This window comes from Lentilactobacillus laojiaonis (assembly GCF_020616595.1).
GTDB lineage: Bacteria > Bacillota > Bacilli > Lactobacillales > Lactobacillaceae > Lentilactobacillus > Lentilactobacillus laojiaonis.
In genome coordinates this window covers 230,686-346,028 of sequence record NZ_CP085278.1, presented here as the reverse complement: position 1 = coordinate 346,028, position 115,343 = coordinate 230,686, and the positions used below count along the sequence as shown (strand labels likewise).

Sequence of the window (115,343 nt, the reverse complement as noted above, 5' to 3'; positions counted from 1 at the left end):
AGAACTCAAATCCTTATTTTCTTGCAAAACAATTTGATAATCTTTAATAATTTGATCTAAAAATTCATTAACTTCATCAATATTATAACCACGCATTTTTTGGGTAAATTTCTTATTATGAATATCTTGTGGACTTAATACCATGTCAATTCTTCTCCTATCATTTACTACTTACTAGTTATTACTTGCAATTCAACTTTTAATTTGTCTTTTTTAGTTTTACCAAATATGTTTTTAACTACTAAACGACCATATTTTCGAATAGAAATTACATCATTAACTTGAATCTCATAATCTGGCTTTACAATTTCAGACCAATTAACTTTTACTCGATTATTTTCTACTAGTTCCTTAGAATGTTGTCGAGAAAGATTAAAACCATCTGATATTAGAACATCAAGTCTTTGAGAAGTAATTGTGGTATTAATGATTTTTCCATCAACGTTTGGTATCAATATTTGGTTAAAATCAATTACTTTTAGACTAACTTTAATCTTACCGATTCTATCAATTTGCAATGCTAAATAGTTTACAATTTCAGTTTCGCAAATTAATTGCCATTCATTACCATTGGTAATTATGTCACCAACCACTTGCCGTTTAATACCACTACCTAACAAAGTACCTAATATTTTACCATGTGCTAATTTTGAAAATTTGACTGGATAATTAACTTCAACCAACGATAAGTTAAAATCACTGTCCTGTGGTTCAAAATAATCGGGATAAATTAAAGCTCGCTTAGCTTCACTATCTAGATAGCCACCTGATAATTTAATTTTTATGTCATCATAGCGATTAACAATGGTTTGGGCAATAAATTGTTCTCGGGGATTTAAAAAATCCGTCAAGATTGGTCGATACTCATTTTCCACACGATTAACTAATTCATCAATCGACTGAACGAAACCAAGTTCATTGGGACGATAATGTTGTTCAATATTTGAATCTAACATCTGAATACCTCTTTTAGTAACCTATTAGCATATTACCCAAATAGTTAATAAAGTTTTGTGCCACACTTAATACAAGAACCGCAATAATGGGCGAAAAACTAACTGATCCAACTGTAGCAAAGCTAAATAAGTTTTCAAATGGATAAACAATTTTGCCTAAAAATCTTCCTATTGGGGTGTTATATGCTCCAGGAAACCAGCTCATTAAAGCAAATGCTAAAATTGCTAAAATATATAGGTCAATTACTTTATTTAATAGCCATAAAATAAAAGATATAATCCCTATCATTTTTGAACTCCTTAATTATCCACGACGGTGTTTGAAAAATGGAGGTACATCATCTTCGTAACCACCATCATTATCATTGTTTCCGCTAACCTCATTACCATCTTTAAAAGGATCAAAATCCTTTTTTTCAACATTGTTAAATTGGTCGTTATCTGAAAAATTAGGACGATTTGATTCTTTATGAATATCCCAACTATCCAATGAGTGGTCGTTATTATTTGCTTGTGATTCAGCATTATTCATCATACGTGAACTAGTTCGACGGCTCATGGTACGATCATTATTTTTTCTATTATCAATTCCAGTTGCAATTACAGTAACTCGAACTTCATCACCGAGAGTTTCATCAATTGAAGTACCAAAGATGATATTAACATCGTTAGTAGCAGCTTGTGAAACAATATCAGAAGCATCTTGAGCTTCAAATAATGATAAGTCTGGTCCACCAGTGATGTTTAATAGGACTTCTTCGGCACCATCAATTGATACTTCAAGTAATGGTGAAGAAATAGCTTTCTTAGTTGCGTCAGCAGTACGAGTTTCACCACTGCCATATCCAACTCCCATTAGAGCTGAACCTTTGTCAACCATAGTGGTTTTAACATCAGCAAAATCCAAGTTAACGTATCCTGGGCTAGTAATTAAGTCAGAAATACCTTGAACACCTTGTTTTAATACGTTATCAGCTTCCTTAAAAGCTTCCATCATAGGAGTCTTTTTATCAACCATTTCAAGTAAGCGATTATTTGCAATAACGATTAAAGTATCAACATTTGCTTTAAGTTGAGCGACACCTTCATCAGCAAATTTAGAACGTTTAGGTCCTTCAAAACTAAATGGACGTGTAACCACCCCAACTGTTAAAGCACCTTGATCTTTAGCAATCTTGGCTACAACAGGAGCAGCACCGTTACCAGTTCCACCACCCATACCAGCAGTGACAAACACCATATCAGCGCCATCAAGTGCTTCAGCAATGGCTTCTTCACTTTCTTCAGCAGCTTTTTCACCAACTTCAGGGTTAGAACCAGCTCCTAAACCACGAGTTAATTTAGGTCCAAGTTGAATTTTTGTTTCAGCTTTAGAGTTTTCAAGTGCTTGAACATCAGTATTAGCAACGATAAATTCGACACCTTTTACGTCTCCACTTATCATTTGATTGACGGCATTACTACCTCCGCCACCAACACCAATAACTTTAATTTTTGCACCATTATTTTGATCAGAATCTAATGAATATTGCATATTATCTTTCCTCCGTTAGGTGTCTAATCAAAGAAATCTTTGATAAATTTCTTAATTGCTACACCAGGGTTTGCCTTTTCTTTTGGTTTACTTGTACGTTTTGAAGATGTAACTTCAGTTACTTCACGTTGTTGATGTACTGCGACATCTTTTTTAGCTACTTTGGTATCAGACATCGTAGAAATCCCAATTGCCGTTCTAACTAATTGTTCTACACCACTAAGTTTTGAATAGTAACTAACTACAGAAATAGCCGCTGAATATGATGGATGTCTTAATCCCATTTCATCAGGAATATAGATTCTTGTATTAACATCAAATTTATTTTGTGCTAAATCAAGAATACCTGGTAAAGCTGCTACTCCACCAGTTAATACAATTCCACCTGGTAATTCTAAAGCTGATATTTGATCTAAACGATCTTTAATTCTTGATAAAATTTGATCTAAACGAGCTTCAATAATTTCAGAAAGATATTTTTCATCGATTATATCTGGTTCTGTTTGACCTACTACATCAACTGGAAATTCATTTTCAGTTGATGCTTTTTCAGAATCAGCATAACCATAATCACGTTTTAATTTTTCAGCATTTTCCATTGAAGTATTTAGTACAATCGAAATATCCTTAGTAATATAATCTCCACCTTCTGGATCAGTAGTTGCATATTTCAATTGATGATCATGAATAACTACTGCAGAAGTCTGGCCCCCACCTAAATCAATTAAGATAGTTCCAAAATCTTGTTCGCCATCATTTAATATTTCATGGCCTTCTGCCAAATTATTTAATACTAGTCCACGAACATTTAAGCCAGCTTTTTGAACTGCTTTTTGAATGTTATGCATAACACCCTTTGAGCCACTAATTAAATGTCCACGCATTTCTAATCTCATGCCAACCATACCACGAGGATCTTTTATATCATCAAAGCCATCAACTATAAATTCTTCTGGTTGAATGTCGATGATTTCTCGTTCTTTAGGTAAATTGTTACCCAAAGTTGCCGCAGCAACGTTTCTAACATCTAAGTCATTGATTTCTCTAGGTTGCTCATCTAAGTTAATCAAACCCGTACATGGTTCGATTTTTAACATATTAGATGGGACCCCAACAATTACATCTTTAATTTCAATGCTAGCCTTTTCTTGAGCTTGGTCAACAGCACCACGAATTGCTTCAGCTGCTTGATCAATATCAACAATAACCCCACGGCTTAGGCCTTTTGATCGTTCATTACCCATCCCAATAACATTTAGTTGCTTTTTCACACGTTCGGCAACAATTACTTTTATTGAGGTTGTTCCGATATCAAGGCCCACATACAAACCCGAATTATCCATATACGAAAAACCCTCCCTATTAATTCATTAACTTGGTTTTAAAATTATCTAATTTTTAATTTACCTTACAAGTTTACCACAATCATTTAACCGTATAAAAGTTTATTTGGAATTGGCAGCGGTATTTTGGTAATTATTTTTAATTGGATAAGAATATGCACCTACCTGCATATCAATTACGCTATCTACTTTTAACTTAGAGGTAATACTTGGATAGTATTGCATCTTCTTACTAATTGTTCCGATTGTCCCATAAACAATATTTCCATCGCCCATCATTAATATGATTCGATCGCTATTGGTTGGTATTTTGGATAAGGAAATACTTAAAATGTTTGATCGAATACTTGGTGAGATATTTTTATATTGTTTAATAATTGCCTTAACTTGCTTAGAATCCTTAAAGTTTTTAATAACTGGATAATTTTCATTAGGATTTAATACCTTGTCTGAAATTATTACTCCATTACTTAGAATTTGTTGATATCCACCGTCTTTATATAAATAACCAATGGTTGGATATTCCTTAACTTTAAGATTTAAATTGTTTAAATGATAGGTATGAATTTGAACACTTCGTATTCGTGGATTTTTATCATGGGCCGTTTGTTCAATTTTAGATTGATGTCCCCAAACAGTTAACAATGAGTCACCCGTTTTAATACCAATAGCTTTATTTAACTGAGAATTGGATATTAAATAATTTCCGGTAATTTTTATCTCATTAACCTTACTAAGTGGGGATACTAAATAAATTAGAATCACTAATATAATTGATAGGAAGGACAAAATCCATTTCATATGATGCAAGTTATCAAATTGAAATTTTTTAAAATATGTTTTCGGCTTACGGGTACCCGTTCTTCTTTTCTTGGTTAATAATTTATTTTTTCTATTAGTTTGCTGCTGGGCTTTTTCCCAAGGCGAAAGCTCATCATAATCTTTTTTTGCCATAAATTCACCCATTAAACCTAACTATTTTAATGACCTAAAAACATTAATTACTCGATCAGCAGCATCTGGTACTCCCAACTCAAGTGAATTTTTAGCCATTTGGTTTCGTTGAGCATCATTGTTCATTAAGCTATCGACTTTTTCAACTAAAGTTGTTCCAGTTAATTCATCTTCTTTGATCATTAAAGCAGCATCATTATTAACTAAACTCATAGTGTTTTTAGTTTGATGATCTGCAGTTACATAAGGACTAGGAATCAAAATTGATGGAATTCCTAGGGCCGTAATTTCTGCAATACTAGTTGCTCCTGAGCGTCCCACAATTAATGAAACCTTAGGCAAGATGGATGGCATGTTATCAATATACGGCAATATTTTAATATTGCTATTTACCGTTTGATCACCAATTTGTTCCATTACCCCATCATAGCGTTTTTGACCTGTGACAAAAACGACTTGGTAATTTCTAGAATTAAAATCATTAATTGAATCTACTACCGCTTTATTAATTACTGGTGCTCCTTGACTACCTCCAAAAATTAAAACAGTTGGGATATCATCACTTAGACCAATAGTTGACCATTTAAAATCACTTTGCATGTTAGCCACTTGTTGTGCACGTGGATTTCCTGTAAATACAACTTTTTCTTTAGGAAATTGATCGGCAGCCTCATTAAATCCAATTGCAATTTTATCCACAAAATGACTTAAAAATTTGTTAGTTAAGCCTACTACACTGTTTTGCTCATGAATAACCGTAGGAACATGCATTTTAGAAGCGGCGTAGACTACAGCTCCCGAAACATATCCACCGGTACCAATTACTACATCTGGTTTAAAATTCTTGATAATATTTTTGGACTCTTTAACACTCTTAATGAAAAGCTTAATGGTTTTAAAATTATCCATAGATAGCGAACGCTTAAATCCTTGAATTTCTAAAGGAATAAAATCAATTCCCTGTTTTGGTACAATAGAACTTTCTAATCCGCGCTTAGAACCAACGTATAAAACCTCTGAATCTGGTTCTTGTTTTAATAAATCTTCAATAATAGCTAAGGCTGGATAAATATGTCCCCCGGTTCCGCCTCCCGATACAATTAAGCGCATTATGCTTCCCCCTTGTCATTAGTAAATTTTTCAACAGCTGTAATAAAGGTATCACCACGGACCTCAAAATTTGGATATTGATCCCAACTCGCATTGGCTGGTGATAGTAAGATAATATCTCCCGCATCACTAAAATTATAAGCTACCGGAACGGCTTCAGTAACATCCCTTACAATTTTAAAATTGTTAATCCCAGCTTTTTCTAAGGTTTCTTTAAGCAAGGAAGCTGTTTCACCAAATAAAACGGCGGCCTTCACATGGTCTTTAAATTGTGGAATCAATTTATCAAAATTGTAGCCACGATCTAAACCACCAGCTAATAAGATTACAGGTCGATCAAAGCCTTCCAAAGCAATTTGAGTTGCTTCAATATCGGTAGCTTTAGAATCATTGTAATAACGACGACCCTCAGATTCTAAAACAAATTGATTACGGTGTCTAACACCACTAAAGGTTTCTAAGACATTGGTAATTGCTAAGTTAGATTTGCCAGCTACTTTAGCAACAGCAATGGCTGCTAAGGCATTTTCGATATTTTGTTTACCGGGTACTTTAATATCTGATGAATTCATAATAAATTCATCGTTAAAGTAGATTTTTCCATTTTTTTCATAAGCTCCCGTGCTTATTTCATAATTTCTAGCAAATGGAACCACTTTAGCTTGTGATTGTTCACTTAAATCACGCCATTCAGCTTGATCAAAGTTGACTACAAAGTAGTCATTACTATTTTGATTCTTAGTAATTTCCATTTTAGCCTTTACGTAGTTTTCGCGAGTGTGATGGTAATCTAAATGATTTGAAAAAATATTATTTAATACTGCAATATGTGGATGAAGGTCCTTAATGCCCATTAACATAAAGCTAGATAATTCCATTACGATCGTATCATCCTTAGTTGCCATTTGAGCAACTTGGGTTGCTGGGACTCCAATATTTCCAGCAACGTAGGCCTTTCCTTGTTCACGATCCTCATTTAAAATTTTAGCAATCATAGTGGTTGTTGTGGTTTTACCATTACTTCCGGTAACACCAATAATTTCAGCTTCAGAAATCTCATAAGCTAGTTCAACTTCTGTAATAATTGGTATTTGATTATTAGTAGCATATTCAACTACGGGATTCTCATAAAATATTCCAGGATTTTTTACAAGAACATCAATTGGTTTACTGAATAAAGTATCGGGGTGTCCTCCAGTAACTACTTTAATTCCTAAATCTTCTAAACCAGCTACTTCCGGTAAGTCTGCCAACTGTTTTGAATCGTTTAGTGTTACATGTGCCCCTAATTTAACCAATAGTTTTGCGGCGTTAACCCCACTTTTTCCGGCACCTAACACTAAAACATTTTTATCTGCATAATTTTTTATCATTTTCATTACTTTCACGCCCTTTTATTAAAGATTCCTATGTACACAAAAAACTGGATAAAATCCAGTTTTAAATGATTGAAAAAATTCCGATAATTGCTGCAACTAATCCAACTGACCAAAAAACAATATCGACTTTCCATTCACTCCAACCCAACATTTCGAAGTGGTGGTGAATAGGTGACATCTTAAAAATTCTTTTTCCAGTAAGTTTAAAAGAAGCAACTTGTAACATAACACTTGCAGTTTCAAGTACAAAGACAATCCCAATCCAAAGTAATGATAGTTCATGGTGTACTAAAATTGATACGGCAGCTAAAGCACCACCCAAAGCTAGTGAGCCCATGTCACCCATGAAAATTTTGGCAGGTTTGTGATTGAAAATAATGAAACCAATTAAAGAACCAACTACTGTAAGACAAAATAATGCTACCGAACTCTGTCCTTGGACATGAGCAATTATGGCATAAGCACTAAAAGCAATAATAGCTAATCCGGAAACTAATCCATCTAGCCCATCAGTTAAATTAACCGCATTGGAAAAGCCAACTAGCCATAAAATAATAAATAATACATACCAATAACCAATATGCCAATTACCAGCAAATGGTAATTTTAAAGCCAATGGAAATTGTTCGTGCATATAAACTAATGAAAATACTAAAGCTCCTATAACTTGGCCACTAAATTTTTGCCAAGCTTTTAAACCTTCATTTTGGCGGTGAAATAATTTTATACTATCGTCCCACATGCCTAATAATCCATATAAAACCAGAATAAAAATTAAAATTAATAAGCTGGGATTTAATAAACCTTTAATTGGTCCATAAATCAAATCTGTGACTGTAATAGCTATGATGAAAAGCATTCCACCCATAGTTGGGGTACCAGATTTTTTTTCATGCCACGAAGGACCTTCTTCTCGGATCATTTGACCTTCTTTTTTATTTCTAAAGTATTTAATCAACGATGGCATTAACAGAAAGGTAATTAAAAAACTGCATACCATCGGAATTAACCAATTTAACATTTATTTAACCGTCCCTATTTTTATTTATTCAAAATTAACAACTAGTTTTTGATTTTTGGAAATTGTTTCTCCAGAATTAATACTTTGACTAGCTACATATCCGGAACCATTAATTTTAACCTTGATTCCTAGGATTTCACCTAATTGTTTAACTTCGGCTTGAGACCAACCAATAATTCTTGGCATCGTTATCTTAGTTCCATTTGTTAGCAGTAAGACTCGAGTATTACCATTAACTGTCGTATTTGCTTTAATTGATTGCTTAGTAACTACCTTCCCATTACCTAAGATCACAGGAGTTAATCCCTTTTTAGCCATTGATGACTTAGCATCTTCAACTGACTGATAAATAGTTGATGGCATAGATACCTTAGTTTCTGATTTGGGAGTATTACTATCTTCTAAAGCTCTTTGCATAACTGGTTTAAAAATTTCTGATAACAATTGAGTAGCTGTCTTACTACCAGTTAGTTTAGGTTGCTTCATTGTAATATATAAAACAAATTTTGGATCCTTAGCTGGTGCCATCCCCGCTACTGAATAAAGATAACTGTTATCTCCGGAAGCATAACCTCCAGAACCATTACTTACTTGCGCAGTACCAGTTTTGGCAGCAATCTTATAGCCCTTAATCTTATAATCTGATCCAATGCCATAATCTTTATAAACTACGTCTTCCATGTGTTTACGAACTTCCTTAGCTGTTTTAGCAGAAATCGGATGTCCAATTACTTGGGTAGAATACTTTTTGACTACTTGATCAGTATTAGGATTAACAATTTTGGAAATAACATGAGGTTTGACCATCGTACCATCATTTGAAATTGAGGTTAGCGCCTGCATCATTTGCATTGGAGATACAACAATTCCTTGTCCAAATGAAGTATCTGCTCTTTCAATTGGATAATTAAATTGCATACTCCCACTAGCTTCATTTTCTAATCCACTATTAGTCGACTGTAAGAAATGGAATTTATTAATATAGTCTTCCCAAGTCTTGGCACCCATTTTTTGTTCCAAATGAGCCATTGCTACGTTACTAGATAAAGCAAATCCTTTATCATAAGTAATGTAACCCCAACCACTGGTATTCCAATCAGGAACAATTTTTCCATCTATCGAATAGGTACCAGATTTATAATAATCGTTACCCTTATAATTATTTGAATCAATTGCTGATGCCATAGTAAAAATTTTCATGGTAGATCCAGGTTCGTAGGTATCTTCGACTAAATTATTAGACCATGAACTGCCAATTCCTTTTAAGGTACTAGCATTAAAAGTTGGTCGTTGAGTAGCCGCTAAAATTTCACCTGTTTTAGCGTTCATTAATACGGCATTCATTGAACTAGGATTAGCTTGCGCATAAACTGAAGAAACCGTGCTTTCTAATAGTGTTTGTAAACGATAATCAATCGTTGTATATATATTATCACCATTTTGGGCAGGAACGGTCTTTTGACTCTTATCAGATAGTTGATAGCCATAAACATCATATTTTCCGTTCTTATAACCATCTTTACCAGATAATTCTGAGTTAAATGCTTTTTCAATTCCCATTTGACCTTCTAGTTTAGTTGCACCAGTTTTTTCATCAGTTTCATTTAATGCAACCCCAATTAAATTAGAAGCAAAAATTCCGTTAGGATATAAACGGGATTGTTGTTGAATAAAATTAATTCCTGGTAAATGTAATTTCTCAATTTTATTTTTAACAATCGTAGAGATATTTTTCCCTGCACTACCAAATTCCACTTGGAAGGCATTTTTATTTTTAGGATTTAAAATGGTATAAATACTTTTTTCACTGAGATTCAAATACTGCGATAGCTTTTTAGCAGTCTTGTGTTTATCAACTACGTATAAAGGCTTACCATCACTATCCTTTTGATTTTTATTCAAAACTGCATACATAGAATAGGTACTAGTATCTTCAGAGATAGGTGTATTATTCGCATCATAAATGGTCCCGCGTTTAGCTTTTAACGTTTGTGTTTGAGTATAAAGTTGTTGCGTTTTTTTACTTAAATTAACGTTTCTTACATTCTTACTAACCGCAATAACTGAGTAGTGAGACGCCATTAACAAAATAACCAGACTAAACACAAAAAAGATAATTATACCCACAATCTTACGATTTTTTAGTGCTGTTTGATGATTTTTGTCACTCATTTATTTACATTCCTTATTTTTGAGCTATTAAGTGACATTCCATTTTCTTTGGCAATCGTTTCTAATCGATCACTGCCTTGGAGTTCACTAATTTGTTGTTTTAAATCGGTATTTTCATTTTTAATTGTGGTTGCTTGATTTTCAACCGTCTGTAAACGATGTTGGGCATTAGTTACTGAAATTTTTGCTGAAACTACCCCAATCATTAATCCAACTAAAATTACACATCCACTAACGATTAACACTAAGTCTCGTTTACTTAATTTAATCTTACTTTTCTTACCAATCTCATCATCAACCAAAGTAGGTTGTTTATATTCTTCATATTCAACATTTCTTGCTAAATTATTTTGTGCCATAGTTACGTTCCCCCATTATTTTTGCTCACTTTTGATACGTTCAATAATTCTTAATTTTGCACTATGAGAACGATGATTCCCCTCAAGTTCATTTTCTTTAGGCAAAATTGGTTTTGGTGTAATATTTTTAAAATCTGGTTCCATTTCTTTTGGAACTATTGGTAAATTAGGTGGTAATTCCGGTAAACTGGTAACTTCTTTAAACATCGTTTTAACTAATCGATCTTCTAAGGATTGAAAAGTAATTACACTAATTCTTCCGTTTACTCCCACTAACTTAACCGCTTGTTCTAAGGATTCTTCTAAAACTGATAATTCATCATTAACCGCTATTCGAATCGCTTGAAATACCTTTTTAGCAGGATGACCCCCATGTCTTCTTGCTCCCATAGGTATTGCATCTTTAATAATTTCGGCCAATTCCCCCGTAGTGTTAATTGGCTTTTGATCACGAATTTGTTCAATCGAGCGCGCAATTCTCTTAGAGAATTTTTCTTCACCATATCGATAAAAAATTCTTACCAACTGCTCATACTTCCAGTGGTTAACGATTTCCCATGCATCTAAAGGATTTGACTGATCCATACGCATATCTAAACGAGCATCAAATCGATAACTAAATCCGCGTTGTCCATCATCAAATTGTGGTGATGAAACCCCTAAATCATATACAATTCCATCAATTGTTTGAATATGTAATTTATTAAGTTCTTCTGTTAAATTTTTAAAATTACTATGAATTAATGTTAATTTGTTACTGTCGATTGCATCCTTTAGCTGCTCTTGATTGTAATCAATCGCAACTTGATCTTGATCGAATGAATATAAATGGCCAGTGGTTAATTGTTCTAATATTTTTTTAGTATGGCCACCACCCCCAAGGGTCGCATCAACATATATGCCATCTGGCTTAATATTGAGTCCATCAACAGCTTCATTAAGCAAAACGGTAACATGGTTAAATTCCGACATTGTCTTCCTCCATAAAAACTAATTAAAAATCGATCATATTTTCTGCAATTTCATTAAAATTTTCTTCAGCATCTAAAGAAAATTCCTTCCATAATTGTTCGCTCCAAATTTCAAAGCGATTAGAAACTCCAACGATGACACATTTTTTATCCAATTTGGCATATTTAATTAATGAATTAGGAAGGTTAATTCGTCCTTGCTTATCGATCTCACATTCAGTTGCTGCTGAAAAAAAGAACCGAGTAAAATAACGCGAGGACTTCTTACCAATGGGTAGATTGTTAATTTTGTTTTGAACTTGTTGCCACTCATTAATAGGATATCCAAATAAGCAGCCATCAAGTCCTCTGGTTATAATAAAATTTTTACCTAAAATAGTTCTAAACTTAGCAGGAATGATAATACGACCCTTACTATCAAGTGAATGTTCAAATTCGCCCATAAACATCGTTATCATCCCCCAGTTTAAATAATATTATATTCACATTCTACCACAATCAACCACTACCAACCACACAACATCAAATTTATCTAAAAATAAAAGAAGACCATTTAAATGGTCTTCTTAAATAAAGCTCAAAATAAAAATAATTATCCAAACAATTAATAGATAAACAATTGTATAATGCCAAAAGTTAATAAATGTACGTTTAAATGTTAAATTAGGTACGGTAAAGATTTTCCATATCAATATCACTAATAATAAAGTCACCCAAAATAAAATAAAATAAACTAATTCTAAAAACAGATCTTGAGTTATTAGATAATGCAGCGCTAACACCCCTAAGCAAACGCCAATAACATCAGCGATGCTTATTTTTTTTATCCAGTTAAATTGAACTCGTTTTTTAATATAAGCAACTAAAAAACCAATCAATACAAGTAAAATTGTCTGAATAATTATTATAAGAGTTTTTGACAAGTTATCAATTCACCTCACATATTAAGTTGCAAACACAATAAATCAACGTTAAACTATTTTACATAGCAAATTGAGAAAGTGGTGCACAAATTGGCTAAGAAGAAAAAAACACGTTTTCAAAAGATCACAATGATTTTTGTTTGGTTAATGATTTTTGCAACAGTTGCGTCATTAGTTTTATCAGCAGTTGTTTCATTAATGAATTAACTACTAAGTCTAGGCAAATACTTGTCTAGGCTTTTTTTATTCACTTTTTTGCTTATAAACCTTTCTCGGACGACTACCATCTTGGGGGCTAATATATCCACGTTGCTCTAAGTCATCAATTAATCGAGCTGCTCGATTATATCCAATTCTAAATCGACGTTGTAATAATGAAGTACTTGCCTTTTGTTGATCAACCACAAAGTTTAATACTTCATCAAATAGTTCATCTTCGGAATCACTATCATTATTACTTTCTTCTTGAATCTCTTCATCAGAAACTAACATATTTTCATCATACTCAACGGCTTGTTCATTTTTAATAAAGTCCACGACTTTTTGGACATCTTGATCAGGTATAAAAGCTCCTTGAACTCGGGTAGGAGTATTCTTATCAATTGGTAAGAATAACATATCACCTTTACCGAGCAATTTCTCAGCTCCATTAGAATCTAAAATAGTTCGTGAGTCAATTCCACTAGAAACTGCAAAGGCTATTCTAGACGGAACATTTGCTTTAATTAAACCGGTAATAACATCTACAGATGGACGCTGAGTTGCTAAAATCATGTGGATTCCTGCAGCTCGGCCCATTTGTGCTAATCGAATAATCGCTGCCTCCACATCATTAGAGACTGTCATCATTAAATCAGCTAATTCGTCAACTACAACTACAATGTAAGGCATTAATTGAAGCTTATCAGCATTTTCCTGATTATGTTTAACAACGAATTCATTATAGGTTGTAATTTTACGTTGTCCGTATTTAGCGAATAATTCATAACGATTTTCCATTTCACTAACTACCTTTTGTAAGGCTCGAGCAGCTTTTTTAGGCTCAGAAACCACCGGACTTAGTAAGTGCGGGATGCCATTATAAACCCCTAACTCTACTTTTTTAGGATCAATTAACATCATTTTAACTTCACTAGGTTTAGCGTTCATCAAGATGCTAGTAATAATTCCATTAATTGCTACTGATTTACCACTACCAGTGGAACCGGCAATTAATAAATGAGGCATTTCCGATAAATCAGCCGTAATAATATTGCCGTTTACATCTTTTCCTAGAGGAACTTGCAATAATTTACCGTGCTGTTCAGGTTGATTTTCAATCACATCCCTAAAAGAAACCGTTGCAATTTCTTGATTAGGAACTTCAATACCGATTAAAGACTTTCCAGGAATTGGAGCTTCAATTCGAATTCCTTTAGCCGCTAAAGCTAATGCGATATCATCAGATAAATTAACAATTTTGCTTACCTTAACGCCAATAGCGGGATGTAATTCATATTTAGTAACCGATGGTCCTAAACTGACATGCTTTATTTCAGCTTTAACCCCAAAACTATCCAAAGTTTGCTGCAAAATTTTGGCATTTTTATCGATTAATTTTAATTCATTAGTTTGATCCTTATTTTCTATTTGCGTTAATAAATTGATCGGAGGTAATTGATAATCCGAATCATCAACATTAGTAAAATTGATTGGTAGTTCTTCTTGCTTTATTTCCGTCGTTGGATTTTCTTTAGCATCTTTTAAAGCCGGAGTTTTAGACTTAGGAGTGGAAACACTAATATCTAATTCTTTTTCTTTAAATGCTGGAATCGTCTCCTTAGCTACATCTAAGTTATCGGATGGTAAAACTCGAGATGGTTCGGGAACTGATTCAGTCGCTTTACTAACTTGAAATTTTTCACTAGTATCTTTAGCCAAACTATTAAATGAATCATTCAAATAATTAAAGACAGTTCGCCAATTAATATTAAAAATTAAAGTTACTCCTGATAATATCAGTAACCCAATTACTAATATGACCCCGGGTTTTCCCAAGAGTGCATGAATCACTGTAAAGGTTATAGCACCGATCATACCCCCACCAACATCAGAATTGAAATTAAGTGAAGTAAAATCACCAATAATTCTTTGCCACGTAGAATTAATTAAGTTATCAGGAGTATTCATTACTTTATATTGAATCAAACTTAACCACTCTAAAGTTCCAAGTAAAATGGAGGCCAATCCAATAGTAATTCTAGCTGGTAAGTTAGGTAAACTAGTTGTAACTAATAGCCATACACCAACTATTACTAGTAAAACGAGGCCAATCCAATATAAATTACCAACAACCAGTCGTACGGTATTAATCGTTAAATTTCCGAGTATGCCGGCTTTCAAAATTCCACATATTCCTAATAGAAAAACGACTAGTCCAATTATATTTACTTTATATGTACTCCAAAACGACACAGGCTTTTTCTTACGGGTCCTTTTAGAGGTTTTTTTTGGCATAAACAACCCCCCGTTCTAATTGCCAATTAATCAATTATTTTAACTTATCATGTTCATAATGATGAGTTTTTTCAAGTTGATTAAAGTTTTGCTGTCTTAAAACTTCATAAATTACAATGGCACAACTATTTGATAAGTTTAAAGCTCGAATATGTTCATCATCTTGAGGAATGCGAATTGCTTTTTCTGGATTTTTACGCATAAAAGGTTCAGGTAATCCGGTAGTTTCTTTACCAAATAAGAAGTAATATTCTTGATCTGTATCTGTATAATCAGGATCACTATATGTTTGATTAGCGAATTTAGAAACTAAGAATAAGTTTTTAGGGTCTTTAACAGTTTCTAAAAAGGCTGGTAAATTTTTATGATAATTTATTTTAACTTTATCCCAATAATCTAATCCAGCGCGTTTTAAGTGCTTGTCGTCCACGCTAAATCCTAAAGGTTCGATTAAGTCTAATACTGTGTCAGTTCCGGCACAGGTTCTTGTAATGTTACCCGTATTAGCAGGCATAAGGGGTTCAAATAAAACGATATGGTTAGTCATAATATCCTCCAAATAGTTCTTAATATTTTTTAATTAATACTGTTACTGAAACAGTGATTTTTGTTAATTGATTGAGGGCTTCGGGTTGAAGTTCTTTTTGCCCTTTTCCCCAATGTAAGGGAGTCATGATCATTAAATCATGCTGTAATCCCATGGGGATTTTAAATTGGTAACTTAGTTCCGTTTGCTCAAAATCTGGATAATGTTGAGCAAATAGATCTACAACCTTTTGATTAGAATAATGTCGATTACTATTATCAACGTCGTACAGTAATTCGCGTAATTCCTTTAAATAATCTGAATTGGGAACTATTTTAATTAGTTTTCCCCCTGGTTTAATTACCCGATTGAATTCTTCGTAGGCAGATGGTGAAAATAAGTCAACGATGGTGGAAAAACTATGATCAGTAAAGGGTAATCGAGCTAGATCAGCTACACAAAAAAATGCTTTGGCATTCTGATTAGTTGCTAAATTAATACCATCTTTTGAAATATCAAATCCAATTCCAATATCTTGATTATTTCGTAAGTTTAAAAGCTTAGCTAACGGAGTCCCTTCCCCACAACCAACATCTAAAATAGTTTCTTCTTTATCATCTAACTTATCATTAATAAATTCAATGATTGGATCAAATAAACCTGCTTGTAGTATATTTCGACGAGAATTTAACATAGCAGTATCATATTCCGCTTTAAACTGTTTCTGTAAAAAATATACCGTTCCCTTTTTAGATATGTCAAAGTTATGTTGATTAACACAGACCATACTATGGTTAACTAATTCTACAAAACCATTTCCACAGATTGGACATTTAAATAGGTCTAAATTATCCGTTATAAAGTTTTGAGCTAATTCAATTTTTTTCAATTTTTATCCTCCACAAACGCAATACATTATACCACATGACTTTTTGTATTTATTACTACCAAATTAAAGTTTATAATTAATGTAAAATGATTGAGGAGCTAATATCATGGCCAAAAAATTTTTTCTAGTAACTGATGCATCCTTTTCCAAGAAATTTGCAATCTATGATGAGCAAAAGCAAATGATTACCGGTGTCAAAACTAATGGATTCACGGACTTCTTCAATATATTCTTAGGATGGTTTATCAACTTACCAGAAAGTTTTAAATTTAAACTGGATAATAACCATGTAAACATTAGGAGTGAAGCCAGTTTACTAAGTGCCAAATATGAAATTTTTATCAATGATCAATCTACAGTCAAAATTAAAAAGAATCGTCAAAATCATCAACCTCAACAAAGATTTAGTGTTTTGATTAATAATCATGAATTGCATTTTACGGAACAAAACCAGGGAAATTATTTTTCAATTATGCAAGATAACCAAAAAATAATCGTTGCTAAGCGAGGATTACAACAACTGGATCAATATTCCGTTGTTATAAGTGATCAAGTAGATCCCGCAACCGGAATTGCAATTGTAATTGCCATAATCAATAGTTATAAAAAATAAAAGCAGGTAGCTAATAGCTACCTGCTTTTATTTATATAAACCACTCTTTTGTTGATACCAATAAAATACTTCTTGCACGATTACCTTAATGGCTGCATATACGGGAACCGCTAAAATAACTCCGGCTAATCCCCAAAGCTTACCGCCTACCACAATAATTACTAAGATCGTAATCGGATAAATTTTCATTGAATTGCCAATAACAGTAGGCGTTAGAATCCGTCCTTCAATAAACTGTTCCACAAAATAGACTATGAGGACTTTAATTACCATCCCTATGGAAGTAAAGTAACTAATAATTAAAACCGGAATCAATGCAATAACGGAACCTACATATGGTACAAAGGTTAGCAATCCCGCTACTGCTCCAACCAGCAAGGCATAATTTAAACCAATTAAGGAATATCCAATCAGATATACCACAAATGCTCCTAAGGCGACTAACACCTTACCACGAATATAATTACTCATTTGGGTATTGACCTGATGCATAATTTTCTTAAATTCGGGCCGAGTTTTAGTTGGTAAAAAATGAGCCACGTAATCCGAAAAATGACCACTATCTTTTAATAAATAAAATAAAATTAGCGGTGACGTAATTAACGAAATTACAATATAAGCTAATTTACTTAATATATTATTAAACGAATTAGTGGTTGCTAATAAAATTTGATTAACATAATCAGTACCACTATGGTTTTTTATTTTAAAAATACTAAGTCGTTTACTAATTGAATTAATCTCTGATTTAGTAGATAAACTTTTAATTACTCTATCAATTTTATCTAAGTAACTCGGCCAATTGGTTAAAAGCTCGTTCCATTCGTAACTAATCATTGGAATAATTGAAAAAATCGCCCAACAAAGCAAAATTGCCAATATTATAAAAATGATGGTAATTACTAGTAGTCGCTGGCATTTAAACTTTTTAGTTAGTATGTTAACTAATGGATTTAACATATAGAAGAAAATTCCTGAAATAATCATTGGTAACAATAGTAAGCCAATAATTTGCCAAACTGGATTAAATACAAAAGCAATCTTAGTGTAGACAAAAATTATTAATAAAACTAGCAAGATTATACACAGAAAACTAATAACTTTACTATTAATTAGTAATTTCCAAAACCAGGAATGACTATTATGTGAGTGGTCCTCCACCATTTTTCCCCCTTACCTATTAATCATTTTGGACAAATAACTTCATATCATTCGGTAATTTTGCAATACATTCAATCCATTTTTCATTAAATGGATCATAAAATTTAATTTGAAAACAATGTAATGCCTGTCTAGTCATTTGATGATTATGCTCATTATACAACCAATCTCCAATTAGAGGATGTCCAATTGCTTGCATATGTACTCTGATTTGATGGGTACGTCCCGTATGTAATCGGACTTTAATCAAAGTGCTATTATTTAATGTCAAATAATTCCAAAATTCAGTATCTGCCATTTTTCCATCAGTAGCAATTTTTCGTTTAATGAATGAATTTTCTTCACGCCCAATAGGTAAATAAATTTCTCCGTGATTCGTGGCAATTTTTCCACTAGCAATTGCTAAATAAGTTTTTTTGATTTGGTGGTCCTTTAGTTGCTTATCTAAAACCGAATGAGCCAAATGATGCTTGGCAAAAATTACTAACCCACTAGTATCTCGGTCTAACCTGGTCACTACATGGATTTGAAGATTTTCGTAATTTTGTTTTAAATAGTACCCTTTAACTCGATTGGCTAATGAATCCGTAGAATAAATATGCGATGGCACTGTCGCCACTTTAGCAGGTTTATTAACTACTAAAAAATTATCATCCTCGTAGGCTATTTCAATAGCAGTATCAGATGGAATAACATGTTCATTACTAGGTTCTTTAGGCAAAATCATTTTAACTGAGTCACCCTTAGTTAACTGATAATTAACGTGGCGATCAATTCCATTAACTAGTACAATTCCACCGTGATATTTTACTTTTTTGAGCAAGGTTCTAGTTACCCCATGGCTCATTAAAAAAGTACTTGTTCGAATGGGAGAATCATTTTTATTTACCCAATTAAATTCTGTCATTGCCTCGGTTCTCCAATAAATGAATTACTTACTCGTCCCCAAAAATGAGTATGTCGATATTTAGCGAAAGCTAAACGTTGTTTTGAAAGTTTATATTCAATTGATTCAATTTCACGACCAGATATCATTTGCTGATCACAAGTTAACACCGTTTTATGTTTATTAACGGGTAAAATTCGAATAGTTTCATCAGGTGGCACAATAATTGGTGAACCTAAAGTTCTAAATACTCGGTTATTAATTGATGAAATTTCTGAAACCTGCACTGCACTAATTTGAGGGTTAATAATGGCACCGCCCACAGACTTATTATAAGCGGTGGATCCACTAGGAGTGGAAATGCAGAGACCATCCCCACGAAAATTTTCAAAAAACTCACCTTTTAAATAAACTTCTGCCATTAAAGTACCACTAATTTGTTTAAGCGTTGATTCATTTAACGCTAAGGTGTGATCATCAGGTCCATGGTCTGTATATTTAACTCGAATATCTAATAATGGATACGTTTCGCTTTGACCGTCATCATTCTCTAAACTAGCTACTAACGAATCAACTTCATAATCTCGCCAATCCGTATAAAAACCTAGATGGCCGGTATGAATCCCAACTAATCGGATTTTATTACTAATATCAATATAGTGATGAAATGCTGATAATAAAGTACCATCACCACCCACTGAAATTACTACCTCAGGATTTAAAAAATCTAATGTTAACTGGCTTGATTGTTCAATTTTTTGTTTAAGTAATAAAGATACAGGCATTGAAGCTTTGCCGGGATTACTATAAATTGCTACTCTCATATTAGAACTTCCTTGCTATTTTTCTGATTTATTTTCTTTCAACTCATTACGAATTTCAGACATTTCTTCATCAAGTTTAAAAGCGGTCTCTGCAGAATTTTTTAATCGATTGGAAAGATCATCTGAAAATTCACCTTGGTATTTATAGTTAAGCGAATGTTCTACTGTTGCCCAAAAATTCATAGATAAGGTTCTAACTTGAATTTCTGCAAGAATGGTTTTTTCGCCATCAATCATTTGAACAGGATATTCAAATACAATATGGTATGAACGATAGCCACTAGGTTTTTTATTATGAACATAATCTCGTTCTTCCAAAATATTAATATCTTTTCTAGCTCTTAAAATATCAACTACTTCGTATATGTCCTCTACAAATTGACACATAATTCTAAGACCGGCAATATCTTCCATGTCCTCTTCTAAACGATTTTCATTGATATGACGACGTTCCATTTTTTCTTTAATACTATCAATTGGTTTAATTCTGGAAGTTACAAATTCAATTGGACTTCGACCTTCAATTTTTAAAAATTGAGTACGGATACCTCTTAATTTTACTTTTAATTCACTCACTGCTTGTTTATATGGAATCAAAAATACATCCCAATCATCTACCATTTTTTCACTTCCAATCAAATATTACTAATAATATTTTACCATAATATCCGCGTTAAATTGCTTAGGCTAGCCAATTTATAAGTTTGTTAAAAAATCACAAGCATAATTATGGCATATTTTTATATTTATAGTAAACTTATAAATAAGTCTTGCAAAAAGACACAATTATGTGTAAGTGTATATTCCCCGGAGGTTTTTATGAGTTTAGAAATAAATCTATTTATCGATCCCTTAAGTCTAGAAAGCTATAAAGCCGAACAAACTGTTTTAAAAGTTGCGAAAAAGACAACTACCAAACTGCATTTAAATTTTATTGCAATTAATAATATTAAAACTATTAATGCCTATGACGTTAAAGACCAGCACTATAATATTGCTTTAGATACTATTGCTGCTTCTTTTCAAGGTAAAAAATATGAACGAGCATTCCTAATAAAAATGCAAGAAGCCCTCTTAATTTATCACCAAGCCTATTCTGATCAATTAGTTAATCGAATTGTTGGTGAAATTGGTTTAGATAAAGAAATGTTTGATGAAGATCGTCGTTCACAACTTACTATCAAAACATTCAAGAAAAAACAACAAGCCACTCATCAATTTGAAAATTACACGGTTCCTTCCATTATTGCTTATGATACTAACAACGAAAAACACGGTGCCTTAATCAAAGATTTTAATTACCAGAGTCTTTTAAATTTCTTACAAAAGGCAACTAGTGATAATAATGACGGAATCCATTTTTTAAATGATGATAATAACTTTAATATAATCTAAATAAAAATCCGGTAGCTAAAGCTACCGGATTTTTTATTTTATTCAAAGAAACTTTCAAATTCATTTAAGCGTTGCTCAAAAATATCAAACGCCACTTGTAGATAATCAGGTTTAGTCATATCAATACCAGCCAATTTCATAGTATCAATTGGTTTTTTAGAACTCCCTGATTTTAAGAAATTCAAGTAGTTCTCAGTATCTTGATCTGAACCATTAATAATTTTATCAGCTAAAGTAGTGGCTGCCGAAAATCCGGTAGCATATTGATAAACATAAAAATCATAATAGAAATGTGGAATACGGGACCATTCTAAAGCAATTTGATCATCTGAAATCACATCGTTACCATAATATTTTTGATTTAACTCTAAATATTTATCATTTAAGAAATTAGCAGTTAGTGGAGTTCCTTTAGCATCCTGTTCATGGATAAATTCTTCAAACTCAGCAAATTGAGCTTGTCTAAAGACCGTTCCCTTAAATTCATCTAGGTAATAATTTAACACATACTTGCGAATTGATTTATCCGGATCAGGAAGTTTTAATAGGTAATCCGTCAATAGATTTTCATTAGTAGTAGAGGCGATTTCGGCAACAAAGATTGGATAATCGCCAGTTTGGTAAGGTTGATTATTATGCGAATAAAAGCTATGCATACTATGACCGGTTTCATGAATTAAAGTATATAGATTATCTAAATTATCATGCCAATTGAGTAAGATAAACGGATTGGTATCATAGCTACCGGATGAATAACCACCACTGCGTTTATATTGGTTTTCTACTACATCGATCCAACGATCATCAAATTCAGATTGAACATTTTTAATGTAGTCTGAACCTAAAACTCTTAAAGCCTCTAACGAAAGGTCTTTAGACTCACTAAATTTATAACTAGGTGCCGGATCCTTCAATAAAGAGGTATACATATCATACATATGTAGTTCTGGGACACCTAAGATTTTTTTACGTAATTTTACATAACGATGAAGTAAAGGCAAATTTTTGTTAACCGCTTTAATTAAATTATGGTAAACTTCGCTAGGAATTTCTGTATTATTTAGAGCCGCCGTAAGCGCTGAGTCATATGAACGTATCTTAGAATTAAAATTATGATCCTTAACCGTAGAAGTTAATGTTGATGCCAAAGTATGTTGAAATTGGCCATATACCTCGTATAATTTTTCAAACGCTTCACGACGAACTCTGCGGTCACTTGATTCAAGTAACACACTGTATACTCCACTAGATAATTTAACCATTTGGCCGTCTTCATTCTCAATTGACGGGAAGGATAAATCGGTATTATCTAAAATTCCAAAAGTTTTAGATCCTGAATTAAAAATATCGCTAGCTCCGGCTAAAACTTGTTCCACCTTGTCATCTAAAATATGATCTCGATTCTCAAATATTTGGTCAAAAAATCGTTGATAATCTTTAAGTTCAGGAGCTTGGTTATAAAATTCTTGCATTTGCTTAGCAGATATTTTTAGAATTTCTGGTTGTATCCAAGCCGTTTGGCTACCGAAATCCGCTACCAAGGCTTCTACTTTAGATTTCATTGATTGGTACTTATCAATACTAGTATCTTGATCATTTTTTAACTCAGAATAAACATACACTCTTTCTAAGCGGCGATTTAAATCCATATAGTCCTTAACCGCCTGTAATAAATATTCAGCACTAGCAGTTAAATTACTTTTTAACTCCATAAATTTAGGAAAAGCTTGTTGAAGATTCATAAATTCAGTTTCAAATTCATCATCATTTTTAAAAATAGTTGCTAAATCCCAAGTTAGACTTTCTGGGACTTCACCTCTAGTTGGTAAAACTTTTTCTTCCATAACAATTCTCCAGTCAATTAGTTTATTAATAAATATCATATAATTTTATTTTTAGATAATAAAGTTTTTTGTTTAATATTTAAATCGGCATACCATCTAGGAAAATTAATAATTTTATATCCCTCATTAATGCGAATGATATATTTATTTCGGATTAAGTCGTCCCAAAAATCTAATACCAATAATTGTGTTAACCGCGTATAGTTATCAATTTGAATAAATTGGCAATTAAAATTAACCATAAGCTGCCTAAATAATGCATTTAATTGTTCTTTACTCCAGATCAATTGCTTACCATTAAAAATTTTTAAAATTAACCAAATTTTCCATTCCAAATTAGTAGTTTTAAATAGTGGAAAACTTCCCTTGTTATCATGACATACCATAGGGCATCCCACCACTATGTAACCATGTTGATAACATAACTCAACAATTTTTAAATACGTTGCACTGCCACTAATGATTTTTCTTTGTAGATTAATTAAGTATTGATTTATTTCCATAGGGCTATTTAAGTACTCATGGATATGCATACTTTGTTTAAATTGATAAAAAGCGTTAATATTTAAAAATCGTTTTTCTTGGTATATTAATTTAGAATTTTTTTCGATGATATTATATCTTAAATATAATTTACGACTGGTAGTCTCGTAATACATTAAATATATACCTAGTTTTTCACTAAAATGAGCAAACTTAGCTAGCAAGTGTTTATTAATTTTTTGTCGAACATATGGATCTCCTAATAACCACAAAACCGTATAGCCCATTTTTTGATATCCTTTAGTCCGCTTTAAAAGTTTATCAAATTTAATGGGACTACATTGGTATTCAATAATTAGGTTACATTGAGGTAAGCATACATCAGCACGTTGCTCGATATCTTTAAATACCACCTCTAGAGCTATATGGCTATCTAATTTAACATATGATTGATAAATAAATAGCTTGCCTAATAAATGTGCCCGACTTTCATTTTCACTTAGTTTAGTACAATTAGAATCTTTTTGATGAGCAAAATGAGATATTTTAATCGTTCCTTGTCTTAAAGTCACTATTTCTTGACAATTTGGACAGATATATTTTTCATGTTTACTAGCTTGATTGGCTACCACTAAGCACTGGTCTTTAACTTGCTTTGCAATTAAAATCATAATCACCTTTTAAAAGTAATTACGTAAAAAGCTACTTTCAATTTTGAAAGTAGCTTTTATTTAAAGTAGTGTCTAGCTAATTCTAAAGCACTGGTTGACATTAATAAATCACCATATTCTGATAAAACATCTTCCGTAACTTTAGTTTTTTTGCCATATTCACTGGCAATGGCAATTTGATTACTTACTAAGTTATCTTTTTCATCGTTACCATATAATTCAATTTTTAGATAATATTTTCCTTTATACAAGTATAAATCTGATAAGCCGTTTTCTAAGTGAAGAATTTGAGCCAAATCTACAAAAGTATTAAAATCACTAAACTCAAAAACTTCAACTTTTAGACTAGGTGAAAAAGCTTGGCGTTCTTTCTCTCGTTTTTCTTTTTTAGCTCTAGCTTTATACTCCGTAAATGAATCTGGTTTATAATCAATCCATTTTTCTTCAGTTTGTTCGGGATCTTGATATTCGTTGGCCTCAGCATTAATTCTGTTTAAACCTTGAATTATATTATTATCCTTACTAATAAATAATTCTAGACCATTTCTACTAGGTAAAACTTGAAAAGTAACGGCATCATTATTCTCAAATTGATGTTCGATATCTACTTCATCCAACACACTATAAAAGAATGACTCAACTTGTTTATGATCACCAAGTAAATCTAATACGGTAATACCATGTTTGTCTAGGTCTTCAACCCCAATTGTTACTCGAATTGTATTTTCATCAATTCGTTTCATTTCCATTCGTTGCCACCTCTTTTTCATAAAATGGAAGCTAATTTATTGTATTATTGTAACATGTTTATTCATCTAAATGATACGTCTAGTGTTAGGCAACTACAAGTTTTTTACATTTAAATGTCAATTTGTAAACCTTCCTGAGCTAACTGAACCCTAATTTGATCATTAATAACTTGAGCGACTTCTTGTTTAATTTTTGCAAGTCGTTGATCATCCGGTAAATGAGTTAAAATTAATCTTTTAGCATGACTATCTAAAGCTAAATGAGCACTTTCATCGGCAGTCATGTGCCAACGGACATCACTAGTATTGCTATTATCAAAATTAGTGTCCGTCATTAACACATCGGCATCTTTACAAAAATCAACTAATTGATCAAAATAACCCGTGTCAGCCGTAAATACCAATACCTTTTGGGTAGTTGTTTCAACAATTCGCATGGCAAATGTTGGCACTGGATGATGCGTCTTTAAAAAACTAATTTCAAATGGTCCTATTTGTAAAGAATCATCTGCACTAAACCCCATTTTTTGAGTTGATTTGGGCCAATCCAACTTTTTAAAATTGTCCATATCCTCAGTATTTCCATAAATTGGCAACTCTTTTAATTTATAATGCTCTGGATGAAGTTGCCAGTAATATTGTAAAACACCAACATCAGCTATATGATCAGCATGATAGTGCGATAAGATTACTGCATCTAGTGATAAAGGATCTTTGAGTTTTTCTAAATTTATTAACGCCCCACTTCCACAATCAATTAATAAACTAAAATCAGCTGATTCTAATAAATAACTACTAGTTCCAATGTTATGACTTGGAAACCCACCTAAATATCCTAAAATAGTTAATTTCATATCTTCTCCTTAATTAATTACGATACATATCATTGTATAATTTAAATTATTCCACGTATAATTAATAACAGTTAGAGTTTATTCATATGGGGAGGATCTTACAATGACTAATCAAATCTCAACAACGTTTGGCAGTATGCCGATTTTATCAAATATTCAAAATAAGTATCCCGATCGAAAACTAATTATGTATTCTGCTACCAACAAACCTAACACAATTATGCTACTAGATCAAACCAACGAACAGAGTGTTTTTAGCTCTCCCGTAAATTTTGATATTTTAGCCAAAACTGGTAACCAAAACTTAAATTTATTTATTAATTTTACAACAATTTTTTTAGGACCAGAACAACAACAGGTTTTTGACTCTAAAGTCAACCTACTAATGACTGATTTACCATACGGTATGGAAACTATTTATTCTATGCATTACCAAAAAGATATCAATCGTCGTGTAATTCTAACTAGTTGGCAAAATCCTAGTGATTTTGATGTATGGAAAAATGATGTAATTGATAAGTGGAAAAACACTTATAAAAACTCACAAAGTTTTTATTTCGATTCGGTTAGCTATAAACCAATTGTATCAAAAAAAGCTTAGGATTTTTATCCTAGGCTTTTTTATTTATATTTTTAAGGTCATAGCATTAACTGCCACTATGATTGTACTTATTGACATTAAAATAGCTCCAGCCATAGGGCTTAATATAATGCCAATTGGAGCTAAAATCCCGGCTGCTAATGGTAAAGCCACAATATTGTAGCCTGCTCCCCACCATAAATTTTGTACCATTTTATTTCGAGCTTTTTTAGTTAATTTTAACAAGGAAATTACACTCTTAGGATCACTATTAACTAACACTACATCAGCTGATTCAATAGCAATATCGGTACCAGATCCAATGGCAATATCGGTACCAGATCCAATGGCAATTCCAAGGTTAGCACGACTTAAACTAGGAGCGTCATTTACACCATCTCCGATAAAAAGAACTTCTCCTTGTTCTTGGAATTTAACTACCAGCTTTTCTTTATCCTCAGGTAATAATCCCGCTTGATAATCAGTTATCCCAAGTCTATTGGCAATCGATTGGGCAACATTTGCATTATCACCAGTTAGCATAACCGGTTTTATTCCCATTTGCTTTAAATAACTAATTAACTCTGGAGAATTTTCTTTAATCTGGTCACCCTCGCCAATCATTCCGATAACTTGATTATTCTGGATTAGAAAACTAACCGAATTCCCCTGATTTGAAACATCATTAAAAACTGATGGATCATACTCAATACTTTTTTGAATTACATAGTTAATAGAAACCAATTGATATTTTTGATTATTAATCGTTCCACTTAAACCAATACCACTTTTTTGTTGTACATCACTAACATCTGGTATTTCAACAGATTGCTCACTCGCTTTAGCTAAAACTCCTTTAGCCAATGGATGATTAGATTGTTTTTCTAAGCCGGCCGCAATTGATAAAATATCTAAATCAGTAAATTGAGGATTAAAACTATGGTAATAGTTTAAGACAAACTGCCCTTGAGTTAAGGTCCCTGTTTTATCCAATAAAGCATATTTTAGTTTGTTAGATTTTTCTAAGGAATCTTGATTTCTAATCAAAAGACCATTTTTAGCAGCTATTCCGGTTGATCTAGAAATAACCAATGGAATTGCGAGTCCTAAAGCGTGTGGACAAGCAGTAATTAAGACTGTGACTGCAATTGGTAAAGCAAAATTAATTCCTTTGGTGGCAATCCAATATATAAATGCTAGTATGGCAATAATTAAAGCTGCATAAAATAAATATCCAGCAATGCGATTAGCTAAATTCTGGGTAACAGTCTTACTACCTTGAGCATTATCAATTAAATGCATTACTTTGCTAAGATAACTATTTTGCTTATTTTGAGTTACTTTTAATTCAAAAGTACCATTACCATTAATTGAACCACCGATTACTTTATCATTAATACCTTTATTGATTAATTTAGATTCACCAGTCACTAATGATTCATTTATAGAAGTAGCCCCCTTAACAATTAATCCGTCAGCAGGAACTTTTTCACCAGGTTTAACTCGCAATACATCTGAAACTTTTATTTGATTGATAGGAATACTTTTAGTTCCACCCTTACTATCGACTAATTCCGCATTATCTGGTAATAATTTTGCCAATGCGTCCACGGCCGATCCTGAGGCACTAATTGACCTCATTTCTATTAAGTGACCTAACAACATAATATCAATTAAAGTCGCTAATTCACCCCAAAAATTATTAATATGAGAGGTAATTTCTAATACATTATTAGCTAAAAAGGCATAAATACTATAAAAATATGCTACCGTAATACCTAGCGTTATTAACGACATCATACCAGGTTTCTTATTTTTAAATTCAGATTTAGCGCCTTGAAAAAAAGGTTCCCCACAATAAAAATATATAATCGACCCCAATATAAGTACAATGATTTCAGAGAAAATGTTCGGTTTATTATTAAATAATTCAAATCCATGAAGCGGCTCCAATAAAATAATAGGAATAGTTAAAATTAAGGCAATCCAAAATTTTTTATTCATGGATTTCATATGGTTACTACTATGCCCATTATGTTCATCATTATTCATTTTCATTGATGAGTGATCCATATCTTCCCCTCCTTCTTATTTATTGAACATTATAATGCAAAAAAGGTTGTTGCTTTAAATTAAGCAACAACCTTTTTAAATTTACGGTCCGTACGAGACTCGAACTCGTGATCTCCTGCGTGACAGGCAGGCGTCCTAAACCAACTAGACCAACGGACCAAAATTGCGGGAGCAGGATTTGAACCTACGACCTTCGGGTTATGAGCCCGACGAGCTACCAGACTGCTCCATCCCGCGATAATATATTAAGTTAAGTGATGACCCGTACGGGATTCGAACCCATGTTACCGCCGTGAAAGGGCGGTGTCTTAACCACTTGACCAACGGGTCATTATATTTATTTTAAATAAAACGGAGAAGGAGAGATTCGAACTCTCGCGCCGCTTACGCGACCTATACCCTTAGCAGGGGCACCTCTTCAGCCACTTGAGTACTTCTCCAATGGGCCTAAATGGACTCGAACCATCGACCTCACGCTTATCAGGCGTGCGCTCTAACCAGCTGAGCTATAGGCCCATAATAAAAAGCGGGTGACGAGAATCGAACTCGCGACAACAGCTTGGAAGGCTGTGGTTTTACCACTAAACTACACCCGCATAATAAAATATTAAATTGTAAGTGGCGCGGGACAGAATCGAACTGCCGACACATGGAGCTTCAATCCATTGCTCTACCAACTGAGCTACCGAGCCATCCGGTCCGTACGAGACTCGAACTCGTGATCTCCTGCGTGACAGGCAGGCGTCCTAAACCAACTAGACCAACGGACCAAAATTGCGGGAGCAGGATTTGAACCTACGACCTTCGGGTTATGAGCCCGACGAGCTACCAGACTGCTCCATCCCGCGATAATAAAGGAGGATGAGAGATTCGAACTCTCGCGTGGTTTGACCCACCTGACGGTTTTCAAGACCGTTCCCTTCAGCCAGACTTGGGTAATCCTCCATATGATAAATGTAAAAAGTATATTTATAGTATAACACACTTACATTTGTAAGTCAATGGACCTTGTAGGATTCGAACCTACGACCGGACGGTTATGAGCCGTCTGCTCTAACCAACTGAGCTAAAGGTCCAAGACTCTATCGCGGCAGAGGGGATCGAACCCCCGACCTCCCGGGTATGAACCGGACGCTCTAGCCAGCTGAGCTACACCGCGATTAAGTTACATCAAGCATTGAATAAATGCTATCGGGAAGACAGGATTCGAACCTGCGACCCCCTGGTCCCAAACCAGGTGCTCTACCAAGCTGAGCTACTTCCCGAGAATGCACCCAGTAGGAGTCGAACCTACAACCTTCTGATTCGTAGTCAGACACTCTATCCAGTTGCGCTATGGGTGCATAAATGCCGAGGACCGGGATCGAACCGGTACGGTCATCACTGACCGCAGGATTTTAAGTCCTGTGCGTCTGCCAATTCCGCCACCCCGGCAAGGGTGTTAAAGCGGAAGACGGGATTCGAACCCGCGACCCCCACCATGGCAAGGTGATGTTCTACCACTGAACTACTTCCGCATATGCCGACTAGAAGATTCGAACTTCCGACCCCCTGTTTACAAGACAGGTGCTCTGCCAGCTGAGCTAAGTCGGCATAATATAAATACTATGCGCAATTATATTAAATTTTAATGAGTCGTGGCAGGCTCGAACTGCCGACCCTCTGATTAAAAGTCAGATGCTCTACCAACTGAGCTAACGACTCATATGGATGGAGGATACAGGGATCGAACCTGTGACCTCCTGCTTGTAAGGCAGATGCTCTCCCAGCTGAGCTAATCCTCCATATGAAGCATGGCAACTTCCTACCCTCGCAGGGGGCGATCCCCCAACTACTATCGGCGTTCAGAAGCTTAACTACTGTGTTCGGCATGGGAACAGGTGTATCCTTCTGGCTATCGCCACCACACTATATATCTAGAAAGAACTTCGTTCTCTCAAAACTAGCTAATATTAATTTTTCTGCATTGAGAACACCAAATCAACTCTATTGGTTAAGTCCTCGACCGATTAGTATTGGTCCGCTCCACGTATCACTACGCTTCCACTTCCAACCTATCTACCTGATCATCTCTCAGGGGTCTTACTTCCATAAAGGAATGGGAAATCTCATCTTGAGGCGAGTTTCACACTTAGATGCTTTCAGCGTTTATCTCATCCATACATAGCTACCCAGCGATGCTCCTGGCGGAACAACTGGTACACCAGCGGTATGTCCATTCCGGTCCTCTCGTACTAGGAACAGCTCCTCTCAAATTTCCTGCGCCCGCGACGGATAGGGACCGAACTGTCTCACGACGTTCTGAACCCAGCTCGCGTACCGCTTTAATGGGCGAACAGCCCAACCCTTGGGACCGACTACAGCCCCAGGATGCGATGAGCCGACATCGAGGTGCCAAACCTCCCCGTCGATGTGGACTCTTGGGGGAGATAAGCCTGTTATCCCCAGGGTAGCTTTTATCCGTTGAGCGATGGCCCTTCCATACGGTACCACCGGATCACTAAGCCCGACTTTCGTCCCTGCTCGACCTGTCTGTCTCGCAGTCAAGCTCCCTTCTGCCTTTACACTCTGCGAATGATTTCCAACCATTCTGAGGGAACCTTTGGGCGCCTCCGTTACTATTTGGGAGGCGACCGCCCCAGTCAAACTGCCCACCTGACACTGTCTCCCACCACGCTAAGTGGTGCGGGTTAGAGTGTCCACACAGCTAGGGTAGTATCCCACCAACGCCTCCACCGAGACTAGCGTCCCGGCTTCAATGGCTCCTACCTATCCTGTACAAGCTGTATCAACACCCAATATCAAGCTACAGTAAAGCTCCATGGGGTCTTTCCGTCCTGTCGCGGGTAACCTGCTTCTTCACAGGTATCTTAATTTCACCGAGTCTCTCGTTGAGACAGTGCCCAGATCGTTACGCCTTTCGTGCGGGTCGGAACTTACCCGACAAGGAATTTCGCTACCTTAGGACCGTTATAGTTACGGCCGCCGTTTACTGGGGCTTCATTTCTGGGCTTCGCATTAAATGCTAACTCATCCACTTAACCTTCCAGCACCGGGCAGGCGTCAGCCCCTATACGTCATCTTACGATTTTGCAGAAACCTGTGTTTTTGATAAACAGTCGCCTGGGCCTCTTCACTGCGGCTGTCCTTGCGGACAGCACCCCTTCTTCCGAAGTTACGGGGTCATTTTGCCGAGTTCCTTAACGAGAGTTCACTCGCTCACCTTAGGATACTCTCCTCGACTACCTGTGTCGGTTTGCGGTACGGGTAGTTAATCACTAACTAGAAGCTTTTCTCGGCAGTGTGACGTCAATTGCTTCCCTACTTTATTTCGGTCCTCATCACAACTTGTCAACCCGGTTAAAAGCATTTGACTCTTAACCTGACTTATTGCTTGAACACACATTTCCAGCCGTGTGCACAATTTAGCCTCCTGCGTCCCTCCATCGCTCAAACATGATTAACTAGTACAGGAATCTCAACCTGTTGTCCATCGCCTACGCCTCTTGGCCTCGGCTTAGGTCCCGACTTACCCTGGGAGGACGAGCCTTCCCCAGGAAACCTTAGTCGTTCGGTGGATCAGATTCTCACTGATCTTTCGCTACTCATACCGGCATTCTCACTTCTAAGCGCTCCACTAGTCCTTACGGTCTAGCTTCATTGCCCTTAGAACGCTCTCCTATCACATGAACAAAGTTCATGTCCACAGTCTCGGTAATATGCTTAGCCCCGGTAAATTTTCGGCGCGGAATCACTCGACTAGTGAGCTATTACGCACTCTTTAAATGGTGGCTGCTTCTGAGCCAACATCCTAGTTGTCTAAGCAACTCCACATCCTTTTCCACTTAGCATATATTTAGGGACCTTAACTGGTGGTCTGGGCTGTTCCCCTTTCGACGATGGATCTTATCACTCACCGTCTGACTCCCGGACATAAATCAATGGTATTCGGAGTTTATCTGAGCTCAGTAATCCATGACGGACCCCTTACCCAAACAGTGGCTCTACCTCCATGATTCTAATTCCGAGGCTAGCCCTAAAGCTATTTCGGAGAGAACCAGCTATCTCCAAGTTCGTTTGGAATTTCACCGCTACCCACACCTCATCCCAGCACTTTTCAACGTACACGGGTTCGGCCCTCCAGTGCGTTTTACCGCACCTTCAGCCTGGACATGGGTAGATCACCTGGTTTCGGGTCTACAGCAACATACTTATTCGCCCTATTAAGACTCGCTTTCGCTGCGGCTCCGGCTTTTCACCTTAACCTTGCATGTTACCGTAACTCGCCGGTTCATTCTACAAAAGGCACGCTATCACCCATTAACGGGCTCTAACTGCTTGTAGGCACATGGTTTCAGGAACTATTTCACTCCCCTTCCGGGGTGCTTTTCACCTTTCCCTCACGGTACTGGTTCACTATCGGTCACTAGGGAGTATTTAGCCTTGGGAGATGGTCCTCCCGGATTCCGACGGAGTTTCACGTGTTCCGCCGTACTCAGGATCCTGAACTGAGAGTTATCGATTTCGCCTACAAGGCTATCACTTTCTTTGGCCAACCTTCCCAGGTTGTTCAGCTATCAATAACTTTGGTAACTCAAATGTTCAGTCCTACAACCCCAATGAGCAAGCTCATTGGTTTGGGCTGTTCCCCGTTCGCTCGCCGCTACTTAGGGAATCGAATTTTCTTTCTCTTCCTGTGGGTACTTAGATGTTTCAGTTCCCCACGTCTACCTCTACTTAACTATGTATTCATTAAGTAGTAACAATCGACTAAGATTGCTGGGTTTCCCCATTCGGAAATCTCCGGATCAAAGCTTACGTACAGCTCCCCGAAGCATATCGGTGTTAGTTCCGTCCTTCATCGGCTCCTAGTGCCAAGGCATCCACCATGCGCCCTTTATAACTTAACCTCACAACCTACGGTTGTGCATTAGTTATTGAGTATTTGCGATTTTTTCTTGTTAAAAACTCAAAATTACGCGGTGTTCTCGGTTTAATTATATTTATTATAATTACTACAGAAAAATTAATATTATCTAGTTTTCAAAGAACCAAGTTTGAGAGTAGACCTCTCAAAACTAAACAAAGTTTCGATTAATGTGCAGGCTTCCTTTATTCCTTAGAAAGGAGGTGATCCAGCCGCAGGTTCTCCTACGGCTACCTTGTTACGACTTCACCCTAATCATCTGTCCCACCTTAGGCGGCTGGCCCCAAAAGGTTACCTCACCGACTTTGGGTGTTACAAACTCTCATGGTGTGACGGGCGGTGTGTACAAGGCCCGGGAACGTATTCACCGTGGCATGCTGATCCACGATTACTAGCGATTCCGACTTCATGCAGGCGAGTTGCAGCCTGCAATCCGAACTGAGAACGGCTTTAAGAGATTAGCTTAGCCTCGCGACTTCGCGACTCGTTGTACCGTCCATTGTAGCACGTGTGTAGCCCAGGTCATAAGGGGCATGATGACTTGACGTCATCCCCACCTTCCTCCGGTTTGTCACCGGCAGTCTTGCTAGAGTGCCCAACTAAATGCTGGCAACTAACAATAAGGGTTGCGCTCGTTGCGGGACTTAACCCAACATCTCACGACACGAGCTGACGACAGCCATGCACCACCTGTCATTCTGTCCCCGAAGGGAACGCCTCATCTCTGAGGTTGGCAGAAGATGTCAAGACCTGGTAAGGTTCTTCGCGTTGCATCGAATTAAACCACATGCTCCACCGCTTGTGCGGGCCCCCGTCAATTCCTTTGAGTTTCAACCTTGCGGTCGTACTCCCCAGGCGGAGTGCTTAATGCGTTAGCTGCAGCACTGAAGGGCGGAAACCCTCCAACACTTAGCACTCATCGTTTACGGCATGGACTACCAGGGTATCTAATCCTGTTCGCTACCCATGCTTTCGAGCCTCAGCGTCAGTTACAGACCAGACAGCCGCCTTCGCCACTGGTGTTCTTCCATATATCTACGCATTTCACCGCTACACATGGAGTTCCACTGTCCTCTTCTGCACTCAAGTCTCCCAGTTTCCGATGCACTTCTTCGGTTAAGCCGAAGGCTTTCACATCAGACTTAAAAAACCGCCTGCGCTCGCTTTACGCCCAATAAATCCGGACAACGCTTGCCACCTACGTATTACCGCGGCTGCTGGCACGTAGTTAGCCGTGGCTTTCTGGTTGGATACCGTCAAAGCATGATCAGTTACTATCACACCTGTTCTTCTCCAACAACAGAGTTTTACGAGCCGAAACCCTTCTTCACTCACGCGGCGTTGCTCCATCAGACTTTCGTCCATTGTGGAAGATTCCCTACTGCTGCCTCCCGTAGGAGTTTGGGCCGTGTCTCAGTCCCAATGTGGCCGATTACCCTCTCAGGTCGGCTACGCATCATTGCCTTGGTGGGCTATTATCTCACCAACTAGCTAATGCGCCGCGGGTCCATCCTAAAGTGGTAGCAAAACCACCTTTTAAACCGAAACCATGCGGTTTCAGTTGTTATACGGTATTAGCACCTGTTTCCAAGTGTTATCCCCTGCTTTAGGGTAGGTTACCCACGTGTTACTCACCAGTTCGCCACTCGTCCCAATGTTTAAAACGCTCGGTGCAAGCACCAATTGTTTTAAACGAGGACGCGTTCGACTTGCATGTATTAGGCACGCCGCCAGCGTTCGTCCTGAGCCAGGATCAAACTCTCATTTTAAAAATGATTAAGCTTGTAAGCTCATTTTGTTGTTCTATTTACTAGCGAATTGACTTCGCAAATGTTTTGGTCATAAACCGAAATGATTTATGACGCCCTGCACATTTGTTTAATCGAAACTTTGTTCAGTTTTCAAAGATCTACTTCGTTGTCATAACTTATTTATTATCGTTTTGACAACTATTTAATAATAACAGATTCAATTGCTTGCGTCAACAACTTTTTTTAATTTAATTAACTTAATTAATTCAACCAATTAAGTAATCTCTCTCAAGCAACGTTATCTATCATAACAAGCTCACTTGCTTGTGTCAACAACTTTTTTTATTTATCTAGTTGTCTTTCAATCAAGCAGCATAATATATAATACATGGGTTATTGTAATACGTCAACAACTTTTTTAAATAAAAAACGCCTAACATATGTTAGGCGTTTTATTGTAATTCTGGGGCATCAGTTTTATATTCATCCATTGTAGACTGATTGTCGTTTTTAGCTTCAATACTAGTTGGCTTTTCAGTCTGTATTTTTTTAAGGTTATCCAAGGCAGTCGTGTACTTATACGTAAAGTCTTTAGTATTAACCTTCTTAAATCCTTTTGGCTTGTAAAACCTTAGTAAGTCTCCATAAATAACACGATCTGATAAAGATAACTCAGTTGTTACATGATTTTGTAACTGAGCTATTTCAGACTTTTGTTTTTCATTAGGATCTATTTTATTTCCTGATTTGGTTAAATAAACATCGTTACCAACTTTTGTATATTTAGGGGTTACAAAATCTCCATTCCTAAACGCTACAATTTGTTTATGTTGTTTAGACAATAAATCAGTTCCAAATTGGATTGTATCATTGTTTTTATCGCCTAATAAATGTAATAGGGTTGGTAAAGCATCTATCTCGCCACCATAATTATGATTTATGCCACCTTTTAGTCCCTGACTATAAATCATAAATGGTACTTTTTGGAATTGTGCTAGATCATAAGAAGTTATTTCTTTCTTATTCAATAATTGAGCAATTGCATCCCTATGGTTATTCGAAATTCCATAGTGATCACCATATAAAACAATCATACTATCTTTTAATAAACCTGTTTTTTGTAGATAATCCATAAACTCTGCAAAGGCTTGGTCTAAATAGTGAGCAGTTTGAACATATGGATCTACCGTTTTATCACCAGTTGTGGTAGCAGGAAAATCAGTATTTTGTTTATCAATTTCATATGGATAATGGTTAGTTAAAGTAATTAGCTTAGCATAAAATGGTTGTGGTAATTGTTGGATATAGTTTGCACTATCTTTAAAGAAGATCTTATCTTTTAAACCATATCCAATGCTGTAATCAGCAGATTTTTGTTTATAGTATTCTGAACTAAAGAAATATTGGTATCCCCATGACTTATAGGTACTATCTCGATTCCAGAAACTTGGTACATCTCCATGAAATGCTGCTGTAGTGTAGCCTTTTTGATCTAAGATGGCCGGAGCAGCTTGATAAGTATTTTGTGCACCGTAAGTAACCATAGCTGATCCTTGAGGTAAACCAAATAATGAATTTTCCATCATCATTTCAGCATCTGAAGTTTTACCTTGAGCAACTTGATGGTAGAAATTATCAAATCCAACTGTATTTTTATTGTGATAGAACTTATTAATAGTTGGAGTTACCTCTTTACCATCTACTTTATAATTCACTAAAAATTGTTGGAAGCTTTCTAGATGAATAATAAATACATTCTTACCTTTAGCTTTACCGAAATATTGAACATTTTCTTTAGCACGATTATTTTTTAAATACTTCAAGACACTATTCATATCACTAGCTCTGGCTTTAGAACGTGTAGAAGTTTCTTTTTGTGTTTGATAAGCACTAAAAACTGCATATTCATTTAGTCCTAGATACTTAACAATATAATTATTATCAAAAGTTCTAGTCAATAATCCAGAACGATCTGAACTAGCTAAACTATATTCTGATCCCATCAGTAATAATGATATTAAAGAAACAATTCCTGCCTTCCACTTTTTAAACGGACGGTAGTCTATTTTAATTGCTTTAACTATCAATAAAACAATTAGTATGATGATATCTAAATAAACTAAAAAGTCACTAGGATGAATAATTTCCATTAAACTTTTGCCTAGATTATTTTGGACATTACCACTACCCTTAATTATTCCCATTGATAGAAAATCAGAAAATTCACGATAATACACAATATTAGCAAATATCCAAGTAGATTCAATAAAATCAATAATCATTAACAACCAATACGATAATTTACCGCTAAAATATAACGCCAATCCAAACGTCAATAGTGCGGCAGGAATTGGATTAATCGCTAAAATGAATTCTTGAAGTGAGCCTTTTGCTCCCAGAGTAAATTTTGTTTTATAAACTAAATAAGTTTTAATACAAAATAAAAGTACGGTAAAGATATAAAATCCCAACCTAGTATTAAGCACATTTTTTAGCTTAAATTTATTTTTCAAACCCGACATTACAATTTGTTCCTCCAAATTAAATCCAGATTAATTTTTTCTAGCTGGATCTTTTACTTTATCAGGTTTAACAATTAAAGCAATTGCTCCCATTATCATCCCAAAATAATAAGTAATAAGTCTCCAGATAACCATTGCGACCACTAATTTACTGTGACTAGTTATATAGTTACTAAATAATGCTTCGAAACTAAATTCAGCCCCACCAGATCCTCCTGGAATGGGAAATAAAGAAATTATCATTACTATAATAACGTGTAAACTAACCACCAACATTACATTCGCTGAAGTATATCCCAATGAAATCATAATAAAATAAGGAATTAAATAATAAAATAATAATTGAATAAAAGTTAATCCTGAAATTTTTAGAATCAATTTAGGACTTCTACCCAATCGAATACTTTCCGCATATAAAATATCGATTTTTTTATCTAAAACGGTAGCTAATTCATCAAATTTAACTGGTGATTTAAACCATTTAATTGGATAAATTAATATATTAACTAGCCGTTTAGTTAGCTTAGGAATATACATTACCATCAACAATCCTATAATAACAAATAAATGAATTAAAAAACCAAATATTAAGAATAATGCGAGATAATGTAACTTTTTCGCAACAAAATTAAATCCGATCAATAAACTAATAAAAAAATTAATTACAATCATTAACTGATAAACTACAAATTTTATTAATAGAATTGAGCTAGCCTTGCCTCCATCTATACCGGATTGCACCATTACAAATAATTGTCCTGGTTGACCACCCGATGAAAACGGCGTAATTCCGTTAAATAATTGTTCAACTAACGGAACTCTTAGGGCGTCTTTAAAAGTAAAGCCCTTAACGCTACTGCTCACTAAAATTTTTGTGATACAAGCTTCTATTAATAAGTAGATACAGATACATAAAAATGCGACGAATAAATAAACAAGATTAATGTGGGCTAGATCGCGAATCAAAATACTGAGTTTAATATCCTTTAAAGAATAACCTAGGATTAAAACACCAATAATCACCATAGCTGTAAAAGCTAATTTATTTTTTCTAGTCACTACCTAATCATTCCTTATCTGTTTCGTATAGAATTTTTTCCAAACAGTTGATAAATGTTCTTCTGAATATTGATTAGCCGCTTGTTTAGATTTTTCTTCTAGGGTTTCTAATTTAGATTTATCCCTAGATAAAAGCTTAATTTGATAATCCATTTCTAAAAAGTCCTTAGCTGGTAAATAATAGCCATCAATAATCGATTTATATAAGTCTAAGTCTCTAAGCATTACTGGAGTGTGAGTTGAAAATGCTTCTAATACTGACATTGGAAATAGTTCATTATAGGATGGCAATAAAAATAAGTCCGCAATATTATAATATTTAACTAATTTATCTCGATCAACAATGCCTGGAAAGCTCAAATTTTTGGGCGGATTCTTTACTACCTTCTCGAGTTCCTTATAACCGTCTGTCATTTTTCCAAATGAAAAGCCACCTGTCCAAATAAATTGAACATCCGGATTAGCTTTAGCTAACTTAACAAAGTCCAAAACTCCCTTACGAGTTTGCACTTGGCCACTACCTAAAACAATAAACTGATCCTTACTAAATCCCATTTCTTGACGTAATTGATTTTTAGTTGCATCGTCTACTGCATAAAATTCATCAGTACTAACAAAGTTAGGAATATAGGTAATTTTATTTTTATCAATTCCATAAGCTACCAATTTAGGAATAAATGTAGGATTAACTACTACTAAATGGTCCATCCGCTTATAAAAAGAAATTACATATTTATAAAAAATATTTCTAAAAGGCTGGGGAATCTTTAAACTACCTTCTAATGTTTCTGGTAAAAAATGAACGTAGCCAATTTTTTTGCCTCGCTGCTTAGAAAATGTGGAAACATAAAACTTAGGATCAATGGTGTGGTAGTGCGTTATATCGGCTGTTCCAGACTGATTAATTGTAATATCAAATTGGTTATCAGAGGTTTTTTTTAACATATTAATTAATTCAAGATATGCACTACCTACCCCCTGTCCCTTAACTTTATCAGCACTAGAAAACATGTTAATTTTTATCATAATTAATTATTACTCCTAACCTATTCATTAGTATCATTAGACCTAGTTGCGTAATCCGGACTTAATTCCTGATCGAGCTGTAAATCATGGTAAAAATCAATTATTCGATCACCAAAAGTTACCGCTGAAATTTCATCTAACTTAGCTTTTAAAACTTTTTGATTATTAACATCATTTCTATCCACCGGATGTTTTAAGTAATTAACTACTTCGCTAATAAACTCATCGTTATTATTATAAGTTGCTCCCAGAGATTCCCTATTTAGCAATTCATTAGTATATGGAGTTACTCCTACTACTACTGGCAATCCAGAAGCCATTGCTTCAATATAAGTTAGTCCTTGAGATTCTGAACTGGAAGTAGAAGCAAATACATCAGCAGCTTGATAATAAGAATTAACTAATTCATTATTAATTTCTCCCGTAAAAATAACGTTTTGCTCTAAATTGCTAACTTTAACCTGACGTTCAAGATCATCTTTAGATGGTCCATCACCAACAATCATTAACACGGTATTAGGTAATTGTTTTAAGATACTTGGGAACAATGCTATCAATCCGCTAATATTTTTTTCAAAGGATAAGCGACTTAAAGATAACATCAACGGTTGATCATGACTAATACTATACTTTTTCCTGATATCGTCTTTTCCTTTAGTTGTAAATTTATCAACGTTAATTCCCGTAGGAATAATTCTCATCGTACTTTTAACTCCATAATTAGTTAACGTATCTAATACTCGGTTACTAGGAGCTACGACTCCCGATAAATTATGGCAGAACGCTAAAGTAGCTTCTTTAACGTGGACTGGTTTTAATAACTTACCATTAGCTACATAATGCAAGTAATCCTCATACATTGTATGGTAAGTATGAACGCAGGGAATATTTAAATTTTTAGCAACAAATTTACCTATTACTCCCATTGAAAATTCAGTTTGGGTATGGACAATATCCAAATTAAGCTCTTTAGCAATTTCATATGCTCTAAATAATCCTCGAAAGGCGATTCGCCGATCGGAAAAAGAAATGAACGGAATACTTGAAAATCTAAATACATTTCTTTCATAAGTATCTTTTTCAACATGGGGATCGGTGGTTGTAAATATATATACTTTATTACCACGTCGCTCCAATTCATTTTTTAGGGTTTTAATAGAAGTGGCTACCCCACTAACCTGTGGAAAATATGTATCTGTAAATAGGCCAATGTTCACGGCAAGTACCCCTTTCTATAAGATTTAATTCCTGACACACAATTAATGTAATTATATTGGTTTACTTAACCCAATGCAATAAGTCTATCACTCAAAAAGGCAGCTATCTAGATATCTAGATAGCTGCCTTTTTATTTTAATTAATCCTTAATTTCTGGAACGGCATCAATCACCATTTGACGAACTTGTTCATTAGTTTCTGCTTCATTAACAACCTTGTTAACTAACTCAGCCATTTTTTTAGAATCCAAATCTTTAATTAATGATCTAGTTCTAAGAATTGAAGTAGCACTCATTGAAAATTCATCCAAGCCCATTCCTAATAACAATGGAACGGCGATTTGGTCACCCGCCATTTCGCCACACATACAAGCAATCTTACCTTCTAAGTGACAATAATCAATTACTCGTTTAATTAAACGTAGAATAGATGGATTGTATGGTTGGTATAAATATGAAACACATTCATTACCACGGTCGGCGGCCATTGAATATTGAATCAAGTCATTGGTACCAATACTCATAAAGTCAACTTCTTTAGCAAATTTATCTGCTAAAACTGCTGCTGCCGGAATTTCAATCATAATACCAAGTTTAATGTCGCCCACTTTAACTCCACTATTAATTAATTTTTCACGTTCTTCTTCGTAAATTTTCTTAGCTGAACGGAATTCATTAAGTGTAGCAATCATTGGGAACATAATCCAAAGATTACCAAAACTTGATGCACGTAATAAAGCTCGTAATTGCGTTCTGAAAATATCATCCTTATCTAAACTAATTCGAATTGCTCGATAGCCCAAGAACGGATTCATTTCTTCTGGCAATGGTAGATATGGCAACTTTTTGTCACCACCGATATCCATAGTTCTTATAACTACCGGTTTATCGCCCATTTTTTCAACGACTTCTTTATACGCTTTAAATTGATCATCTTCTGATGGCAATTCATTAGAATCCATATATAAGAATTCAGTTCGGTATAGTCCAATACCTTCAGCACCATTTTCAAGTACACCATCCATATCTTTTGGAGTACCGATATTAGCAGCTAAAATTGGATGTTTACCATCTGCAGAAGTAGTTTGCTTAGTCTTAAGCTTTTGCCATTCTGCTTTTTCTTCTAAGTATTTAGTTTGTTTTTGTCTATATTCTGAAATTTGATCATCATTTGGATCAACAATCACATCACCGGTTAATCCGTCAACAATTACCATAATATCTTCTTTAATGTCATTAGTTGCTGTTTCTGAACCAACTACTGCCGGAATTTCTAAAGTTCTAGACATAATGGCAGAATGAGATGTGCGACCTCCTAGATCAGCAACAATTCCCTTTACAAGGTTAGTATCAAATTGTGCGGTGTCACTAGGAGTAAGGTCATGCGCAATAATTACAACTTCATGATCAATTAAAGCTGGATCAGGAAGTTCTACTCCCAATAAATGACTCATAACGCGTTTTGTTACATCAGCAACATCCGATGCACGTTGCTTCATATATTCATTATCATCCATAGCTTGGAATAATTGAATATAACTATCAGTAACATCAGCAAGAGCTTGTTCCGCATTAACTAACTTATCTTGAATTTCAGTTGTGATCTGTTTAATCATTTCAGGATCAGACAAAATAGTAATATGTGCTTCAAAAACTTGAGCTTCTTCGGTTCCCAGGTTTTTTTCAGCTTTTTGCTTAATGATTTCTAATTCTTTTTTTGAAGCTTCTAGTGCTGCATTGATACGGTCAATTTCTTGGGATGGATCATCAATTGTTCGTTGTTCAAAAGATAGATTAGGTTCTACCAATCGAAAAGCAGGGGCAATCGCGATTCCATCACTTGCGGCAATTCCCTTTATTGTTTTCATGATTAATCAATTAGACCTTCCTGTTTCATTGTGTCACTGATTGCATCCATAGCTTCTTTTTCGTCATCACCATCAGCAGAAATAGTAACTTCCGCATTTTGGCCAACCCCGAGTGACATAACTCCCATAATAGATTTTAGATTTACTGATTTATCTTGGTAACTTAATGAAACGTCTGAATTAAATTTACTTGCAGTTTGAACAAGTAAAGTTGCTGGACGTGCATGGATCCCAGTTTCTGCAATAACTTTGTATTCGCGTTTTTCCATAATAATCAATCTCCTTGTTATCATCAATATTTAAATCGGTTAGTGAGAAAATTCCGTAAACAGAAAATTTCTTATACATTAAGAATATCAATATATTTCATAAAAGACAAGCATTTCATTAAACGCTTTCATTTTAATAAAAATATCATTATTTAGTGTTCTTATAAATGATATACTATTTCTCCATTTTTTTCAGCAGATCCGATCACTCGCTTGCGTTTATCAAAATTCATGAAGGCTATTTGAAATTCTTGAAATTGACTAGGTGTAATTTTAAACTGATCAATCTCTTCATTTACTAATTGATTTAACAAGGCAGTATAGTTTGATTGGCTATCCAATTTGATTCACCTCTTTTAATAGTACTTTTTACTTGAATGTTATCACTTTAGATGTATAATATCTATCAAAGGTCAAAGAAGGTCAAAATTCTTTTTCGATCTTATTTTTAATATAAAGGAGGACGGCAATTAATGTTATGCGAAAATTGCCACATCAATGAAGCAACCATTCACCTTTACACCAGTGTAAATGGTGATCAAAAAACAATCAACCTTTGTCAAAATTGCTATCAACTCCTAACTAGTCCAAGAAGAAATAATCCAAACTCGGGAGGTATAAATGATATGGCTCAAGACCCATTTGGAATGGGAGGATTAGATGATATTTTCCGTGCCATGCAAAACGGTAATTTCAATAATCCTGACCCTAGACAAGTTCCACCTACCCAGCCATCCGGACCTAATAATGGTAACCGTGGCAATAATGGTAATCGAAATAATCAATCACTTCTTGATCAATTTGGTATCAATATGACTCAAATGGCGAAAGATGGAAAAATTGATCCCGTTATTGGTCGTGATCAAGAAACTAAACGTGTTATTGAAATTTTAAATCGTCGTACTAAGAATAATCCCGTATTAATCGGTGAAGCTGGGGTTGGTAAAACCGCAGTTGTTGAAGGATTGGCTCAACAAATTGTTTTTGGCCAAGTTCCTCAAAAACTTAGAAATAAACAAATTATTCGCCTTGACGTAGTCTCATTAGTTCAAGGAACTGGAATTCGTGGCCAATTTGAACAAAGAATGCAACAATTAATTAAAGAAGTTCAGGCTAATCCAGATGTTATTTTATTTATTGATGAAATCCATGAAATTGTCGGTGCTGGTAATGCAGAAGGTAGCATGGATGCAGGAAATGTTTTGAAACCAGCACTTGCTCGTGGTGAATTCCAATTAATTGGTGCAACTACCCTAAAAGAATTTCGAGATATCGAAAAAGATGCAGCCTTAACTAGACGTTTCCAACAAGTTAATGTGGAAGAACCTACTCCTAGTCAAGCCGTAAAAATCTTAAAAGGTATTCAAAAACGCTACGAAGACTATCATCATGTTAAATATACTGAAGGTTCTATCGATGCTGCAGTAAAATTATCAGATCGTTACATTCAAGATCGTTATTTACCTGATAAAGCCATCGATTTAATGGATGAAGCCGGATCTCGTAAGAATTTAACGATTAACGTGGTTGATCCTAAGACTTTAGATAAACAAATGAAAGATGCTGAAGATCAAAAACAAATTGCTTTACAACAAGAAGACTATGAAAAAGCTGCTTATTATCGCGACCAAGTTAATAAGTTACAAAAAGCTAAAGATAATGGTAGCAGTATTAATGAATCTAAAGTTCCAAAGGTTACTGCTCACGATATGGAAAAAATCGTTGAAGAAAAAACCGATATTCCTGTAGGTGAATTGCAAACTCAAGAACAACAACAACTTAAGAATCTTGATTCTAATTTAAAGGCTAACGTAATTGGTCAAGATCATGCTGTTGATGATGTTTCTCGAGCAATTCGTCGAAATCGAATTGGCTTTAACGGTACTGGTCGCCCTATTGGTTCCTTCTTATTTGTAGGTCCAACCGGGGTTGGTAAAACCGAGTTGGCTAAGCAATTAGCTAAACAACTATTTGGTTCTGAAGATGCCATGATTCGTTTTGACATGTCGGAATATATGGAACCTCATTCAGTGGCTAAATTAATCGGTTCACCTCCTGGATATGTAGGATATGATGAAGCTGGTCAATTAACCGAACAAGTACGTCGTCATCCATATAGTTTAATCTTATTAGACGAAGTGGAAAAAGCTCATCCCGATGTACTACACATGTTCTTACAAATTTTAGATGATGGTCGTCTAACTGATAGTCAAGGTAGAACCGTTTCATTTAAAGATACTATTATTATTATGACTAGTAACGCCGGTACTGGTGATGTTGAAGCTAGTGTTGGTTTTGGAGCTAGTGTAAAGGGTAAAACCCATTCTGTCCTTGATAAATTAGGCATGTACTTCAAGCCAGAATTACTAAATCGATTTGACGACGTTATTGAGTTTGATCCATTAACTAAGGGTGATTTAACTCATATCGTTACTCTTATGATTAACGATGTTAATGAAATGCTTTCTCATCAAGGTCTTACTATTGAAGTAACCGATGCTGCTAAAGACAAATTAGTAGAACTTGGTTACAGTCCTTCTATGGGAGCTCGTCCACTACGTCGAGTAATTCAAGAAGAGATCGAAGATGGAATTGCAGATTACTATCTTGATCATGAAAGTACTGTAAATCTTAAGGCCGATGTTAATAAAGATGATAATATCGTAATTTCATCAGTTGATTTAGAACCTAAAGATGACAATTCAGAAACTAATGATAACTAAATAATAAAAAAAGCCTCTACTAATTAAAGTAGAGGCTTTTTTTATTATAGATTTTTATCCATATTATAAGTTAGTTTAGAAAGAGTTAATCCCTTTTCAATTAATTCATGACTAAAGTCAGTAGTTTTAACTTTCATTTGATCAACAATTTGATAATTTTGATTAGTTAAAAATTCAGTTAATTTTTCGCCACTGAGATTTTCTTTAATAGCTTGGTCAAATGTATTTTGAACGTGGGTTCTTAAAACTTGTTTCGTATCCGTTAAAAAGTCAATGTCATTTTGGATAAAATCACTATAGTGTGATTCAACTAACATTGATAATTTACGATACATCCAATAAGCACTAACATCATCACAATGTTCTGGAGTAGTTGAATAAGTTGGTGCTGTATCATTAGCATTTCCAAAGAATGGAACAAATGGAGTAAAGGCCGGTACTCCGAAACATAACCACATGATAGCTGACATTTCTTCGGGAACATCATTTCTTATTTGTAAGACATGTGAGTTTTGCGTACGGTTCATTGAAATTGGACGATAACGCAACTTGCTTGCAGCATCTCCCTTACCCAATGGATCGAATTCAGTTTCGTTATAGTGAGAACCTAAAATGTACTCAATATCTTCTACACTAATTAATTTATCGGTATAACAAATAAATGGCATTTCAGCAGAAGTTGGGTCTTGAATAATTTCTGGATTTAAGTAACGTTGAGCAAACCAAACTCGAGGCGTGTTATAAAAACGATCTTTTTCATTACTAGTTCCAAAAATATGTCTAAAGTTCCAACCAGATTTGTCGGTATTTAAATGGTATTTTTCAACAAATTCTTGAATTCCTTCAGACCACATAAAGTTTTTAGAATCATTGAAATCAACTTGTTGAATAGAAACTTGGTTAGCAGCAACTGCATAAGCATCATCTGGAATTCGTTGAGCTACCCAGTGATGTCCAGTAACAATTTCCATATACCAAACGTCATCTTTATCACTAAAGATAACTCCATTACCTTCAGGAGATCCATATTCTTTAATTAAATTACCTAGATATTGAACACCATCTCTTGCAGAATCAATAAATGGTAACACCATTGATTGAAGTGAGTCTTCTGCTAAACCATTAGCTACTAATGGATCATAGGCTAAGGCGCGTTCATTACCGTAGACACTTTCAGTTGCACTCATACCAACGTTTTTTTCGTTAAAACCACTTTCAGCATAAACCCCTTCTTTTTCAACAACTACATTAGGAGTTTCTTGATAACGATAACCGGATTCAGGTAGCGGTGCCGTAAATCCATTTTGGTTTGAAACCCAAGTTGCTTTGCGGTTATGCACAGCAGGTTGCATATCAAATCTTTGAGGAGTTAATGGCAAGAAAGTGTCATCATTTCTAGCGATCATGGTTGAACCATCAATACTAGCCTTCTTACCGACTAAAACGGTTGTACAAGCTGATAAATGTTTATCTAACATAAATTAAAATCTCCTTAATAAATTATAGTTTGGATGTCAATTCTACTTCCGGATACTTATCTTGGAACCATCGTAATGCAAATTGATTTTCAAATAAGAATAGTGGATCACCAAAACGATCCTTAACTAGTAGGTTTCTAGAAGAAGACATTTTTTCATCCAATTGATCAGGATTAATCCAACGTGCCATCTTATGACCCATTGGCTCCATCGTTACTTCTGAATTATATTCATTTTGCATTCTAAATTGGAACACTTCAAATTGAAGTTGTCCAACTGCTCCTAAAATATAATCATTAGTTGAATAAGAAGTATATAGTTGAACTGCCCCTTCTTGAACCAGTTGTTGAATTCCCTTATGAAATGACTTTTGCTTCATAACGTTTTTAGCGGCTACTCGGACAAACAGTTCCGGTGTAAATTGAGGTAACTTCTCGAATTGTAATTTATTTTTACCAATACAAATGGTATCGCCAATTTGAAAATTACCAGTATCATATAAACCAATAATATCCCCGGCTACCGCATTTTGCACATTTTCCCGAGTATTTGCCATAAATTCAGTAACGTTTGATAGACGTAATTTCTTATCAGTTCTAGTTAAATTAACATCCATCCCTTTGGTAAACTCACCTGAGCAAATTCGAACAAACGCAATTCGATCACGGTGTTTAGGATTCATGTTAGCTTGAATTTTAAAGACAAAACCAGAAAATTCCGGATTAGTAGCTTCAATAACTTGATCATCTTCAGTTTTATGAGCACTTGGTCCCGGTGCAAATTGTAAATAGGCATCCAAGAAAGTCTTAACCCCGAAGTTAACTAAAGCTGAACCAAAAAATACCGGAGTTTGTTGTCCGTTCATAATTTTTTCTTCGCTAAATTCATTTCCAGCCATTGATAACAACTCAATACTTTCTTTAGTTTCTTGGAATTGATCATTAGCAGCTAATTCAGAATCATTAATGGGGTTACCCTCATCATCTAATTGTACAAACTCACTAGGTTGATCATGTTTGTATAATTCTACTCGTTTATTAAATCGATCGTAAATTCCGTCAAGAGTTTTACCCATACCGATTGGCCAATTCATAGGATAGGCTTCTATACCTAAGACATCCTCTAATTGATCAATTAGATCCATAGGAGTTCGTCCATCACGATCTAATTTATTCATGAAGGTAAAGATTGGAATTCCACGCATTTTACAAATTTGAAATAGCTTTTTAGTTTGAGGCTCAATCCCCTTAGCAGAATCAATGACCATCACAGCTGAGTCAACAGCCATCAAGGTACGATACGTATCTTCAGAAAAATCCTCGTGACCTGGAGTATCCAAAATATTGATTCGTTTACCGGCATAATCAAATTGCATTACCGAACTGGTAACCGAAATACCACGTTTTTGTTCAATTTCCATCCAGTCAGATTTTGCAAAGTTACCGGTTTTACGGGCTTTAACCGTACCGGCTTCACGAACTACTCCCCCAAACAAAAGTAATTGTTCAGTAATAGTAGTTTTACCAGCATCAGGGTGAGAAATAATCGCAAAGGTTCTACGTTTATCAACTTCATTTTTTAGTTCTTGATTATTCATATTAAATTCCTTTCAGCCATCTAAATACTTATAAGTTTAACACAATTATTTTTGCAATTCATTTTTATATTAAAGTCTAATAAAAAATCCGAACCCATAAAGTTCGGACCTTTTTAATTAGATTTTTCAATTTGATGCATTACATAATTTACAACTTTAAATGAACTTAGTCCATCATTAATCGTACAGAAACGGTTATAGAAATTCATAAATTTTTCATTAGCGCTCATATCTGGATGACTTAGAGCATGATTAATTTCGGCTAATAATTGCTCTGAATTATTGGCAATTTTACCCGGAAGATCCGTTTCGTAATTAAGATAAAATCCACGTAATTCTTCTTTATATAGATGGTAATCATATGGATAAAATAGAATTGGACGTTTGAGATATGCATAATCGAAAAATACTGAAGAATAATCGGTTATTAAGACGTCTGACACTAAATACAAATCACTAATATTAGAGTGATTTGAAAAGTCATAAACAAAATCAGAATACTTAGAAATATCTAAAGCATTGGAAATCAAATAATGCATTCTTAAGATCAAGATTGTATCTTCACCAAAAGACTTTTTAAAGTCTTCTAAATCAAATGGTAATTCAAAAGTATATTTACCTTTAGCGGCAAATTGATTATCTCGATAAGTTGGAGCGTACATAACCACCTTTTTATCAGTCGGTATCCCCAATTTTTCTTTAATTAAATTGATATCTTCTGCTGGAGTATTAATTAGTTCATCATTTCGTGGATATCCCACTTTTAGAATTTGATTTTTAAACCCAAAGGCTGATCTAAATATTTGCGTAGAATAATCATTGGGAGAAACTAAGGCATCCCAACGATTAGCTTCTTTAACAAAATTTTTGTGATACTTATCAGTAGTAGTACCCGGCATAGAGACATTAGCAATATCTAATCCCAATTTTTTCAACGGAGTTCCATGCCAAGTTTGAATATATGTCACATAACTAGGCTTTTTAACCCAAGCTGGGAAGCGCGCATTACTAATCCAAAATTGAGATTTCTTCATGGTACGAACCCATTTAGCGGTATTTTTAACTACATAGTCAATTCCATTTTCCTTACAGAATCCTTTTAAGGAACTATCAATCGACCAAATCAAACGAATTCCGGGATAAAGTTTTTTAAATAAATTGTAGATAGCGTATGGACTATCACTAACCTGTCTACCCCCGAAACTTTCAAACATAATAGTATTTTCTTCAAACGGTGAATGCCCCCGTTTAAATAGTCGTTTCATATATAAAAGATTGATTTTTTCATTAACAATCTTAACTGCTTCAAAGGCACTTCCCACTTTTTGTACGGCGGCAGCAGCTTTTTCGCCGAAACTAGCAGCTGAAAATTCCTTAACCAAAATCCCATTAGTTAGATTTTTTTCAATAGCCACTTGGCGGTTACCTGGTAAATTAGCTAAGGTTGATTGACCACTTAGAGATTTAGTTATAACTGCTTTTTGGCGAATTTTTTGATCATTTAATTCGTATTCCACAAAAATCTCATTAGTACTATCACGTTCAATATCACTTAAAGGTACAGTTAACACAAACATCCCTTTAAATAAAGAATCACCAATAGAAAATTCTAATTGTTGTTCTGATTTGCGATTTTTTAAGATAAGCTTTTGATTTTTGATTTGGGTTCCATTAATTTGATTATAACCCGTCAATTCCAAGGCATTATCCGTTAAGTTAATAGAGTTAATAATAAAATCATTTTCTGCTTGATCGGTTTTTAAATTAAATAGTGCCATGCCTTTAGCATCACTATTAAATTGATAAAAACTAGTTAATTCCAATTGGTGGCGATCACTTAAGTATTCACTTTCCACTTGGATAATAACTTTTCTAGTATGGGTATTACTTACCAAATACATTTGCCATTCAAATTCAGTTTGTCCGATAGTTGATGGAAAATGGAAGTCTTGGGCATCAATATCAACTCGAATGATATTATGGCTTAAAACTTTCGTTATGGGTTTCATAATTGATGCTAAACTATTTTTTTCTACAAATAGTAAGCAAGTATGATCAAGAGTACCAACAACATCTAGTAATTCAAATTCTAAAGATTGTTGGCCTTTTTTTTGATGAACACCTGATAGAATCGCTCTCAATGTCATTTACTCCTTAATAATTAAATATAGTTCGATTTGATAGGTACGTTGTAATATCAACAACATCTTCAATATCTACATAAATTCTGGCATTTTCATAATCCAAGCTATTTAAAATCTCTCGATAAAAAGAGTTAATGTCATAGTAACGATCATAATTAGTATAATTAATTACTTCTCTTCTAACGAGATCACTTTGTGAATCTACATTAATTAAACCACCTGAATTATCAATGACACCTTCATCTAGAATCGTTTGCGGAATTGAAAGAACTGAAGTATTAGCTAATGAGTACATTGTACGCATTGGTTCATCGTGCAAAATAAATCTAAAGATTAGCTTCTGTTCATTATTTAATAACAAGGTTTCGGTCAAATGGCCGCCAACATACTTATGTATTCCAAACAAGTGATTATCTTTATCATAACTGGTAATTTGTTGTAACTGATTATCATCATCATAAAGCTTAATATCAAACGGAACTCCATCTTTATTCAAAGTAGATTCAGCGATAATATCACCTTCGGAATTAATATATCTTTCAACGGTATCTTTATTATTTTTAGAAACTCGTTTTTCTAATTTAGATAAATCAATCTTTTTAAGATCATCCGCAGTTAAATCAATACCTTTACGATTACCAAAAATATCCGTTAAAGTAATTACTTCAACTTCAGGTAAGTGGTATCTTTTGCCTAGCAAACTAAGTTCTTTTTTAGCAACCCAAACCTCATCAAAGTTAGTCATCGCTAATAAAATACTGATTTCAAAATTTCGATTGTTTAAATTTCCTAACTGCTTAATAAAATTTTGCTTTCTTAAACCATCAATTGACGTTACAAGAAAAATTACTTTTTTCATAATTATCTCCTGGTATTAAAATATCCCTAGCATTAAAACATACTAAGGATATCAAAATATATTTATTTAGCTTCCCAATGTTTAGAATCCTCTAAACCTAAATCATTTTTGATTTTAGTGGTAGAAATTCCTTCAGTTCTTGGTAGATAAACCACTTCACAATAATCCTCAAGAAAATCGAATTTACCCTTCCAATCATCGCCCATAACGAATACATCAATATCGTTATCTTTTACGTCTTGGATTTTTTGATCCCAAGATCTTTCTGGAAGGACTTGATCAACGTATTTTACTGCTTCTAAAATATATTTACGATCTTCATATGAAGTGTAAGCTTTTTTACCTTTTTCAGCGTTAAACTCATCAGTTGATAATACAACTGTTAAGTTATCACCATATTCACTAGCTCGTTTTAAGAGTCTAATGTGACCTTTATGAATTAAATCAAAGGTCCCATAAGTTATTACTTTTTTCATAAAATCTCCTATATGTTTCACACTCTGTGATGATATCAATAATTCAATATTAGCATATTGACAACGCTCGTCAATCGTTAATCTTAAATTTTAGACTAATTTCACAATTAATTTCTTAATTGATAGATATTATATAGATAGCTAACAATTACTTTGACAATCGCATATAGTGGAACTGCTAAAATCATTCCCATAATTCCAGCAATGTTTCCTGCGGCTAACAATATAATAATAATAGTTAATGGATGGATTTGGAGCGTTTTCCCAATTACATTGGGATAAACTAGGTTTCCATCAATCTGTTGTACAATAACTACCACGATAATATTATAAACGGTATTCATCAAGTTTCCAGTAGTTAACGAAATTGCTAAAGCCGGTGCGATTCCAATGTATGGGCCTAAGTAAGGAATGATGTTACAAATTCCTGCAATCACTCCTAAAAGTAACGCATACGGCATCCCAATAATAAAATATCCAATGGCTGTAAATGTCCCCACAAAAAGACATTCAATTACTTGGCCACCAATATATTTCGATAGGGTATCGCTCATTTTATTTAGTAGATCCATAACCTGATTTTGAGAACCTTTAGGTAATAATTTACGAATATTATTACCTAACTTATTACCATCTTTTAACATATAAAATAAAACTACCGGTACGGTTACTAATATAATCACAGCATTAGCAGTTGCTGAGATTAAGCCACCTAAACCATTAGAAATGCCATTTAAAATATCATTAGCTGAATTAGTGATATTCGAACTCATTTTATCGGTAATCTTCATTAAATCGGTTTTTTTGATGATTTGTTGGCTATTAACTTGCTTAAAAACTCGACCATATAGATCTTGAATACTATCCATAAATTTGGGCAAGTGATCAACCAAGGCGACAATTTGGTCAGTCAATCTTGGAACAAAGAATATTACCGACAACGTTATTAAACCGGCTAACAATAAGAAAACAATCGTAACCGCTAAGGTCCGACCAATTTTAAATTTCCCCAATTTAATCTTTGTAAGTAAATTAACAATTGGATTTAATATATAAAATAAAATTCCCGCTACTAAAATTGGAATAAAAACTGTAGAAATAAAAATTGCGATTGGTGAAAATACGAAACTAATTTTACTACAAATAAAAATAATTCCGACCACAATTAATATTTCTAACGACCAAAACATTAGCGAAGAATCTTTGAAACGTTTTAGCATTTGGTAAGCCTCCCCGATAGTCTATTAGCTTAATTCTAACATACTCATTTTGGATTTAATTTATCAATTGATAAATTAATATCATCCATGCTAAAGCCCTTCCGATATAGAGCTTGCTTGGTCTTTTGAATTTTTTGATATGGATCTAGCGCTTGATATTTTTTTAAATATTTACTTACCTGCTTATCAATAATTTGATCATCATGATTTTCGATATTTTTTGCCGCAATTGTTTCCATAATAATGCTAATAGCGTTGGTATCAAATCCCCGACGACTTAAAAACTGTCTAAGCTTGTTAAAAGCCATTTGCTGAGAATCTCGGCGATAATGTAAAATTTGTTTTTCAGCGATTTCTGTTCCAATTTCAATAATTGATTCTTCAGGATAAAAATCATAAATTGCTTGCTGAATGATATTATTATCCACTCGTTTGGATTTCAATTGGTTATCGATAAACTTAGGCCCTTTTTGTCGCTCCATCAAAACTGTGCGGACGTAACTTTCAGCATATATTTGATCGTTTAATAAATTTTGTGCTCTTAGTTTTTGAATCACTTGATCAATTTGTTCTTCGTCCTCACTAATTTCAGCTAATTTAACTTTTACTTCGTAGACCGTTCTCAGTTGATAAGATAGGTAATTCAAAGCCTTTTGATATAATTTTGATAAATTATCGGCATGGATTAAAGCGGTTTTTAACTCCTCACTGACTTCCATACCTTTAAAAATTTTATACTTAATTAATACATCTTCACTAACGGGAAACGCATAATTACCATCTAAATATACATTAAAGCGACCTAAACGTTTCTGGGCTTCAATCTTAGTAATTTTTTGCATATAATAGTCTTCCTCCTAAGTTAACTAAGTAGGTTAAATTCACTTTATTTTATTAATTTGATATACTTGATTTAAATTTAATTATAGGGATGATAAAACATGATTACTGCACAGGTAGTTTTTGCAACAATTACAGGTAACAACGAAGATGTCGCTGACATCATAACTGAACGTTTTGAAGATCGCGGACTAGATGTAAATCAAAGTGAAATTTCTCAAACTGATCCAACTGTTTTTAACGAAGTGGATATCTGTATCGTTTGTCCATATACATATGATGAAGGCCAATTACCAGAAGAAGGTATGGACTTCTACGACGAACTAAACGAAATGGACTTATCCGGAAAAATTTTCGGAGTTGCTGGTTCAGGAGACGTTTTTTATGAAGAATATTATAACCTAGCTGTAGATAAATTCGAATCAGCCTTTTTAAAAGCTGGTGCAACTAAGGGAACTGACAGCGTTAAAATTAATTTAGAACCCGATGAAATTGATATCGAAGCACTAGATGAATTTGTCGACGCTTTAATTGTCAAAGCCCAAACAAAAAACAATGACTAATTAGTCATTGTTTTTTTTATTATTATGCTTAATTGCTTGATTTACTTGTCTAGCTCTTTGAACTACTCGTTCTAAGGCGTCCTGTTGTTCTTGGATTTCTCCCTGTCTAACCTCTTGGATAGTAGCATTAATTACCCCACCAATTAATAAAATTAAGGCAGACAAATCTAGCCAAAACATTAAAGCGATAAACGTCCCAATGGTTTTATAGGTTGTAATTCCACTAGCAAAGTATTTTATATAGATCGAAAATCCCTGTGCTAATAAAAGAATTCCTAGGGATGAAAATAATGCTCCAATCCAGGCATATCTAAATTTAACCTTAGCATTGGGTACAAAATAAAATAACAGAGTTAGTAAAATTAAAATAACCATAATAGTAGTTGGCCATTTAACTGCACTGAATATTTCAATCCAATCTTTCGGGAAATTAATAATTGGTTTAATCCATACTAAGATCCACTGGCCAAAAATAAAGATTAAAATCATTAAAACTACAAAAACTAGTAACGCTAGCATCCATACAAACGAAATAATGCGATTAGAAATGGCAGTTTGGTTTTTCGCCACATCATACGATTGATTAATTGAACGCTGAAAAGCTGCAATCGCTCGACTAGCTGACCAAATCGTTACTAATAATCCAATTGATAATTGCCCCGTGCTATAACCATGAATGGTTGAATTAATAACGGGTTTAAGCATTGAGAAAATACTATCCGGAAAAATTGGTTCAAGATAGAGCAAAATTTCGTTAGCATGTAAATTCATTATTTGTAACACACTACCAAAAATAATAATTAATGGAAATAATGCAAACAAAAGATAAAAAGATAGTGCTGCTGCCGAATCCGAAACATTACCATTTTTATAATGTTTTAGAAAGGATTGAACATATCTTTTAGCTCTTAAATAATTATTTTTTAGCAATTAACTCACCTAGTCATTTACCAAGCGGTCTTTAATAGCTGATAAAATCCGTTTTGCTGCTTTTCCATCACCATAAGGATTTTTCGCTTCCGCCATTTTTTGATACTCAGCTGGTTTGTCCAGTAATAATTTCATACTACTTTTTATAGTCTTAGGATCAGTGCCAACCAATTTTAAAGTTCCCGCAGTAATTCCTTCAGGACGTTCAGTTTGTTCTCGTAAAACTAATACCGGTTTACCTAGTGAAGGAGCCTCTTCTTGGACTCCACCTGAATCCGTCATAATGAAGTAGCTTTTAGCAGATAAATTATGAAAATCAACCACATCCAAAGGGTCTACCAAATGAATTTGAGGATTATTATCAAATTCTTGATGCGCAATCGTTTGTACAGTGGGACTTAGATGTACTGGATAAATAATATCGACATCTTTATACTGGCTAACCACTTCATTAATCGCCTTAAAAGTTCGTTGCATAGGTTCTCCTTGATTCTCACGGCGATGCATCGTTAATAAAATAATACGATGACTTGGATTGATTTCATTTAAAACGGTGTGATCATAATCTTCACTAACGGTTTGTTGAAGGGCATCGATAGCAGTATTTCCCGTAACATAGATATTATTTTGATTATGATTTTCTTTAATTAGATTATTCTTGCTGAGCTCAGTAGGTGCAAAATATAGATCAGCTAATACGTCAGTTAATTGACGGTTCATTTCTTCAGGGAATGGTGACCATTTATCAAAGGTTCTAAGTCCGGCTTCTACATGACCTAGCATAACATGGTTATAAAATGCCCCTAAACTAGCGGCAAAAGTAGTCGTAGTATCTCCGTGAACCAAAATAATATCTGGCTGTTCTTGCTCAATAATTGAATTTAATTTAGTAATAACCCGAGTAGTAATATCGCTTAGGGTTTGGTTATCTTGCATGATATTTAAATCATACTCTGGTTTAATATTAAATATTTCTAACACCTGGTCTAGCATCTCCCGATGTTGACCGGTAACAACGGTAATTGGTTTAAAAGTTTCAGGTTCTTTTTTCATTTCTAGCACAATGGGTGCCATTTTTATAGCTTCTGGACGAGTGCCAAAAATAGTCATGACTTTAATCTGTGTTTTCATTAAACTCTCCTTTATCAAAAACTATTATATCAAATGATCTTAAGATTTTTTTGATTTATCCAAGTAATATAAAAATAATGTTATAATTTTATTGTTAACACAAAATTAACGAACACTGATTTTAATTATCGAGGTAAAAATATGGATTTAAATAACTTACTAAAGAAATATGCTGATTTAATTATTAAAACTGGTATAAATGTTCAACCCGGACAAACCATTATTTTATATGCAGATGTTGATCAAGCTCCACTAGCTAGATTGATTGTGGAAGCAGCATATGCGGCAAAAGCTAATGAAGTTATTTTAAAATGGAATGATCCGATAATTCAACGACAATATTTACAAAATACTTCGGTGGATCGTTTACAACATCCCTACGAGTTTGAAAAAGTTGCCGCTAAAGAATTGATGGATAAACATGCCAGTCGAATTTCCCTACTATCGGCTTCACCAGAAGCTTTAAACGGAATCGATCCTCAAAGAATACATATCTCACAAACTGCTCAATCTAAAGTAAAACAACCAGTTACTAAAGCAACCATGAATAATGATATTAGTTGGTTAGTAGTAGCGGGAGCATCATTGGAATGGGCTCAAAAAGTCTATCCTAATTTATCAAATCAAGAAGCACTTAATAAATTATGGGAATCTATTTTAACTATTTCTCGAGTTACCTTAGATGAACCTAATCGAGCTTGGCAAGAACATATTAAGTTCTTAAACCAACGAGCTAAGTGGTTAAACGATTATCAATTTGATGCCTTGCATTATCGATCAGACCAAACTGATTTAACTATCGGATTACCCGAAAATCATCTTTGGGAAGGCGCCGGATCTAATGATAAAGCGGGCAACTTCTTTGTTCCCAATATTCCTACAGAGGAAGTTTTCACTGCTCCGGACTATCGCCGAATTGACGGAGTAGTAGCTGCAACTTATCCACTCAGTAACAATGGTCAGTTAATTACCAATATTAAATTAACTTTTAAAGATGGCCACGTAATTAAAGCTACTGCTGACCAAGGAGCCGATTTCTTAAATCAATTGATAAAAACAGATGTCGGTGCTAGCTCACTAGGTGAAATTGCACTAGTACCTGAGGATTCTCCTATTGCTAAAACTAAAACAATTTTTTATAATACATTGTTCGATGAAAATGCATCCGATCATTTAGCATTAGGTGCCGCTTATCCATTTAGTATTCAAAATGGTACTAATATGGATGCCAACCAACTAAAAGAAGTTGGATTAAATCAATCTGAAATCCATGTCGATTTCATGATTGGATCTAACAAAATGAATATTGACGGTATTACTAAAGACGGTCAAAAAATACCAATTATGCGAAATGGTAATTGGGTATAATTTGGAGGAATTATTTTGAAAACAATTAGTTTAATTGTCCCCTGCTACAATGAGGAACCAACCATCAACATTTTTTACGATACAACGGAAAAGGTTTTTGAAAAACTAAATAATCAATCAACTGAAACCTATGTACCGGAATACTTATTTGTTAATGATGGATCTAGTGATAAAACGTTAGATGTGATGCGTAATCTACACAATCAACATCCTGACACCGTCCACTACCTATCATTTTCAAGAAACTTTGGTAAAGAATCTGCACTTTCAGCCGGTTTAAAAAATGCCCAAGGCGACTATGTAGCCGTAATGGATGTAGATTTACAAGATCCACCAGAGCTCTTACTTCAAATGGTTCCTATTCTAGAAAGTAAAGAATATGAATGTGTTGGCTGTGTTCAAACTACTCGTGATGAAAAATCATTTAAGTCATTCCTATCTTCAACTTTTTACAAGATGATCAATAAAATGGCAGAAGTTAAAATGAAACAAAACGTTCGAGATTACCGCTTAATGACTCGTAAATATGTTGATGCTGTTTTATCACTACCTGAATATAATCGTTTTAGTAAGGGTATCTTTGCTTGGGTTGGTTTTGAAACCAAGTATATTGAATTTGAAGGAGTAGCTAGATCAGCTGGTGAAACCTCATGGTCATTTTATAAATTATTCCAATACTCACTCGAAGCAGTAGTTGATTTTTCAGACGTGCCTTTAAAAATGGCTACCTTTAGTGGAGTAATTGTTTGTTTAATTTCTTTAATTGCCTTAATTTTTGTAGTAATTAGAGCCTTAATTTACGGTAACGCAGTTAGTGGTTGGGCTTCAATTGTTTCAATCCTATTATTTATGAGTGGTGTACAACTTCTCTTCCTAGGAATTTTAGGTAATTATATTGGCAAGATCTATCTAGAAACTAAGCATCGTCCTGAATATATTATTGAGGAAAAGAAATAATATGATACAAAAACTAAAAGATAGCTACCAAAAATATAATGAAATCATTGCCTATCTATTTTGGGGAGTTATTACCACCGTTATTAACATTGGAGTATTTGCTATTTTAGAGCATTTTACTAATTTAAATTACCAAGTTAATAATTTGATTGCTTGGTTTATCAGTGTCTTCATAGCTTTTATTTCTAATAAAGCCTATGTTTTCCATGCAACCTCTAACTCTTTTACCCACCTATTAAAACAAATGTTTTCATTTTATGCAGGCCGAGTTTTATCGTATGGATTTGAAGTAATTATCTTGTGGGTTGGGATTTCTTTATTAGATGGTAACGAAATTATTGTTAAAATCATCGATAATATTGTAGTGATTATCATCAATTATTTCTGGTCAAAATTAGCAGTATTTAAAAAGTAGGCTAATTAATTGCAATTAATTCATAAAATTATATACTGTAAATATAGAAGTTGAATAACTCCTATCACACATATGATTTAGTTTGCTTAATACATAAGAGGTCTATTTTGACAGCTCTTTGTCCCCTCACATTTATTTGTGGGGGGTTTTCTTATTTGAAAGGATTTTTATATGGGTCAAAGACATTTACATACTATGCCCTTTAACCACCATCGTTTTCCTAACGGGGTTTATAGTAAAAAAATTGGTGTTAAATTACTAGCTGTCGCTTGCTTAATGATAATCTTATTAGCGGGCATTGCGATGCTAATGATGTAAAAGGATCTGTTAAAACTAATCATGGTTTTAGCAGATCCTTTTTTAAATAACTTTGAATGTCGTATAATAAATTTGGTATGATGTAATAGATTCAATTTATTATAAGGAGCTTTCCATGAAAATCAAAACATTAATCGTTAGCACGATCGCTATCCTTGGTATTGGCGGTCTGGGATATACCACTTGGTATAAAAATCATTTTGCCCTCAATACTAAAATTAATAACGTCAGTGTGGCCAATTTAACAGCCAAACAAGCTGCTAAAAAACTTAATCAAACTGCCAACCAACGTCAAATAATCTTAAAAGATAAAAATCTAACTAAAAAAATTGATGTCCAAACTGATCTAACAATTAGTCCGCAAGAGCTTAAACCCCTACTTAAAAAATCGCACACTAATAAAAAATTAGTCGTTAACGCTAGCCAAACTAAGCAAATAGATTTAGCTACTAAAAATGGTACTAGTCAATTAATTACTTGGGTTAATCAGGTAAACCTTAACCGAAAAATTTCCAAGCCAGAAACTTATAAGCTTAAAAATAACAAATTAATAAAAATTAAAGCCCAACCGGGAAACTATATTAATGTTTCTGCACTTAAAAAAGCTATTAATCAGAAAAAAGATAATATTTCAAATCTTAATATTACGGCTGAATATTTAGGTGAAAATAAAGTCCAAGCTAAAAAAAATCAAGTAGCTGCCAACAATATGAAATGGGCGTTGCAGCATTCCTTAGTTTATAAGATTAATAATCATACATATAAACTAAGTCCTCAAAAATATTTAATTAGTGGAAGTTTAAAAAATGGTGGCTGGCAAATTAATCATTCTAAATTAACAACCACAATCAATAAGATTATTAATAAAAATCAAACCATGCATAAAGCCATTAAATTTAAAACTCATTCCGGTAAAGTAATCACTACTAACACTTCCGCGGAATCTAATTATGGTTGGACAGCTGATGCAACTGCTGAAACCAACTCTATTATTAACGCCTGGACTAGTAAAAAGACTACCTATAAAGCCTCACATATTACCGGTACTGGTTATCTACAAGCAGGAACAAAATTAAGCGACGGTAATTACGTTGAAGTTAATCTCACCACCCTATATGAATACGTTTATAAAAATCATAAATTAATTGCTACAATTCCTGTCATGAGTGGCTTGGTAAATTCCGAAACTCCAACTGGTTTGTTCCATGTCTTATATAAACAATCTCCATCAGTATTAAGGGGACTTAATTCAAATGGGACTAAATATGCTTCTAAGGTTAACTATTGGGTACCAATTACCGAAGACGGTGTAGGTTTGCATGATTCTGATTGGCAACCTGCTTCGGTTTATGGAAACCCAAGTGCTCGTAGTAATTATCATTCACATGGTTGTATTAATAACCCACCATCAAAAATGCCAATTATTTGGAAATATACTTACACTAATATGCCCGTAATTATTTACTAATAAAAAAAGCTAGGAAATTTTTCCTAGCTTTTTTTATTCGGTTACCGTAAATTTAAATCTTTGATCAAACAATTCCATATTAATGATTTTTATTAAATTTTCAGCTTCATCCACACATACATTATTTAATGCTAAATAATAACCGGTATTATCACTTTCGATAGTTAGTAACAAGGCTTTATTATTTGCTCGGACACATAAATTGTTCATTTGAGGTTCAAAACTAATTTTATTATTAAAGACTTTTTTTAGAATAAACTCTAACTCCTTAATTTCAAAATCAGTGAAATTTCGTTTTTGTGAGATGATATTGTTAATCATATCATCAATAATTTCAACATGGCTTTCTTTAAACTCACTGATAAAGATATCTCGATCATAACTTTTATCATACACAAATTCATCACGAGGCATGTTTAGAAGCTTATTAAGTAAACATAGTCCCCCGACTGCTAACATAATAATCGTAACAATGTAAAATGCACTCATAATTATCTCCATTTCAAATTAAACCACAACAACTTACCAATATCTCTATGTATAAATACTATCAAAATATGTTACATAAATTAACTATTGTATCTTGTGAAATGCAAATTTAGCATTAATACCAAAATAATGACTTATAATTTAATTAGTTAATGACATAAGGAGGACTAGTCAATGATCCGAACTAAGAACATGCCTCAAGAAACTTTTGATATTCAGCGAACGATGCGGATGATCCATTCTCTTAAAATGTATCGTAATGTTAACATCGAAGAAATTACGCCCTTTAAACATGAAATTGATAATTTAAATAACGAATCTAAAGTTATGGCTAATTTAATCCCTTTTGATATTGGTGACCAAGTATTTTACAAGGATAATCCCATGGGAATTGAACATAATGATTTTGTAGTTTCAGGGTTAGATTACGATCATCACAAAGTAGAAATCCAAACTCTGGAATATAATCAAGGTCGGACGGATTTAATAAATTCTAGTGATAAGATTGCCGTAGATATCGATAAATTAACTAGACAAAAACATTCTGGCTATAGTGGTGTCGATGTCTTTTCATTTACTTCCATCTATGATGCTCAATGGGCTAAAAATAATTTAAATGAATTAGTTAAACTAGATTTTTTGGCTTATGAAAATACTGACGGTACAATTGTTTTAGGATACTTTGATGATCCCTTCGGCAAAGGCGCCTTAATCGAATACCTTGGTCCACTCTTTAAAAAAATCCATGAAAACTAAAAAAGATGAAGAATTTATCTTCATCTTTTTTTATTTTTCTGCAATTGTTCGACCTTGATAATCGATAATACGATCACTAGAAACATCTCGATATTGAATATTTTTAAAAATGTCCCGTCCAATTAAAATAGTTTTTAATTTGTCACCATCGTCCAATTTAACTCCCAGAATAATTAAATCGAATTGTTTTTGATAACCAATAATATAGATATCATCACTACGTTCTTCACTTAATTCATTTCTAAAATACTTATTAATATATCGAATTTTTACGCTACACATATATATTTCAGGAGAAATATCGGTATTTTCAACTGCTTTGTCAAACTGGTCAAAAGTAAACTTTTGGGTTTCACTAATGTAATCTTGCATAGCATCATATGGCGTTTTTTTAATATCTGCATACAACATACCAACAGGTAACTGTTTAAAATTAGGTTGATGCATTAACCAATCAATTACACAGTTAAAAATTGATTCATTAAATATATTGGTAGTAATTAACGATATTTCTACCTCATCTAGGCTTCCTGCATCATTAATAGGCTTTTGAATTAAAATAAAAGTAGGTTTAAACATCGATAAATCAAATTCAACAATTTCATCAGCTGCTTTTAAATCTATTACATTAATGTGGATTGGAAAAATTCGACCAGTATATTCACTTGATTTAAAAAAATCATGGTAATCGGTTTTAAATCCAGTTCCATATAATTGAGAGAAAAGTCGATGAATATTTCTACGATTAAAGGCAATTTGTAAATCTTTACTATGGTCATAAAAATTTTCTACCGCTTGAGCTAGCTTATCTCTCGTTGCTTCATTAGGATCTAAATTACTATTTAAATCGGTAATAATTGAAGCGACTTGCTCTTCGCTTAATTTTAAATCACTGGATTTAAATTGATATTGATCACTTTCTTTTACAAAAATTTCATTATATAACTCCTGATTTTTCATCATATTCCCCACCCTTTTATAAAATAGCCTAGTTTAAGTTTAACTTTTAAGTAATTTAATGTAAAAAGGAAAGCTTAAGATTTTATTAAGCTATTTAATTGTAAATCTAATTTGATCATGATAATTTTATATAGGTAAATTATTTATTAATTAGCAAATAGAAAAGAGGGGTATCATGCAAGCAGAACCAAACAAACTCAGTAACCAAATTGATATTAACCAACCTAAATATTATCAAGAATATAATTCTAGGTCACAATCGTTAAATACCATTGATGCTGCTAGTGGTAAAATTGTTCATTCTACTAAAAGCGCTGGCCCTTTTAAAAATATTCGTGAAAAATAAATAAAAACATCGGGAGATCCCGATGTTTTTATTTTCCCAATTAAGCTAGGCAAAATTAGTTTAATATTTTTTCAATGTATTATAATGTCCATGACTAGAAATAGTCATGATATTTCTTTTAAAGTTTTAAAAGGAGGGCTGACTATGGATAGTTTAAATGATCGTACAGAATTCCAAAAAATTAAAACCGTTGATCAAATGGTTGAAAATATGGAATTACTTCCCAATCAATCTATTGAAGAAGTTTCTACCCATAAATCTAAAGTTAATGATAATTTGTCATTAACTAATTTAACACCGTTTCACATTCAGGATGAGATTTTAGGGGTCGATAGTATTGAACCGGTTGCCGACGCCATATATGTGGTCCGAGACTTAAACTACGATAACAACACTGCTTTAGTTGGTTATCAAAAATTCGATGATGAAACTAGTTCATATATCGAATCCGTGGATACTGAAACAGTTAATATCAGTGATTTGAAACGTGATGTTAATTTTTATCCAAATCTAGATTTGTATTCGTTCACTATTAGTTGGGCTAATGATTGGGTAAAGCAGCATATTGATACAATTGCTAAATTGGATTTTTCACTTTACGTTGATGATAATGGTAAAGCTTACCTTACAACGGACGGACCCGATCCAATTAAATATAATTGGCAACCACTTTTTGAAAAAATGATTATGTCAAAATAAAAACAGACACCTAAAAGGTGTCTGTTTTTTCAGTATATGGCCCCACCCAGACTCGAACTGGGATCTACCGCTTAGGAGGCGGGTGCCCTATCCAGTTGTGCTATAGGGCCAAGATACTGAATTATTTTCTCATTTTATTTAATTAATGTAAAGTCTTAATTCCGCTCCGAATTCTTTTTACGCATTCCTTTTCGTTTAGAATGTTTTTTCTTAGATTTCGGCGATTTTTTGGAGTTTACTGATTTTTCATTCTTAGAAATTTTTGTAGTTGGTTTACTTACTGGAGTATTTTTAGACCCGCGACTATTAGTTTGAGTTTTATCTTTAGCTTCGCTTACTGGCTTAACCGTTGGCTTAGGCTTAGTAGTCGATAACACATTCCCATTAAAGTAAACTTGAGTCAAAGTATAATCTTGATCGGTTAACAACTTCTTGAGATTTCGAATGTCATGATCATTACCTAAGTTAATTACTTGGCCAGATCTCCCCATTCGCCCAGTACGACCTACTCGATGAATGTAAGTTTTTTCATCCTTAGGTAAATCATAGTTAACTACTGCAGGTAAATTATCAATATCCATTCCACGAGCAGTTACGTCCGTGGTCAATAATAAGCGAATTTTACCAGTTCTAAATTCTTTAATCGCTTTACTACGGTCAATTTGTTTTTGTTCACTAGTAAGTTTAGCGGCTTCTTTTATATTCCGATGCTTTAAAAAACTAAAAGTTTTTTCTAAGGTATTCATTTGATTAAAAAAGACTAACGCCTTGAAATTTTTATCATGAATTAATCTTGGTAGCATGGCTGCCTTTTTTAAATTATCAACGATTAAGACATTGTGCGTAACCACACCCTGGGTGTCATCAATTGCTCGAACGTCAATAGTTTTAATATCAGGTATAAACCAACGATTAACATTTTGAAGGGTTTCATTAGTAGTAGCTGAGAAAAAGTCAATTGATAAATCACGATTAGATTTATCTACAATAGTTCTAACTTGATCTAAAGTATCACCAGCTAATAAATTATCAGCCTCATCAACCACAATGGCTGAAATTTGATCAGTCTTTAGTTTACCCAACTCAATTAAATTTAAAATTCTTCCGGGTGTACCTACTACTACGTGGGGATGTTTTTTTAATTTTTCCATTTGGCGCTTAACATTTGCTCCCCCAATCATTGATTGGACAGAAACACCAATTAGATTTCCCCAAGTCGTCATCACTTTGGAAGTCTGGATACCTAATTCAGCTGTAGGTTCTAAAACAATTACTTGGGTTCCCAAGTTTAAATCAATGGTTTCTAATAAAGGTAACGTAAAAGCCACGGTTTTTCCTGATCCAGTTGGTGATAACCCTAAAATACTATTGTGGTTTTTTAATTCTGGATAGGCTGCCTCTTGAATTGCAGTTTGTTTTTGGTAGCCTAATTTTTGTGCATAATTTTTGAATTCTTCTAACACTAATATTCTCCCATTCAAATTAAATTAATCATTTGGAAATTTTAAATGTGCATCTTGGCGTAAATTAAATAACAATTTATTTACGTTAATACTTAGTTCTCTTAATCGTTCATACTCTAATTGATTATCCGGATCTTGTGGATCATTAATAATTTTGGCAAAGTCTTTGATTTCACCAAACATAGGATTAAATTCATCAACATTTCCAATCACATGTCTAGTCTTATCTTGATCAATATAAACAACTTCTTCGATTTCACCGGCATCATCAATTTCAATGGTATCCTTTAAACCATAAATTTCTGAAGTCATGTATGAATTTACAATTTTACCAAAGTTTAAGACAACTGTAAATTCAGGATATTGTAAAATTGCAGTTCCTTTACCATCTACTCCAGTATCAATTAGTTGTGGATAATAGGCCACCTCTTCTGGCATACCAAACAAAGCAACTGCATCGTATACCGTGTAAACTCCTAAATCTTGTAAAGCTCCACCGGCAAATTTAGGTGAAAAAACATTCGGTACCTTACCAGCTAAGACATCATCATATCGTGAAGAATATTTTTCATAGGTAAAGTTAGCCCCAGAAATTTGGTCCATTTTGCTAACTTGTAGAGCTAAGGCTTTAAAGTTTTCTGTGTGAATTTGGCGAGCAGCTTCAAAATATAAGACCCGCGGGAATTTTTTCAATTCTTCTTGAATAAGCGTCATTTCTTTTTGATTAGCAAAGGCCGGTTTTTCAACAATAACATTTTTCTCATGATTAATAGCTAGTTTAGCTTGTTCAAAATGCAAACTATTTGGTGAAGCAATGTAGACGGTATCAAAAATACCTTGTTCAAAGAACATCTCTAAGTCATCATAAAATTCGGTAGCTCCGTTATGTTTACCAAATTCGGTGGCATGTTCCATACTTCTTGAATAGACTGTAGTTAATTGGTATTGATCACTTAATTTAATGGCATCAATAAATTGTTGAGTAATCCAATTGGTTCCGATAATTCCAAGTTTAATCATTTTTTATTCCTCCCTAGCTTTCTGGTTATAGTATAATTGTACCAATGATTTCACTAATTTAAAATTTAAACCTTCAATTAAATCGTGACGGGGGATACAGAATATGAAAAAACGTAGCCTATTATTATTCACTACTTCATTAATTAGCAGTTTTATTTTATTAAATAAAAAGCATAATTCTAATCAAGGCAGTTCTAAAAATTCCGACCTTTTTATCGGTAACTGGAATTATATTGATCAAAAAAATATTCAGCACCAATTAGTAATTGATAAACAATTAAATCTATTTATCGATGATCAACTAACTAATCAAAATGCTCCAAAAGTAATGCCGTACACCCTATACTATATCGATCACTTTGGTTACCAACTAATTATTAAGGCCAATGAAGTACGACCAATTACCTATTATGACGAAGCTAGTAATTTAACTTTTAACTTACTAGCTTCCAAGTGAATTAATATTAGTATTCCACTGACGTTTACTACCGTTGTAAACTATTCGATATAAATAAGCGCTACTATTTCGCATAGAGATCTTATATTTATTTTCCGAAGAAATAAATTCAACCTCGGAATTTTGCTTTTTAAATTTATTATCAATAATCCAAATTTTAAAATTACTATCTAAATATTTTGCCAGCTCACCTTTAATTTCTTGTGGCATTTGAATAACGACTGATTGATTATAATAACGATTGATTTTTTCAGCTAGTTGATTAATCCGCTTAGCATATTCTTTCCAGTCAACATTATCTTCATCATAATCACCATAGTAATCTACATATATTGAAATTGGTAAGATCCCCGTATTAAATTCAGTTTCTTTAATAAAGTTATTGAATTGACTATCAACAGAACTTGAAAAACTAAACACATGATATATCCCTACTGCTAACTGAGATCCCTGACTTCTTTCATAATTGGAAGTAAAATTATCATCCGTATAACTTGAGCCTTGAGATGCTCGTAAATAGACGAAATTAATTTCACCATTCTTTAATTCATTAAAGTCCAAGTAGCCATCCTGTTGGGAAATCATAACCCCTTTAACCTGATATTTATCAAAATTTCTATTACGAGAACCAATCATGATAAATGAAATTAAAATTAAAATAGACAACAAAAAAGCGCTGATAATTACCCATGATCGGCGCCTTTTTTTTCGATATGCTTGTGAGTAAATTGGTTGAATATCTTTACGTTGCAAACAAATTCATCTCTTTTTATTGTATTCTAATCTCGCGTACTTTCAATTACCCCTTGTACGTTTCGGATAGTTGTTTCACTATCTGGTCCCATTCTTACTGCAACCATCATAAATAAAGTATCTAATATGGTAATTTGTGCTAATAAGGAATACATCCCCTCGGACCGATAATCGGATTCTTCACTATAAGATATAAATATAATATCACTTAAATTTGCCAATGGCGAATCTCGATTACTGGTAATTCCAATAATGGTTACACCTTTTTGTTTTAAGATATTAGCAATTTTTAACGTTTGCTGGTTTTTACCAGAATGAGAAATTAAAATCGCACAATCATCTTTAGTCATCCGCACTGCCTGCATTAATTGGATATCATAATCCGTATAATAAAAACAATTTTTAGAAGTTCGTAAAAATTTATGATAACCATCTAAGGCCACAATAGATGACCCGCCTAAACCAAAGAATCCTAATTGATGACAATCAATAATTCTTAGGACCGCCCGAGCAAACTCGGTTTCGTCTACATTATTTAAAGTGTCTTGCAAAGCTTGCTGAGATCCAGCAAACACCTTTCTAGCAATACTTGATAAGGTATCCGTAACATCAATTTCTTTAAAGATTGGTAAATTCTGAGGTTTTAATTGAGCATAGGCAAGTGCTAAAGTAAATTCTCTAAAATTGGTGTATCCTAAACTTTTAACTAACCGCGATACGGAGGCCGTAGAAGTATCGGTAATTTTTGATAGCTCCTCAATATTTAATTCCGCAGCTTTTTTGGGATCATTAATAATAAAATTAGCTATTTTTTTATTAGTCTTACTTAAATTATCAAAATCTTGAGATAATAATTCAACAGGAGAACTCATATTAACACCTACCAGTTTATTTTCGCCTTTTGTACACATTTTACAATAAATAACTTGAAGTGTGAAAATTTTTTTCATATAATGTTATGTATTAATTAGCTCTAATTGAGTTTCTTTATATCTATATGTTACAATTGTTAATAGCAAGAAGTAAGCGTAATTACTTCATTGAAAGTCGATTCCATTATTTTTTAAATATCATAATGGTTTAGATATTTTTTATTGCTTTCTAAAGAAACCGTTTTCAAAAAAGCTATTTTAAATTTTTTCTCTTACCTGAAAGGAAGTATAAATATGGAATACATGCTAGGTGTTGATATCGGTACAACCAGTGTTAAAACTGTTCTTTATGATACCGATGGAAAAGTTAAAGGTTATTCAAACAATGGATACCCACTTTATCAAGATACTCCAGATATGAATGAAGAAGATCCCGAAGAAATTTTCTCAGCCATTACTGAAGGAATTGGTGAAGTAGTTCGAAAAGCTAATATTCAAAGTAGTGAATTAAAAGGTGTATCTTTCTCATGTGCTATGCACAGTCTAATCTTACTAGACGAAAATTACAAACCATTAACTCGTGCCATCTTATGGGGCGACAACCGTTCAGTTAAATATGCTGATGAACTAAAACAAAGTCCTACTGGTATGGAACTTTACCAAAAAACTGGTGTTCCAATTCACCCAATGACTCCTCTTTCAAAAATGATTTGGTTACGTAACGAACACGCTGATGTATTCAATAAAGCACGTTGGTTCGTAGGAATTAAAGAATACGTTCTTTACAAATTATTCGGTGAATTAAAAGAAGATTACTCAATCGCCAATGCAACTGGTTTATTTAATATTTATAACCTTGATTGGGATGACCAAGCTCTTGAAGTTGCCGGAGTTACTAAAGATCGTTTACCAGAATTAGTTGATACTACTTATCAATTAAAAGGTCTTCACGAAGAATACGCTAAAGTACTTGGTATTGATATTGATACCCCATTCATTATTGGTGCATCAGATGGCCCATTAGCTAACCTTGGGGTTAACGCAACTAAGCCAGGCGTAGTTGCTGTAACTATTGGTACTTCAGGTGCCGTTCGTGTTATCACTGACAAACCTAAGACTGATCCTAAAGCTCGTGTATTCTGTTACTACCTTGCTAAAGACATGTGGGTAATTGGTGGTCCTGTTAACAATGGTGGGGTTGTATTCCGTTGGGTTCGTGATCAATTATGTGCTCCAGAAAAAGTTACTGCCGAACAAATGCAAATCGATCCTTATGACCTATTAACTGATATCGCTTCAAAAATTCCAGCAGGTTCAGATGGTTTAATCTTCTTCCCATTCTTAGGTGGCGAAAGAGCTCCTATCTGGGATGCTAATGCTCGTGGTTCCTTCTTCGGATTAAGCCGTACGCACACTCGTGCTCACATGATCCGTGCTTCTCTAGAAGGTATCATTTATAACCTATATACCGTTATGTTAGCCTTAGAAGAAGTTGTTGGTAAACCAAGTAGCATCCAAGCTAGTGGTGGATTTGCTCGTTCAGAACTATGGCGTCAAATGCTAACTGATATTTTTGAACAAGATGTTTCTATTCCAGAAAGTTTTGAAAGTACTGCTCTTGGTGCTGCTACTCTTGGAATGTACAGTCTTGGTATCATCGACAGTTTAAGTGATGTTTCTAAATTTGTTGGTAATACTGTAACTCATCATCCAAATCCAGAAAACTTTGAAGCATACCGTGATTTAATTCCTATCTACATTCGATTAAGTCGTTCACTTCAACCTGAATATGCTAACATTGCTGAGTTCCAAAGAACTCATAAAACTACTAATAAAAATAACGTTAGCCACAGCTAATTAGTTATTTAATTAAAACAAATAAAACGATGATCATAATATTTGGTCATCGTTTTATTTGTTTTTAGGTGGTAAAATATTTAGTATTGAATTATATGATTCCTTATAAAGCGAGGACAATTACATGGAAAATAATTTAAAAAAGGATATCGGATTATTTGCCGCTATCTCAACTGTCATGGGAACAGTTATCGGTGGTGGAATCTTCTTTAAGACATCCGCTGTTACACAAGCTACTCATGGAGTTGGCTTATCCCTATTAGTTTGGTTTATTGGTGGTATTTTGACAATCTGTGCGGGTTTATCCGTCTCTGAACTAGCTGCTGCTATGCCCAAAACTGGTGGCCCGATTGAAATAATTGGACATACATATGGATCAATTTGGGGATTTTTACTGGGTTGGGCCCAAATGTTGGTTTACTTCCCAGCCAATATTGCCGCCCTATCAATTGTATTTGCCACACAAATAATTAACCTATTTCATTTAAGTAGTGGTTACCTCATTTTAATTGCTCTATTATGTTCCGGTAGTGTTACCGCTCTTAACTTTTTAGGAGCTAAAGTTGGTGGTCAAGTTCAGTCAATCACCCTAGTTATCAAATTAATTCCTATTTTTATTATTGCAATTGCGGGATTACTAATTCCCGGTAAAGTAAGCATTTCATTAATTCCGTTGGTCTCATCCCACGCTCACGTTAATCTGATCACTGCTTTTAGTGGAGGATTATTAGCAACTTTATTTGCCTATGATGGCTGGCTAGGAGTTTGCAATATCGCCGGTGAAATGAAAAATCCTAAACGAGATTTACCATTAGCAATTATTTTAGGACTCACTTTTATCATGATTATCTATATCCTAATTAACGTAGCTTTTCTAAAAACTTTACCGCTTGATCAATTAGCTGGTAATCAAAATGCCGCTTCGGATGCTGCGATTAAAATGTTTGGCCAATTAGGTGGTAAATTAGTTACTGTCGGTATTTTAATTTCCGTTTATGGAGCTATTAATGGATATACTCTAACAGGAATGCGCGTACCTTTCACTTTAGCCAATAATAACTCATTACCTTTTAGTAAGCTATTTACCAAAATTTCTACTAATACTTCGGTGCCCTATGTTGCCGGCATCTTTGAATTTATTATTTCTACTATTATGGTCATTATGGGTAATTTTGATATGTTAACCAACATGTTAGTGTTTGTTATGTGGATCTTTAATACCCTACTTTTTATCGCCGTCTTTAAATTACGTCGAGTGGAGCCAGAGTTAGAACGTCCTTATAAAGTTCCTGGTTACCCAATTGTGCCTCTAATTGCCATTTTAGGGGGAGTCTTTATTCTTTCAACCACTATCATTACCCAACTAGGATTAGCCATTGTAGGGTTAATTATTACCGCTATTGGCATTCCCATTTATTACATTCACAAATGGTATATAAAAAAAGCATCTAACTAATTGTTAGATGCTTTTTTATTAGTCTTTTTCTAAAACCGTTACACTTTCAATATGCACAGTTTGTGGAAATTGGTCAACTGGTTGAATTGGATCTTTAATTGAATATCCTAATTCCATAAATCTTTGTACATCCCTAGCTAGGGTAGCTGGATTACATGAAACATAAACTACTCGTTTGGGTGCCATTTGACTTACACTTTCAATTAAGGAAGCATCTAAACCTTTACGTGGTGGATCTACCACAATTACGTCCGGTTTAAGCCCATCAGCTTGCCATTTAGCCATTTGATCTTCGGCCTTATTAGCTACAAATTCAACATTCTCAATATGATTAAGTTGGGCATTTAATTTAGCATTTTCAATAGCTTCTTCAACTACTTCGACTCCATAAACTTGCTTAACGTGTTGGGCTAAAGTAAGTGAAATAGTTCCGATACCACAATAAGCATCAATTACAACATCATCTGGTTTTAAATCTGCTTTTTGAACAGCTAAACTATATAATTTTTCAGTTTGTTCGGGATTAACTTGATAAAATGATGTAGCAGAAATTTCAAATTCTAATCCTAATAAAGTATCTTTAATCGTTGGTTTACCATGTAAAACAATGTTTTTATGTCCCATTAAAGCATTGGTTTTTTCGGAATTAACATTCTGAATAATACTATCAACATTAGGTAATTGTTTAAGGATATCATTCACGATAAATTCCTTATTCGGTAATTTATTGGTACGGGTAATTAACACAATCATCATTTCATGACTATTACGACCACGTCTAACCATCACATTACGAATAGTTCCCTTATGAACTCTTTCATCGTATGGAGTTACTTGGAATTTTCTTAAAACATCTCTTACTGCTAGGATTGCTTTATCGATTTCTTCATCTTGGATATAGAAATCTTCAATCGGCACCACATCATGCGAATGTTTACGATAAAAACCAGTTTCTAGCTTACCGTTAACCATTCTAACAGGAACTTGGGCTTTATTACGGTAATGAGTAGGATCATCCATACCAATCGTATCTAAAACTTCTGTTTCAATTCCTAATTTTTGAAAATCAATTTCAACTTGGTGTTTCTTAAAAGCTAATTGGGCATCGTATGCTAAATGTTGAAGCGGTGCGATTCCGGTTTGAGTATATACTCGATCAACTTCTTCTACTCGATTAGGACTCTTAACTAGATATTGCATTACTTTACCAAAAGCATATGTTGACTTAACTTTAATAACTTTAATAACAGCTTCTTCATCAGGTAAAGTGTTCTCAATAAAGATCGGGAAATTATCAATTTTAGCTACTCCCATACCTTCATAAGTTAAGTCATTTATCTTAACCGTATATTCTTCATTTTTAATTACTGGAATTGTTTTTTTCATATAATTTTTTCACCTATATATTTTAAATAAAAATTGCGAAACGAAATTCGTCTCGCAATTTTAGACTATTATTTACTATCTCCATCAGGAATTTCTTTAACAATTTCAACAAACTTCTCTTCAGCTTGTTGAATTTCCTCACTCGGAGCATCAGAAATGGCCAATGATGGAATGGCATCCGTGTTAGCAAACATTTCAATGTGTTGCTTCAAATCAATAAAGGTCATAGGAGCGTCGCCACCATACTCGCCATCAATATTAATTTGCATTTTATCTTTTTTATTAACGGGTTGAGCAATTACCTTACTAGTTTTTTTGTAAATAATGCGACTATCATTAACATGGCGACCACCATTTAGCACCTTAGAAATTAAGTGTAAAATTTCTGCTAAATTACTGGTTTTAACAATAATCATAGTAAATTTACCATCATCTAGCGAGGCATCGGGAACTATTTGTTCAAAACCACCGACTGAATTAGTAAGGGCTAGGAAAAACATCGAAGCCTTGCCTTTAAATTCACCACCATCATATTGTAAATGCATTTGAACGGGCTTAATTCGTGGCAATAACTCTGCTCCCTTAACTAAGTACGCTAAATACCCAAAAATGGTTTTTAAGTCTGAAGGGACGTCATAAGTTAATTCCGTTAAAAGTCCCCCAGCAGCAATATTAATAAAGTATTTATCATTAGCCTTGCCAATATCCATATTAATGGTTTGATTTTTTAAAACAATCTTAGCTGCTTCAATTGGGTCTTCTCTTGGAATGTGCAAGGCTCTAGCATAATCATTAGTAGTCCCTGCTGGAATAATTGCCATTTTCGGGCGTTTTTCTAGCGGAGCTATTCCATTAACTACCTCATTAATCGTTCCATCTCCACCGGCGGCAACTATCAATTCAAAACCATCTAAAGCTGCGCGTGTGGCTTCGTTTTTAGCCGAATCCTTTTCAGGAGTGGTTGCAAAGGCACTAGTTTCATAACCAGCCTTTTCAAAAACATTTAGAATACCAATCATTTTTTGTTTTAAGATTTCTCTCCCAGATGTGGGATTATAGATTACCCGTGCTCTTTTCCGCATAATAAATCCGACCTTTTATTTATTCATTGATGCAATTAACAGTTTATTAACTACTGTTGGGTTTGCTTTACCCTGAGTTTTTTTCATAATTTGACCGACCAAGAAACCAATTGCTCGATCTTTACCATTATGGAAATCTTCAATAGATTGTGGGTTAGCTGACAAAATTTCATCAATAATTGGTTGAAGTTGACTTGGATCAGAGAGTTGAACCATGCCATTTTCTTCAACAAATTGTTTAGGTTCCTTACCTTCTGTAATAGCTTTGAAGACTTTCTTAGCCATTTTTGATGAAATGGTACCATCAGAAATTAAGTTAACCATCGTTGCTAAGTTTTCAGGAGTAATTTTAGTATCTTGCAAGTCCACTTGATTATCATTTAGATAAGCATTTACGTTTCCTTGTAGATAGTTGGCTGATTGTTTAGGATCAGCATGTAATTCAATCATACGATCATAAAAATCAGACATTTCTTTGGTTTGAGTCAATACCATGGCATCATATTCAGTAATACCTAATTCATTTACGTAACGATCGCGACGTTTACTTGGTGCCTCTGGTAAATTATTTTTAATTTCATCAATCCATGCGTCTGAGATTTCTAAAGCGGGAAGATCAGGTTCTGGGAAGTAACGGTAATCTTCTGCCCCTTCTTTAACACGCATGAGAATCGTTTGTCCGGTAGTTTCATCATAACGACGAGTTTCAGGTTGAATTTCTCCACCAGCCATAATGATTTTACGTTGGCGAGCTTCTTCAAAAGCTAAACCTTTTTTAACATAGTTAAATGAGTTTAAGTTCTTTAATTCTACCTTAGTACCGTATTCAGTTTGACCAATTGGACGAATTGAAATGTTAACATCAACACGCATTGATCCTTCTTCCATTTTAACGTCAGAAACGCCGGTAAATTGAATTTGTTGGCGTAATTCTTCTAGATAAGCATAAGCTTCATCAGGTGATGCAATTTCAGAAGTAGATACAATTTCAACCAAGGGAGTACCTTGACGGTTTAAATCCACATAAGAGTGATCGCCACCATGAGTATTTTTACCAGCATCTTCTTCAATATGCATTTCTTGAATGCCGATTTTTTTAGTTTGACCATCTACTTCAATTTCCACCCAACCATTTTGAGCTAATGGTGTGTCAGATTGAGTAATTTGGTAGGCTTTAGGATTATCTGGGTAAAAGTAATTCTTACGATCAAAATGTTGAATTTTAGAAATGTCAGCATGCAAAGCTAAAGCTGCTTTCATTCCACTTTCCACAACCCCTTTATTGGTGGTAGGTAAGACCCCTGGATAACCCCAATCGATTACGTTAGTATTTAAGTTTGGTTCAGCACCAAAATCAACTGGAGAAGGACTAAAAATTTTTGAGTTAGTTTTTAACTCAACGTGGACTTCTAATCCAATAACAGTTTCAAAATTCATTAGTTATTTCCTCCCATTTTTGGTGTGTTTTGATTAAATTTAGTTTCTTTTTCAAAGGCGTAACCAGCTTGATAAATGGTTGCTTCATCAAATGGTTTACCAATAAGTTGAATTCCCATTGGCATGCCGTCTTTATCCAATCCAGCAGGAACTGACATCGCTGGTAAACCAGCTAAGTTAACTGGTAAAGTAAGTGCATCGTTCATGTACATAGTCATTGGATCAGAAACATCTTCTCCAATGCCATAAGCAGTTGTTGGAGTAGTTGGTGCCAAAATTAAATCAACTTTTTTAAAGGCATCCTTAAAATCATTGATGATTAAAGTTCTAATTTGAGCGGCTTTTTTGAAGTAAGCATCATAATAACTAGATGATAGTGAGAAAGTTCCTAACATAATTCGCCGCTTAACTTCGTCACCAAATCCTTGTGATCTAGTTTCTACATATAAATCATCTAAATTTTTAGCATTTTCGGCTCTAAATCCATAACGAATACCATCAAATCTTTGTAAATTTGATGATGCTTCAGCTGAAGCAATAATGTAGTAAGCCGGTACCGCATAACTAGTATTAGGTAAAGAAATTGTTTCTACAGTTGCCCCTAATTGGCGATAATAGTCAGCTGCTTTTTGAACTGATTGCTTAATATCTGCTGAAATTTCTTCAGCTAGGTATTCTTCCGGAATTCCGATCTTCAAACCTTTAATATCTTTATCAAGATTAGCAGTAAAATCAGGAACTTCTTTGTCAGAACTAGTCATATCATGTTTATCTAAACCAGAAATTGCATTCAACATAACAGCATTGTCTTTAACCGTGCTAGTAATTGGTCCCACTTGGTCTAAACTTGATCCAAACGCAATAACTCCCCAACGAGAAACGCGACCATAAGTAGGTTTCATCCCAACTACCCCATTAAAGGCAGCTGGTTGTCGAATTGAACCACCAGTATCTGTACCAATTGCAGCTATCACTTCACCAGCAGCTACTGCAGCAGCAGACCCACCTGATGAACCTCCGGGAACCTTAGTAGTATCCCAAGGATTTTTAGTTACCTTAAAGGCAGAATTTTCAGTAGAACCACCCATGGCAAATTCGTCCATGTTAGTTTTACCTACGTTAATTGTATCTAAAGCATCCAGTTTATTAACCACAGTAGCACTGTAGATCGGGTTAAAATTAGCGAGCATTTTAGATGCGGCTGTAGTAGTTAGTCCTTTAGTAACTAAATTATCTTTAATTGCGACAGGAATTCCAGAAAGTACATTATTTGGATCAATTCCTTGTTGGTCTAATTGGCGTGCTTTGGCTAGTGCAGCTTCTTTATTTAAAGCTAAAAAAGCAGCCACTTTAGGATCAGTTTGATCGATATTTTCAAAAGTTTGTTTAGTTAATTCTTCAGCTGTAATTTCTTTATTAACTAATTTTTCGTGAAGAGAATCAATTGACTCTTTAAAGTAATTCATTATTCTCCGTCCCCACTTTCATCAATAATAGTTGGAACTTCAATAAATCCGTCCTTAGTTTCTGGAGCGGTATCTAGTAAAGCTTGACGCTGATTCCAGTTGTCAGCAATATCTTCTCGCATAGTGTTTAATTGGTCAGTAACACTATAAGTTGGATCTATGTTAGTTGTATCAACCTTATCAATGGTTTCAAACATACCAACAATATCATCGATTTGCTTAGTAAAATAATCTAACTTATTGTCATCTAATTTTAATTTAGCAAGTTCCGCTACGTGAGCAACTTCTTCTTTAGAGATGTTAGAACTCATTTAAATTCCTCTTCTTTCGTATCAAATTAATCATCTGTCATTTTATCACAGAAATATTTTTCATGTTTGCTAACTTTAATAGCTATTAAAAATATGCATGTTGAATTTCTTTTCATTAGCATTTCGACTTAAGAAACTTTGCATTTCATCCGTTGATTTAATGGTGATATCAATTGGAGTGTTAGCTGGTAAGTATTTTTGAGCTGCTTCTTGAATATATTGAGTAAAACTGGTGATTTCAGTTTGACTATAGAATTGAGTGTTAATATTAACATTCATACCTGAAAGTGAACCATTAGTATATTGTACTTGGGCAGTAATTCCACTTAAATTAGGGAAGAAGTTTTCCACTTGGCTCTTAAAGTTATTAAAGGCATCTACGTCATTAGAATTAGGACTAGATTTACCGGCTAAAATTGGAAATACATAATTTTTTTGATCAATTGCATTCCATTTATCTACAGAAGTGGCTTTACCATTATTAACTGAGTATGAGAAGAAGTTTCCTCCTACTAAGCTATCATTAGGGGCTTGCTTATAAAGTGCAATCACAATTGGAACATCTTTAAACGCAGCTTTTTTACGTAATCGTGCTAGCACTTCATTAGCAATTTTCTTACCTTCAGCTTTGACCGTGGCATTGCTAATATCAGTTTCAAAAGTGGCACCATATTGTTCTTTCTTATAGTAATCCACTGAATTAATTGCTAAACCGATAGTTACTCCTGACAATTTTAATTTCTTATTGTTTTGAGTCATAAAATCTTGTTCCGTAATTTGTGATAAATAAAGCGGATTACGGCCATTAGGAGTAGTTGAACCATTAGATTTAGGGTTTAAACCTTTGGGATTAGATTTAGATTTTCGGCCAAGCCAACTTTCGACAGTTGCCGTTGAAAGATATTGACCTTCTTGTAAAGCGTACTTTTTGGTAGAGAATTCTTTTTTAGAGATATCAATTAAACCATTTTGAAAACTCTTAGTATTGTATTCGTTAGAAGTTTGTTGAGAAGTTACCCCGCTAGACTTACTAGTTTGGTAATGCCCGTTTTTAATTACCCCTTGATAATACTTATTATTGGTTTGTCCAGTTAGCTGAGTAGTTCCTTTACTACTTTTATTATTAGTAGAATTACTCAATCCATCTGTACTACCACAAGCCGAAAGAGTGATTCCAGTCAATAATAAGGCTAAAGTTAAAGCAAATTTTTTCACGGTATTTCCTCCTCGAGATTAATTTTCTTGTTGCATCACTTGTTTTAAGTGTGACTCATCCCATATTTCAATACTTAATTCTAAGGCTTTATCATACTTACTGCCGGGATCTTCTCCCACAATCACTAAATCAGTTTTTTTAGAAACTGAGCTACTAACTTTGGCGCCTTGATTTTCTAGCCATTCACTAACTTGTGATCGTGATAGATCAGCTAATTTTCCGGTTAAAACAATTCGCTTATCAGTAAAAAATGAATTGCTAGGGGTAGATGATTTACCTAAGTATTTCATATTAACACCGGCAGCTTTTAATTGCTGAATTAATTTTTTAGCTTGCTCCGTAGCAAAATAAGTACTAATACTATCAGCGATTACTAAACCCAAGCTATTAATTTGAGCAATTTCTTCACTAGTAGCCTGCATCAAAGTATCCATATCATTAACCTTTTGAGCAATTAGTCTAGCCGCTTTAGCACCCACATGGCGAATTCCTAAGCCATATATTAACCGTTCTAAAGAATTGGCCTTGCTATTGTCAATAGCGGCTAATAAATTATTAGCCGACTTCTCTCCAAACTTATCTAATGTTAATAGCTCATCAAACGTTAAATTGTATAAACCAGCTACGTCATTAACCAATTGTTTTTCAAAAAGTTGTGCCACAATTTTAGGTCCTAAGCCATCAATATTCATAGCATCTCGACTTGCATAGTGGGTCAATCCTTCAGATAACTGGGCTGGACACATTGGATTAATACATCTTAAAGCAATTTCACCATCTAAATGAACCAACTTTGAATCACATGATGGGCAATGGGTAATGATTGGGTAGCTTTGACTATCTTTTGGTCGCTTGCTAGGAATATATTCAGAAATTTCTGGAATAATATCCCCTGCTTTATGCAATTTAACCGTATCTCCTAAACGTATATCTTTTTGAATAAGATAATCAGGATTATGCAAAGAAGCCCTAGCTACAGTAGTCCCAGCTAAAATTACCGGATCCATTACCGCTGTGGGCGTTACCACCCCAGTTCTTCCCACTGTCCATTCAATATCGTTAACAATCGTTTCAGCTTCTTCCGGAGCAAATTTATAAGCAATTGCCCAACGAGGAACCTTTACAGTAGCGCCTAAAGTACCATGATCAGTTAAAGGATTGAGTTTAACCACAATTCCATCAATTCCATAGGATAAATCATCACGCCGAGTTTCAAATTCATCTAAATATTGGTTTAGTTCATCAACTGAGTTAACTGGTCTAAACTCAGGATTAACGTTAAAACCGAGTTCCGCTAATTCTTGTAGTAATTCTGTTTGAGTAGTGGCTTCTACTTGGCTATAATCAGCCACATTATACATAAAGGTACTTAGTTTACGCTTGGCAGTTACTTTAGGATCTAACTGACGTAAACTTCCAGCTGCAGCATTTCGAGGATTAGCAAAAGGAGCTTCTCCATTATCTTGACGAGCCTCATTTAATTCTGCAAATGAAGATTTGGGCATATAACATTCGCCCCGGACCTCAATATCAATAGGCTTAGATAACTTTTTCGGAATTGATTTAATAGTTTCTAAATTTTTGGTAATGTCCTCACCAATGCGACCATTACCCCTAGTAGATCCCTGAACAAATTTTCCCTTTTCATAACGAAGTGAGATCGCTAAACCATCAATTTTTAATTCACAATTGTAGTCATAGGGATAACCATCTTTAGTTAGATGATTAATAAATTCATATAATTCTGTTTTAGAAAAAACATCGCCCAATGATAGCATTGGAATGGTGTGCGTTACCTTACTAAGAACTGATAAAGTTTGATCACCGACCTTTTGAGTAGGTGATTCTGGAGTGATTATTTCAGGAAAGTCAGTCTCCAAATTAACCAACTCTTGATAGGCCTGATCATATACTGAATCTTCGACACTAGGTTGATCATGAACATAATATTCATTAGCCCATTTATTTAATTTATTTCTAAGTACCTCAGCCTGTTCGTCAGCTTCTAATTGAGTTAATGGATGATCTGATTTCAAAATTACACCCTCTCTTTAAATTTTAGTAATTGGTGCAAAGGCAGCTAATAAGCGTTTAATACCTTTTTCACTAAAGGCAATATCTAATTCCATATCTTCACCATTTCCTGAAACTTTAACTACAGTTCCTTGGCCCCAGGCTTTATGATTGACCTTATCCCCAACATTCCAGGACTTCTTGTCAGCACCTGATCCTTGAGGTTTTTCAACAATTTGGCTAGGACGATGGTAAGCAGTAGCCCTGGCTTGACTAGTTCGACGATCAAATGGAGTTTGAAGACTTGATTTAGATCCTCGATTTTGATTTTCATATTTTAATAATTCCGGCTTAATCTCGTTAATAAATCGTGACTCCGGATTATTTTGGCGGCGACCATATAGAGTTCGAGAAAATGCGTTAGTTAGGAAGAGTTTTTCTTTAGCTCGAGTAATTCCTACATAAGCTAAACGGCGTTCTTCTTGCATTTCACTTTCTTCTTGATTGGCCCGACCTAGCGGAAAAATTCCTTCTTCCATACCCATAATAAAGACTACGGGGAATTCCAAACCTTTGGCAGCATGTAATGTCATTAAAGTTACCTGACTGGTTTGTTCATCTACATCATCTTGAGCTGATACTAAGGCTAAATCACTTAAGAAATCAACTAAGTTATCAATGCCAGTTTGATCTGTATTATCTTGATCATACTTTTGCGTTACTGATATAAATTCATCAATATTTTCTAAACGTGACTGAGCTTCCAGTGATTTATTATTTTTCAAAGCATCTCGGTAGCCCGTTTGATCTAATAATAATTCTGTCATTTCAGTAATTGTTAGTTCACTAACTTTTTCATGAATACTTCTTAAAACATTACCAAATTGCTCAAGTGAATTTTTAGCCCGGGTAGAAATATCATTGGCTAACACTACATTTTGGGTGGCTTCTAATAAACTCCAACGATTATCATTGGCAAAAATTCTTAATTTTTCAATACTTGCTTGGCCAATTCCTCGTTTAGGTTCATTAACTATTCTTTCAAAACTCATCGAATCATTGGGATTAGCTAATAAAGTTAAATATGCTAATACATCCCGAATTTCTTTTCGTTCGTAGAACTTATGTCCACCCACCATGTTGTATGGAATATTTGATTTTAAAAGCGTTTCTTCCATAACTCGCGATTGAGCATTTGTTCGATATAAAATTGCAAAACTATTATAGTTACGATCAGCGGTTTTAAGTTCTTCTTGAATATTAGCCACGATATACCTAGCTTCATCACTTTCAGTTTGAGCTCGATAATATGAAATTTGCTCTCCGTGATCATTTTCGGTCCAAAGGTTTTTATCTCTTCGATTATCGTTATTAGCGATCACGGCATTGGCAGCATCTAGAATTACTTTGGTTGAACGATAATTTTGCTCTAATTTAGTAACATGCGCATCGGGATAATCATTTTCAAAATTTAAAATATTTTCCATATTAGCGCCACGCCAGCCGTAAATACTTTGATCGGCATCACCAACTACACAAATATTACGGTATTTGTCAGCCAGCATATTGACCAAGCGATACTGAGCTTCATTGGTGTCTTGGTATTCATCAACATGAATATATTGGAATTTATCTTGATAATAACTTAGGACTTCTTTTTCTTGTTCAAATAATTGAATAGTCATCATAATTAAATCATCAAAATCTAATGACTGGTTTCTACGTAACTCATTTTGATAATTTTCATATACCCTACCAACTACTTGTTCAAATGGTCCCGTAAATTCTTGTTGATATTGTTTTGGTGTTAAAAGGTCATTTTTAGCATTAGAAATTGCGGATAAAATGGCTCTAGGATCATATTGCTTAGGGTCTAAATTAAGATCATTTAAGATACGCTTAACCAATGTTCGTTGTTCACTAGTATCTGCAATCGTAAATGCACGATTGTATCCTAACTTATCAATTTCTCTTCTAAGGATTCGAACACATAAAGCATGGAAAGTCGAAACCCAAACATCATTACCACTTTCGCCTAGTAATTTACCCACTCGTTCACGCATTTCTCTAGCTGCTTTATTAGTAAAGGTAATCGCTAAAATATGCCAAGGAAGGGCATGTTTTTCTTCAATAATATAAGCAATTCGATGAGTTAAAACTCTTGTTTTACCACTACCAGCTCCAGCCATAATTAACAACGGACCTTCCGTATGTAAAACCGCATCCTGTTGTTCCTTATTAAGACCACTAATTAATTTATTTGTATCCACTTAACCCATTCCATCCTCTCGATAAATATCCTTTTAATTATACCAAAATTTACATGATTTTTCTGATATTATAAGGAATCTAAAGAAATAAAAAATGTCGACTAAGTCGACATTTTTTATTTACTATATTTTCCTTTAAAACTAAGATCATTCCAAATAGTAGTCGAATCAATTTGTTCCAAAGTTTTTTTAACTGATTGAGTAGGAATTAAAATATATCCAACATAATCGGTATCATTCTCACCATAGCCAAAGTTAAATGCAAAATGCCAGTTATTTTTAATGATAAACTGGGTCATAGTCCGATCGTAATCTCGGTTTCTAATCATTTGCTGAACAGTCTTAAATCCATCTTCTAATTCTGTTATTTCTAAGTTAGCAATGGCTTTAATTTGTTCAATAAATTGTGTAGAGTTACTACTATATTCCAATACTAGTCCTGCATTACTTAATTTAGGAGTAATTTTATTAATATAAATTGAACCACTTTTAGAAATAAAAAATGAAATTTCTAAAGTTCCAATAAAATCTAAATTTTCAATAATTGCTTGACTGATTCTTCGCATTTCTGTGTCAAAAGCTGGGTCTAAATTTTCCGCTGAAAAAGCGGTCACTACCTTGCCATCATGATAGACAGTTTCAATAGTTGGAAAGAAATTGCTCCCATTTTTACCTTTAGTCACAATAATTGAATAATCTACATCATGTTCCACATAGGATTCTAAAATATAAGTCCCCGTATCTAATAGACTACCGGCATCAACAATATCGCTAGCCTTATTAATTAACAGTTCTTTACCGTTATTTAAAAATGGTTGAATGGGTTTTAATAGCGCTGGATAACCGATCGAACTCACTGCCTGATAAGCATCTTCTAAATTCACAATGGTGACATAAGGCACCGTGTTAATATTTAAGGTATCAAAAAATGAACGTTCAATAACTCGATCTTGAATAATATCCAAGATACTGCTTCCCTGAGGTACGGCAGTATATTCACTGATAAAGTGAACAATTTGTGGATCAATAGTATCACTATTATAAGTAACCACGTCACTTTGTTGGGCAAATTCAGTTAATGTTTCATGGTTAGAAAATGAAGCATTATAAGTAAAATCGGCATATTTCATAGCTGGATTATTTTGATTATCACTATAATAAGCAACTTTAAATCCCATTAAATGGGCCGCATTAACTAAATTAATATCATTAAATGCATTTCCAACAATCCCAATAGTCGATTGCGGATACAATACATCGGCTTCTACCATAGTCATTTTTCACTACTTTCCTGTTTTATAGATAATAAGTTATTTTAGCAATTAAATTTTAAATTCTCAATTAATAATCATTAATCATATTTATTCAAATGGTATTTCTCCACAATACTAATAATCTTTTGCGTATAGGTCGGATCTGTAGCATAACCATCTTGTTGTAGCCCGTTTGCGGCCTCAATATAATTACTTGCAGAAATAACTTCGTTGTACTGTTGAGAATTCCAATCCGTGCCTAAAGCTAATAATTTGGCATGATCGGTTAGCGAGTCTCTCCAACTATTATAGACTTTAAATTTGGCACTAACCGTTTCATATTTACCATTTACATATTCTTGGGTATTTAAATAAATCCCGGTTTCATTTTGACCAGCTTTGACCCCAAACAAATTATGATACTGACTGGATAACGTACTCCTCCCCCAATCAGATTCTAAAATTGCTTGTGCTAAAGTAATACTAGGTAAGACTTGGTAAGTTTGATAAAGTTGCTGAGCATCTGGCGCCAATTGGGAAATAAACTTTTTCCGATTAGCTAACTCTAAGGTTGTTGATTGATCTGGGTGACTACTAAAAATTATTTTAGCTCGTGACAAAAAATTAGCATTATTTGTCCAAGCAACTCCTAATACTGCCAGTAAACATAGACCGATTAATAATCCTCGATGATGCTTTTTATAATATCTTTTTCTCCCCAAAATTTATCAAATCTTTCTTTATTTTTTAATTACATGCTTAATTTTAAATCAAAATTATTTTAAGTTCCATCCCTATAATTCATTCTTATACTAATTGACAAACTTATATTTTTTAGGTACATTGTACAATGAAACTTAATTTTTGGAGGTCAATTAAATGCCTAAAAACACAGAACCTAGTGAAGCACAATCAAAATTTCATGTCGGGGACGAAGTTTCTTTTACCATTGAAAAAAGAAAATTTAGTGGCTTCATCGATAAGGGTTATACAAATTCATTTTTAATTACCTTTGAATCTGATGATCCCGACATCATCGACAAGTATCACAATAAAGTTGTTATTAATAATAAAAACCTTACTATGATAAAAGCTGCTCCAGTTATTGAAACTGATGATACTGAAAATACTGATGAAGAATCTGATAAGAAAACTAAAAAATAATTTTTAACCAGGACAATTTAATTGTTCTGGTTTTTTTTATTCATTATTTTTAATAAAGGCGCAGCAATTAGTGGTGTTACAATCCCACTGAAAATAGCTTCAGGTATTCCATTAGTTGCTACTACTCCTAATAAGTAAGGCAATAAAGCTTTAATGTTAACTTGATACAATTGGGGGGCATCTGAACGATAAAAAATATAGATTAATCCCAGAACTAAAATGGTGTTAGTTAATGTCCCACCAATCGCTGCAATAGAAATTGAAATTTTCTTATTTTTGAAACGATTTTTAAGTAAATTAAAAATCCAACCAGCTACCACAGCAATCATGATTCTTGGGATGATCGAAATAACTGGATTAACTAATACGATGGTCGCTAACGGACTCGTAGGCCATATGTATGCTCTAATAAACGTTATAAATCCCCAAACACCCCCAATGATAGCTCCATCTTTCATTCCTAAAACGACTGTAGCAATCGTAACGGTTACTGGAATGATCGTAATACTCAAGGGTCCCACTGGAATTAAGCCTAGTAAAGGTACAGTGGTTTGTAAAATAATAATGGCAATAAACATAGCTAATAAATTAAAACGAAAAGCCTGGTTTTTTTTCATAATACATTCACTTTCTCCTTAATAATTGGGTTAATTATACACTAACTAATTATAAGATTAACCCTTTATAAATTTATTTTAAAAACTATTTGACAATTAGTTAGGTACCGAATTATAATAGCAGACGTTAAAAAGTTAGGTACCGAATTATTTTAGAAAGAAGGATTAGTTGATGGATAATTTTAACGAGGAATTAATGAAACATCTCCACTTTATTAGTCAAGCTAGTAATACTTTTATGCGTCAAAATAACCAAAAATTTACGGGACAGCAACGAGTATTAGCTATTTTAGGCATTGAAGATGGTTTAAATCAAAGCTATTTAGCCAAGATTTTAGATCTAAGACCTAGTTCATTAGCAGAATTACTTAAAAAAATGGAAAACAATGGTGACATTGTTCGTAAAGAAGATACTAATGATAAACGGATTAAACACGTTTATTTAACAGAACAAGGCACTATGAAAGCCCAAGATAATCTTAAAAATAAAGATATTCCTGAAAATAATTTTTTTGCTGGATTATCTTTAGAAGAACAGCAACAATTTGATAAATATTTGAGTAAAATAGCTGACGGTTGGAGTGCTGATTTTAAGAAAATGGCGGAACACTTTGTTGATCCAACTGATCGGCTAAAATACATGCAAGATCTGCGCGATAGTTATTTTGAAAAATTAACTGATGCTCAAACCGATGCTGATTTAAAAAACATCCATAAACAAATGCGCCACGATATGCATCATCACATGCACCACGCCAACTTCGATCCTCGTAATGACTTTTTTAGAAATGGTTTTTGGAGTCGTCGTCCATTTAAAGAAGACAATGATTAAGGAGAACTCTTATGCATAATCATCCCGATTTTAATGAAGCTCCTAGGTCCAAAGGAACTTTTAAATTTAAAGACTTTATTCGCCTAATTGATCGCGTTAATCCTAAAAGATCCCTATTTATTTTAGGCATCATTTTAAGTTTAGTTACTACTGTGGCTAGTTTAATCGTTCCACAATTAACTAAAGGTTTAATTGATACTAGTCATTTAGCTAAGATTAGCATGTCTACTTTAACTATTTTAATTTTAGCCTTTATTATTCAATTAGGTGTCGGAACCATTAGTGGTTTTATTCTCCGATACGTTGGTGAAAGTGCCGTTAAAAATTTACGAGAAATTTTATGGAATCATTTACTAAAACTTCCGATTAAATATTTTGACGATCACAAATCCGGAGAAATTAGTTCTCGTTTAGTTAATGATACCTCAATCATTAAAGATTTGGTGACATCACAATTTCCTAATTTTATTACGGGAGCCCTCCAGTTAGCCGGATCAATTGTTATTTTATTTTTCATGGATTGGAAAATGGCTTCTATCATGTTTATCACCGTTCCGATTTTTGCCATCATCATGTTACCAATTGGAAAAATAATGTCTAAATTAGGTCGCCAACTTCAAGCAGCCACAGCTGATTTTAATGCGGATGCTACGGAAAAATTATCAGAGGTTCGTTTAATTAAAGCCAGTAATGGTGAAAAAAGTGAAGAAGCTTCCGGAGCAAACTTCATTAGCAAAATTTTCTCATTAGGTATCAAAGATGCCAAAGTTGAAGCGGTCTTACAACCCATCATGATGACCGCTATGTTAGGTATTTTTGTGGGAATTTTAGGCTATGGAGCTATTCGAGTACAAGCAGGTACTTTAACCAGTGGTTCCTTAGTAGCTTTTCTACTTTATTTATTTAATATAATTTCTCCAGTGGCTACCTTTGCCACCTTCTTCTCTCAAGTTCAAAAGGCCATGGGATCTACGGAACGAATTAATGAAATTCTAGAAACTCCAGTAGAAACTCAATTAAATCATGCCAATGATTATATCGATGTTGAAGGCCAAAACATTTCAGCTCAACACCTATACTTTAGTTACGATGAAAATCATCCCATCATTCAAGATGTTTCATTTGAAGCAAAACCCAATTCTGTAATTGCTTTTGCGGGACCAAGTGGCGGTGGTAAATCAACCATCTTTTCACTTATCGAACGATTCTACCAACCCACCCAAGGAAAAATTATGGTTGGTGATCAAAACATTCAAAACGTCGATCTAGATAATTGGCGTTCCCAAATCGGTTTAGTTTCTCAAGATAGTGCTGTTTTTGCCGGAACTATTCGAGATAATCTTCAATATGGATTAGCCAATAGCTTGTCCGATGATCAATTATGGCAAGGATTGCAATTAGCTTATGCCGATCAATTTGTTAAGGATTTCCCTGAACAACTTGATACCCAGATTGGTGAACGTGGCGTTAAATTATCTGGTGGTCAAAAGCAACGAATTGCTATTGCTAGAGCTTTCTTAAGAAATCCAAAGATTTTAATGTTAGACGAAGCCACTGCTAGTTTAGATTCTCAATCTGAGGAAAAGGTTCAACAAGCTTTAAATAAATTAATGGTTGGCCGAACCACCCTAGTTATTGCGCATCGTTTATCAACGATCGTTGATGCCGATCAAATTTACTTTATTGAAAAAGGTTCCGTAACTGGTCATGGGACTCACCAGGAACTTATCAATTCCCATGAGCTTTATGCGAAATATGTTAATGAACAAATGGTAAACTAATTTTATAGTTTAATGGTAATAAACACAGAGGTTAATATAAATAAAGGATTGGTTTTTGCCAATCCTTTTTTCATGCAAAAATATATTTTTGGTGTTAAGATTTCCATGAAATCAAATTATATTTAGGAGGTATTTCTAATGCTTAAATTTAAAGTTGGCGATAAAGTTACAATCCTAGATGAACCTAATACTACCGATATGGGTACTATTGAAGGTTACGACCAAGACAGTGGAAAATATTTAGTTAAATTTGAACAAAGCGATAAAAACCGAGAAATGTATTACAATGAAGAACAATTAGATACCTACAATAAATAAAAAGACCTTCCCTATTGGGAAGATCTTTTTTATTTCATATTTAATGATTCATTTAACCAATCGTTATCGTTAGGATTTTCTGATCCACGTTGGTTTTTATCAATGTTGGCAATGGCTAACATTTCATCATTACTTAATTCAAAATCAAAAATATCAATGTTTTCAGCAATTCGATTAGCGTGAATTGATTTTGGTATTACAATAACATCTCTTTGGATATTCCAGCGCAAGATTACTTGTGCCACACTCTTATGATGAGCTTGAGCAATTTTAAGTAAAGTTGGGTCTTCTAATACCGCACCTTTACCTTGTCCTAAAGGACCCCATGCTTCGTGAGCAATATCTAAGTTAGTTAAATATTCATGTAATTCTTTTTGTTGGAAGTAAGGATTAGTTTCAACTTGATCAACTGCTGGTTTAATTTTAGCGGTTGTTAATAATTTATCCATTTGAGGTTTTTCAAAATTAGAAACCCCAATTGACTTAACTAAACCATCATTATATAGACTTTCTAAGGCACGCCATTTTTCTTGATAACCTTCACTAGGCCAATGAATTAGGTATAAATCTAAATAATCAGTTTTCAATTTCTTTAATGATTCATGAAACGCTGCAATTGTTTCATCATAAGTGGTGTTATTATTCCATACTTTTGATGTAATAAATAAATCTTCACGTTTTACGTCACTATCAGCTAAGGCTTCACCCACTAATTCTTCATTATGATAAATAGCAGCTGTATCGAAGTGTCGATAGCCATCTTTTAAAGCATTAGAAATTGAATCTTTCAATTCGTTAGCATCTTCTATTAAGTAAACTCCTAAGCCTAATTGTGGAATCATTTTACCATCATTTAATTTATATTGTTCCATAATTATACCTCCCTACGGTTTATTTATATAATAAATCTATCAGCTTGTAATAACAATAAGGTACTTATAAGTGCCTATACATTAGCGAGCCATTAAATAAATTTGTTTAGCATCATTGCCAAAAATCTTTTTAATCGAACCCTTAAATCCACCCGTAGATGCTACGAAACGATTGGCCATAATTTCAATTTCATCATCAGTTGGAGAGACTTTTAATTCTTTTAAATTAATAGGCATTTCAATTGAATGATAAAAATCTTCCATTGCTTCGATGCCTTTTAGGGCAATTTCAGATTCTGTTCCTGTTGAATCTACTTTCATCACGTTTATTGCAAATTTAACAAATCTAGATAAATTATTTTGGTAAACATAGCGAGCCCAACTTGGCCAAATAGCTGCTAACCCGGCCCCGTGCGTTACTCCATACATACCACTAACTTCATGTTCTAACATATGGGTAGCGAAATCACCACCATCGGTTCCTAGTCTCGTTAAGTCGTTATGTGATAATGAACCGGCCCACATAATTTCAGCCCGGGCTTCATAGTTTGTTGGATCTGCTTGAAGGATCTTAGCATTTTTCATTACCGTTTTTAATAATCCTTCAGCAATAGCATCAGTCAGTTCCATATGACTACCATTAGTAAAATATCTTTCCATTGTGTGCATCATAATATCGGTAATTCCACTATTAGTTTGATACTTAGGTAAAGTTAAGGTTAGTTCAGGATTCATAATCGTAAATTTAGGTCGGGCTAAATTATCGTCATAAGCACGTTTTTCATGCGTAACTTCATTAGTAATTACAGATCCCATACTGGTTTCACTACCAGCTGCTGCAATCGTTAAAATTGAGGCTACTGGTAAGCAGCTAACCGCTTGTCGCGTATGTTCATATAAGGTCCATACATCTTTATCAGGTTCTGCAATTCCATAAGCAATGGCTTTAGCAGTGTCAATGGCCGAGCCACCACCAATCGCTAAAATAAAATCAATATTATGTTGATGACCTAATTCAATCCCTTCATATACTTTGGATAATTGCGGATTAGGTACGACGCCCCCTAATAGGGTATATTTAATATTTTCTTGGTTTAAAGATTCTTTAACTTCATCTATTAACCCATTTTTGATAACTCGATCGCTACCAAAAACAATTAACACATTTTTACCACCATATTTATCGATATAGTTTCCCACTTCATTTTTAGTTTGTTTACCAAATACAACTTCAGTAGGTGCATAATAATCAAAATTATTCATCATTTTACCTCTCTTACTCCACTAAAATAATGGTCGTTGATATAGTTTTATGATAATTTTCTTTAATCGTTTAAACATTAAGGTAACTCCAAATTTCATATTAATAATTACATAAATATGATAGCAACTTTAAATTAACAAAAATATAATATGATGTATAATTATTATGATTAAAATGACAAATTATTACTAATTGTATAATTATTTTACGGAGATGATTCAAAAATGGAAATACCGTTTATACAAGATGAAAATGGCATAGAAAGTATTAGTGGCATTACTTATGAATTTCCCTACACAATGCACCATCGTAATTTAAGTAATGACGATATTCCTTGGCATTGGCACGAAGAACTCGAGTTTAATTTTGCTTATAAGGGTCCCATTATTATTGAAACCACGCATCAAATTTATACCATCCAGCCAGGCGACGGTTATTTTATTAATACTAACGTTATAAACACCAAACGTAGCGCTAACGATGATCAAGCTGCGATTGAGTATGCTCATTTATTTCATCCCGTTTTACTAACGGGACATTATCGGAGCATTTTCGAAACCCGATATTTAAACCCAATTCTAAAAAATCAATCTATTGAAGTATTAATTTTTAAACAGGGCGAACCTTACACTAAAGAATATATCGATATCCTTAATCAATTAAATAAGCTAGATCAAAATGAAGCTTTTAAAATTAGAAATTTACTATCTGAAGCTTGGTTAATTATTATGAAAAAGGCAGACAATCGTCCCAATGAATTGTTTAATAATTCATATCCTAATGAGCAAGCTAAGAAAATGCTGGCTTTTATTCATCAAAACTATGCACAAAAAATTTATCTTGATGATCTTGCTGAATTGATTGGCATGAGTTCACGAGAAATTATCAGAATTTTTAAAGCCACTTTCCACCAAACTCCGATGGAATATTTAACCAGTTATCGCGTTAAACAGGCTAAAACTTTATTAAGAGAAACCGATCTTCCTATTACTAATATTGCTCTGATGACTGGTTTTAACGATAGTGCTTATTTTAGTAAAATCTTTAAAAAGACCAATAACCTAACTCCTAAAGCATATCGAAAAAATAACGCTTTAAACCAATAAAAAAGAGGCTTATTCTAAGCCTCTTTTTTTGCTAACTATAGTTCACTAATATTATAGTTAGTAGGGTTAATGATTACCCAACTAATTATCTGAATTACAATTAAAACTAAGCCAACTACTGGTAAAAAATAAATTCCAATTAAGCCTACTAAGCCCACTCCTAAATCAAATAAATAGTGAAAATTGCGGATCTTAGTTACTTCTTTATCCTTAAATTGGTCATCAATGAGTTTCTTATTCTCATCGTAAACCACCTTATCTAAAGTATGATAAGCAAAGGTCCAAATTAAAAAAACAAAAAAGTAAAAATATTCTGGAGCTTTCGCCAAAGGAAAGCTACTTACCCAGCTAGTTGAAACCGGAATAATCGCCATACTTAATAACCACCAATTATTAATCCAAAAAACTTTTTTAGAAATATTTTCGGAATTATTTAATAAGTAGCGATGATTATACCAAGCCGCACAAATAAAACAAAAGCTAATTATAAAAGCAATAAAATGAGTGCTTTCTTTAAATAAGGCTGAAATGTCATCAACTTCCGGTGTCTTAATTTCTAAGACCATAATGGTCATGATAATCGCCGTTACCCCGTCTGTAAAAGGTTCTAATTGCTCTTTATTCATAAATAATCACCTCATTAGGGTAATTATTATTTTAAATACTAGTCTTTGTCAATTGAAATGACCTGATCCTAAACAAATTTAACGGCTGTGCCGTAAGCTACTACTGATTGCATATCGTTACTAATTGATGAAGAATCAAATCGCATGCAAACAATCGCATCGGCACCTTTAGCTTGAGCACTTTCTTCTAGACGTTGAATTGCTAAATTACGAGCATTTTCTTGCATTTTAGTATAAGTTTTAATCTCGCCACCTACAATATTTTTTAAAGTGGCGCCCACATTTTTAACGATGTTTCTTGATTGAGTGGTAACTCCAAAGACTTCTCCGATAACTTCGTATTGTTTACCAGAAATATTTTCAGTTGTTGTTATTAGCATAAAGATTCTCCTAACATGTTATTTAATTTCATTCTACCAGTAAATAATAAAAAAGACCCCTTAAAGGAGTCTTTTTTATTAAAATTCTGCGTTACCGGGAGTTCTTGGGAATGGAATAACATCGCGAATGTTAGTCATACCAGTAACATACATTACTAAACGTTCAAACCCAATTCCAAATCCTGAATGCATCGTTTCACCATACTTACGTAATTCTAAGTACCATTGATATTCTTCTGGATCTAAATTAAATTCATTAATTTTAGCAGTTAATTCTTCAATACGTTCTTCACGTTGACTACCACCGATTAGTTCACCAATGCCAGGAACTAATAAATCTACAGCGGCAACGGTTTTACCATCAGCGTTATCACGCATATAAAAGGCCTTAATATCTCTTGGATAGTCGGTAATAAAGACGGGTTTTTTATAAACTTCTTCACTTAAGTAGCGTTCGTGTTCAGTTTGTAAATCAATTCCCCAACTAACAGGATATTCAAATTCAACATCAGCTTGTTCTAAAAGTTCGATAGCTTTAGTATAAGTAATTCTAGCAAAGTCGGCTTGGCTAGTATTAGTTAAACGTTCGATTAAAGTATCATCCACAGCATCGTTTAAGAATTCTAATTCTGGACGACCATTTTCTAAAATGTAATCAACTACGTATTTTAGTAAGCCTTCTGATACATTTAACACATCATTTAGATCGGCAAATGCCATTTCGGGTTCAATCATCCAAAATTCGGAAGCATGACGTGGGGTATGAGAATCTTCTGCCCTAAAGGCTGGTCCAAAGGTATAAACATTGCCAAATGATAATGCAAAAGCTTCTGCAGTTAACTGGCCACTAACTGTTAAACTAGTATTTTTCTTAAAGAAGTCTTTCGTAGCATCTACTTTACCTTCATCATTTTTTGGTAAGTTTTCTAAGTCTAAAGTAGTCACTTTAAACATTTCACCGGCTCCTTCAGCATCACTACTAGTAATGATTGGAGTATTTACATATACAAAATCATTTTGTTGGAGATATTGATGAACCGCAAAAGAAGCTAAAGAACGAATCTTAAAGACGGCGTAAAAGGTATTAGTACGAGGTCTAAGATGTGAAATAGTTCTTAGATATTCATATGAATGCTTTTTCTTTTGTAGCGGATAATCAATATCTGAATTACCTTCTAATACCACTTCATTGGCATGAATTTCAAAAGGTTGTTTAGCATCGGGAGTATATACAAATTCTCCAGTAACCTTAATTGTTGCACTAAGTGGGAATTTAGCAATTTCATCAAAAGTTTCCAAATCACGAGTAAATACGACCTGAACATTTTTCATGTAAGTTCCATCGTTAATTTCAATAAAACCAACTTTTTTAGAGCTTCGAATAGTTTTAATCCAACCACTAATGGTAATATTTTTATCCGCAAAGCTAGCTGGATCTTTGTATAAGTCTTTAACACGTAAGTTATCCATTATGTTGCCTCCTATGATTACAGTTTTATGCAAATAAAAAATCCTCCATCCCTAAAAAAGGGACGAAAGATTTCCTTCGCGGTACCACCCAAATTGTTTATTAATAAACCACTTTTGTATTATTTAAATGATCAAGTAAGGTGTTTTTCAAATATCTCAATTGATTGAGCTTCCACTATCCTCAATTCGCTAACAATTGGCTAATATTTTACTCGTCTTACTCGTAAAACTGTATTTTTTATAATGATAGCATTAAAGCCGAAGCGTGTAAATATAGGATTTAATAATAAAAATCATCCATTAACCTAGTTAGGCAATGAATGATTTTTTACTATAGATTAATTGGTTGGCCACCCGTTACTCCATAAATTTGGGCAGTAACATAACTAGCTTCATTGGAAGCCAAAAATACATAAACTGGAGCTAATTCCGCAGGTTGACCGGCGCGTTGCATTAAGGATTTTTGGCCGAAGTTTGGTAAGGCGCTAACTGGTTGGCCTCCAGCTAATTGCAATGGTGTCCAAACCGGACCTGGAGCAACCCCATTTACACGAATGCCTTTGGCCGACAATTCTTGGGCTAAATTAACAGTAAAATTGGCAATCGCTGCCTTAGAAGCTGCATAATCCATTAAATGAGGACTAGGTTTAAAGGCTTGAACTGAAGTAGTAGTAATAATACTGCTACCAGCTGGTAAATGTGGCAATGCTGCTTGAACAATCGCAAACATAGCAACAATATTGATGTTAAAGGTATCTTTTATTTGTTGAACGGGTAAATCTTCAATTGATGGCTGTGAGATTTGATGAGCCGCATTTAAAACTAAAGTATCCAGACCATCTAATTCTTTAACGGCTTTTTCCACGATAGTATGTGGAGTTGAGTCATCTTTTAAATCATAAGGTAGTAAAACCGCTTTTCTGCCGGCATCTTGGATATATTGAGCGACTTGTTTAGCATCAGCTTCTTCACCCGGTAAAAATTGAAGTGCAACATCTGCTCCTTCCCTAGCAAACGCAATGGCAGCTGCACGGCCAATTCCGGAATCACCACCCGTAATCAGTACCCGGCGATTTTCCAATCTATGATTACCAACATAACTATGTTCTCCACAATCAGGTACGGGATCCATCTTAGATTGAAGTGCAGGCGCAGCTTGATCTTGTTCTTTAAATTTATCAGTAAAGTATAATTTTCTAGGATCTTTCAAAACTGGTTTTTCCATCTTTTTACCCTCCTTTTATATTTTTTACCTTACTGCAAGACATCGCCTTCATAAAATAATTTGCCCACTAAGTTACCTATCCGTTAATTTTAGCCACAAAAAAACACCTTCCCAAAGGAAAGGTGTTGAATTCAAAACTAAATATAGAATATATATTAACGTTTTGAGAATTGTGAAGCTTTACGAGCTTTCTTAAGACCTGGTTTCTTACGTTCTTTCATACGAGCATCACGTGTTAATAAACCAGCGTGTTTTAATGGTCCACGGAAATCTGGGTCTACTTCTAGTAATGCACGTGCAATACCGTGACGAGTTGCTCCAGCTTGTCCAGAGAAACCACCACCGTTAACGTTAACTAATGCATCATAGTTACCAAGAGTTTCAGTAACGTTGAATGGTTGCATAACAACTTCACGTAAGTTAGCAAATGGAATGTATTCTTCGATAGCTTTGTCATTCATGATAATTTTTCCAGTACCAGGTACTAAACGTACTCTAGCAACTGAATCTTTACGACGGCCTGTGCCGTAATATTGTACTTGAGCCAATGCAATTTCCTCCTTAAATTAGGTTACTAATGTCTAATACTTCAGGTTTTTGTGCTTGTTGCTCGTGTTCAGCACCAGCATAAACGTGTAATTTCAAACCAATCTTGTGACCTAATGTTCCATGAGGAAGCATTCCCTTAACTGATTTTTCAATCAAGCCTTCAGGGTTCTTGTCACGGAAGTCACCAGCAGTTCTTTGTTTTAAACCACCGATAAACTTACTGTGACGGTAGTAAATCTTGTCTTTAGCCTTCTTACCAGTTAAAGCCACTTTGCTTGCATTAATAACGATAACATTATCACCTGTATCTACGTTAGGTGTAAATGTTGGTTTGTTTTTACCTCGTAAAATTGAAGCAACAACAGTTGATAGACGTCCCAAAGGAACATCAGTTGCATCAATAACGTACCATTTACGTTCTACTTCACCAGGTTTTGCCATATAAGTTGTACGCACGTTAAATTCCTCCATGTTTCTGTGTTTGTTCGACACCAATAAGTTTCCGGGGCTTATCGTGGGGCAAACAATACCAGTTATCATGATACAAATAAATCCCTAAAAAGTCAATCTCATTTTAGATAATTTACTTCCACTTCATTGGTAATTTGGTTGGATGTTTAGGATCCTCGCCCTGATAATAAACCTTCTTTAAATATAGTCCACTTGCTGGCATAGTTCTTCTTGCTTGAGTCCGATCTTTGACTTCAAAAAGTCGGATAATATCGTGGGGATCTCGTAATCCAGAACCAATTTCTAAAACTACTCCCACCATAATTCGGACCATATTGTATAAAAATCCATTGCCATAAAATTCAATAGCAATCTCATTATTTTCTGCATCTAATTTAGCAAATGCTTCATAAATGGTTCTAATGTTAGTCTTTGCAGTAGATCCGGAAGCCACAAAGCTAGAAAAATCATGTTCACCAATTAAATCTTGGAGGGCCGCGTTAAGTTTATCCAGATCAATCGGATATTTCCAATTAGAAGTATAGTTTCTTTTAAACGGATTAATAAATTGATCTAAAGTTACTCGGTAAACATATCGCTTACCCGAAACATCATATCGAGCGTGAAAATCATCAGGAACTTTTTCTACCTTCTTAATTTGCATGTCTAGCGGCAACATACTGTTTAATCCCATATACATACTTTCTTCAGATAAATCATAAGGAAAATCAAAATGGACTACTTGGCCTAAAGCATGTACGCCGGCATCCGTTCTCCCCGATCCAAATACTTCAATAGCTGGGGTAGGCTTTTTAGCCATTAAATTAATTTTCTTGGTTAAAATTCCTTCAATTGTCCGCTTATTAGGTTGTCGTTGAAATCCACTAAATAAGGTACCGTCATAGGCAACGGTTGCTTTGTATCGAACCATGTTATCTCTACTTTCTAACTAATATAACTAACACTGCCACTAATATATACACTAGGAAACTAATTGTATCTCTTTTTTGCCATTTATAAATCCGATACTTACTTCGATGCTCACTATCCGTAAATCCGCGAGCCTCCATCGCTGTTGACAGGTTTTCAGCATGCGTAATAGCACCAGTAAATAAAGGAATTAATAAAGGAACCGCCACTTTGATTCGATGCTTAATACTACCAGAACCAAAGTCAACCCCTCGAGCTCGTTGAGCATTCATGATAGTTTGAGTTTCGTCCATTAAGGTAGGTACAAACCGCAAAGCAATCGATAACATTAAAGCCAAGGTATCCACTGGAAAATGTAGTCGTTTTAGCGGTTTTAGTAAGGTTTGAATCCCATCAGCTAATGCTAATGGCGAAGTGGTTAACATAAGAACTGTCGACATCATAATGATTAATAAGAAGCGAATAAATATATAACCACCGTTAATCAAACTTTGATCAGTAATGGAAAAAATTCCCCATTTAAAAATGGGAGTTCCCCCACTACTAAATAAAATTTGTAAAAGAACCGTAAAAATTATCAACCAAAGTAACGGCCGAATCCCCTTAATAAAAAAGCTAATTGAAATTCCGGATAAAACAATTGTAGCTAATATTAAAACAATTAGCATGGCATAACTAATTAAGTTGTTAGCCAAAAAGATAACTAAAACAAAGAAAAAACTTATTAATAGTTTAGCCTGGGGCGACATTTTATGAATCCAAGAATTTCCAGGTAAATAACGTCCAAAGATAAAGTTACTCATGATCAACTTCACCTACCTCAATAATCGCTTTAGCCAACTGCCATATATTATCTAAATTACCAGGTACTTGATAGCCAGCTTGACTTAATCGATAGGCAAATTCTGCGTTACTAGGTAATGCTAATTGATGCTGAATTAACCATTGGGGGTCATTAAAGATTTCTGTGGAATTACCCACTTTAACGACTTCACCATGATCCATTACGACTACTTGATCACTATATTGAACCACGTCATCCATTTGATGAGTAACTAATATAATCGTCATCTGCCGATCAATATGCATCCGGTAAATTAAATCCATTATTTCTCGATGACTTTTCGGATCTAAACCAGCAGTGGGCTCATCCAAAATTAAAATTTCTGGTTGCATTGCCAAAACTCCTGCCATTGCAACCCGTCGTTTTTGGCCCCCAGATAAATCAAAAGGTGATTTTTCAGCTAATTTACTATCTAAACCAACTAAATCCATAGCTTCTAGAGCTAATTGTTCAGCGACTGACTCACTTTTACCGTAATTTAGTGGTCCAAACATGATATCTTTAATAACCGTTTCCTCAAATAATTGTTTCTCCGGAAATTGAAATACCATGCCAACATGTTGGCGGAATTTTTTTAGATTTTTATTGGAAGTCTTGGGCTCGATTTTAAAATCACCAACTGATAATTCACCCGTAGTTGGTTTAAGTAAAGCATTAATGTGTTGGACTAACGTCGATTTCCCACTACCGGTATGTCCGATAATTGATACATAGGAATTATCCTTAATAGTTAAAGTAACGTCCTTTAGGGCATAGACAGGGTTATTTGAGCCGTCATCATATAAATGACTTAAATGATCTATTTTAATTGTGTTATCCATTTGACCAACTCTCCTTCATCCATATATCTATGCGGAACATCTAATCCTTGTTGTCGTAAGGCATCCATGAGTTTAACCGTATATGGCACATCTAAGCCTAATTCCAATAACTTATCTTCATTACTAAACATATCATTGGGATCCGTAGCCTCTACCAATTGACCTTGATTTAAAATCATTATTCGATCAGCCAAAGCTGCTTCATCAATATCATGAGTTATTGAAATTACCGTTAAATTCAGTTCCTGCTTTAAACGATAAATTAAGTCAATAATATCCTTGCGCCCCAATGGATCCAGCATACTAGTAGATTCATCTAAAATGATAATTTGAGGAGCTAAAGCAATTATTCCGGCGATAGCTACGCGCTGTTTCTGTCCGCCTGAAAGACTTTCCGGAACTCGTTCACGATACTCCCACATATTAACACTTTTTAGGCTTTTCTCAACAATTGTATGCATTTCATCAGTGCTCATTAATTGATTTTCTAACCCAAACGCCACATCATCTTCCACAGTAGCTCCAACAAATTGATCATCGGGATTTTGAAATACCAATCCAATTTTTTTATGAATTTTATTAATATTTTCCTCATTAACCAAAAGATCATCAACAAAAATTTCGCCACTCATAGGTTGATATAATCCGTCTATTAACTTGGCAATCGTACTTTTACCACTACCATTTTGACCGATAATAGCAGTCCATTCTCCTCTTTTAATTTCAAAAGAAAGGTCCTTAAAAATTTCAGACTGCTCAGGATATTTAAACGATATATTTTTTACCTCAATAATATTTTTCATTAGCTTTGGCCTACCATAATATTTTTTTATGTACAAAAAAATCACTAACAGATTAACGGCGCATGAGAATAATTCCCACATTCAAACTAGACTAGGATAAATTATCCACCATCGTTACGTTTTATACCGAAAATCCGAGTGATTCTCGTGAAAAATATGTTATTAATTAACTTATATTAAAATAATTAGTCAACTAGTTGTAAAATAACCATTTGGGCACCATCACCACGACGTGGCATGGTTTTCATGATTCTAGTGTAACCACCATTACGGTCTGCGTATTTAGTAGCTAATTCACCAAATACCTTTTGTAAGGCAGTAGTTACAGTAATATCATCGCCGTCTTCTTTAACATCAGCAATAACATCGCGAAGAAAGGCAGCTGCTTGACGACGTGAATGTAAGTCACCACGTTTACCGAGTGAAATCATTTTGTCTGCAGTTGAGCGAACTTCTTTGGCTTTTGCTTCAGTAGTAGTAATTTGACCATTGATAATTAAATCAGTAGTTAAATTACGTAATAATGAACGACGGTGAGCACTAGTTCTTTGTAATTTACGATAACTCATTAAGGGATGTCCTCCTTATCATTTAATCTTCTTTACGTAAAGATAGTCCAAGACCCGCAAGCTTCTCTTTAACTTCTTCAAGTGATTTGCGACCAAGATTACGAACTTTCATCATATCAGCTTCAGACTTATCTGTTAATTCTTGTACGGAATTAATTCCGGCACGTTTTAAACAGTTATAAGAACGAACTGAAAGATCAAGTTCTTCAATAGTCATTTCTAACATTTTTTCTTTATGTGTTTCTTCTTTCTCAACCATGATTTCAGCATTTTTAGCTTCATCAGTTAAGTTAACAAACATTTCAAGATGTTCAGTTAGAATTTTAGCAGCGAGACTAACAGCTTCATTAGGAGTAATTGAACCATCAGTCCAAATATCTAATGTAAGTTTGTCAAAATCGTCACGTTGACCCACTCGAGTGCTTTCAACTTGATAGTTAACACGTTCAATTGGGGTATATATAGAATCGACGGGAAGTACACCGATTGGCATTTCAGCACTACGTTTTTTGTTTTCCATAGCAGAAACGAATCCGCGACCTTTATTTGCAGTTAAATGCATATGGAAGGTTGCTCCATCAGCAACAGTTGCGATGTGCAAGTCTGGATTTAAGACAGTCACATCACTGTCACCAACAATATCACCGGCAGTAACCACTGCTGGTCCAATAACATCGATTTCTAAATTCTTTTCTTCGTCATCTGGTCCATCTAATTTCAAAGAAATTTTCTTAACATTTAAAATAATTTGAGTAACGTCTTCTACTACACCTTTTACAGTTGAGAATTCATGAAGAACGTCATCAATTTGAATACTTGTGACAGCAGCTCCAGGTAATGAAGAAAGTAAAGTACGACGTAAGGAATTACCTAAGGTAGTTCCATAACCACGTTCAAGTGGTTCAATAATTACTTCACCAAAATTATCAGTTTCTTCTATTTTATGAATGTTAGGCTTTTCAAATTCGATCATTCTTATCATTAACCCCTTTCAAAACGTACGAGTTTGCAATTAATTTGAACAAAATAAATTCTACTAATTAAACTCGACGACGCTTTGGAGGACGAGAACCGTTATGAGGTACTGGAGTAACATCTCGAATAGCAGTAACTTCTAAACCAGTTGCTTGAAGTGCACGGATAGCAGCTTCACGACCAGAACCGGGACCTTTAACGGCAACTTCAACAGTCTTCATTCCATTTTCCATTGCAGTTTTTGCAGCAGCTTCAGATGCCATTTGTGCAGCAAATGGAGTAGATTTACGACTTCCTCGGAAGCCTAATGCACCGGCAGATGACCATGAAATGGCATTACCTTGTGTATCAGTAATCATTACCAAAGTGTTGTTAAAAGTTGAGTGAATGTGCGCAACACCTGATTCAACGTTCTTCTTTACACGGCGTTTACGACTTGTTTTTCTTTTTACCATAAAGTTAGATGACCTCCTTCTTTAATTATTTTTTCTTACCTGCAATTGCAGTAGCTTTACCCTTACGAGTTCTAGCATTGTTCTTAGTGTGTTGTCCACGTACTGGTAAACCACGACGATGACGCATTCCACGATAAGATCCAATTTCTTGAAGACGTTTGATATTCATACTTACTTCACGACGTAAGTCACCTTCAACTTTAATGTTGTCGACAACTGCACGGATTTTATCTTCTTGATCAGGAGTTAAATCACGTACTCGAACATCTTCTGATACTGCTGCTTCTTTTAATACTTTTTGTGCGGTAGTGTTACCAATACCATAAATATAAGTTAAAGCAATAACGATTCGTTTATCACGAGGTAAATCAATTCCGGCAATACGAGCCATTTAGCATACACCTCCTATTAATTACTTACCTTGACGTTGTTTGTGTTTTGGATTAGCTGAGCAAATAATCATTACTCGGCCTTTTCTTTTAATTACTCTACAATGTTCACACATTGGTTTTACTGATGGTCTTACTTTCATTTTTAACCCTCCTCAAAAATGAAGACAAAAAATTATTTAAAACGATAAGTGATACGTCCCTTAGTTAAATCATATGGAGACATTTCAACTGTTACCCTATCACCAGGTAGAATACGAATGTAATGCATACGAATTTTACCTGAAACGTGTGCTAAAATTTCATGTCCATTTTCTAATTCAACACGAAACATTGCATTTGGAAGGGTCTCAAGAATTTTACCTTCAATTTCAATAACATTATCTTTAGCCATTTATATACACCTCCAACAGGATTATAAGTTAGATTGAATAAAACATGACTTTGACAGCTAAATGTTAGTCTACCATATTTGTCAAGTTCCTTCAAACTAACCACAATTTTTAATTGAGGAATACATTATAAAGAACTCAAGATAGAATCAATTTGTTGCCAAACGTCATCAATGCTATTGTTACCATCTACATTATAAAGAAGATTTCTTTCTTTATAGTATGCAATTAATGGAGTATTCATTTTGATGTTAACATCAAGACGATTTTTAACTGCTTCTGGTTTATCATCATCACGTTGATAAAATTCATGGTGACCACATACATCACAAGTATCTTCTACCTTAGGCATATGATATAGCTTGTTATAAGTAGCTCCACAATTTCTACAAATGAATCGACTAGATAGTCGTTCAGTTAGTAGATTAGGATCAACATCGATGTTGATAACAGCATTTAAAGGTTTGTTTAATACATCAGTCATTTCAGCTAATGCATTTGCTTGTTCTAAAGTTCTAGGATAACCATCAAGTAAGAAACCGTCTTTTGTATCTGCGTTTCCTAAACGATCCTTAACAATCCCATTAGTAACATCATCAGGAACTAAATCGCCTTTATCAATAAATTCCTTAGCTTTTAAGCCCATAGGAGTTTTATTAGCCATTGCTTCCCTAAACATATCACCGGTTGAGATGTGAGGAATTGGATACTTATCAACAATATATTGTGCTTGAGTACCCTTACCTGCACCTGGTAATCCTAATAAAATAAGATTTAGTGACATTAAACTGTCTCCTTTAGGTTAAGATTCTAATCGTTAGCTGGTTTTGGATTATGAATAAATCCAACATATTGACGTTTCATCATCAAACCACGGATTTGACGAATTGTTTCAATAGCTACCCCAACAACAATTAGTAAACTTGTTCCACCTAGTCCAATTGATTCATTTAAGTTCCAAACATTTTGTGCAATTAACGGAATTAATGCCACAAAACCAAGGAAGATTGAACCAACTGTACTTAATCTCATAAGCAGTTTTGAAACGTATGTTTGAGTTGCATGTCCTGGCCAAATACCAGGAATGTAACTACCTTGTTTTTGCAAGTTTTCAGCCAGTTTTTCTGGATTAACTTGAACAAAAGCATAGAAGTATGTGAATAAGATGATTAAAACTGTATATAAAACAGCTCCAGTCGGTGTTTGCATATTAAACACATTCGATAATACTTTATACCAAGTATCTTCAGAATGAGAATTTGCAAATGCCATTAAAATTGTCTGTGGGGTTGCAATAAACGAACTAGCGAAGATTACGGGAATAACACCGGCAACATTTACCTTCAATGGAAGGTAACTGCTATCTGGTGATCCAGCAATTCTTCTTGTGTATTGAATAGGTACACGACGTTCAGCTTGTTGGAACCAAGTAACAAAAGTTACAATTGCCAACACAGCAATGATAATAGCGACTACGAATAGGATTGGTTTCCAAAGTTCGTTTGAAGATACTCCAACGAATAATTGACGATATAATTGCGTGACTCCATCAGGAATACGAGCAATAATTCCGGCAAAAATAATCATTGAAATACCATTACCAATTCCTCTTTCGGTAATCATGTCCCCCATCCAAGTTGTTAACATTGATCCACCAGTTAGAATAACTCCAATGGTAATAAATGTTGAAACAGTTGGATTAGAAACAAGATTTAGACTACTTAACGTATTGAACCCAGCAGTTATTCCAATTGATTGTAAGAACGCTAGGACAACTGTTAAGTAACGAGTAACTTGATTTAACTTTCGACGTCCAACTTCACCTTGTTTTCCCCATTCCACAAAACGTGGAACGATATCCATTTGAAGAAGTTGAACGATGATTTGTGCGGTAATGTAAGGTGAAACTCCCATTGCAAAAATTGAATAATTAGTTAATCCACCACCACTAAATGTGTTTAAGATTCCAACTAATCCAGATGATGCAACTGATTCTAATGCTTTTGCGTTAATACCTGGTACGGTAATATAAGCACCTAATCTAAAGATAACCAAAACTCCTAAAGTAAAGAGAATTTTTTTTCTAATTTCCTTTACTTTAAACGCACCCTTCATAATTGAAAGCATTAAATCACCTCGATTTTACCGCCAGCGTTTTCGATCACAGTTTTTGCACTGTTAGAAAACTTGTTTGCTTTAACAGTTAATTTCTTAGTTAATTCACCGTCACCAAGAATTTTAATACCACTCTTAGTATTCTTAACAATGCCTTTTTCTACAAGTACTTCTGGAGTAACTTCAGTACCATCATCAAAAATATTTAGTTTTTCAACATTAACAACCGCATATTCTTTACGGTTAATATTGTTAAATCCACGTTTTGGAATTCGACGATATAATGGCATTTGGCCACCTTCAAATCCTAAACGGGTCTTACTACGAGCTTTTTGACCTTTTTGTCCACGTCCGGCAGTCTTACCTTTACCAGCAGAGCGTCCGCGACCCTTACGAGTACGTGATGGACGTGAACCTTCAACAGGTTTTAATTCATTCATTTCCATGAAATCGGCACCTCCTTAAAGATTTTTAATCGTTAACTTGTTCTACTTTGATTAAATGTGCAATTTGAAATAGTGCGCCACGAATAGATTCGTTGTCAGGTTTAACAACAGTACTATTAATTCGACCTAAGCCAAGAGCCTTCACAATTTTACGTTGCTTTGGGAGGCGATGAGCTGCACTACGGATTAAAGTAACTTTTAATTGAGCCATCTGATACACCCTCCTTATTCAGCTAAATGTTGGGTTGAAACACCACGTAAAGCTGAAACTTCTTCTGCACTCTTCATAGCCTTAAGGCCTTCAAAAGTAGCACGAATAACATTTACTGGAGTGTTAGAACCTAATCTCTTACTTGTAACATCACCGATACCAGCAAGTTCCATAACGGAACGAACAGCGCCACCGGCTGCGACCCCAGAACCTTCTTCAGCTGGTTTAAGCATAATCTTACCACCACCGAAAGTTCCAATAACTTTATGAGGAATTGTTGTACCAACAATCGGAACCTCAATCAAGTTTTTACGAGCTGCTTCAATAGCTTTACGGATTGCTTCTGGAACTTCTTGAGCTTTACCAGTACCAAAACCAACATGACCGTTCTTGTCACCGACAACAACTAAAGCGGCAAAACGTAGACGACGTCCACCTTTAACAACTTTAGTGATACGGTTGATAGCAACTACGTTATCTTCAAGCTCTAATTTATCTGGATCAATAAATTTCTTCATGTGCGGTTATTCCTCCTTTATTAAAATTCTAGTCCGTTTTCGCGAGCTGCATCAGCAAGAGCTTTTACGCGTCCATGATAGATGTATCCACCACGATCAAAAACAACATTTTTGATATTCTTAGCAGCTGCACGTTCTGCGATCATTTTTCCAACACTAGTAGCTTGTTCGGTTTTGTTACCACCGTTTTCAAGATCAAGTGTTGAGGCACTAACAAGCGTTACACCCTCTACGTCATCAATTACTTGAGCATAGATGTTTTTATTAGAACGGAATACGTTCAAGCGTGGGCGCTCGGCAGTACCAGAAATTTTACTACGAACACGACTGTGACGACGTTTTCGATTTTTGTTTTTATCTGGTTTAGAAATCACAATAGTCACCTCAAAATTTTATTAAGCTGAAAGTAATAATAAATTATTACTTACCAGTCTTACCTTCTTTACGAATAATGTGTTCGTTTTCGTAACGAATACCTTTACCTTTGTAAGGTTCTGGTGAACGAACGGCACGAACAGAAGCAGCAAAGTCTCCAACGAATTGCTTGTTGATTCCAGAAATCTTAATAGTAGTATTATCAGGAACTTCAACAGTCAAATCTTCAGGAACAGCCATTTCAACAGGGTTTGAATAACCAACATTTAAAGTTAAAGTACTACCTTTAAGTTGAGCACGGTAACCAACACCGACTAACTTAAGAGTTTTACCAAAACCATTAGTTACACCTTCAACCATGTTGTTAAAGTTGGCACGTGATGTACCATGTAATGCACGAACTTTGTTATTATAATCGCCAACTGGTTCAAAGTTAACATTATTACCATCAATGTTCATTTTGATTAAATCTGAAAATTCACGGCTTAAAGTTCCTTTAGAACCTTTAACAGTTATAACATTTCCATCTTGTTTTACTTCCACACCTGCAGGTAAAACAACAGTTTTATAACCAATACGACTCATTAGTTACACCTCCGATATTATGATTTATTTTTTACCATACGTAAGCTAAAACTTCGCCGCCGATTTTTTGGGCGCGAGCTTCTTTATCAGTCATAACTCCATTTGAAGTAGAAATGATTGCAATTCCAAGTCCGTTAAGAACCTTAGGAATAGCGTCTGACTTAACATATGAACGTAATCCTGGTTTAGAAATTCTCTTAATACCAGTAATTACACGTTGGTTATCGTTAGCATATTTTAGAAATACGCGGATAACACCTTGTTTATCATCTTCAATGTATTCAACATCGCGTACGAAACCTTCACGTTTAAGGATTTCAGCGATATCACGTTTGATTTTTGATGCAGGAACTTCAACAGTTTCGTGGTATACCATGTTGGCATTACGAATACGAGTTAAAAAGTCTGCAATTGGGTCAGTCATAGACATTTGTGCACAACCTCCTTTTTAATTGATTACCAACTAGCTTTTTTCATGCCAGGGATTTGACCTTTGTGGGCAAGTTGACGAAGACAGATACGGCATAGGTGGAATTTTTTGTATACAGAACGAGGTCGGCCACAACGTTCACAACGAGTGTAACTTTGTGTTGAGAATTTTGCGGGACGTTCACTTTTTACAATTAAAGATTTTTTAGCCAATGTGAATCCTCCTCATTATTTAGCAAATGGCATACCGAAATCAGTAAGTAAGGCACGGCCTTCTTCATCGGTATTTGCAGTAGTGACGATTACAATATCTAAACCGCGGACACGGTTAACATTATCATAATCAATTTCTGGGAAAATTAATTGTTCTCTAACACCTAAAGTGTAGTTTCCGCGACCATCAAAGGATTTTGAGCTAACACCGTGGAAATCACGAACACGTGGTAATGAAACGTTGATTAACTTATCTAAGAAATCATACATTCTGTCTCCACGTAGAGTAACTTTAGCACCAATTGACATTCCTTCACGTAAACGGAATCCAGCGATTGATTTTTTTGCTTTAGTAACTAATGGTTTTTGACCTGAGATAAGTGCTAATTCAGCAACTGCTTCATCAAGGTTTTTAGCATTAGATACGGCATCACCAACACCCATGTTTAAGACAATTTTGTCAATCTTTGGTGCTTGCATGATTGATTTGTAATCGAATTGTTTCATCATGTTTGGTGTAATTTCAGTATTAAATTTTTCTTTTAAACGACTTGACATATAAAAGGGATCCTCCTTTCACTATATATTAATTAATCGATTGCTTTTTGTGTTTTTTTAGAAAAACGGATTTTTTTACCATCTTCAACTTTAAATCCTACACGAGTAGGTTCATTGTTTGATGGGTCAATTAGCATAACATTTGACACATCGATTGGAGCTTCAGTATCAACAATTCCACCTTGTGGGTTAACTTGTGAAGCTTTAACGTGTTTTTTAATCATGTTAATGCCTTCTACAACGACACGGTTTTTAGAAGAAATTGTCTTTTTGATAGTTCCTTCTTTACCTTTGTCTTTACCAGCAATAACACGAACTTTGTCACCAGTTTTAACGAACATTATTAGGGCACCTCCTTATATCCTGGTTGTGATTAAAGTACTTCTGGAGCTAATGAAACGATCTTCATGAAATTGTTATCACGCAATTCACGAGCAACCGGGCCAAAAATACGAGTACCTTGAGGACTCTTGTCATCTTTAATTAAAACTGCAGCATTTTCATCAAAACGAATATATGAACCATCATTACGACGAGTAACAGCCTTAGTACGAACGACAACTGCCTTAACAACGTCACCTTTTTTGACAACGCCACCTGGTGTTGCTTGTTTTACAGTAGCAACGATAATATCACCGATACCGGCATATCTTCTAGTTGAACCACCTAAAACTTTAATAGTTAAGATTTCTTTTGCGCCTGAGTTATCGGCAACTTTTAAACGACTTTCTTGTTGAATCACAGGTATATCCTCCCTTCATTTTTTAAATCAGAATACGATAAAAAATGATAATCCTTAAATAATAACCGCTTTTTCAACAATATCAACTAATCTGAAACGCTTTGTTTTTGACAAAGGACGAGTTTCCATGATTTGTACGATATCGCCAACTTTGGCTTCGTTATTTTGATCGTGTGCAGTATACTTCTTTGAGTATTTAACACGTTTACCATAAGTTGGGTGATTCTTGTAAGTTGAAACTAAAACAGTAATTGTTTTGTCATTCTTATCAGAAACTACAGTTCCTTGGTAAACTTTACGCTGGTTACGTTCTTCAGCCATTAAGTTATTCCTCCTTATCGTATTCTATTTGCTTAATTCTTTTTGACGAAGTGCAGTTTTAATACGAGCAATATTTTTACGCACTTGTTTTAATCTTGCAGTATTTTCCAATTGTCCTGTGGCTAATTGGAAACGAAGATTGAATAATTCTTTTTTGTAAGAATCTTCTTTTTCAATCATTTGATCAGTGGTTAATTCATTAATTTCTTTAGCCTTCATTTGATTCGCCACCTACTTCCTCACGTTTTAAAATCTTTGTACGAACGGGAAGTTTCATTGCTGCTAAGCGTAATGCTTCGCGAGCGACATCTTCAGGAACGCCGGCAACTTCAAATAACACTTTTTCGCGTTTAACTGGAGCTACCCATCCTGCAGGTGTACCTTTACCATTACCCATTCGAACTCCGACACCTTTTTCAGTATATGATTTGTGAGGGAAAATTTTAATCCAAACTTTTCCTCCACGTTTCATATGACGGGTCATCGCAATACGAGCAGCTTCGATTTGGCGGTTAGTGATCCAATGTGAATCTAATGCTTGTAAACCATATTCACCAAATGTAACTGTTTTGCCACCTTTAGCGGCACCACGTAACTTACCACGGTGCTCACGACGGAACTTAACACGTTTTGGTACTAACATGTTTAATCCCCTCCTTTTTCAGCTTTTTTGCTGTTTGGTTTTTCTGGAAGAATTTCACCACGGTAGATCCAAGTTTTAACACCGATAACTCCATAAGTAGTATTTGCTTCTACCCATGCGTAATCAATATCTGCGCGTAGTGTGTGCAATGGAACAGTACCATCTGAATATGCTTCAATACGAGACATATCGGCACCGTTTAAACGACCAGAAACTTGTGTTTTGATACCTTTTGCGCCTGAACGCATAGTACGTTGCATTGCTTGTCTCATTGCACGACGGAAAGCAACACGTCCTTCAAGTTGTCTAGCAATGTTTTCACCAACTAATTTTGCGTCTAAATCAGGTTTCTTGATTTCAACGATGTTGATGTGAACACGTTTACCAGTCAATTTGTTTAATTCTTTACGAAGATTTTCAACTTCAGAACCACCTTTACCAATAACCATACCTGGTTTGGCAGTGTGAATTGAGATGTTTACACGGTTTGCAGCACGTTCAATTTCGATAGTTGAAACTGAAGCACTTGCAAGACGTTTTTCAATATACTTACGAATTTGTAGATCTTCACGAAGGTAAGCAGCATAATCTTTTTCAGCATACCACTTAGATTCCCAGTCGCGAATAATACCAACACGTAAACCATTAGGATTTATCTTGTTACCCACGAATTAGCCCTCCTTTTTTTCAGATACTACAATTGTAATGTGGCTTGTACGTTTGTTAATTGGTGAAGCTGAGCCTTTTGCACGTGGACGGAAACGTTTTAAAGTTGGTCCTTCGTTAACATATGCTTCACTTACGTATAAGTTTTGACTATCTAAGTCATAGTTATTTTCTGCATTCGCAACAGCAGATTTGAGTACTTTAGAAACAACTGGTGATGCACCACGAGGGGTGAATTCCAAGATTGCTAAAGCTTCAGCAATACTCTTACCTCTAACAAGATCGACTACAAGACGGACCTTACGAGCGGCAATACGAACAGTCTTCGCAGTTGCTTTTGCTGATGTAACTTGTTCAGCCATTAGATATCCTCCTTGCTTTATCTAGTTTTCTTATCGTCACTACCGTGACCATGGAAAGTACGAGTTGGAACAAATTCACCTAATTTATGACCTACCATGTCTTCTTGAACATAAACGGGGACATGTTTGCGTCCATCATAAACAGCGAATGTGTATCCAATGAAACTAGGGAAAATTGTTGAACGACGTGACCAAGTTTTAATTACAGACTTCTTTTCTTGGTCTTTTTGTGCATCTACCTTTTTGAGTAAGTACTCATCGGCAAATGGACCTTTTTTTAGACTGCGACCCATTATTACTAACCTCCTCTATAAAATCAGTATTTTATATGGATAAATTTAATTACATTTTTGAACCTTTACGACGACGTACAATAAATTTATCTGATTTAGCTCTCTTATTACGAGTTTTCTTACCAACGGTCTTCTTACCCCATGGTGATAATGGTGATGGACGACCAACTGGAGCTTTACCTTCACCACCACCGTGAGGGTGATCGTTAGGGTTCATTACTGATCCACGAACATGAGGACGTTGACCACGGTAACGATTACGACCAGCTTTACCAACGTTAACAAGTTCATGTTCTTCATTACCAACAGTACCGATTGTTGCACGGTTAACTGAAAGGATCATGCGAACTTCACCAGATGTTAAACGAACTAATGAGTATTTACCGTCATGACCTAATAATTGTGCAGATGCACCAGCTGAACGAACTAATTGTCCACCTTTACCAGGTTTTAATTCAATATTATGAATAATTGAACCAACAGGAATATTCATTAATGGCAATGCATTACCTACTTTAATATCTGCTTCTGGACCAGATTCAACTTTGTCACCCACTTTTAATCCTTTAGGGGCGATAATGTATGATTTTACACCATCAGCATAAACAATTAAAGCGATGTTTGAAGTACGGTTTGGATCGTATTCAATTGCTTTAACAGTTGCAGGTACATTGTCTTTTGTACGTTTGAAATCAATAATACGGTATTGACGTTTGTTACCACCACCACGGTGTCTAACAGTCATACGACCAGAATTATTACGACCAGCAGTTCTACTGTTTGATTCTAGTAATGATTTTTCTGGTTTAGATTTAGTGATGTCACTGTAATCTAAACTAGTCATATTACGACGACCATTGCTGGTTGGCTTGTATGTTTTAATAGCCACGATGTTTTCCTCCTCTATTAGAGATATTTATGTTAATTATTCTTCGTTGAATAATTTAATTTCTTTTGAGTCGCTTGATAAAGTAACGATAGCCTTACGACGTTTCTTAGTGTAACCACTGTAACGACCTTGGCGTTTTAATTTACCACGAACATTCATAATGTTAACTTTTACAACTTTAACATCAAAGATGTCTTCAATTGCTTTTTTAACTTGAGTTTTAGTTGCTCGTAAATCAACATCAAAAGTGTAACGTTTGTCATCCATCATTGCTGTAGATTGTTCAGTAATAACTGGACGTAAAATGATATCACGTGATTCCATTATGCGAGCACCTCCTCTACTTGAGAAAGAGCAGCTTTGGTTGTAACAACTTTATCACTGTTAGCAACATCTAAAACGTTAACTTCTTTAGCAGCAATAACTTTAACATTAGCTAAGTTACGTGCAGAAAGAACAGTGTTTTCGTTATTATCTTCTAAAACTACTAATGTCTTTGTAGTAACGTTTAATTTTTCTAACATTTCCTTGAATTCCTTAGTCTTAGGAGCATCAAATTGTAAGGAATCCATAACAACTAACTTGTCGTCATTAACTTTTGCAGATAATACAGATTTCATAGCTAAACGAGTTACCTTACGTGGTAAATGGTAAGCATATGATCTTGGTGTTGGTCCGAAGACAACTCCACCACCAACCCATTGAGGTGATCTGATTGAACCTTGACGAGCTCTACCAGTACCTTTTTGACGCCATGGTTTCTTACCTCCACCGCGAACAGCAGAACGGTTTTTAACCGCGTGAGTACCTTGGCGCATTGATGCACGTTGCATAAGAATAGTATCAAATACTACGTGTTCGTTTGGTTCGATTGCAAAAATAGAATCGTTAAGAGAAACAGTTCCATTTTGGCTACCGTCTTGTTTGAATAATGCTACATCAGTCATTTATGGTTTCCTCCTTTCTATTTTTTTGAACCGCGAGCAGCAGTTTTAATTGTAACGAATGATTTATTAGCACCTGGAACATTACCTTTAACTAAGATTACGTTCTTTTCAACATCAGTACTAATAACTTCAAGATTTTGAATAGTAACAGTCTTGTTACCCATACGACCTGGTAATTTCATACCTGGAACAACACGGTTAATAACCGCACCAAGTGAACCAGGACGACGGTGATAACGAGAACCGTGAGTTTCAGGTCCACGACGTTGACCATCTTTATGGATGTTACCTTGGTATCCATGACCTTTAGTAGTTCCAGTTACATCAACGATGTCACCTGGTTCAAAGATGTCGATTTTGATTTCATCAGCAGCTTTGTAATCTCCTAGCTCAACATCTTTGATTTCTTTAATGAAGCGCTTAGGAGTAGTATTTGCTTTTTTAGCATGTCCTTCTTCTGGTTTGTTACCTAGAACTGCACGTTTGTCAGCAAGACCTAATTGGATAGCTTCGTAACCGTCATTTTCAACAGTTTTAACTTGCATAACCACGTTAGGAGTTACTTCAATAACAGTAACTGGTACTAATTCACCATTATCAGTAAAAACTTGAGTCATTCCGACTTTTTTTCCTAAGATTCCTTTTTTAGTCATGAAAACACCTCCGATATAATGTATTTATTAAAGCTTGATTTCGATATCTACGCCACTTGGTAAGTCTAACTTCATTAATGAGTCAACTGTT

The 115,343-nt window shown here is 34.4% G+C and carries 121 protein-coding genes, 20 tRNA genes and 3 rRNA genes (2 of these 144 only partly in view); 22 read left to right on the top strand and 122 right to left on the bottom strand.

Features of this window, described 5'->3' with window-relative positions; all coding sequences use genetic code 11:
* The 13 genes from LHL71_RS01835 to mraZ all read right to left on the bottom strand — a co-directional run.
* Nucleotides 1-144: the beginning of a DivIVA domain-containing protein gene (locus tag LHL71_RS01835; RefSeq protein ID WP_227361334.1), read on the bottom strand. The gene continues 498 nt to the left of window position 1, outside the view; only the first 144 of its 642 coding nucleotides appear in the window; it begins with the start codon at nt 142-144; the stop codon falls past the left edge of the window.
* Nucleotides 145-167: 23 nt separating this feature from the next.
* On the bottom strand, nt 168-956 hold the full coding sequence (locus LHL71_RS01830; RefSeq protein ID WP_227361333.1) for a YlmH family RNA-binding protein: 789 nt from the start codon (nt 954-956) through the stop codon (nt 168-170).
* 13 nt (nt 957-969) lie between these two features.
* A complete protein-coding gene (locus tag LHL71_RS01825; protein ID WP_227361332.1) occupies nt 970-1,245 on the bottom strand; it encodes a YggT family protein in 276 nt (91 codons plus the stop codon).
* Between the two features lie 15 nt (nt 1,246-1,260).
* Nucleotides 1,261-2,490, bottom strand: a complete 1,230-nt coding sequence (gene ftsZ, locus LHL71_RS01820) for a cell division protein FtsZ (protein WP_227361331.1) — start codon at nt 2,488-2,490, stop codon at nt 1,261-1,263.
* A gap of 23 nt (nt 2,491-2,513) precedes the next feature.
* Entirely contained in the window at nt 2,514-3,833 is a 1,320-nt protein-coding gene (gene ftsA, locus LHL71_RS01815) for a cell division protein FtsA (protein ID WP_227361330.1), read from the bottom strand.
* Nucleotides 3,834-3,935: 102 nt separating this feature from the next.
* Complete coding sequence (locus LHL71_RS01810; RefSeq protein ID WP_227361329.1) at nt 3,936-4,787, bottom strand: cell division protein FtsQ/DivIB; 852 nt, start codon at nt 4,785-4,787, stop codon at nt 3,936-3,938.
* Between the two features lie 21 nt (nt 4,788-4,808).
* Nucleotides 4,809-5,897 (bottom strand): undecaprenyldiphospho-muramoylpentapeptide beta-N-acetylglucosaminyltransferase, encoded by a 1,089-nt coding sequence (gene murG / locus LHL71_RS01805; RefSeq protein WP_227361328.1) that lies wholly within the window; start codon nt 5,895-5,897, stop codon nt 4,809-4,811.
* Nucleotides 5,897-7,276, bottom strand: a complete 1,380-nt coding sequence (gene murD / locus LHL71_RS01800) for a UDP-N-acetylmuramoyl-L-alanine--D-glutamate ligase (protein ID WP_227361327.1) — start codon at nt 7,274-7,276, stop codon at nt 5,897-5,899. The genes murG and murD overlap by 1 nt, the downstream gene beginning before the upstream one ends.
* Nucleotides 7,277-7,337: 61 nt before the next feature.
* A complete protein-coding gene (gene mraY / locus LHL71_RS01795; RefSeq protein ID WP_227361326.1) occupies nt 7,338-8,297 on the bottom strand; it encodes a phospho-N-acetylmuramoyl-pentapeptide-transferase in 960 nt (319 codons plus the stop codon).
* A gap of 24 nt (nt 8,298-8,321) precedes the next feature.
* Nucleotides 8,322-10,469 carry a penicillin-binding transpeptidase domain-containing protein gene (locus LHL71_RS01790; RefSeq protein ID WP_227361325.1) on the bottom strand — a complete coding sequence of 716 codons (2,148 nt, stop codon included), beginning with the start codon at nt 10,467-10,469 and terminating at the stop codon, nt 8,322-8,324.
* On the bottom strand, nt 10,466-10,828 hold the full coding sequence (ftsL, locus tag LHL71_RS01785) for a cell division protein FtsL (protein ID WP_227361324.1): 363 nt from the start codon (nt 10,826-10,828) through the stop codon (nt 10,466-10,468). The genes LHL71_RS01790 and ftsL overlap by 4 nt, the downstream gene beginning before the upstream one ends.
* A gap of 15 nt (nt 10,829-10,843) precedes the next feature.
* The gene (gene rsmH, locus LHL71_RS01780; protein ID WP_227361323.1) at nt 10,844-11,800 is read right to left on the bottom strand and encodes a 16S rRNA (cytosine(1402)-N(4))-methyltransferase RsmH; all 957 of its coding nucleotides are present in this window, start codon (nt 11,798-11,800) and stop codon (nt 10,844-10,846) included.
* A 22-nt stretch (nt 11,801-11,822) separates the two neighbouring features.
* Nucleotides 11,823-12,248 carry a division/cell wall cluster transcriptional repressor MraZ gene (mraZ, locus tag LHL71_RS01775; protein ID WP_227361322.1) on the bottom strand — a complete coding sequence of 142 codons (426 nt, stop codon included), beginning with the start codon at nt 12,246-12,248 and terminating at the stop codon, nt 11,823-11,825.
* A gap of 564 nt (nt 12,249-12,812) precedes the next feature.
* On the opposite strand from mraZ, the gene LHL71_RS01770 reads away from it, so the two are divergent.
* Nucleotides 12,813-12,929: a DUF4044 domain-containing protein gene (locus LHL71_RS01770; RefSeq protein WP_227361321.1), complete on the top strand. Its 117-nt coding sequence runs from the start codon at nt 12,813-12,815 to the stop codon at nt 12,927-12,929.
* Nucleotides 12,930-12,965: 36 nt separating this feature from the next.
* Here LHL71_RS01770 and LHL71_RS01765 read toward each other — a convergent pair whose 3' ends face one another.
* From LHL71_RS01765 to LHL71_RS01755, 3 genes are read right to left on the bottom strand one after another with little or no spacing between them, the layout of a single operon-like run.
* Nucleotides 12,966-15,218 (bottom strand): FtsK/SpoIIIE family DNA translocase, encoded by a 2,253-nt coding sequence (locus LHL71_RS01765; protein WP_227361320.1) that lies wholly within the window; start codon nt 15,216-15,218, stop codon nt 12,966-12,968.
* A 34-nt stretch (nt 15,219-15,252) separates the two neighbouring features.
* Nucleotides 15,253-15,765 (bottom strand): tRNA (cytidine(34)-2'-O)-methyltransferase, encoded by a 513-nt coding sequence (locus LHL71_RS01760; protein ID WP_227361319.1) that lies wholly within the window; start codon nt 15,763-15,765, stop codon nt 15,253-15,255.
* A gap of 19 nt (nt 15,766-15,784) precedes the next feature.
* Complete coding sequence (locus LHL71_RS01755; protein ID WP_227361318.1) at nt 15,785-16,633, bottom strand: methyltransferase domain-containing protein; 849 nt, start codon at nt 16,631-16,633, stop codon at nt 15,785-15,787.
* A 106-nt stretch (nt 16,634-16,739) separates the two neighbouring features.
* Between LHL71_RS01755 and LHL71_RS01750 the strand changes: the two genes are divergently transcribed.
* Nucleotides 16,740-17,246: an LURP-one-related family protein gene (locus tag LHL71_RS01750; RefSeq protein WP_227361317.1), complete on the top strand. Its 507-nt coding sequence runs from the start codon at nt 16,740-16,742 to the stop codon at nt 17,244-17,246.
* A gap of 27 nt (nt 17,247-17,273) precedes the next feature.
* Here LHL71_RS01750 and LHL71_RS01745 read toward each other — a convergent pair whose 3' ends face one another.
* From LHL71_RS01745 to yjbM, 4 genes are read right to left on the bottom strand one after another with little or no spacing between them, the layout of a single operon-like run.
* Nucleotides 17,274-18,410 carry an AI-2E family transporter gene (locus tag LHL71_RS01745; RefSeq protein ID WP_227361316.1) on the bottom strand — a complete coding sequence of 379 codons (1,137 nt, stop codon included), beginning with the start codon at nt 18,408-18,410 and terminating at the stop codon, nt 17,274-17,276.
* A 16-nt stretch (nt 18,411-18,426) separates the two neighbouring features.
* Complete coding sequence (locus LHL71_RS01740; RefSeq protein ID WP_227361315.1) at nt 18,427-19,314, bottom strand: RluA family pseudouridine synthase; 888 nt, start codon at nt 19,312-19,314, stop codon at nt 18,427-18,429.
* Nucleotides 19,311-20,117, bottom strand: a complete 807-nt coding sequence (locus LHL71_RS01735) for an NAD kinase (RefSeq protein WP_227361314.1) — start codon at nt 20,115-20,117, stop codon at nt 19,311-19,313. Before LHL71_RS01735 ends, LHL71_RS01740 begins: the two co-directional genes overlap by 4 nt.
* Before the next feature lie 15 nt (nt 20,118-20,132).
* The gene (gene yjbM / locus LHL71_RS01730) at nt 20,133-20,738 is read right to left on the bottom strand and encodes a GTP diphosphokinase (protein ID WP_227361313.1); all 606 of its coding nucleotides are present in this window, start codon (nt 20,736-20,738) and stop codon (nt 20,133-20,135) included.
* Between the two features lie 198 nt (nt 20,739-20,936).
* On the opposite strand from yjbM, the gene LHL71_RS01725 reads away from it, so the two are divergent.
* Nucleotides 20,937-21,512, top strand: coding sequence for a DsbA family protein (locus LHL71_RS01725; protein ID WP_227361312.1), 576 nt, complete (start codon nt 20,937-20,939; stop codon nt 21,510-21,512).
* A 38-nt stretch (nt 21,513-21,550) separates the two neighbouring features.
* On the opposite strand, the gene pepF is transcribed toward LHL71_RS01725, so the two are convergent.
* The 4 genes from pepF to LHL71_RS01705 all read right to left on the bottom strand — a co-directional run bounded on the left by pepF (nt 21,551) and on the right by LHL71_RS01705 (nt 26,113).
* Nucleotides 21,551-23,356 (bottom strand): oligoendopeptidase F, encoded by a 1,806-nt coding sequence (gene pepF, locus LHL71_RS01720; protein WP_227361311.1) that lies wholly within the window; start codon nt 23,354-23,356, stop codon nt 21,551-21,553.
* Nucleotides 23,357-23,391: 35 nt separating this feature from the next.
* Nucleotides 23,392-24,510, bottom strand: coding sequence for a competence protein CoiA (locus LHL71_RS01715; RefSeq protein WP_227361310.1), 1,119 nt, complete (start codon nt 24,508-24,510; stop codon nt 23,392-23,394).
* A 56-nt stretch (nt 24,511-24,566) separates the two neighbouring features.
* Nucleotides 24,567-25,259: an adaptor protein MecA gene (locus tag LHL71_RS01710; protein WP_227361309.1), complete on the bottom strand. Its 693-nt coding sequence runs from the start codon at nt 25,257-25,259 to the stop codon at nt 24,567-24,569.
* Between the two features lie 110 nt (nt 25,260-25,369).
* Nucleotides 25,370-26,113, bottom strand: a complete 744-nt coding sequence (locus tag LHL71_RS01705) for an MBL fold metallo-hydrolase (RefSeq protein WP_227361308.1) — start codon at nt 26,111-26,113, stop codon at nt 25,370-25,372.
* A 103-nt stretch (nt 26,114-26,216) separates the two neighbouring features.
* Between LHL71_RS01705 and LHL71_RS01700 the strand changes: the two genes are divergently transcribed.
* On the top strand, nt 26,217-26,714 hold the full coding sequence (locus LHL71_RS01700; RefSeq protein ID WP_227361307.1) for a monooxygenase: 498 nt from the start codon (nt 26,217-26,219) through the stop codon (nt 26,712-26,714).
* A 24-nt stretch (nt 26,715-26,738) separates the two neighbouring features.
* Here LHL71_RS01700 and LHL71_RS01695 read toward each other — a convergent pair whose 3' ends face one another.
* From LHL71_RS01695 to LHL71_RS01550, 30 genes are all read right to left on the bottom strand, one after another.
* A complete protein-coding gene (locus LHL71_RS01695) occupies nt 26,739-28,766 on the bottom strand; it encodes a copper-translocating P-type ATPase (RefSeq protein WP_227361306.1) in 2,028 nt (675 codons plus the stop codon).
* 84 nt (nt 28,767-28,850) lie between these two features.
* Nucleotides 28,851-28,925 (bottom strand) — tRNA-Asp (locus LHL71_RS01690).
* Between the two features lie 4 nt (nt 28,926-28,929).
* Nucleotides 28,930-29,003 (bottom strand) — tRNA-Met (locus LHL71_RS01685).
* A 21-nt stretch (nt 29,004-29,024) separates the two neighbouring features.
* A tRNA-Glu gene (locus LHL71_RS01680) sits at nt 29,025-29,096 on the bottom strand.
* A gap of 22 nt (nt 29,097-29,118) precedes the next feature.
* Nucleotides 29,119-29,206: transfer RNA gene (locus LHL71_RS01675), tRNA-Ser, on the bottom strand.
* A gap of 2 nt (nt 29,207-29,208) precedes the next feature.
* Nucleotides 29,209-29,282: transfer RNA gene (locus LHL71_RS01670), tRNA-Ile, on the bottom strand.
* A gap of 9 nt (nt 29,283-29,291) precedes the next feature.
* Nucleotides 29,292-29,362 (bottom strand) — tRNA-Gly (locus tag LHL71_RS01665).
* A gap of 23 nt (nt 29,363-29,385) precedes the next feature.
* Nucleotides 29,386-29,458, bottom strand: a tRNA-Phe gene (locus tag LHL71_RS01660).
* 3 nt (nt 29,459-29,461) lie between these two features.
* A tRNA-Asp gene (locus tag LHL71_RS01655) sits at nt 29,462-29,536 on the bottom strand.
* A gap of 4 nt (nt 29,537-29,540) precedes the next feature.
* Nucleotides 29,541-29,614: transfer RNA gene (locus tag LHL71_RS01650), tRNA-Met, on the bottom strand.
* Nucleotides 29,615-29,621: 7 nt separating this feature from the next.
* Nucleotides 29,622-29,711 (bottom strand) — tRNA-Ser (locus tag LHL71_RS01645).
* A 57-nt stretch (nt 29,712-29,768) separates the two neighbouring features.
* Nucleotides 29,769-29,842 (bottom strand) — tRNA-Ile (locus LHL71_RS01640).
* A 9-nt stretch (nt 29,843-29,851) separates the two neighbouring features.
* A tRNA-Met gene (locus tag LHL71_RS01635) sits at nt 29,852-29,925 on the bottom strand.
* A 32-nt stretch (nt 29,926-29,957) separates the two neighbouring features.
* Nucleotides 29,958-30,031, bottom strand: a tRNA-Pro gene (locus LHL71_RS01630).
* A gap of 4 nt (nt 30,032-30,035) precedes the next feature.
* A tRNA-Arg gene (locus LHL71_RS01625) sits at nt 30,036-30,109 on the bottom strand.
* Between the two features lie 5 nt (nt 30,110-30,114).
* Nucleotides 30,115-30,200, bottom strand: a tRNA-Leu gene (locus LHL71_RS01620).
* Between the two features lie 11 nt (nt 30,201-30,211).
* A tRNA-Gly gene (locus tag LHL71_RS01615) sits at nt 30,212-30,283 on the bottom strand.
* A 3-nt stretch (nt 30,284-30,286) separates the two neighbouring features.
* A tRNA-Thr gene (locus tag LHL71_RS01610) sits at nt 30,287-30,359 on the bottom strand.
* Nucleotides 30,360-30,397: 38 nt separating this feature from the next.
* Nucleotides 30,398-30,470: transfer RNA gene (locus LHL71_RS01605), tRNA-Lys, on the bottom strand.
* 7 nt (nt 30,471-30,477) lie between these two features.
* A tRNA-Val gene (locus LHL71_RS01600) sits at nt 30,478-30,550 on the bottom strand.
* 7 nt (nt 30,551-30,557) lie between these two features.
* A 5S ribosomal RNA gene (gene rrf, locus LHL71_RS01595) occupies nt 30,558-30,674 on the bottom strand.
* Nucleotides 30,675-30,755: 81 nt separating this feature from the next.
* A 23S ribosomal RNA gene (locus LHL71_RS01590) occupies nt 30,756-33,676 on the bottom strand.
* A 213-nt stretch (nt 33,677-33,889) separates the two neighbouring features.
* Nucleotides 33,890-35,462 (bottom strand): 16S ribosomal RNA (locus LHL71_RS01585).
* The 16S, 23S and 5S rRNA genes sit together here with 19 tRNA genes alongside, the layout of an rRNA operon.
* A gap of 434 nt (nt 35,463-35,896) precedes the next feature.
* Nucleotides 35,897-37,966, bottom strand: coding sequence for an LTA synthase family protein (locus LHL71_RS01580; RefSeq protein WP_227361305.1), 2,070 nt, complete (start codon nt 37,964-37,966; stop codon nt 35,897-35,899).
* A gap of 30 nt (nt 37,967-37,996) precedes the next feature.
* Complete coding sequence (locus tag LHL71_RS01575) at nt 37,997-39,025, bottom strand: lysylphosphatidylglycerol synthase transmembrane domain-containing protein (protein WP_227361304.1); 1,029 nt, start codon at nt 39,023-39,025, stop codon at nt 37,997-37,999.
* Between the two features lie 3 nt (nt 39,026-39,028).
* Nucleotides 39,029-40,051: a glycosyltransferase family 4 protein gene (locus LHL71_RS01570; RefSeq protein ID WP_227361303.1), complete on the bottom strand. Its 1,023-nt coding sequence runs from the start codon at nt 40,049-40,051 to the stop codon at nt 39,029-39,031.
* A 20-nt stretch (nt 40,052-40,071) separates the two neighbouring features.
* On the bottom strand, nt 40,072-41,268 hold the full coding sequence (locus LHL71_RS01565; protein WP_227361302.1) for a glycosyltransferase family 4 protein: 1,197 nt from the start codon (nt 41,266-41,268) through the stop codon (nt 40,072-40,074).
* A 140-nt stretch (nt 41,269-41,408) separates the two neighbouring features.
* Entirely contained in the window at nt 41,409-43,139 is a 1,731-nt protein-coding gene (ptsP, locus tag LHL71_RS01560) for a phosphoenolpyruvate--protein phosphotransferase (RefSeq protein ID WP_227361598.1), read from the bottom strand.
* Nucleotides 43,139-43,405 carry a phosphocarrier protein HPr gene (locus LHL71_RS01555; RefSeq protein WP_227361301.1) on the bottom strand — a complete coding sequence of 89 codons (267 nt, stop codon included), beginning with the start codon at nt 43,403-43,405 and terminating at the stop codon, nt 43,139-43,141. Before LHL71_RS01555 ends, ptsP begins: the two co-directional genes overlap by 1 nt.
* Nucleotides 43,406-43,566: 161 nt before the next feature.
* The gene (locus LHL71_RS01550; protein ID WP_227361300.1) at nt 43,567-43,746 is read right to left on the bottom strand and encodes a hypothetical protein; all 180 of its coding nucleotides are present in this window, start codon (nt 43,744-43,746) and stop codon (nt 43,567-43,569) included.
* 132 nt (nt 43,747-43,878) lie between these two features.
* Here LHL71_RS01550 and LHL71_RS01545 point away from each other — a divergent pair, with 132 nt between their 5' ends.
* Nucleotides 43,879-46,128, top strand: coding sequence for an ATP-dependent Clp protease ATP-binding subunit (locus tag LHL71_RS01545; protein WP_227361299.1), 2,250 nt, complete (start codon nt 43,879-43,881; stop codon nt 46,126-46,128).
* Nucleotides 46,129-46,172: 44 nt separating this feature from the next.
* On the opposite strand, the gene LHL71_RS01540 is transcribed toward LHL71_RS01545, so the two are convergent.
* The 7 genes from LHL71_RS01540 to LHL71_RS01510 form a co-directional block, all read right to left on the bottom strand.
* A complete protein-coding gene (locus tag LHL71_RS01540) occupies nt 46,173-47,606 on the bottom strand; it encodes a C69 family dipeptidase (RefSeq protein WP_227361298.1) in 1,434 nt (477 codons plus the stop codon).
* Nucleotides 47,607-47,628: 22 nt separating this feature from the next.
* Nucleotides 47,629-49,203, bottom strand: a complete 1,575-nt coding sequence (locus tag LHL71_RS01535; RefSeq protein WP_227361297.1) for a peptide chain release factor 3 — start codon at nt 49,201-49,203, stop codon at nt 47,629-47,631.
* 113 nt (nt 49,204-49,316) lie between these two features.
* Nucleotides 49,317-51,344 carry a CDP-glycerol glycerophosphotransferase family protein gene (locus LHL71_RS01530; protein ID WP_227361597.1) on the bottom strand — a complete coding sequence of 676 codons (2,028 nt, stop codon included), beginning with the start codon at nt 51,342-51,344 and terminating at the stop codon, nt 49,317-49,319.
* A 13-nt stretch (nt 51,345-51,357) separates the two neighbouring features.
* Nucleotides 51,358-52,206: a hypothetical protein gene (locus LHL71_RS01525; RefSeq protein ID WP_227361296.1), complete on the bottom strand. Its 849-nt coding sequence runs from the start codon at nt 52,204-52,206 to the stop codon at nt 51,358-51,360.
* A 62-nt stretch (nt 52,207-52,268) separates the two neighbouring features.
* Nucleotides 52,269-52,682: a glycerol-3-phosphate cytidylyltransferase gene (gene tagD, locus LHL71_RS01520; protein ID WP_227361295.1), complete on the bottom strand. Its 414-nt coding sequence runs from the start codon at nt 52,680-52,682 to the stop codon at nt 52,269-52,271.
* A gap of 107 nt (nt 52,683-52,789) precedes the next feature.
* Nucleotides 52,790-53,902, bottom strand: coding sequence for an AI-2E family transporter (locus LHL71_RS01515; RefSeq protein ID WP_227361294.1), 1,113 nt, complete (start codon nt 53,900-53,902; stop codon nt 52,790-52,792).
* A gap of 44 nt (nt 53,903-53,946) precedes the next feature.
* Entirely contained in the window at nt 53,947-54,744 is a 798-nt protein-coding gene (locus tag LHL71_RS01510; RefSeq protein WP_227361293.1) for a RecX family transcriptional regulator, read from the bottom strand.
* Between the two features lie 99 nt (nt 54,745-54,843).
* On the opposite strand from LHL71_RS01510, the gene LHL71_RS01505 reads away from it, so the two are divergent.
* A complete protein-coding gene (locus LHL71_RS01505) occupies nt 54,844-55,305 on the top strand; it encodes a flavodoxin (RefSeq protein ID WP_227361292.1) in 462 nt (153 codons plus the stop codon).
* Here the strand turns inward: LHL71_RS01505 and LHL71_RS01500 are convergent, their stop codons facing one another.
* On the bottom strand, nt 55,306-56,235 hold the full coding sequence (locus tag LHL71_RS01500; RefSeq protein WP_227361291.1) for a YihY/virulence factor BrkB family protein: 930 nt from the start codon (nt 56,233-56,235) through the stop codon (nt 55,306-55,308).
* Nucleotides 56,236-56,244: 9 nt separating this feature from the next.
* Nucleotides 56,245-57,366 carry a non-hydrolyzing UDP-N-acetylglucosamine 2-epimerase gene (gene wecB / locus LHL71_RS01495; protein WP_227361290.1) on the bottom strand — a complete coding sequence of 374 codons (1,122 nt, stop codon included), beginning with the start codon at nt 57,364-57,366 and terminating at the stop codon, nt 56,245-56,247.
* 141 nt (nt 57,367-57,507) lie between these two features.
* Here wecB and LHL71_RS01490 point away from each other — a divergent pair, with 141 nt between their 5' ends.
* The 5 genes from LHL71_RS01490 to LHL71_RS01470 all read left to right on the top strand — a co-directional run bounded on the left by LHL71_RS01490 (nt 57,508) and on the right by LHL71_RS01470 (nt 61,892).
* Nucleotides 57,508-58,734 carry an aminopeptidase gene (locus LHL71_RS01490; protein WP_227361289.1) on the top strand — a complete coding sequence of 409 codons (1,227 nt, stop codon included), beginning with the start codon at nt 57,508-57,510 and terminating at the stop codon, nt 58,732-58,734.
* 15 nt (nt 58,735-58,749) lie between these two features.
* Complete coding sequence (locus LHL71_RS01485; RefSeq protein ID WP_227361288.1) at nt 58,750-59,691, top strand: glycosyltransferase family 2 protein; 942 nt, start codon at nt 58,750-58,752, stop codon at nt 59,689-59,691.
* A 1-nt stretch (nt 59,692) separates the two neighbouring features.
* On the top strand, nt 59,693-60,106 hold the full coding sequence (locus LHL71_RS01480) for a GtrA family protein (protein ID WP_227361287.1): 414 nt from the start codon (nt 59,693-59,695) through the stop codon (nt 60,104-60,106).
* 171 nt (nt 60,107-60,277) lie between these two features.
* Nucleotides 60,278-60,424, top strand: a complete 147-nt coding sequence (locus tag LHL71_RS01475; protein ID WP_227361286.1) for a hypothetical protein — start codon at nt 60,278-60,280, stop codon at nt 60,422-60,424.
* Between the two features lie 115 nt (nt 60,425-60,539).
* Complete coding sequence (locus LHL71_RS01470; protein WP_227361285.1) at nt 60,540-61,892, top strand: L,D-transpeptidase family protein; 1,353 nt, start codon at nt 60,540-60,542, stop codon at nt 61,890-61,892.
* Between the two features lie 33 nt (nt 61,893-61,925).
* Here LHL71_RS01470 and LHL71_RS01465 read toward each other — a convergent pair whose 3' ends face one another.
* The gene (locus LHL71_RS01465; RefSeq protein ID WP_227361284.1) at nt 61,926-62,381 is read right to left on the bottom strand and encodes a hypothetical protein; all 456 of its coding nucleotides are present in this window, start codon (nt 62,379-62,381) and stop codon (nt 61,926-61,928) included.
* A 174-nt stretch (nt 62,382-62,555) separates the two neighbouring features.
* Between LHL71_RS01465 and LHL71_RS01460 the strand changes: the two genes are divergently transcribed.
* Nucleotides 62,556-63,137 (top strand): hypothetical protein, encoded by a 582-nt coding sequence (locus tag LHL71_RS01460; protein WP_227361283.1) that lies wholly within the window; start codon nt 62,556-62,558, stop codon nt 63,135-63,137.
* A 30-nt stretch (nt 63,138-63,167) separates the two neighbouring features.
* Here LHL71_RS01460 and LHL71_RS01455 read toward each other — a convergent pair whose 3' ends face one another.
* Nucleotides 63,168-64,100, bottom strand: coding sequence for a hypothetical protein (locus LHL71_RS01455; protein WP_227361282.1), 933 nt, complete (start codon nt 64,098-64,100; stop codon nt 63,168-63,170).
* A gap of 172 nt (nt 64,101-64,272) precedes the next feature.
* On the opposite strand from LHL71_RS01455, the gene LHL71_RS01450 reads away from it, so the two are divergent.
* Together LHL71_RS01450 and LHL71_RS01445 are read left to right on the top strand one after the other, a co-directional pair.
* Complete coding sequence (locus LHL71_RS01450; RefSeq protein ID WP_227361281.1) at nt 64,273-64,443, top strand: hypothetical protein; 171 nt, start codon at nt 64,273-64,275, stop codon at nt 64,441-64,443.
* A 144-nt stretch (nt 64,444-64,587) separates the two neighbouring features.
* On the top strand, nt 64,588-65,142 hold the full coding sequence (locus tag LHL71_RS01445) for a hypothetical protein (RefSeq protein WP_227361280.1): 555 nt from the start codon (nt 64,588-64,590) through the stop codon (nt 65,140-65,142).
* 37 nt (nt 65,143-65,179) lie between these two features.
* Here the strand turns inward: LHL71_RS01445 and LHL71_RS01440 are convergent.
* From LHL71_RS01440 to LHL71_RS01430, 3 genes are all read right to left on the bottom strand, one after another.
* Nucleotides 65,180-65,252 (bottom strand) — tRNA-Arg (locus tag LHL71_RS01440).
* A gap of 45 nt (nt 65,253-65,297) precedes the next feature.
* Nucleotides 65,298-66,605, bottom strand: coding sequence for a DEAD/DEAH box helicase (locus LHL71_RS01435; RefSeq protein WP_227361279.1), 1,308 nt, complete (start codon nt 66,603-66,605; stop codon nt 65,298-65,300).
* 24 nt (nt 66,606-66,629) lie between these two features.
* Nucleotides 66,630-67,625, bottom strand: coding sequence for a Gfo/Idh/MocA family protein (locus tag LHL71_RS01430; RefSeq protein ID WP_227361278.1), 996 nt, complete (start codon nt 67,623-67,625; stop codon nt 66,630-66,632).
* Between the two features lie 103 nt (nt 67,626-67,728).
* On the opposite strand from LHL71_RS01430, the gene LHL71_RS01425 reads away from it, so the two are divergent.
* Nucleotides 67,729-68,082, top strand: coding sequence for a DUF4828 domain-containing protein (locus tag LHL71_RS01425; protein ID WP_227361277.1), 354 nt, complete (start codon nt 67,729-67,731; stop codon nt 68,080-68,082).
* On the opposite strand, the gene LHL71_RS01420 is transcribed toward LHL71_RS01425, so the two are convergent.
* Nucleotides 68,068-68,835 (bottom strand): GH25 family lysozyme, encoded by a 768-nt coding sequence (locus LHL71_RS01420; RefSeq protein ID WP_227361276.1) that lies wholly within the window; start codon nt 68,833-68,835, stop codon nt 68,068-68,070. The two genes, LHL71_RS01425 and LHL71_RS01420, sit on opposite strands and share 15 nt — an antisense overlap.
* 26 nt (nt 68,836-68,861) lie before the next feature.
* On the bottom strand, nt 68,862-69,707 hold the full coding sequence (locus tag LHL71_RS01415; protein ID WP_227361275.1) for a MurR/RpiR family transcriptional regulator: 846 nt from the start codon (nt 69,705-69,707) through the stop codon (nt 68,862-68,864).
* 294 nt (nt 69,708-70,001) lie between these two features.
* Between LHL71_RS01415 and gntK the strand changes: the two genes are divergently transcribed.
* Nucleotides 70,002-71,564 carry a gluconokinase gene (gntK, locus tag LHL71_RS01410; protein WP_227361274.1) on the top strand — a complete coding sequence of 521 codons (1,563 nt, stop codon included), beginning with the start codon at nt 70,002-70,004 and terminating at the stop codon, nt 71,562-71,564.
* Between the two features lie 124 nt (nt 71,565-71,688).
* Nucleotides 71,689-73,020 (top strand): APC family permease, encoded by a 1,332-nt coding sequence (locus LHL71_RS01405; RefSeq protein ID WP_227361273.1) that lies wholly within the window; start codon nt 71,689-71,691, stop codon nt 73,018-73,020.
* Between the two features lie 18 nt (nt 73,021-73,038).
* Here LHL71_RS01405 and rlmD read toward each other — a convergent pair whose 3' ends face one another.
* The 10 genes from rlmD to LHL71_RS01355 all read right to left on the bottom strand — a co-directional run bounded on the left by rlmD (nt 73,039) and on the right by LHL71_RS01355 (nt 86,176).
* Nucleotides 73,039-74,406, bottom strand: a complete 1,368-nt coding sequence (rlmD, locus tag LHL71_RS01400) for a 23S rRNA (uracil(1939)-C(5))-methyltransferase RlmD (RefSeq protein ID WP_227361272.1) — start codon at nt 74,404-74,406, stop codon at nt 73,039-73,041.
* Nucleotides 74,407-74,474: 68 nt separating this feature from the next.
* Nucleotides 74,475-75,488: a diacylglycerol kinase gene (locus LHL71_RS01395; RefSeq protein ID WP_227361271.1), complete on the bottom strand. Its 1,014-nt coding sequence runs from the start codon at nt 75,486-75,488 to the stop codon at nt 74,475-74,477.
* A gap of 15 nt (nt 75,489-75,503) precedes the next feature.
* Nucleotides 75,504-76,925, bottom strand: coding sequence for an Asp-tRNA(Asn)/Glu-tRNA(Gln) amidotransferase subunit GatB (gatB, locus tag LHL71_RS01390; protein ID WP_227361270.1), 1,422 nt, complete (start codon nt 76,923-76,925; stop codon nt 75,504-75,506).
* The gene (gene gatA, locus LHL71_RS01385) at nt 76,925-78,391 is read right to left on the bottom strand and encodes an Asp-tRNA(Asn)/Glu-tRNA(Gln) amidotransferase subunit GatA (protein WP_227361269.1); all 1,467 of its coding nucleotides are present in this window, start codon (nt 78,389-78,391) and stop codon (nt 76,925-76,927) included. Before gatA ends, gatB begins: the two co-directional genes overlap by 1 nt.
* The gene (gatC, locus tag LHL71_RS01380; RefSeq protein WP_227361268.1) at nt 78,391-78,702 is read right to left on the bottom strand and encodes an Asp-tRNA(Asn)/Glu-tRNA(Gln) amidotransferase subunit GatC; all 312 of its coding nucleotides are present in this window, start codon (nt 78,700-78,702) and stop codon (nt 78,391-78,393) included. The genes gatA and gatC overlap by 1 nt, the downstream gene beginning before the upstream one ends.
* 75 nt (nt 78,703-78,777) lie before the next feature.
* On the bottom strand, nt 78,778-79,917 hold the full coding sequence (locus tag LHL71_RS01375) for a CamS family sex pheromone protein (protein ID WP_227361267.1): 1,140 nt from the start codon (nt 79,915-79,917) through the stop codon (nt 78,778-78,780).
* A gap of 18 nt (nt 79,918-79,935) precedes the next feature.
* Nucleotides 79,936-81,954, bottom strand: a complete 2,019-nt coding sequence (gene ligA, locus LHL71_RS01370; RefSeq protein ID WP_227361266.1) for an NAD-dependent DNA ligase LigA — start codon at nt 81,952-81,954, stop codon at nt 79,936-79,938.
* A gap of 15 nt (nt 81,955-81,969) precedes the next feature.
* Nucleotides 81,970-84,201 carry a DNA helicase PcrA gene (pcrA, locus tag LHL71_RS01365; protein ID WP_227361265.1) on the bottom strand — a complete coding sequence of 744 codons (2,232 nt, stop codon included), beginning with the start codon at nt 84,199-84,201 and terminating at the stop codon, nt 81,970-81,972.
* Between the two features lie 116 nt (nt 84,202-84,317).
* Nucleotides 84,318-85,478 (bottom strand): ATP-grasp domain-containing protein, encoded by a 1,161-nt coding sequence (locus LHL71_RS01360; RefSeq protein WP_227361264.1) that lies wholly within the window; start codon nt 85,476-85,478, stop codon nt 84,318-84,320.
* A 74-nt stretch (nt 85,479-85,552) separates the two neighbouring features.
* Nucleotides 85,553-86,176: a glycoside hydrolase family 73 protein gene (locus LHL71_RS01355; protein WP_227361263.1), complete on the bottom strand. Its 624-nt coding sequence runs from the start codon at nt 86,174-86,176 to the stop codon at nt 85,553-85,555.
* A gap of 157 nt (nt 86,177-86,333) precedes the next feature.
* Here LHL71_RS01355 and LHL71_RS01350 point away from each other — a divergent pair, with 157 nt between their 5' ends.
* Entirely contained in the window at nt 86,334-86,618 is a 285-nt protein-coding gene (locus tag LHL71_RS01350) for a DUF2187 domain-containing protein (RefSeq protein ID WP_227361262.1), read from the top strand.
* A 17-nt stretch (nt 86,619-86,635) separates the two neighbouring features.
* Here the strand turns inward: LHL71_RS01350 and LHL71_RS01345 are convergent, their stop codons facing one another.
* The gene (locus tag LHL71_RS01345; protein ID WP_430689982.1) at nt 86,636-87,235 is read right to left on the bottom strand and encodes an ECF transporter S component; all 600 of its coding nucleotides are present in this window, start codon (nt 87,233-87,235) and stop codon (nt 86,636-86,638) included.
* Between the two features lie 172 nt (nt 87,236-87,407).
* Here LHL71_RS01345 and LHL71_RS01340 point away from each other — a divergent pair, with 172 nt between their 5' ends.
* The 3 genes from LHL71_RS01340 (at nt 87,408) to LHL71_RS01330 (ending at nt 90,166) form a co-directional block, all read left to right on the top strand.
* Complete coding sequence (locus tag LHL71_RS01340) at nt 87,408-88,067, top strand: MarR family winged helix-turn-helix transcriptional regulator (protein WP_227361261.1); 660 nt, start codon at nt 87,408-87,410, stop codon at nt 88,065-88,067.
* An 11-nt stretch (nt 88,068-88,078) separates the two neighbouring features.
* Entirely contained in the window at nt 88,079-89,848 is a 1,770-nt protein-coding gene (locus LHL71_RS01335; protein WP_227361260.1) for an ABC transporter ATP-binding protein, read from the top strand.
* Nucleotides 89,849-89,986: 138 nt separating this feature from the next.
* Complete coding sequence (locus LHL71_RS01330; RefSeq protein WP_227361259.1) at nt 89,987-90,166, top strand: KOW domain-containing RNA-binding protein; 180 nt, start codon at nt 89,987-89,989, stop codon at nt 90,164-90,166.
* Nucleotides 90,167-90,195: 29 nt separating this feature from the next.
* Here LHL71_RS01330 and LHL71_RS01325 read toward each other — a convergent pair whose 3' ends face one another.
* Both LHL71_RS01325 and LHL71_RS01320 read right to left on the bottom strand, forming a co-directional pair.
* Complete coding sequence (locus LHL71_RS01325) at nt 90,196-91,038, bottom strand: aldo/keto reductase (RefSeq protein ID WP_227361258.1); 843 nt, start codon at nt 91,036-91,038, stop codon at nt 90,196-90,198.
* 81 nt (nt 91,039-91,119) lie between these two features.
* The gene (locus LHL71_RS01320) at nt 91,120-92,301 is read right to left on the bottom strand and encodes an iron-containing alcohol dehydrogenase (RefSeq protein WP_227361257.1); all 1,182 of its coding nucleotides are present in this window, start codon (nt 92,299-92,301) and stop codon (nt 91,120-91,122) included.
* A 225-nt stretch (nt 92,302-92,526) separates the two neighbouring features.
* On the opposite strand from LHL71_RS01320, the gene LHL71_RS01315 reads away from it, so the two are divergent.
* Nucleotides 92,527-93,408, top strand: a complete 882-nt coding sequence (locus LHL71_RS01315; protein ID WP_227361256.1) for an AraC family transcriptional regulator — start codon at nt 92,527-92,529, stop codon at nt 93,406-93,408.
* Nucleotides 93,409-93,443: 35 nt separating this feature from the next.
* Here the strand turns inward: LHL71_RS01315 and LHL71_RS01310 are convergent, their stop codons facing one another.
* The 39 genes from LHL71_RS01310 to rpsJ form a co-directional block, all read right to left on the bottom strand.
* Complete coding sequence (locus LHL71_RS01310) at nt 93,444-94,034, bottom strand: TMEM175 family protein (RefSeq protein ID WP_227361255.1); 591 nt, start codon at nt 94,032-94,034, stop codon at nt 93,444-93,446.
* Nucleotides 94,035-94,102: 68 nt separating this feature from the next.
* Nucleotides 94,103-94,414 carry a heavy metal-binding domain-containing protein gene (locus LHL71_RS01305; RefSeq protein WP_227361254.1) on the bottom strand — a complete coding sequence of 104 codons (312 nt, stop codon included), beginning with the start codon at nt 94,412-94,414 and terminating at the stop codon, nt 94,103-94,105.
* 78 nt (nt 94,415-94,492) lie between these two features.
* Nucleotides 94,493-95,884, bottom strand: a complete 1,392-nt coding sequence (gene asnS / locus LHL71_RS01300) for an asparagine--tRNA ligase (RefSeq protein WP_227361253.1) — start codon at nt 95,882-95,884, stop codon at nt 94,493-94,495.
* Nucleotides 95,885-96,215: 331 nt separating this feature from the next.
* Nucleotides 96,216-97,109 carry an SDR family oxidoreductase gene (locus LHL71_RS01295; RefSeq protein WP_227361252.1) on the bottom strand — a complete coding sequence of 298 codons (894 nt, stop codon included), beginning with the start codon at nt 97,107-97,109 and terminating at the stop codon, nt 96,216-96,218.
* 155 nt (nt 97,110-97,264) lie between these two features.
* A complete protein-coding gene (gene rpsI / locus LHL71_RS01290; RefSeq protein WP_227361251.1) occupies nt 97,265-97,657 on the bottom strand; it encodes a 30S ribosomal protein S9 in 393 nt (130 codons plus the stop codon).
* 13 nt (nt 97,658-97,670) lie between these two features.
* Nucleotides 97,671-98,114 (bottom strand): 50S ribosomal protein L13, encoded by a 444-nt coding sequence (gene rplM / locus LHL71_RS01285; protein ID WP_227361250.1) that lies wholly within the window; start codon nt 98,112-98,114, stop codon nt 97,671-97,673.
* Nucleotides 98,115-98,241: 127 nt separating this feature from the next.
* Complete coding sequence (truA, locus tag LHL71_RS01280; protein WP_227361249.1) at nt 98,242-99,039, bottom strand: tRNA pseudouridine(38-40) synthase TruA; 798 nt, start codon at nt 99,037-99,039, stop codon at nt 98,242-98,244.
* 7 nt (nt 99,040-99,046) lie between these two features.
* Nucleotides 99,047-99,841: an energy-coupling factor transporter transmembrane component T family protein gene (locus tag LHL71_RS01275; RefSeq protein WP_227361248.1), complete on the bottom strand. Its 795-nt coding sequence runs from the start codon at nt 99,839-99,841 to the stop codon at nt 99,047-99,049.
* Nucleotides 99,834-100,703, bottom strand: a complete 870-nt coding sequence (locus LHL71_RS01270; protein WP_227361247.1) for an energy-coupling factor transporter ATPase — start codon at nt 100,701-100,703, stop codon at nt 99,834-99,836. Before LHL71_RS01270 ends, LHL71_RS01275 begins: the two co-directional genes overlap by 8 nt.
* Nucleotides 100,682-101,506: an energy-coupling factor transporter ATPase gene (locus tag LHL71_RS01265; RefSeq protein WP_227361246.1), complete on the bottom strand. Its 825-nt coding sequence runs from the start codon at nt 101,504-101,506 to the stop codon at nt 100,682-100,684. The genes LHL71_RS01270 and LHL71_RS01265 overlap by 22 nt, the downstream gene beginning before the upstream one ends.
* 185 nt (nt 101,507-101,691) lie before the next feature.
* Nucleotides 101,692-102,075, bottom strand: a complete 384-nt coding sequence (gene rplQ / locus LHL71_RS01260) for a 50S ribosomal protein L17 (RefSeq protein ID WP_227361245.1) — start codon at nt 102,073-102,075, stop codon at nt 101,692-101,694.
* A 22-nt stretch (nt 102,076-102,097) separates the two neighbouring features.
* Nucleotides 102,098-103,048, bottom strand: coding sequence for a DNA-directed RNA polymerase subunit alpha (locus LHL71_RS01255; protein WP_227361244.1), 951 nt, complete (start codon nt 103,046-103,048; stop codon nt 102,098-102,100).
* A 67-nt stretch (nt 103,049-103,115) separates the two neighbouring features.
* Entirely contained in the window at nt 103,116-103,505 is a 390-nt protein-coding gene (gene rpsK, locus LHL71_RS01250; RefSeq protein WP_227361243.1) for a 30S ribosomal protein S11, read from the bottom strand.
* A gap of 25 nt (nt 103,506-103,530) precedes the next feature.
* Nucleotides 103,531-103,896 (bottom strand): 30S ribosomal protein S13, encoded by a 366-nt coding sequence (gene rpsM, locus LHL71_RS01245; protein ID WP_227361242.1) that lies wholly within the window; start codon nt 103,894-103,896, stop codon nt 103,531-103,533.
* Nucleotides 103,897-103,917: 21 nt separating this feature from the next.
* Nucleotides 103,918-104,037, bottom strand: coding sequence for a 50S ribosomal protein L36 (gene rpmJ, locus LHL71_RS01240; protein WP_227361241.1), 120 nt, complete (start codon nt 104,035-104,037; stop codon nt 103,918-103,920).
* Nucleotides 104,038-104,069: 32 nt separating this feature from the next.
* On the bottom strand, nt 104,070-104,288 hold the full coding sequence (gene infA, locus LHL71_RS01235) for a translation initiation factor IF-1 (protein ID WP_227361240.1): 219 nt from the start codon (nt 104,286-104,288) through the stop codon (nt 104,070-104,072).
* A gap of 125 nt (nt 104,289-104,413) precedes the next feature.
* The gene (locus LHL71_RS01230) at nt 104,414-105,070 is read right to left on the bottom strand and encodes an adenylate kinase (RefSeq protein ID WP_227361239.1); all 657 of its coding nucleotides are present in this window, start codon (nt 105,068-105,070) and stop codon (nt 104,414-104,416) included.
* A gap of 26 nt (nt 105,071-105,096) precedes the next feature.
* Nucleotides 105,097-106,413, bottom strand: a complete 1,317-nt coding sequence (secY, locus tag LHL71_RS01225; protein ID WP_227361238.1) for a preprotein translocase subunit SecY — start codon at nt 106,411-106,413, stop codon at nt 105,097-105,099.
* On the bottom strand, nt 106,413-106,847 hold the full coding sequence (gene rplO, locus LHL71_RS01220) for a 50S ribosomal protein L15 (protein WP_227361237.1): 435 nt from the start codon (nt 106,845-106,847) through the stop codon (nt 106,413-106,415). Before rplO ends, secY begins: the two co-directional genes overlap by 1 nt.
* 25 nt (nt 106,848-106,872) lie before the next feature.
* Nucleotides 106,873-107,058, bottom strand: a complete 186-nt coding sequence (rpmD, locus tag LHL71_RS01215) for a 50S ribosomal protein L30 (RefSeq protein WP_227361236.1) — start codon at nt 107,056-107,058, stop codon at nt 106,873-106,875.
* Nucleotides 107,059-107,072: 14 nt separating this feature from the next.
* Entirely contained in the window at nt 107,073-107,576 is a 504-nt protein-coding gene (rpsE, locus tag LHL71_RS01210) for a 30S ribosomal protein S5 (protein ID WP_227361235.1), read from the bottom strand.
* Between the two features lie 20 nt (nt 107,577-107,596).
* Nucleotides 107,597-107,959 (bottom strand): 50S ribosomal protein L18, encoded by a 363-nt coding sequence (rplR, locus tag LHL71_RS01205; RefSeq protein ID WP_283812375.1) that lies wholly within the window; start codon nt 107,957-107,959, stop codon nt 107,597-107,599.
* A gap of 37 nt (nt 107,960-107,996) precedes the next feature.
* Entirely contained in the window at nt 107,997-108,536 is a 540-nt protein-coding gene (gene rplF / locus LHL71_RS01200) for a 50S ribosomal protein L6 (RefSeq protein WP_227361233.1), read from the bottom strand.
* 31 nt (nt 108,537-108,567) lie between these two features.
* Nucleotides 108,568-108,966, bottom strand: a complete 399-nt coding sequence (rpsH, locus tag LHL71_RS01195) for a 30S ribosomal protein S8 (protein ID WP_227361232.1) — start codon at nt 108,964-108,966, stop codon at nt 108,568-108,570.
* Nucleotides 108,967-108,992: 26 nt separating this feature from the next.
* On the bottom strand, nt 108,993-109,178 hold the full coding sequence (locus tag LHL71_RS01190) for a type Z 30S ribosomal protein S14 (RefSeq protein ID WP_227361231.1): 186 nt from the start codon (nt 109,176-109,178) through the stop codon (nt 108,993-108,995).
* A gap of 15 nt (nt 109,179-109,193) precedes the next feature.
* Complete coding sequence (gene rplE, locus LHL71_RS01185; protein WP_227361230.1) at nt 109,194-109,736, bottom strand: 50S ribosomal protein L5; 543 nt, start codon at nt 109,734-109,736, stop codon at nt 109,194-109,196.
* 32 nt (nt 109,737-109,768) lie between these two features.
* Nucleotides 109,769-110,077, bottom strand: a complete 309-nt coding sequence (rplX, locus tag LHL71_RS01180) for a 50S ribosomal protein L24 (protein WP_227361229.1) — start codon at nt 110,075-110,077, stop codon at nt 109,769-109,771.
* A 32-nt stretch (nt 110,078-110,109) separates the two neighbouring features.
* Nucleotides 110,110-110,478, bottom strand: a complete 369-nt coding sequence (gene rplN, locus LHL71_RS01175; RefSeq protein WP_227361228.1) for a 50S ribosomal protein L14 — start codon at nt 110,476-110,478, stop codon at nt 110,110-110,112.
* 54 nt (nt 110,479-110,532) lie between these two features.
* Complete coding sequence (gene rpsQ, locus LHL71_RS01170; protein WP_227361227.1) at nt 110,533-110,799, bottom strand: 30S ribosomal protein S17; 267 nt, start codon at nt 110,797-110,799, stop codon at nt 110,533-110,535.
* A 24-nt stretch (nt 110,800-110,823) separates the two neighbouring features.
* Nucleotides 110,824-111,018, bottom strand: coding sequence for a 50S ribosomal protein L29 (gene rpmC, locus LHL71_RS01165; protein ID WP_227361226.1), 195 nt, complete (start codon nt 111,016-111,018; stop codon nt 110,824-110,826).
* Entirely contained in the window at nt 111,008-111,442 is a 435-nt protein-coding gene (rplP, locus tag LHL71_RS01160; protein WP_227361225.1) for a 50S ribosomal protein L16, read from the bottom strand. Before rplP ends, rpmC begins: the two co-directional genes overlap by 11 nt.
* A 2-nt stretch (nt 111,443-111,444) precedes the next feature.
* On the bottom strand, nt 111,445-112,110 hold the full coding sequence (gene rpsC / locus LHL71_RS01155) for a 30S ribosomal protein S3 (protein WP_227361224.1): 666 nt from the start codon (nt 112,108-112,110) through the stop codon (nt 111,445-111,447).
* A 3-nt stretch (nt 112,111-112,113) separates the two neighbouring features.
* On the bottom strand, nt 112,114-112,470 hold the full coding sequence (gene rplV, locus LHL71_RS01150) for a 50S ribosomal protein L22 (RefSeq protein WP_227361223.1): 357 nt from the start codon (nt 112,468-112,470) through the stop codon (nt 112,114-112,116).
* 17 nt (nt 112,471-112,487) lie between these two features.
* Nucleotides 112,488-112,763 (bottom strand): 30S ribosomal protein S19, encoded by a 276-nt coding sequence (gene rpsS, locus LHL71_RS01145; RefSeq protein ID WP_227361222.1) that lies wholly within the window; start codon nt 112,761-112,763, stop codon nt 112,488-112,490.
* Between the two features lie 49 nt (nt 112,764-112,812).
* Nucleotides 112,813-113,652 carry a 50S ribosomal protein L2 gene (gene rplB / locus LHL71_RS01140; protein WP_227361221.1) on the bottom strand — a complete coding sequence of 280 codons (840 nt, stop codon included), beginning with the start codon at nt 113,650-113,652 and terminating at the stop codon, nt 112,813-112,815.
* Nucleotides 113,653-113,688: 36 nt separating this feature from the next.
* Nucleotides 113,689-113,976: a 50S ribosomal protein L23 gene (gene rplW, locus LHL71_RS01135; RefSeq protein ID WP_227361220.1), complete on the bottom strand. Its 288-nt coding sequence runs from the start codon at nt 113,974-113,976 to the stop codon at nt 113,689-113,691.
* Nucleotides 113,976-114,599 carry a 50S ribosomal protein L4 gene (gene rplD / locus LHL71_RS01130; protein ID WP_227361219.1) on the bottom strand — a complete coding sequence of 208 codons (624 nt, stop codon included), beginning with the start codon at nt 114,597-114,599 and terminating at the stop codon, nt 113,976-113,978. The genes rplW and rplD overlap by 1 nt, the downstream gene beginning before the upstream one ends.
* A 17-nt stretch (nt 114,600-114,616) precedes the next feature.
* Nucleotides 114,617-115,252, bottom strand: coding sequence for a 50S ribosomal protein L3 (gene rplC / locus LHL71_RS01125; RefSeq protein ID WP_227361218.1), 636 nt, complete (start codon nt 115,250-115,252; stop codon nt 114,617-114,619).
* Between the two features lie 27 nt (nt 115,253-115,279).
* A protein-coding gene (gene rpsJ, locus LHL71_RS01120; RefSeq protein ID WP_227361217.1) for a 30S ribosomal protein S10 crosses the window boundary here: on the bottom strand, nt 115,280-115,343 show its 3' end. 245 nt of this gene lie beyond the right edge of the window; only the last 64 of its 309 coding nucleotides appear in the window; the start codon falls outside the window, past its right edge; the stop codon is at nt 115,280-115,282.

Excerpts from the sequence above, each read along its gene's own strand:
- LHL71_RS01505 (WP_227361292.1), top strand. The coding sequence starts at position 54,844 with ATGATTACTGCACAGGTAGTTTTTGCAACAATTACAGGTAACAACGAA.
- rpmC (WP_227361226.1), bottom strand. The coding sequence starts at position 111,018 with ATGAAGGCTAAAGAAATTAATGAATTAACCACTGATCAAATGATTGAA.
- LHL71_RS01425 (WP_227361277.1), top strand. The coding sequence starts at position 67,729 with ATGAAAAAACGTAGCCTATTATTATTCACTACTTCATTAATTAGCAGT.
- rpmD (WP_227361236.1), bottom strand. The coding sequence starts at position 107,058 with ATGGCTCAATTAAAAGTTACTTTAATCCGTAGTGCAGCTCATCGCCTC.
- rplW (WP_227361220.1), bottom strand. The coding sequence starts at position 113,976 with ATGGAATCACGTGATATCATTTTACGTCCAGTTATTACTGAACAATCT.
- LHL71_RS01310 (WP_227361255.1), bottom strand. The coding sequence starts at position 94,034 with ATGAATAAAGAGCAATTAGAACCTTTTACAGACGGGGTAACGGCGATT.
- LHL71_RS01330 (WP_227361259.1), top strand. The coding sequence starts at position 89,987 with ATGCTTAAATTTAAAGTTGGCGATAAAGTTACAATCCTAGATGAACCT.
- LHL71_RS01275 (WP_227361248.1), bottom strand. The coding sequence starts at position 99,841 with ATGAGTAACTTTATCTTTGGACGTTATTTACCTGGAAATTCTTGGATT.
- LHL71_RS01765 (WP_227361320.1), bottom strand. The coding sequence starts at position 15,218 with ATGCCAAAAAAAACCTCTAAAAGGACCCGTAAGAAAAAGCCTGTGTCG.
- yjbM (WP_227361313.1), bottom strand. The coding sequence starts at position 20,738 with ATGGTAGATGATTGGGATGTATTTTTGATTCCATATAAACAAGCAGTG.
- LHL71_RS01705 (WP_227361308.1), bottom strand. The coding sequence starts at position 26,113 with ATGAAATTAACTATTTTAGGATATTTAGGTGGGTTTCCAAGTCATAAC.
- rsmH (WP_227361323.1), bottom strand. The coding sequence starts at position 11,800 with ATGTCGGAATTTAACCATGTTACCGTTTTGCTTAATGAAGCTGTTGAT.
- LHL71_RS01415 (WP_227361275.1), bottom strand. The coding sequence starts at position 69,707 with ATGAGTTCTCCTGTTGAATTATTATCTCAAGATTTTGATAATTTAAGT.
- gatC (WP_227361268.1), bottom strand. The coding sequence starts at position 78,702 with ATGAGTTCTAACATCTCTAAAGAAGAAGTTGCTCACGTAGCGGAACTT.
- rplE (WP_227361230.1), bottom strand. The coding sequence starts at position 109,736 with ATGTCAAGTCGTTTAAAAGAAAAATTTAATACTGAAATTACACCAAAC.
- secY (WP_227361238.1), bottom strand. The coding sequence starts at position 106,413 with ATGCTTTCAATTATGAAGGGTGCGTTTAAAGTAAAGGAAATTAGAAAA.
- LHL71_RS01735 (WP_227361314.1), bottom strand. The coding sequence starts at position 20,117 with ATGAGAGTAGCAATTTATAGTAATCCCGGCAAAGCTTCAATGCCTGTA.
- LHL71_RS01760 (WP_227361319.1), bottom strand. The coding sequence starts at position 15,765 with ATGACTAACCATATCGTTTTATTTGAACCCCTTATGCCTGCTAATACG.
- rpsQ (WP_227361227.1), bottom strand. The coding sequence starts at position 110,799 with ATGGCTGAAGAACGTAACCAGCGTAAAGTTTACCAAGGAACTGTAGTT.
- LHL71_RS01265 (WP_227361246.1), bottom strand. The coding sequence starts at position 101,506 with ATGAAAAATATTATTGAGGTAAAAAATATATCGTTTAAATATCCTGAG.
- LHL71_RS01360 (WP_227361264.1), bottom strand. The coding sequence starts at position 85,478 with ATGACTATGGTAGAAGCCGATGTATTGTATCCGCAATCGACTATTGGG.
- LHL71_RS01450 (WP_227361281.1), top strand. The coding sequence starts at position 64,273 with ATGCAAGCAGAACCAAACAAACTCAGTAACCAAATTGATATTAACCAA.
- LHL71_RS01555 (WP_227361301.1), bottom strand. The coding sequence starts at position 43,405 with ATGGAAAAACGCGAATACAAAGTTATTGCAGAAACTGGGATCCATGCA.
- LHL71_RS01695 (WP_227361306.1), bottom strand. The coding sequence starts at position 28,766 with ATGGATCACTCATCAATGAAAATGAATAATGATGAACATAATGGGCAT.
- LHL71_RS01470 (WP_227361285.1), top strand. The coding sequence starts at position 60,540 with ATGAAAATCAAAACATTAATCGTTAGCACGATCGCTATCCTTGGTATT.
- LHL71_RS01350 (WP_227361262.1), top strand. The coding sequence starts at position 86,334 with ATGCCTAAAAACACAGAACCTAGTGAAGCACAATCAAAATTTCATGTC.
- LHL71_RS01715 (WP_227361310.1), bottom strand. The coding sequence starts at position 24,510 with ATGATTTTAATTGCAAAGCAAGTTAAAGACCAGTGCTTAGTGGTAGCC.
- LHL71_RS01455 (WP_227361282.1), bottom strand. The coding sequence starts at position 64,100 with ATGATGAAAAATCAGGAGTTATATAATGAAATTTTTGTAAAAGAAAGT.
- LHL71_RS01295 (WP_227361252.1), bottom strand. The coding sequence starts at position 97,109 with ATGGAAAAACCAGTTTTGAAAGATCCTAGAAAATTATACTTTACTGAT.
- LHL71_RS01535 (WP_227361297.1), bottom strand. The coding sequence starts at position 49,203 with ATGAATAATCAAGAACTAAAAAATGAAGTTGATAAACGTAGAACCTTT.
- rplV (WP_227361223.1), bottom strand. The coding sequence starts at position 112,470 with ATGGCTGAACAAGTTACATCAGCAAAAGCAACTGCGAAGACTGTTCGT.
- LHL71_RS01745 (WP_227361316.1), bottom strand. The coding sequence starts at position 18,410 with ATGGTGGAGGACCACTCACATAATAGTCATTCCTGGTTTTGGAAATTA.
- rplF (WP_227361233.1), bottom strand. The coding sequence starts at position 108,536 with ATGAGTCGTATTGGTTATAAAACTGTTGTTTTACCTGCAGGTGTGGAA.
- LHL71_RS01325 (WP_227361258.1), bottom strand. The coding sequence starts at position 91,038 with ATGGAACAATATAAATTAAATGATGGTAAAATGATTCCACAATTAGGC.
- LHL71_RS01510 (WP_227361293.1), bottom strand. The coding sequence starts at position 54,744 with ATGCAAAAAATTACTAAGATTGAAGCCCAGAAACGTTTAGGTCGCTTT.
- LHL71_RS01515 (WP_227361294.1), bottom strand. The coding sequence starts at position 53,902 with ATGCTAAAACGTTTCAAAGATTCTTCGCTAATGTTTTGGTCGTTAGAA.
- rplX (WP_227361229.1), bottom strand. The coding sequence starts at position 110,077 with ATGTTCGTTAAAACTGGTGACAAAGTTCGTGTTATTGCTGGTAAAGAC.
- infA (WP_227361240.1), bottom strand. The coding sequence starts at position 104,288 with ATGGCTAAAGATAATGTTATTGAAATTGAAGGTAAAATTCTTGAGACC.
- LHL71_RS01465 (WP_227361284.1), bottom strand. The coding sequence starts at position 62,381 with ATGAGTGCATTTTACATTGTTACGATTATTATGTTAGCAGTCGGGGGA.
- rplC (WP_227361218.1), bottom strand. The coding sequence starts at position 115,252 with ATGACTAAAAAAGGAATCTTAGGAAAAAAAGTCGGAATGACTCAAGTT.
- LHL71_RS01750 (WP_227361317.1), top strand. The coding sequence starts at position 16,740 with ATGGCCAAAAAATTTTTTCTAGTAACTGATGCATCCTTTTCCAAGAAA.
- LHL71_RS01700 (WP_227361307.1), top strand. The coding sequence starts at position 26,217 with ATGACTAATCAAATCTCAACAACGTTTGGCAGTATGCCGATTTTATCA.
- asnS (WP_227361253.1), bottom strand. The coding sequence starts at position 95,884 with ATGGATAACTTACGTGTTAAAGACTTATACAAAGATCCAGCTAGCTTT.
- LHL71_RS01740 (WP_227361315.1), bottom strand. The coding sequence starts at position 19,314 with ATGACAGAATTTAATTGGGTAAATAAAAATGATTCTCCCATTCGAACA.
- pepF (WP_227361311.1), bottom strand. The coding sequence starts at position 23,356 with ATGGAAGAAAAAGTTTTACCAACTAGAGGTGAAGTCCCAGAAAGTCTA.
- LHL71_RS01475 (WP_227361286.1), top strand. The coding sequence starts at position 60,278 with ATGGGTCAAAGACATTTACATACTATGCCCTTTAACCACCATCGTTTT.
- LHL71_RS01230 (WP_227361239.1), bottom strand. The coding sequence starts at position 105,070 with ATGTCACTAAATCTTATTTTATTAGGATTACCAGGTGCAGGTAAGGGT.
- rplQ (WP_227361245.1), bottom strand. The coding sequence starts at position 102,075 with ATGAGTTATCGTAAATTACAAAGAACTAGTGCTCACCGTCGTTCATTA.
- rpsH (WP_227361232.1), bottom strand. The coding sequence starts at position 108,966 with ATGTCTATGACTGACCCAATTGCAGACTTTTTAACTCGTATTCGTAAT.
- LHL71_RS01320 (WP_227361257.1), bottom strand. The coding sequence starts at position 92,301 with ATGAATAATTTTGATTATTATGCACCTACTGAAGTTGTATTTGGTAAA.
- rpsM (WP_227361242.1), bottom strand. The coding sequence starts at position 103,896 with ATGGCTCGTATTGCCGGAATTGATTTACCTCGTGATAAACGAATCGTT.
- LHL71_RS01790 (WP_227361325.1), bottom strand. The coding sequence starts at position 10,469 with ATGAGTGACAAAAATCATCAAACAGCACTAAAAAATCGTAAGATTGTG.
- LHL71_RS01315 (WP_227361256.1), top strand. The coding sequence starts at position 92,527 with ATGGAAATACCGTTTATACAAGATGAAAATGGCATAGAAAGTATTAGT.
- LHL71_RS01810 (WP_227361329.1), bottom strand. The coding sequence starts at position 4,787 with ATGGCAAAAAAAGATTATGATGAGCTTTCGCCTTGGGAAAAAGCCCAG.
- mraY (WP_227361326.1), bottom strand. The coding sequence starts at position 8,297 with ATGTTAAATTGGTTAATTCCGATGGTATGCAGTTTTTTAATTACCTTT.
- LHL71_RS01480 (WP_227361287.1), top strand. The coding sequence starts at position 59,693 with ATGATACAAAAACTAAAAGATAGCTACCAAAAATATAATGAAATCATT.
- ftsZ (WP_227361331.1), bottom strand. The coding sequence starts at position 2,490 with ATGCAATATTCATTAGATTCTGATCAAAATAATGGTGCAAAAATTAAA.
- LHL71_RS01540 (WP_227361298.1), bottom strand. The coding sequence starts at position 47,606 with ATGTTAGATAAACATTTATCAGCTTGTACAACCGTTTTAGTCGGTAAG.
- gatA (WP_227361269.1), bottom strand. The coding sequence starts at position 78,391 with ATGAATTACTTTAAAGAGTCAATTGATTCTCTTCACGAAAAATTAGTT.
- LHL71_RS01725 (WP_227361312.1), top strand. The coding sequence starts at position 20,937 with ATGAGTTTAGAAATAAATCTATTTATCGATCCCTTAAGTCTAGAAAGC.
- LHL71_RS01710 (WP_227361309.1), bottom strand. The coding sequence starts at position 25,259 with ATGGAAATGAAACGAATTGATGAAAATACAATTCGAGTAACAATTGGG.
- rpsE (WP_227361235.1), bottom strand. The coding sequence starts at position 107,576 with ATGAAGAAATTTATTGATCCAGATAAATTAGAGCTTGAAGATAACGTA.
- LHL71_RS01490 (WP_227361289.1), top strand. The coding sequence starts at position 57,508 with ATGGATTTAAATAACTTACTAAAGAAATATGCTGATTTAATTATTAAA.
- ftsA (WP_227361330.1), bottom strand. The coding sequence starts at position 3,833 with ATGGATAATTCGGGTTTGTATGTGGGCCTTGATATCGGAACAACCTCA.
- rpmJ (WP_227361241.1), bottom strand. The coding sequence starts at position 104,037 with ATGAAAGTAAGACCATCAGTAAAACCAATGTGTGAACATTGTAGAGTA.
- LHL71_RS01305 (WP_227361254.1), bottom strand. The coding sequence starts at position 94,414 with ATGCTAATAACAACAACTGAAAATATTTCTGGTAAACAATACGAAGTT.
- ftsL (WP_227361324.1), bottom strand. The coding sequence starts at position 10,828 with ATGGCACAAAATAATTTAGCAAGAAATGTTGAATATGAAGAATATAAA.
- rplO (WP_227361237.1), bottom strand. The coding sequence starts at position 106,847 with ATGGAAATGAATGAATTAAAACCTGTTGAAGGTTCACGTCCATCACGT.
- LHL71_RS01335 (WP_227361260.1), top strand. The coding sequence starts at position 88,079 with ATGCATAATCATCCCGATTTTAATGAAGCTCCTAGGTCCAAAGGAACT.
- LHL71_RS01395 (WP_227361271.1), bottom strand. The coding sequence starts at position 75,488 with ATGCGGAAAAGAGCACGGGTAATCTATAATCCCACATCTGGGAGAGAA.
- LHL71_RS01445 (WP_227361280.1), top strand. The coding sequence starts at position 64,588 with ATGGATAGTTTAAATGATCGTACAGAATTCCAAAAAATTAAAACCGTT.
- rplP (WP_227361225.1), bottom strand. The coding sequence starts at position 111,442 with ATGTTAGTACCAAAACGTGTTAAGTTCCGTCGTGAGCACCGTGGTAAG.
- LHL71_RS01255 (WP_227361244.1), bottom strand. The coding sequence starts at position 103,048 with ATGATCGAATTTGAAAAGCCTAACATTCATAAAATAGAAGAAACTGAT.
- LHL71_RS01345 (WP_430689982.1), bottom strand. The coding sequence starts at position 87,235 with ATGAAAAAAAACCAGGCTTTTCGTTTTAATTTATTAGCTATGTTTATT.
- LHL71_RS01580 (WP_227361305.1), bottom strand. The coding sequence starts at position 37,966 with ATGTCGGGTTTGAAAAATAAATTTAAGCTAAAAAATGTGCTTAATACT.
- rpsK (WP_227361243.1), bottom strand. The coding sequence starts at position 103,505 with ATGGTAAAAAGAAAAACAAGTCGTAAACGCCGTGTAAAGAAGAACGTT.
- gatB (WP_227361270.1), bottom strand. The coding sequence starts at position 76,925 with ATGAATTTTGAAACTGTTATTGGATTAGAAGTCCACGTTGAGTTAAAA.
- LHL71_RS01430 (WP_227361278.1), bottom strand. The coding sequence starts at position 67,625 with ATGATTAAACTTGGAATTATCGGAACCAATTGGATTACTCAACAATTT.
- mraZ (WP_227361322.1), bottom strand. The coding sequence starts at position 12,248 with ATGTTTATGGGCGAATTTGAACATTCACTTGATAGTAAGGGTCGTATT.
- LHL71_RS01525 (WP_227361296.1), bottom strand. The coding sequence starts at position 52,206 with ATGAAAAAAGTAATTTTTCTTGTAACGTCAATTGATGGTTTAAGAAAG.
- gntK (WP_227361274.1), top strand. The coding sequence starts at position 70,002 with ATGGAATACATGCTAGGTGTTGATATCGGTACAACCAGTGTTAAAACT.
- murD (WP_227361327.1), bottom strand. The coding sequence starts at position 7,276 with ATGAAAATGATAAAAAATTATGCAGATAAAAATGTTTTAGTGTTAGGT.
- LHL71_RS01830 (WP_227361333.1), bottom strand. The coding sequence starts at position 956 with ATGTTAGATTCAAATATTGAACAACATTATCGTCCCAATGAACTTGGT.
- LHL71_RS01460 (WP_227361283.1), top strand. The coding sequence starts at position 62,556 with ATGATCCGAACTAAGAACATGCCTCAAGAAACTTTTGATATTCAGCGA.
- rplD (WP_227361219.1), bottom strand. The coding sequence starts at position 114,599 with ATGACTGATGTAGCATTATTCAAACAAGACGGTAGCCAAAATGGAACT.
- LHL71_RS01270 (WP_227361247.1), bottom strand. The coding sequence starts at position 100,703 with ATGGATAACACAATTAAAATAGATCATTTAAGTCATTTATATGATGAC.
- truA (WP_227361249.1), bottom strand. The coding sequence starts at position 99,039 with ATGGTTCGATACAAAGCAACCGTTGCCTATGACGGTACCTTATTTAGT.
- murG (WP_227361328.1), bottom strand. The coding sequence starts at position 5,897 with ATGCGCTTAATTGTATCGGGAGGCGGAACCGGGGGACATATTTATCCA.
- LHL71_RS01545 (WP_227361299.1), top strand. The coding sequence starts at position 43,879 with ATGTTATGCGAAAATTGCCACATCAATGAAGCAACCATTCACCTTTAC.
- LHL71_RS01825 (WP_227361332.1), bottom strand. The coding sequence starts at position 1,245 with ATGATAGGGATTATATCTTTTATTTTATGGCTATTAAATAAAGTAATT.
- tagD (WP_227361295.1), bottom strand. The coding sequence starts at position 52,682 with ATGAAAAAAGTAATAACTTATGGGACCTTTGATTTAATTCATAAAGGT.
- LHL71_RS01405 (WP_227361273.1), top strand. The coding sequence starts at position 71,689 with ATGGAAAATAATTTAAAAAAGGATATCGGATTATTTGCCGCTATCTCA.
- wecB (WP_227361290.1), bottom strand. The coding sequence starts at position 57,366 with ATGAAAACACAGATTAAAGTCATGACTATTTTTGGCACTCGTCCAGAA.
- rpsS (WP_227361222.1), bottom strand. The coding sequence starts at position 112,763 with ATGGGTCGCAGTCTAAAAAAAGGTCCATTTGCCGATGAGTACTTACTC.
- LHL71_RS01570 (WP_227361303.1), bottom strand. The coding sequence starts at position 40,051 with ATGATAAAAATTAACATGTTTTCTAGTGCTGATAAAGTTAAGGGACAG.
- rlmD (WP_227361272.1), bottom strand. The coding sequence starts at position 74,406 with ATGAAAAAAACAATTCCAGTAATTAAAAATGAAGAATATACGGTTAAG.
- LHL71_RS01340 (WP_227361261.1), top strand. The coding sequence starts at position 87,408 with ATGGATAATTTTAACGAGGAATTAATGAAACATCTCCACTTTATTAGT.